Source organism: Vibrio sp. SCSIO 43009 (assembly GCF_023716525.1).
Classification (GTDB): domain Bacteria; phylum Pseudomonadota; class Gammaproteobacteria; order Enterobacterales; family Vibrionaceae; genus Vibrio; species Vibrio alginolyticus.
In genome coordinates, this window is record NZ_CP071842.1 from 1498626 (window position 1) to 1613968 (window position 115343).

The window sequence follows — 115343 nt, forward strand, 5'->3', positions numbered from 1 at the left end:
GACAAGTTTTATGCCTCTGTTTTATACAGTGATGGTGAAAACTGGGCTAAAGATGGTTCTGAAAGTAATATTGATTACACCGGTATTGAAGCAGTTGCCACTTATGAAGTAACAGATAAGCTTTGGGCACTAGTTGGCTATAACAATCTAGAGCGTGATGATGAAGATGTCGTCGATTACTACTCACTAGGTGCAGAGTACGATTTGACTTCTAATTTTAAAGCACTAGCAGAATACAGAATTACAGATGTAGACAATGAAGACGATATTCTTGCAATAGCTGCGAGATATTCATTCTAAAAAATTAATAAAGCTAAAAAGCCTGAAACTATTTTCAGGCTTTTTTATTTATCGGTGTAAGTTCATAAGTGCTGACTTTCGTCCATATATAATGGATTATATTGATCGTTACTTGTTTAAGTGTTTTGAATATAATTGTTTTGTTAGCTAGTCCACTGCTAGTTTTCATTTTCATATTTTTTGAATGATGATTTTTTCTTTGGCAACAAGAAGTATCTTGTTGCCTTTTTTTACGTCTTATGGTTAATTAAAACAAAAAGAGTTTTTTTATATATTGCTATAAACGAGAAAAATATAACGAAAATTGTCAATCTTAGGTTGAGTTAATCGTCATAAAAAAGTGAACTCAATTTCAAGGGTCTTTTTCATTTAAGTGATGTGGAATCCATATGGCGAACCAAGTGAATGATAAAGCGCCAAACGACGAAATGTATCTCAATGAAGATTGGAAAAATTATTTTTATGTAAACGATAGAGGTAGGGATTGATACTGTTTATGTAAGGAGAGAGCGATTTATGAAAAGCAGTCGTTTCAATATTATTAGACACCTTTACTTTCTTAAAATAGGAAGGACTCTAAGAAAGTAAAGGTGCAGATGATTTTTTAGTTTTTACCGCCGTCACTTGTTCTGAAGTGATAATCGAAGTTTATGATTGCACGATATTTAACTTCATCACGGTTAAGTGCGTATTCTTCAACTCTCACCTTACTATCATCGATTGCAATATCACGAGGGAAACCGCTTCCAATGATGTTTAGACGATTTCTAAGTTCATGTTTTGATAGCGTTTGGTATTCATCGACAAGATCAAACGCAGAGCTATAAGCGGCATCTTTTGTCGTAAAGTCATTGAGAACAACTTTGTTTGTAGAGTGTTCGACATGAATACCAGCAGTAGCAGATAAACTGAATAATAATAGTGATGAGAGCGTCATTAGTTTTTTCATATAGTCACCTTTTTATTTGTATTACAAAGTCAAGATGTCCAACGAATCCTTGTTAATATCTCTCGACAAAGGTGATAGTGCCACTATAGAAATGTGCTGTACATCACATTTGTGACCATTGACTATGGAAGAATTGTCAACAATAAAACTCAAGCACTTTTGACATTACGGTCAATGTGGAAAAGCGAATATCTGTATGGTTTCGTTAATAATTAAACCACTCTCGGAAACGCTGACTATTCAGTCAAAGCGTATGTTTCTTGTCGTTATAGTGACCTGCCTACAGCTCAATCACTTAATGCATGCAATTCAATTGCAATGGCTTGGTATAGATTTTCATTCAGATCTTCCGTCTTAGTGACGATTCTACAAATTCTAGTGATTAAAAAGTCATTATTTGTGGTTTTTTATTCTATTGTCGTGTATAAAAAAACTTTACAACAAATGATAAAGGAATATCCATGAAAAAGTTATTGTGTTTTGCTGCACTGGGGTTAGCTGTTTCGACGACGGTTAATGCAGACCCAATTTTAGACGACATCAAAAGTACAGGGGAGCTAAAAGTCTGTTTTGATTCTGGGTATATGCCTTTTGAAATGACAGCAAAAAATGGGCAGTACATCGGGTTTGATATCGATTTGGGTAAGCAAATGGCGCGTGCCATGGATGTTAAGTTTGTGCCGGTAAACACTTCATGGGATGGCATTATCCCAACACTGTTGACTGGTAAGTGTCACATGATTATGGGCGGGATGACTATCACACCTATGCGAAATACTCAGGTGAATTTCGCTGATCCCTATGTGGTTATTGGTCAATCCATTCTCGTAGATCTCAAACATGAAGGTAAAGTGTCTAGTTACCGCGATCTCAATAGTCCAGAATATGTTGTTGCAACTAAGCTTGGGACAACGGGTGAGCAAGCGGTAAAACGATACCTTCCGAAAGCTAAGATAAATCTATACGAAACTCAGTCTGAAGCGGTACTTGAGGTTGCCAACGGAAAGGTAGATGCGTTTGTTTATGACTTTCCTTACAACTCTATTTATGTGGCGGAAAACAAAGGGCAGTTAATGCACTTGGCTAAACCGTTTACTTACGAGCCTTTGGGTTGGGCTGTGCCGCAAGGAAATCCAGATACGCTTAACTTCTTAAACAACTATTTACGTCAAATTAAGGGCGATGGAACTTACGATCGCATTTACGATAAGTGGTTTAACGACGATAAATGGTTAAAGCAAGTTAAGTAATCATTTTGTTATTGTAGAGGAGCGGCTAGCTTCTGGCTCGGCTCATCGCCAACCAAACGGTTCGCGCTGTGAAGCTAACGCTTTTCTTTATTCAAATACCCAACCAACTTTAATCAAAGTCATTCTCGGAATCACATGCAAAATAACTTTAAATCCCTATTGTGGAACGCTGTTTTTGTTCTTGTTTTGCTATCAATTTGCGGTCTTGTCTATCTGTCAGGTAAGCGAATCGATTACAGCTGGAATTGGGAGCGTGTCCTTCCTTATATTGCCACTAACGCTGCTTCATCCATTACCGCGCCTGTCGATGGGAACATCATTCTCGACGAGAATAACCAACTGGCTCTGGAGAGTATTCATGGTGATATTGTTCTTGAACTAAGCCAATATAAGTCTGTGGACGTCTATGAAGGTGATCTTATTTTTGAAGGAGATACCTTAGCAACTATAAAAGAGTGGCGCTCTGGCCCAATTTTAGATGGTGTTGTGACGACCATTAAAATCTCACTCTGGTCACTTATCATTGCTCTAGCGTTGGGCTTAGTTGTCGGACTAATGCGCATATCCAGCAATCCGGCATTAAAAAAGCTGGCGCTTGTGTATGTCGAGGTCATTCGTGGAACGCCTCTTTTAGTACAGATTTTTATCGTTTACTTCTTTATTGGTACTGTGCTTGACCTTGAGCGTTTTACTGCGGGAGTGATAGCGCTCTCCGTGTTTACCGCCGCTTACGTCGCAGAAATTGTGCGGTCAGGAATCCAGTCAATCCCAAGAGGACAAATGGAAGCGGCGCGTTCACTAGGAATGAATTATCCCAAAGCGATGATTTATGTCATTTTACCTCAAGCGTTTAAGCAGACATTACCTCCCTTAGCCGGGCAGTTTATCAACCTGATAAAAGATTCCTCACTTGTCTCCGTGATTTCGATTACTGATCTGACAAAAGCGGGCAGGGAAGTCGTAAGTGGTAGTTTTGCCCCATTTGAAGTTTGGTTTACCGTAGCGGCCCTTTATTTGCTTCTGACTAGTACCTTATCTTGGGCAATACAAACGTTAGAAAAGAAATTGGCAGCAAGTGATTAATGGTGGAGTCATTAATGGAATACATTATTTCAGCAAAAACAATTAATAAAATTTACCCTAATGGCTGCCATGCGCTCAAGGACGTATCGGTAAATGTAGAAAAAGGGGAAGTGATTGTCATCGTAGGACCGTCAGGTTCTGGTAAGTCAACATTCTTACGGACGATCAATCAATTAGAGACAATAAATAGTGGGTCTATTATCGTAGATGGTATCGATATGTACCACAAATCTACGGATATCAATAAACTACGCGCTGATGTGGGCATGGTATTTCAAGGCTTCAACCTTTTTCCACATAAAACGGCGATAGAGAACGTCATGTTAGCACCTTTAAAGGTTTCTAAACGTGCCCCTGAATCGGTGAAGAAAGAAGCAAAAGATTTGCTTTATAAAGTCGGTCTGTCGGAGAGAATGGATAATTATCCTAATCATTTATCAGGTGGACAGCAGCAGCGCGTCGCAATCGCTCGTGCGTTAGCAATGAAGCCCAACATTATGTTGTTTGATGAACCCACATCAGCACTAGACCCTGAAATGGTTGGAGAAGTTCTTGATGTGATGAAAGATTTGGCCAAGGACGGAATGACGATGGTAGTGGTTACTCATGAAATGGGTTTCGCAAAAGAGGTCGCTGATAGGGTGTTGTTTATGGAAGATGGTGAGCTTTTGGTTTCTGACTCTCCTGAGCGATTTTTTGATAACCCCACCAACCCTAGATTGCAGAAGTTTTTATCTAAAGTCTTATAATAAAAAGAAAATTTGATTGAGGGCGAGTCCCTCAATCACTTCATGCACTATTGTGGCTCGTAACGCTCGCCTCGCCGAGAGACATAGATAATGGGCTTTTACTCGAAGTTAATGGCGATAACATTAGCTTGGTCCGAATGAAAGGTCTGGTAAATACTAGAGTGTTTAATCAGCCATTAAGTCTTTGTTCACTTTAAACATAACAATTTCATTTTGAATTGATAAAAATTGTGTTTGAATAGAGCTTATGGATGTTTGGCGGTATGGATGTCTAAATGAAGAAAGTAACAATTTTAGATGGTGGCATGGGGCGAGAGTTGAAACGTATTGGCGCCCCTTTTTCTCAGCCGCTTTGGAGTGCACAAGCGCTAATTGAATCACCACAATATGTAAAAATGGCCCATGAGAATTTCATAGACGCTGGCGCTGAGATTATCACTGTCAACAGTTATGCATGTGTCCCATTTCACTTAGGCGAGGAACTCTATGCAAAACGGGGGACTGAGTTAGCAAAATCTGCAGCTAAAATTGCCAGAGATGTAGTCACCAGCTCTAACGGTAGAGTGCTCGTTGCGGGTTCTCTTCCTCCTGTAATGGGGTCTTACAGGCCTGAATTATTCGAGCCGAAAAGGGCACTGGAAGTGGCTTCTGAGTTATTTGAAGCTCAAGATCAATATGTTGATATTTGGTTAGCTGAGACCGTGTCTAGCCTCGCTGAAGTTGAAGTTCTATCAATAATTTTAGCCAAAACAGATAAGCCCAATTATATTGCTTTCACCTTAATGGACGAGCCTAACTCTTTGCCTCGTCTTCGCTCAGGGGAATCTCTTAAAGTCGCGGTTAATACGCTGTTGAAAACAAATGTTTCAGGTATCTTTTTCAATTGCTCTATTCCTGAAGTTGTCGAGCAAGCGATCATTGATACACAAGCAGTATTGTGTGAGTCAGGTAGAGAATTGACGATAGGTGTTTTCGCAAATAGCTTTGCTCCGATAAAGCAAGCGCACCAAGCCAACGAGACCATTCAGGAAGTTCGTCATTTCTCTCCGACTGAATATCTTGAGTATGCTAAAAAGTGGCATGCGCAGGGAGCAAGCATTATTGGTGGTTGCTGTGGGATTGAACCACGTCATATTAAATTGCTAGCGACTTGGAGAGACACTCTCGAAAACGCCTAATTTTGGTGAAGCGCAGGGAAGTACGGCAAGAGGTTTTGTTTTTCATTCATCGTTATAGACAAAATAAAGGTCTTTCATATCTGGCAAAGTAACAAGATGCTTTAACTTGCTCATTACTTTGCCAGTTTGCCTCGAGATCTTTATTAATTATTTTTGGTTCAGATTAACGACAATCTTTCCAACTGTTCTCTGATTTCGCATGTCCAAGAGTGCGTTACCTACATCCTCTAAGCCGATGATCTTCAGTTTCGGTACTTCCAATTCTCCATTTTCTAATAGCTCAGACACTTCCTTTCCGGCATTAACGATACTTGCAAACCCTCTCTCGCCAAAGACATGACCAGAGCCCAAACTTATTTGATGGAAGCCCAAGCCTTTTAAGAAGGCATCTGGATATTGAGAAGGGTCGACAGTCTTGACGAGCTCCACCATTTCGCCCTCAAAGGTTAACATCGAGGCTGCAATTCGGTCGTTATCACCGCCTACACAATCGAGTGCAACCTCAACGCCATGATTTCCGGTAATGTCCATTACTCGCTGAACTACATCTTCATGATGATAATCAATCATATGGGTTGCTCCTAACGAGGACAAATATGCGTGATTAGCTTCTGAACTAGTAGCAATGATCTGTTCAACACCAAATGTCTTTGCTAACTGAATAGCAAAGCTTCCAACGCCGCCAGCACCTCCGGCGATAAAAATGCTGCTTCGATTTGAAATATCGAGCTTGTCTACCAAAGCGCGATATGCTGTCCAGGCTGCGCAAGGTGTGGATGCTGCCACTTCAACTGAAACCTGAGGGTGCTTTATGAGCGTTCTTGAATCATGGATAGCAAATTCAGCGAATCCACCGTGATGGCGTCTCATGTTTCCGTGATACAACACTTTATCGCCAACCTTCCAATCAACGACCGCATCGCCTACAGAGACTATTTCTCCTGATACGTCTAACCCGCCAACAAAATTGTTATCCATGTTAGTGACCATGTCTGACCAATAATGAATTTTTGCATCGACAGGGTTCAAACCAACAGCGTTAACTTTAACCAATACATCAAATTGGGTTTCTAGTTTTGGTGTAGGTAATTCGGATAAAGAGAAAGTATCGTTATCTCGTTGGTAAGTTATCGCTCTCATAGGTTTTCCTTATTATTAAGAATGGTCGAAAGTCATACTAACTCAGAGGGTGCTGCTGCAATAATTATGGTTTTTTCTTATTTTGATAATTTTAGGTTATGTTTGATAAAAAGGATTTGAGATGCTCTGAAATTATCATCGACAACCAGTCTGCATAGCTAACGACATGTAACTTTATGATAAGTAATGACTAGTTTTATTATTCCATTTTTATGGAAATATTTTGTTGATCTTTTGTTTTGTGATTCTATAATTCCAGAAATATCGAAATAAAGGCTTATCTATCAGGTAAGCTTGTTAGCGAAAAATGACGAGGAGAGTAAATGTGAATACAGAAATTATAACTATGGCTAAAGAAGCGCTGGATATGTTTGCGTTTCTAGCAACCGAACTTATCATCTTATTTCTGGCAATTAGCTACATTGTCGGTGTGTTGCAAGATTTTCTAACGCCAGAAAAAATTCAATCTATTCTCAGCTCGAAAAAGGGTAAAGGTTACTTCATTGCTGCGTTGCTAGGTTCGATTACGCCTTTCTGTTCGTGTTCGACCATTCCTTTCTTAAAAGGCTTGTTGCGTGCAAGAGCAGGTTTTGGACCTATGATGGTGTTCCTATTTGCAAGCCCGTTGCTTAACCCAGTGATTATTGGCTTGTTTGTGGTGACTTTTGGTTGGAAAGTTGCGGTATTTTACTTTGCTATCGCGATGTCAGTATCAGTGGTAGCAGGCTATGTACTTGAAAAACTAGGGTTTGAACGTTACGTCAAACCAGAAGCATATCAAGCGGTAGGTTCTTCTTCGTGCGGTACTTCTTGTGGCGATTCAAGCAAGAAAAAAGAAGAAGCGAGACCAGCATCAAGCTGTGATACCAGCGCCTGCAATGAACCTACGCCAGTTGCGGCGAAAACATCTTGTTGTGGTGATGTACCAAAACCTGAACCTAAAGTGGAAGTATCTTGCTGTTCATCTGGCGGTAGTGCAACAGCGACAGTCGTGGAAGAGAAAGAGCCTAGCCGCTGGGTACGTATTTGGCAATCAACTTGGAAAGACTTTAAGCAAGTGTTCCCTTATCTCATGATGGGCATTGCGATTGGTTCATTTATCTATGGCTTCATCCCGACGGAGTTCATTGCGGAGTTCGCTGGTGAAGCGAAGTGGTACGCGATTCCGGTCGCAGCAATCATTGGTATTCCATTGTACATCCGTGCAGAGGCGGTCATTCCACTTAGCGCGGCACTAGTACAAAAAGGTATGGCTCTTGGATCTGTTATGGCGCTTATTATTGGTAGTGCTGGCGCAAGTCTTACAGAAGTGATTTTGTTGAAATCAATTTTTAAGAACCAAATGATCGCTGCCTTCCTAATCGTTATCTTAACGATGGCCATGGGAGCGGGTTACTTATATACGTGGGCTTTTTTATAAAAATAACCCTCGGGCGACTGCTCGAGGGCTCTGTTTTTGTCGCCATATAGGGAAAGGGAAGTTTCCTATACCGCGCAGGCTATAAAAAGATAAAGAGGTTACTCGTAAATACTATAGGAGAAATACTTGCTGGCGATGGTTTTATGCTTACCGCTTTGGATCAATTTTTGTATTCCGCTATTGAGTAATGCTTTTAATTCTTTGTCTTGTTTTCTCACTGCTACGCCAATGCCACGGCCGAACCACTTTTCCTCTGTAAACGCTGGTCCAGTAAAGTGATAGCCTTCACCTTGTGCAGTTTCAAGAAAACCAGCACTTAAACCGATTGAGCCGCCAAATACAGCATCTAACCGTCCATTGAGTAGATCGGTAAATGCCTCATCGAACGTACCATAACGACGAATATCAATATCTGGATACAAGGCAGAAAGGTACTTATCACCAATTGTGGCTCTTTGAACTCCAATAGATAAACGATTTAGGCTGCCGTCATCCATGTTGATTTCTCTATCATTTTTCATTACAAAACGAGTCGGTACTTTTGCATAAGGGACGGTGAAATCGACTTTCTTTTCTCGTTCTTCTGTGATTGTCATTGCAGCAATAATCGCATCGTTCTTGCGACTAAGGAGAGAAGGGATGATGCCATCCCAATCCATTTTTGAGATAACGCACTTTACTTCTAACTCTTTGCATAACGCGTTAGCGAGGTCGACTTCAAACCCTTCTAGCTTTCCCTCTTTTGTCGTCCAGCTAAATGGGGGGTAAGCCCCTTCAACAGTGAAGCGAATTTGTTTCCACTCTTTCGCATGGCTGAAAACTGAAAATAAGCTAATAAACAATAAGACTATCCATTTCATAAACGTTTCCTTGTAACTGTTTGGAAACCAATGTTTAACACAAAGTAAGCAAATATCAATGAAAGTGCATATATGTGTGACCTTTCGCTCGCATTGTGTGAGCGAAAGGTTTTACGTGTATTACAGCTTATCTTCAATAGTTACGAGGGGAACTCTCGTTGAGACAGCGTGAAGTGCAATGTTGTGAATCATTTCATCGACCGTGGTACAGCTATCCATTAAGATCGAAACATCATACTTGTCCGCAGATTTTGAGATAGCAGTATGTGTCACGCAGTTTTGTGTCATCATTCCGCATACAAGTAACTCCGTTACATTTTTGCTTGCCAATACTTCTTCTAAACGTGTTCCTTCAAAGCTATCTGCGAAGTGCTTTACCACGATTTCGGAATTCGGCGCTAAAGCAAGAACTTCTGGGTGAATATTGGCACCGTCGCTGCCTTCATTGAAGAATGGGGCAATACCCATGGCAGGGTCGGCAATATGCTGAATATGAATCACAGGAATGTTTTGCTCATTGGCTTTAGTTATTGCTCTCTTAACATTGTCTAAAGTCGATTCTGTATTCCATAAAGGGAACTTTCCTTCTGGGAAATAGTCGTTTTGCAAATCAATTACAAGTAGGGCTTTTTGAGTCATTTTCTTTTCCTTTTATTGAGGATCATTGCGGTACGAATAATATAAAGACTTTTAGCTACCTTCTTTAGAGTCTAAAATGACACAAAAGAGTCAAAAAGCGACACTTGAAGATAATTGAAAATGAAAATAGCACTCGTTAATTACCCAGATAGCTCGCAAGCCTCCGTATATGGTTTAAGCGAACTCTTCGAGATGGCAAACCGTGCGGCGGCTAAATTGGGCGTTGATGTGCACTTTGAAGTAGAGATATTGGATCACTGGCCAAACACGCACTTCGATGTGAAAACAGCGGTAATGATTCCGCCTAGCGGCACTGGTCAATATTACTTAGAACCAGAGCCAGAGCTACTCGACTGGTTAAATGTCCAATATAGTAAAGGTGCGATTTTAGCCTCCGCCTGCGCTGGTACTTTTATTCTTGCTCAAACCCAGTTGTTGACCAATAAGTCTTGTACAACACACTGGGGCTTAGCTCCTTCATTAGCGAGTCAGTTTCCCGATATCCACGTAAGACAAGAAGCCATCCTTATTAACGAAGGAACGATCATTACGGCTGGGGGTATGATGTCATGGGTGGATTTAGGTTTGGAGCTGGTTTCCTTATTTGCGTCACCGGCAGTAATGCGCCTGTTAGGCAAAATGTTGGTTATTGATACTGGTCCGAGAGAGCAACGCTTTTATCAACAGTTTACCCCAAACTTCCAACATGGTGATGAGGTAATTGTTCAACTACAGCACTATATAAACGATCATTATCAAGGAAAACTGAGCAATAAAGAGCTTGCAGAGTTGAGTTGTTTAACAGAAAGGACATTGCAGCGACGCTTTAAAAAGGCGACAGGTTTCAATGTTAACCAATACATACAAAGCTTAAGAGTACAAAAAGCTTGTGATTTACTTGAGTCGACAACCCTAACATTTGACGCAATATCATTTAGAGTGGGTTACCAAGATGTGAGCGCGTTCAGGAAAATATTTAATAGGATCGTAGGTTTAACACCGAAGTCGTTCAGATCTCGGTTCTGTTCATGAACGCCAGAAGTAAGATAATGTTGGTATTAAACATTTATAACTCAGAAGCAAACACACATATTTTTACAAGCTGGCTTAGCGTGATGAAAAGGGATAACAAGCTAAGCCAACCGTAGCGATCTTCTAAGTATTGAGAACTTTTTAGGATGCTTAAAGTGTTCTCAAATTACAACGACTTGTATAGGCCGCTGTTAATCGAAAAGCTATGTGATTTCCAAAACCAGTTTCCCAATATGTTGCTTGCGTGAAAATACTTCTTGCGCTTGACCTATCTGGTTCAAGGGAAATGACTCCGCGACTAAGGGACGAATTGCGTTCTGTTCGATATAGCGAACCAAGTTACCGAATACTTCTGATGCCAAAACGGTACAACCAAATAACGCTAGGTCTTTAAGGTAAAGAGTTCTTACATCCAGCTCGACAATTGGGCCGCCTATGGCGCCGGAAACAGCGTATCTTGATCCTGGCTTTAGTACCTGAAGAAATTGTGGCCACTGCTCTCCTGCGACCAAATCAATCACTACGTCAACGCTGTTTTCTCCGAGAGTCGCTGTTAAATTTGCATCGCGAGGGATAACTTGGTTTGCTCCTAATGCCGTGATCTGTTCTTTCTTTTCTGGGCTGGCGATAGCAATGACGTATGCTCCACGCGCCTTCGCCAGTTGGATTGCGGCAGAGCCAACACCACCGGATGCCCCTGAAATCAGTACGGTATCGCTCGCTGTGACATTAGAGCGGACAAGCATGTTCTCGGCAGTTGAATAAGAACAAGGGAAGGAGGCCAAATCGATATCCGATAAACTACTATTCACAGCAAATGCATGTTTACTGTCAACAACAGTGAACTGAGCAAAGCCACCATCACATTCTGAACCGAAGTACCAAGGCGAGCTAAGTGCTTGACTGTTGAAGCGCGTAATACATGGTTCGATGAGCACACGCTGACCGATTCGTGATGGGCAGATATTCTCACCAACAGCGACGATGGTACCGCATACATCGGCACCTTGGATTCGAGGGAGAGATAGCGCGTCTCCTGACCAACTTGCATCCATGCTATTGGCGTCGTTTTTAGAATACCATGCTGTTCGGGTATTGATGTCGGTGTTATTGACTCCGGCGGCGGCAACTTGGATCAATACATCATCAGGCGAGGGGACTGGCACAGGTATATCATCGCGGTAACGAAGCATATCTGGCCCACCATGACCGATAAGTTGGACGCCTTTCATGACTTTCGGGATTGTGGTCATTGATTGTTCTCCTTCATTAGTTCTAGCAGAGTGTGTTCAGCGGATGCAAAGGCAGCGTGACCGAGAACCGGCCATGCGTTGGATAGACCTTCATGTAACAAGAAGAGTGTGGTTGCGAGGTCTTCTCGCTGACTTAGTTGGACCATAAGCTGACGAACCGCCAATTTGTGTTGTTTTACTGCTTGATTAATAGATAGATTTTCTGGATAGGCTGCTAATGCATTGATGGACATGCAGCCATTCGGTGCAAACTCCTTCATCCAATCCTCGAGGCGAGTGAATAGGTGTAATACAGCCGGTGTTCCATTGGCAGGGGCGTCTTCGAGTAAAAAACTCAAATACCTTTGATGGCGATGCTCGAGAGCTGCAACAATCATCGCTTCCTTGGAGGGGTAGTATTTGTACAGGGTTCTCAGGCTGACTTCGCAGGCGTTTTTGAGTTGGGGTACGCTAGGCTCGGCGAAGCCATACTGACTGAATGCTTTTTCTAGGCTTGCTGCGATTTTTTCTTTCACTATTTGATACACCAGGTAGAACGTTTGTTTTACCTAAGGGTAGAATAAACTTTCTACCTCAGTCAATGGTGTATTTAAACTCTGTATTGAAAGCCCGACGTAATGCCGGGCTAACTTAAGTGATTTTTATCGATTTGGAACGTGAATCAGTGTGCCGTTGCGGGCTGCTCTCCACGCTTGTCTAGCATTCCGCTGAAACGGGTTAGTAGTAGAGCACCTAATACTACGATCGCGCCAATCCAAGGTGTGTGCATCAGCCCAGCATTGGCCACGATAAGGCCACCGCCCCAAGAACCCAGTGCAATACCTACGTTAAATGCAGCAATGTTGAGACCAGAAGCGACGTCGACTGCATCAGGTGAATATTTCTCTGCTAGTTTGACAACATAAACTTGAAGTCCTGGAACGTTACCAAAGGCAAAGGCACCCCAGACAAGAATGGTCACTACTGCAGAAATTGGATTAAATGCTGTGACACTAAACACGAGCAATACCACAATTAGGCCCGAGAAAATCGCTGTCAGAGCTTTGATTGGCCCCATAGAGTCGGCCATCTTTCCGCCCCAGATGTTGCCGAATGCGACTGATACACCATAAACCAACATAATTAGGCTGATAGCGCTAGAGCCAAACCCCGAAACTTCTTCCAAAATAGGAGCCAAGTAAGTGAAGGCTGTGAACGTACCACCGTAACCGAGCGCGGTGATTGCGTACACCAAAAGTAGACGAGGTTGAGTCAAGACTTTTACTTGCGATGACAGCTTGGTTGCTGGTGGTTGTTTCAGATTACTCGGCACTAGCAGAGCGCTTCCTATCAGTGCGATGATTCCAAGGCTCGCGACGATTAGGAAGGTTGCCTGCCAACCAAATGTCTGGCCAATCCAGGTGCCAAGTGGCACGCCCGTCACTAGAGCTACGGTGAGACCGGTAAACATAATAGCAATTGCGCTAGCGGCTTTTTCTTTTGACACTAGGCCAGTGGCGATAGTCGAGCCGATCGAAAAGAACACACCGTGTGCAAGCCCGGTCAGTATCCTTGCTGTAACTAGTGTGTTGTATCCAGGTGCTTGCCAGGCTAACAGATTGCCAAGAACAAACAGTGCCATAACAGAAAGCAGAACGTACTTTCTTTTCCAGTTACCAGTCAGCGCTGTTAAAACGGGAGCACCAACCGCGACACCAAGTGCGTACAGGCTAACTAAAAGACCCGCTGAAGGTAATGATACGTTGAGGTCGGAGGCCATAGTCGGTATCAGACCGACAATTACAAACTCCGTGGTTCCAATAGCAAAGGCGCTCAGCGTCAATGCAAGTAAAGCTAAAGGCATAACAACTCTCTCTTATAATCATTGAATATGAATGGATAAACGAATAGCCCGTTTCCATGTCGTGTATTATTAAAGAGTTATTCGTTGCGAAAAATGGTATTTATTACAAAATACTTTTGCTATAAATGATGAAAATGCGCAGTTAAGAAAGGGGATGAAATGTTAACCCGATCAGATGAATTAGAGATTCTTATGGCAGTTGTGGATAGTGGTGGATTTTCTTCCGCTGCTGATGCACTAGGTATCCAAGTCGCTAGGGTATCTCGTGCGGTTAGTAAAGTTGAATCACAGTTGGGGGTAACCTTGCTGAATCGCACGACGCGCAGAGTGGAAGTTACTGAGGAAGGGCATCAGTTTGTTGAAGCGGTTCGCTTAGGTTTACTACAAATACAGCAAGCTGAAGAAGAGATCATCACACGAGGTGAATTACCCAAGGGGCGCTTAAGAGTTGATGCCGCTAGCCCATTTGTTTTACATCAACTCGTGCCGTTAATTCAGCCATTTAAAGAGGCTTATCCTGATATTCAACTCGATCTTACCTCTAATGAGGGTTTTGTGGATCTATTGGAAAAAAGAACCGATGTGGCAATACGTATTGGACGATTATCGGATTCAACACTGCATGCTAAACCTTTAGGAACAAGCCCACTATTTATCGTTGCCACGCCTGGTTATTTATCTAAACGAGGTTTCCCTGAAGCGGTGAGCGATTTGCGCAGTCATAACTTGATCGGTTTTTCTGGCGCTAAAGTGTTAAACCAGTGGCCATTACGAGGGTTTGAGATGATAGAGCCTGATATCCTATCCAGCAGTGGTGAAACGGTTAGACAGTTAGTGCTGGCAGGGAACGGCATTGCATGTTTATCTGGCTTTATGGTGAAAGATGATCTTGATTCTGGACGGTTAGTGGCATTGTTTGAATCGGAAAAAATCACAAATACTGGACGAGAACAGGTCAATGCTGTGTTCTACAAATCTTCTTCAGTCTCTAGGCGTATTTCCGCGTTCATCGACTTTATTCAACCAAGACTTACTTTAAAATAACACTATTATTGTTGTTTTAACAAAAGAGTTTTGTCGTTATTGCAGCCTTTGTTTTTCCAACTGCCAAGCCTAGCGTGCCACCCCTTAGTAAGGTGGCACATATTTTTATTTGATCTTAGTTAAAGCGTGGCAACACGTACTGAGCGATCCGTTCCATTGATTTCTCAATTGGTTGGCTATTACGACGGAAATGCAACCCGATGTGATTGACTCCTGCTTCTTGCATTTTTTCTAGCTCATCGATCAAGCCATTGACTCCGGCCCGGATACCAAAATGATGCCGAACGACTGGTGCATTTGGGTTATCGACTAAATCAAGATGAATAAAGCTGACGTAGGGTTTGTTTCCCGCTACGGAGCGCCAAAGTGCAACGCGGTGTTCATGATCATCAGGTGTGCCTGGGTAGGCGAGCCAGCCGTCTAGGTTTTCTCCTATCCATTGTGGACTTTGCTGCGCTAACCCTGCGACATAGATAGGAATATCAGCAAACTCGGGTAATAACTGTAGATCGTTACCCAGCTTATCATTTTGCGTATCTTTCAAAATCTCTACACTTTCTCGAAAAGCTGAGCCACGGCTGTCAAAGTTGGCATTAAAAACGGGATATTCACTAGGGCGGTCTCCACTAGCCACACCGAGTATCAGGCGGTCACCACTTAACTCGTTGATGGTCGCAGCGGCTTTTTTCACTAGCCAAGGTTGTCTTAACGGTAATACTATCGCTGCTGTCCCTAGTAGAATGTTGTCGGTGCACGCAGAGAGATAGCCAAGATAACTGAACGGTTCATAAATTTGTGCCGCGTCTCCAAAGTTAGGGTCGTACAACGGGACATCTCTCACCCACGCTACGTTAAAGCCTAACTTATCGGCTAACATAATACGCTGTTTATGTGCACTCATGTCTGGTACGCCGAACGGTTTTCGTTGGAGCAGGCGTTTTTTCTGGCCTTCTTGGGTCCAGTCATTATCTAGGGGGAGCTCAACCCCGATGGTGAATCTGTTACTTAAATCTTTATGCATTATGAAGCCTGACTATTACTTTGAGTACTAGGAGGCAAGGTGCCTCCCTGATATTCAGGACACTATGAGATTTTTGTTGTGAGAAAAAGCGGCAAAAAGACAAAAGTGTTTTGCCACAAACAGCGGTGGTCTTTAAAGGAACTGGTGGTTCTCTACCTTGATTTCTTGCTTGATGAAGTCAATAAAAGAGCTGATCCGGCGTGAGGTACTGGCATTTTTGTAATACACCGCATGAACTGGCTGTTCGACATTATGCGTGTGTTCACTAAGCACGCCCACTAAGCGACCAGCTTGTCGGTCAGAGTAGGTCATAAAGTCAGACAGGCAAGCTATCCCCGCACCATGTAAGGCTAAACATCTTAGCGTCTCGCCATTATCAGATCTTAGGCTACTCATAATACGCAGAAGTTTGTTCTTATCATCCATGATCGGCCATTCCTTAAGATACTCCGGCTTGTTGAATCCAAGTAGCTTGTGATTGAGTAACTGATCTATTGAGGTTGGAGTACCATGTTGTCTTAAATACTCTGGACTCGCGACGATTCGAATCCGACTTTTACCAAGAAATATCGCGCGCATGGTTGAGTTTTGTAGCTCACCGATACGAAAAGCAATATCGGTTTTTGTTCCCAAAAGGCTAATATTTTCCTCATTGGAATTGAGATCGATTTCGACTTCTGGATACAAGCTCTGATATTTAGCAATGTGCGGCGTTAGTACGTGCAGTAAGAAGGGGGTAGCTGCGTTTATTCGTAGGAGGCCAGAGGGCTTATATTTCTGGCTTTTCAGTTGTGCTTCGGCATTCTCTACTGCTTCTACAATATGTCTGACTTTATCGAGGTATATCGTTCCTTCATTAGTAACATCTAACTTACGGGTTGTGCGATTTAACAAAGTCGTTTCGAGTTTGGCTTCTAGCCGAGATACCGATCGACTCACCGCCGAGACGGTCATCGATAACAGTTCAGCCGCAGAGCTGATTGAACCCGTATCGACCACGGCCATAAAGGTGCGCATTTCATCTAGAGTAGCTTTCATTGTTGAATATATTTCAAATTAGATTTGAGTATTGTTAACTTTACGGAAAGTTTCTTGCGGCGTAAAGTTTTGCTTCGAATCAACTATAAAATCGATAATTCAGGAGATTTAGATGAAAGTACCATCATTTGGCGTCGGCACGTTTCGTTTAGAGGGTGAAGTAGTTAAGGATTCAGTCCGTAATGCGTTAGAAGTGGGTTACCGCGTAATTGATACTGCACAGATTTACGGTAATGAGGCAGAAATCGGTGAAGTATTGACACAGTCCGGTATTGCACGTGATGAGCTATTCATTACGACCAAGGTCTGGGTTGATAACATGAACACGGAACAACTCATTCCAAGTCTAAAAGAGAGCTTAGAAAAGCTAAATACAGATTATGTGGATTTGACCTTGATCCACTGGCCTGGCAATAACAATAACTTGAGCGAATACATGGCTTCATTACTTGAAGCTAAATCGCAAGGGTTAACCCGTAATATTGGCGTCTCCAACTTTAATATTGACTTGTTGCAACAAGCGATAGAAGTGGTCGGTAAAGAGAATATTGTTACCAACCAAATCGAGCTTAGCCCTTATTTGCAAAATCGTAAGTTGGTCAGCTTCATGCAGGAAAACGATATTCAGGTAACGTCTTACATGACCTTGGCATATGGGAAAGTACTTGGGGACCCAACTATTGCAGGTATTGCTGAGGACTATCAGGCCACGCCAGCTCAAGTCGCGCTTGCTTGGGCTTTGTCAAAAGGTTACGCGGTGATCCCGTCTTCAACTAAACGAGAGAATTTAGCAAGTAACCTGAAAGCACTTGAACTTAATCTGAGTGAAGAGGCGATTGCAAAGATAGATGCGTTGGAAAGAAATGGCCGCGAAGTAAACCCTGAAGGGCTAGCGCCTGAGTGGGATGATTGAGTGAGTTTCACGGGAAATCATTGCCTAAATGACACCTCTGCAATCGCTGACTTCCTCAGCGTTTGACGGTAGTACAACACCATAGACGATAACGGCTCGCTTGTCTGACGATAGTGCGAGCTTTTATCTTTTTGGCCTATTAGTTTACTGTATTCTCCCGGCCTTCAATTTGGCCGGGAGACGTCATTTAGAGAACAGTTACCATTCGATTGTAGAGCCATCAAATACGCGGAAGCTTCCGGATTGCTCAAGTGTTAGCTGTTCTGCGACCGAAACAATGCCTGCAACACTTTCCTCGGCAGAAAAGGTTGCGTTCTCACCGCCCATATCGGTTTTTACCCAGCCGGGATGAACTGCGACAGTTTTTACTCCTTGCGATTCGAGATTGCGTGCTGCTGATACTAGAACCTGATTAAGCGCTGCTTTAGATGCTCGATAACTGTACATGTTACCTGAACTGTTATCGCTTAAACTCGCAACTCGGGTTGAGATTCCCACGATGGTTTTGTGCTGACTTTTCGCAACGTTGTCTTGTAGGGCTTGAATTAGCAGGGCAGGTGCGACGGTATTTATGTTTAGTACTTCTAGCCATTTTTTCTGGGTCATTTCGCCAAGAGTTGCACACTCTTCGCCTAATACACCTGCATTCAGAATTAAATGATCGAGCGGACGCTCCGCTAATTGAGTGGCTAACTGATCGATATCTTGTTGGTTAGTGACGTCTAGAGCCATCAGTTGAAGTTGATTAGATTGGGTTACTAGTTCATTGAGCTGCTTAGCATTTTCTGGTGAACGACAAGTTGCGATAACTTGCCAACCTTTTCCAAGGTAGTGGCGGACAAATTGCAAGCCTAAGCCACGGTTAGCGCCAGTGATTAATACAGTAGACATCGCTTCTCCTACGTTGTTGAGTTGAACAACGACCATATTAGAGGCGACGTATAAGCATGTAATCAAAACAGTATAAAAATGGCCTAGAATTCGACATTGTCAAATCTTAAAGTTTGAGAAAGATGCTGGCAAAGTGTTTTAGCCTAGTGACCGTCAGTTCGGAGGCAGCACCGCTGACACCTGCAACAGCAACGACCTTACCATCCAAGTAAAGGGGGATCGCTAAGCAATTGAGGTTTGGCTCTGCCTCTTCTAAATCGAGTGCGTAACCTGATAATACAACCTGATTAAGTTCAGTTTCTAACGTGGGGGATATTTGGCTTTCAAGGCGCAATGTTCGGCGAAGCTCATCATCAAAACTAAGAAAAACCTTGCCGATCGCAGATGTTGTGAGTCCTTCTCGTTTCCCTCTCGGGCTACGGATAGTAAGAGGGTTATCCTGCTCTATAGCATCGATATACAAGTACTCTTTAGCGCCACTTTGTACAGCGAGGTAAGCAGTGTTGTTAGTCATTTGGGCCATTTTTTTCAGCAATGGAACAAAGTGTTGTCGGATAGCTTCGTTTTTTTGTTCAATCGGCTTAGACAGTTCATAGCATCTAAACCCTAGGCTGTAGCTATGGTTGTGTTTGGATACATATCCAAGAGAGTGTAGAGTCGCAAGTAACCCGTGAACAGTCGTCTTATTTAACTGGATCGCATTACTGATCGTCTGTAATGATAGGGGAGACTCACTCATCGAGAGCAACTCGAGGATTAGAAAACCTCGCTCTAGAGACTGAATGTTTTTTCTTGCCTTGGGCACAAAGACTCCTTGATGATGGTGTTGCATCTGAATGGCTTACTGATGCTTCCACCTATAACAAACCACTACGCTGGTGGTTTGGTTTTATTAGAGAATATACTCAGCACTTAAACTGATCGGCTCGTTGTATGCGTCCACAAGGGAGTTTTTTCCTTGCTTCTTAGCATTGTATAACGCTTGGTCTAATATCGAATAGAGCTCATCAAAGTTGGTGAGTGGCATTGAGGTTGATAGATAGGCCAGACTCGCAGATATATTCAATTGATGGTTATTAAGCGAATGTACACTCTTTTCTGAAATTGTTTTATGCAGACTTTGTATTCTAAAGGGAACGTCAATCTCATCGACGTTTTTCAATAGCAAGATAAACTCTTCTCCACCTAAACGACCCAAGTAATCTCCCTTATTAAGTTTAGCTTTAAGCGCTTTGCATACCTGTTGTAGTACTAAGTCGCCAGTCGGATGACCATACTGATCATTAATCGCCTTAAAGTCATCTAGATCGATTAATGCTAGAACGTAGCGGAAGTCTCCTTCCGCTTTGGAGGTTTGGCTTTTAATCGTCTCTATAATTGCCGCTCTGTTTAATGCACACGTTAAGCTGTCTATTTTGGCTTTTAAGCGTGTTTGTCGCTGAACCATCAATGCCAGAGCGAGGAGAATCAATAAACAGAAAACAACAAAATTATAAGTGCGTTGTTGGTCTGTGAGTTTTTCAAACTGGTACTGACTTAGAAGAGTTTCGTTGTTCAACTGCGCGACTTGTAGATCATATTCATACTCTTTTTTAGTGAGATCTAGTGCCTCTAACGCCTTGATATTACTCGCGTCTCGGTTCGTTAGTTCAATCGTCGAGTAGGCCTTGTGATGCTCCAGTGCCTTTTTGTAATCATTTTGAGCTTGGTATGCTTTTGAGAGGAGTAATTGGGCTTGCGCTTGCAATAAGGGCCTAGCGTTTTTTACCGCTAATCTTAACGCTATTGTACTGTGTTCAATCGATTTTTCGGGTGTATGGTTCTTTAAATATGCCAATCCAGCAGCCAAATGACCCTCTGTTTCAAGGTGCGTATTCTCATAAGTTTGGGCAATGTTTAATGCTCTTCCAATGTAATCTACCGCGGTATCCAATTGCCCAGAATCGGCCAAAGCAGCAGATAACCCTAAATAGGTCAACCCTTGCCCGTATGGATAATGAAGTTGTTCGAGAATCGTCAATGCATTTTTGTAGTGGCTGATGGACTTATCGAGTTCTTTGGATTTTCTGTACATCGCTCCTAGACTATGTTCGACTTGTGCAACTTCAAGAGGTGTCCCTTCATCTTGGCGAACCAGTAGGGCTTGAATGAGATATTGCTCTGATTGTTCAAATTGCCCCAGCTCTGCAAGTAAATTGCCGACGTCATTGTAAATCCCTGAAGGATCGCTTTGCGTCGACATGTTGGCCATCAACTGTCGATACAAACTTAAGGCTTTTTCATAGTCACCGCGGTAATTGTAGTTATTTGCTATTACGCGCAAAGCAAGATCAACAGGGAAGTTTTCTTGATGCTTATGATTTAAGTGGCTCTCTAAGGATGAGCAATAAAAGTTTGCTTTGTGATAACGACCTTGTTGATTCAGCGTATAACAAAGTTGATAGTTCATCAGAGCCTTGCCTTCGGAATCGGATATTTTCTTCATTGTCTGTCGCAAAGAAGAAAAGCTATCTACTGAGGCCTCGTAACTACCATGCTTACGTTCCTTTAAGGCAAGAATATATTCTGATTCTAATTGAGAAAAACGGTTGTCTAAGACTTGACTGCTGCCGTAGTAAGGCTGATTTATGTTTGACATATATTCATAAATCAATCCACTTACGTAGAGCTTTTCGCTGTCCGATTTCGCTGTATGGTAGCGATCTTGAAGCATGCTCAATGCCGACTCAGGGTTGCTTCGTAGTGTGGTTTGGTAGACAGAGTGCCACTGTGTGATATTTTGGTTTGGTTCAATATCTTGAGTGTCGCTTGCATATACTGGAGTGAGCAAAAGTGACGCAAGCAAGGGATAGAGCACGCGCATGTTTAAACGAGCCTTTAATTTAAGGTGCCTTTAAAGTTGAGTTATCATAGCGCTTTTAACGCATCAGCGTTGTGATTAAGTTGGGTGTACTAAGAAAAAGAGTAGTGAAACTATGCACTTGGTCGAGATATTGAAAGAAGAGGCATAAAAAGAAAGACCTCAACATAAAGTTGAGGTCAGAAATCTTTAATCAATGTAAAGCTTTGCTAGATCTTGAGGCTCCATTTCTTTGCCTTCTAACTGATCGTTCCAGTTAGTTCCAACAAGAACACCATCTTCAGCAAGAGTCAAAAGCCAATCTTCAACAAAGATATCTAATGGGATTTCTAGTACAGTAAAATCTGCCCATTCTTCAACATTATGTGCTTCTGCATCTTCTTTAGAAGACCAGAAAGGCATGACTTCGCTGTTTTCGAATTCAGTTGAATCGCAAGATAGCCAACCTTCTTCATTGCGTAAACCCCAAACCAATTGGTTTTCTTTCGTTTCTGCAACAAAAAGGTCAAGGTTCGCTTGGATATCTGATGTAAGTTTGCTCATTTCAAAACTCTCGTTGTTATGACGTGGCTAGAGTAACACTAAAGTGCCGATTCCTAAAGCATAATACGGTTGTCGAAATGAGTAAAAATAAAGGAGCCGAAGCTCCTTTTCTGAGGTTAAGTATTCACTCGTTTTTGTTTGCTTTATGCTCACAGAGCAAACAAAAACAGGTACTTTACCTTTCTGGAAGAGTTGTGAATATTGTCCACTCTCTTTTTATCTCGCCTTTGTAACCAACGACTGATGCGGTTACTCGACGATTTAAAGCATGGCTGACTTCATCGGTCCCTTGTTGTGCTAAGTGAGTGTCACCAAAACCAACAATGCGGACTCTACTCGGTTCGATGTCGTAGCTTAGTAGGGCTTCACGGACATTGCGTGCTCGTCTTTCAGAAAGATCTTGGTTATGCTTTGAACCACCAACTTTACTAGCATAGCCGTGCAGCTCTATCGAAGTAGTAGGGTACTCTTTTAAAAAGTCGGAAAGCTCTCGGACTTGTCTTCTGAAGACTGGATTGATCTCATCAGAGTCGTTAGCAAAAAGTATCCGCACTTGCATGTTATCTGATGCTTTAATGTATTCTCCACAGCCGTCGTTGTCGACCTCTGAGCCTTCAGGTGTACCTGGGCACATATCTCGAGCATTGATGACACCATCGTTATCGTCATCTTGCAAATCTGCTATTTGTTCTGCATTTGGTACAGGGCGATACTCATATTCGTCTTCAGCAACAACGTGTTGAGTGATGGCGAGCATACCCAATGCAAATAGAATCTTCACTGGTTTCATGATCAGTACTCCACCTTTTCATTCCATTCTGTAGGTACATCGACACGCAAGGCATTTAACAATTGGCCAGTCGCGTTCATAACGCGGTACTTGGCGTACTGCTCTGAGTATCGAGCATCCAAGTAGTTCTTTCTCGCTTCGAAAAGTTCGTTTTCAGTATTTAACAAGTCCAGCAGAGTGCGTTTTCCAATGCGATACTGCTTTTCGTAGGCGATGACAGTTTCAGAGGCCGAATCTACGTGATCCGCTAGGAACTCTTTTTGTTGAAGTGTTAAATCTAACGCACTCCAAGATAGACGAAGACCTTCTTCTACTTGGCGGTATGCACGTTCTCTTAGGTCTTTTGCTTTATTTAGTTGGTAGGCAAAACTTTCAGCGTTGGCTACGTCACTACCACCGTTAAAGAGGTTGTAACGCATACGTAACATTGCTGTTGTCTCTTCGCTGCTTCCTTCGATACCGCTTGCATCATCACGCCATGTTTGAGCAGCTTCTACCGATATCGTTGGGTAGTAAGTTCCCTTAGATTGCTTGTATTGGAACTTTGCAGAGTCCACATCAGCTACCGAAATTTTGATTACTGGATGTGACTCGAATGCCAAGTCAATCGCTTCATCGATGGTGTAGGGAATAAAGTTTTGGTCCGCTCTTGGGAAAATCAATCCTTGTGGTGACTGTCCGACAAGGCGTGTAAAGGTGGTGTGGCTGTCATATAAGTTGTTCTGAGCTGCCACCAAGTTACCGTGAGCCTTTGCTAAACGAGCCTCTACCTGGGTTAGGTCTGCTGTAGAACCGATACCTGAGTTAACTCGCTTTTTAATGTCTTCATAGATCTTCTTATGCACTTTCAAGTTATTCTCGGAAAGTGTAAGAATTTCATAAGCTTTTACTGAGTCTAAATAAACTTTCGCGACCTCTAGAGCGGTGTCTTGGGCATCAGCTAGAAGTTGATAACGGACCGATTCAGCATCAGCTGCTGTTCGATCCATATCATTAAGTGTCGCTGAACCATCCCATATTAGCTGGGTTAGTGTCACGGTGGCTTCTTTTCTTGTCAGATCGGTTGAATCTCGCCCTGACTCTGCAGGTTTGATTCCTTCGTAACCGATACCGGCATCTAAGTCTACGGATGGGAGGTAAGCACCACCAGATGCTTCATTCACATACTGCTTGCTAACGAATTCATTGAACGCACTTTTGATGTCAGGATTGGTTTTTAATGTGTTTTCAACCGCTTGCTCTAGCGTTTGCCCAAAAGCATGACTAGCGGTGAACATACCAATACAAAAGGCGTTGGCACGAGTCCACTTCACTGTGATTCTCCTAGATAATGGTAAAAATTCTCGAGGTGATAGGGCTTATAAGTGGAATACTTATAAGGGCGTCAATAATTTAGCGCACAATAACATTAATATGCGATGAAGTAACCTGTTGATTCGCTGTTCATTTGTTTCAATTTTGATAAATCAACCTACTAAATCTGCCTAAAACTTGAATTAAGATCTCAAATTAAAGATGGAGGTAATGGCTAGAAACGAGTGTCCAGATTTTAATAAAATAAAACACTTATGCATCTGGATTCTTATTGATGTATGACACATAATTACTTTATTGAGCATCAAATTGCTGTTATTGCACTATATATTCGGGCAATATATAGCAAATTAGTATTGTTAGTCAAAAACTTGACAGTTATTTAGGGTTAAGGTTTATATGGATCGTACAGCATTAGTGCCACTCGGTAATCAAGTCGTCGTAATAGGTTTGGATGGGCAGCTGAGAGTCCTTGCAGAAGGACAGCAGCCTCTACCAGGTGAAGTGATAGTGGCAATGACAGATGCTGCGCCTCAAGACCTGAAAATTCAGCTTGCTCAAGAGCAAGGTTTAAAAGATATTTCAGACGATGTAGCACAGATTATTAGTGCTATTGAGCAAGGTCAAGACCCTTCTGCTATTGATGAAGAACTCGCACCTGCAGCGGGTGAAAATAGTGGCTCCAGTTTGCAAAATAGTGCCACGATTGTACGAGATGGTACTGAAGTGCTAGCCTCAACAAACTTTGAAACTATTGGCCTAGAATCCCTCGGCTTATCTGAAACACAAGCGTTGACCTTAAATGACTTCTTCACAACAGGTATCGAGACAAGTGGGGATGGCTCAAGTAAGCCACTTACTAATTCTCCAGTGACATTAAGCGCTGTTGAGGAAGATAGCGATCCAATCACGATAACTACTGAAGAATTACTATCTAATGTCAATATTGATGATGCCGATACTCTTGTCATTACAAACGTCACTATTGAGAGTGGGAATGGCACCTTAATTGATAACAGCGATGGATCTTGGACTTACATTCCAGAGGCTGACGATGACACTGAAGTGTCATTCTCCTATGACATTATTGATAACGATGGCGGTGTTATTAATGGCACTGCTAACTTAGATATTACGCCTGTTAATGACGCGCCAATAGCAACTAATGATGCGATTCAAACTGACGAGGATTCCCAGGTTGTAATTGATGTGCTCGCTAACGACAGTGATATTGAAGGTGATGATTTAATCATTACCTCTGCTTCTGTACCAGAAGAGCAAGGTATCGTTGAGATTATCGATGGTAAGCTTGTTTTCACTCCGGCTGAAAATTTCAACGGTAATGCAACGATTAGCTACACCATCTCAGATGGTGAGTTAGAGGATGAAGCTCAAGTTTCGGTAACAGTAAACTCAGTTAACGATGCGCCTATTGCCTCTAATGATACAACAATTACAGAGGAAGATAGCTCAGTAACGATTGATGTCCTGCCAAACGACACCGATATTGATGGCGATACGCTGTCGATTGAATCGGCGTCCGTACCTGAAGCGCAAGGCACAGTCGAGATTGTTGATGGCAAACTGGTCTTCACACCGGCTGAGAACTTCCATGGCGATGCTGAAATTACTTACACCGTGACCGATGGTGCACTGACCGACCAAGCGACGGTTAACGTCACGGTGAATGCGGTGAACGACGCGCCTGTGGTTGAAAGCAGCATTGCAGACCAAACCTTGGCGGAAGACTTTACGCCATACACCATCAATCTAAATACGGCCTTCAGTGATGTGGATAACGTGGATGGCGAGTTAACGTTTAGCGTCTCTGGCAACAGCAACATTCAAGTGGCGATCGTCAACGGTATTGCTACGTTCACTCCAACCGCAGACTGGAACGGCTCAGAAATCCTAACGTTTACGGCGACCGATCCAAGCGGCGAGAGCGTTAGCCAAACGGTGAACTTCACAGTAGTCCCTGTGGCGGACATCGTGGCAGACAACGCGACGGTCGTGGAAGACACGCCAACCATCATCAAGGTCTTAGATAACGACACGTTCGAAGGCGACGACAAAGTGGTGTCGCTGGATACCAATAACGGTCCAGCCAACGGCACGGTCTCGGTCAACCCGGACGGCAGCGTCACTTATACACCAAACGACAACTTCCACGGGACAGACAGCTTCACGTACATCGTTACGTCGGGTGGGGTCAGTGAGTCCACCACGGTGAACGTCGATGTGACGCCAGTGAATGACGCGCCAGTGGCAAAAGATGATACCGCTGTCACTGACGAAGACACGCCAGTGACGATTGATGTCCTACCAAACGATACTGACATCGATGGTGATACGTTAAGCATTGATTCGGCGTCTGTGCCGAGTGACCAAGGTACAGTTGAAATTGTTGACGGCAAGTTGGTGTTCACACCGGCCGAGAACTTCCATGGTGACGCTGAAATTACTTACACCGTCACCGATGGTGCACTGACTGACCAAGCGACGGTCAACGTCACCGTGAATGCGGTGAACGACACGCCTGTGGTTGAAAGTAGCATTGCAGACCAAACCTTGGCGGAAGATTTTACGCCATACAGCATCGATCTAAATACCGCTTTCAGTGATGTGGATAATATGGATGGCGAGCTGAGCTTCAGTGTCTCTGGCAACAGCAACATTCAAGTGGCAATCGTCAATGGGATTGCTACGTTCACTCCAACCGCAGACTGGAATGGCTCAGAAACCCTAACCTTTACCGCCACCGATCCAAGCGGTGAAAGCGTTAGCCAAACGGTGAACTTCACAGTGGCGCCTGTGGCAGATATTGAATCTGACCGCGCGACGGTTGTGGAAGACACGCCGACCATCATTAAGGTCTTAGGTAACGACACGTTCGAAGGCAACGACAAAGTGGTGTCGCTGGATACCAATAACGGTCCAGCAAACGGCACGGTCTCGGTCAACCCGGATGGCAGCGTCACTTACACGCCAAACGACAACTTCCACGGGGCAGACAGCTTCACCTACATCGTCACCTCCGGTGGGGTATCGGAGTTCACCACGGTGAACGTCGATGTCACATCAGTCAACGATGCACCAGTGGCGACCAATGACAATGCCGTTACTGACGAAGACACGCCAGTGACGATTGATGTCCTGCCAAACGACACCGACATCGACGGCGATAAGTTGTCTATCCAATCAGCGTCCGTGCCGAGTGACCAAGGTACAGTTGAAATTATTGATGGAAAACTGGTCTTCACACCGGCCGAGAACTTCCATGGTGACGCTGAAATCACTTACACCGTTAGCGATGGTGCACTGACTGACCAAGCAACGGTCAACGTCACCGTGAATGCGGTGAACGACACGCCTGTGGTTGAAAGCAACATTGCAGACCAAACCTTGGCGGAAGATTTTACGCCATACAGCATCGATCTAAATACCGCTTTCAGCGATGTAGATAACGTGGATGGCGATCTGACCTTCAGCGTCTCCGGCAACAGCAACATTCAAGTGGCGATCGTCAACGGTATTGCTACGTTCACTCCAACCGCGGACTGGAACGGCTCAGAAGCGTTGACGTTTACCGCCACCGATCCAGGCGGTGAAAGCGTTAGCCAAACGGTGAACTTCGCGGTAGCCCCTGTGGCGGACATCGTGGCAGACAAAGCGACGGTTGTGGAAGACACGCCGACCATCATTAAGGTCTTAGGTAACGACACGTTCGAAGGCGACGATAAAGTGGTGTCGCTGGATACCAATAACGGTCCAGCAAACGGCACGGTCTCGGTCAACCCGGATGGCAGCGTCACTTACACGCCAAACGACAACTTCCACGGGGCAGACAGCTTCACCTACATCGTCACCTCCGGTGGGGTATCGGAATTCACCACGGTGAACGTCGATGTCACACCAGTCAACGATGCACCAGTGGCGACCAATGACAATGCCGTTACTGACGAAGACACGCCAGTGACGATTGATGTCCTGCCAAACGACACCGACATCGACGGCGATAAGTTGTCTATCCAATCAGCGTCCGTGCCGAGTGACCAAGGGACAGTTGAGATTGTTGATGGTAAATTGGTCTTCACTCCAGCTGAGAACTTCAATGGCGACGCTGCAATCACTTACACCATCACCGATGGTTCGCTGACTGACCAAGCGACGGTCAACGTCACCGTGAATGCGGTGAACGACGCGCCTGTGGTTGAAAGCAGCATTGCAGACCAAGCCTTGGCGGAAGACTTTACGCCATACAGCATCGATCTAAATACCGCTTTCAGCGATGTGGATAACGTGGATGGCGATCTGAGCTTCAGCGTTTCTGGTAATAGCAACATTCAAGTGGCGATCGTCAATGGGATTGCTACGTTCACTCCAACGGCAGACTGGAACGGCTCAGAAGCGCTGACGTTTACGGCTACCGATCCAAGCGGTGAAAGCGTCAGCCAAACGGTGAACTTCACAGTTGCGCCTGTGGCGGACATCGTGGCAGACAACGCGACGGTTGTGGAAGACACGCCAACCATCATTAAGGTCTTAGATAACGATACGTTCGAAGGCGACGACAAAGTGGTGTCGCTGGATACCAATAACGGACCAGCTAACGGCACGGTCTCGGTCAACCCGGATGGCAGCGTAACCTACACGCCAAACGACAACTTCCACGGCACAGACAGCTTCACCTACATCGTCACCTCAGGTGGGGTATCGGAGTCCACCACGGTGAACGTCGATGTGACGCCAGTGAACGATGCGCCAGTGGCGACCAATGACAATGCCGTTACTGACGAAGACACGCCAGTGACGATTGATGTCCTACCAAACGACACCGATATTGATGGCGATAAGTTGTCTATCCAATCGGCGTCTGTACCTGAAGCGCAAGGCACAGTTGAGATTGTTGATGGAAAATTGGTCTTTACACCGGCCGAGAACTTCCATGGTGACGCCGAAATCACTTACACCGTGACCGATGGTGCACTGACCGACCAAGCGACGGTCAACGTCACCGTGAATGCGGTGAACGACACGCCTGTGGTTGAAAGTAGCATTGCAGACCAAACCTTGGCGGAAGACTTTACGCCATACACCATCAATCTAAATACGGCCTTCAGTGATGTGGATAACGTGGATGGTGAGTTAACGTTTAGCGTCTCTGGCAACAGCAACATTCAAGTGGCGATCGTCAATGGGATTGCTACGTTCACTCCAACGGCAGACTGGAACGGCTCAGAAGCGCTGACGTTTACGGCTACCGATCCAAGCGGCGAGAGCGTTAGCCAAACGGTGAACTTCACAGTAGCGCCAGTGGCAGATATTGAATCTGACCGCGCGACGGTTGTGGAAGACACACCAACCATCATCAAGGTTTTAGGTAACGACACGTTCGAAGGCGACGACAAAGTGGTGTCGCTCGATAGCAATAACGGTCCAGCCAACGGCACGGTCTCGGTCAACCCGGACGGCAGCGTCACTTACACGCCAAACGACAACTTCCACGGCACAGACAGCTTCACTTACATCGTTACGTCAGGTGGGGTGTCAGAGTCCACCACGGTGAACGTCGATGTGACGCCAGTGAACGATGCGCCAGTGGCGACCAATGACAATGCCGTTACTGACGAAGACACGCCAGTGACGATTGATGTCCTGCCAAACGACACCGATATTGATGGTGATACGCTGTCTATCCAATCGGCGTCTGTACCTGAAGCACAAGGTAAAGTCGAAATTGTTGATGGCAAATTGGTGTTCACACCAGCTGAGAACTTCCATGGCGATGCTGAAATCACTTACACCGTTACCGATGGTTCACTGACTGACCAAGCGACGGTCAACGTCACCGTGAATGCGGTGAACGACACGCCTGTGGTTGAAAGTAGCATTGCAGACCAAACCTTGGCGGAAGATTTCACCCCATACAGCATCGATCTGAATACCGCTTTCAGCGATGTAGATAACGTCGATGGCGATCTGACCTTCAGCGTCTCTGGTAACAGCAACATTCAAGTGGCGATCGTCAATGGCATTGCTACGTTCACTCCAACCGCAGACTGGAATGGCTCAGAAACCCTAACCTTTACCGCCACCGATCCAAGCGGTGAAAGCGTTAGCCAAACGGTGAACTTCACAGTAGCGCCTGTGGCAGATATTGAATCTGACCGCGCGACGGTTGTGGAAGACACACCAACCATCATCAAGGTTTTAGGTAACGACACGTTCGAAGGCGACGACAAAGTGGTGTCGCTCGATAGCAATAACGGTCCAGCCAACGGCACGGTCTCGGTCAACCCGGACGGCAGCGTCACTTACACGCCAAACGACAACTTCCACGGTACAGACAGCTTCACGTACATCGTTACCTCCGGTGGGGTATCGGAATTCACCACGGTGAACGTCGATGTGACGCCAGTGAATGACGCGCCAGTGGCGACCAATGACAATGCCGTTACTGACGAAGACACGCCAGTGACGATTGATGTTCTGCCAAACGATACTGATATTGATGGTGATACGCTGTCGATTGAATCGGCGTCTGTACCTGAAGCACAAGGTAAAGTCGAAATTGTTGATGGCAAATTGGTGTTCACACCAGCTGAGAACTTCCATGGCGATGCTGAAATCACTTACACCGTTACCGATGGTTCACTGACTGACCAAGCGACGGTCAACGTCACCGTGAATGCGGTGAACGACACGCCTGTGGTTGAAAGTAGCATTGCAGACCAAACCTTGGCGGAAGACTTTACGCCATACAGCATCGATCTGAATACGGCCTTCAGTGATGTGGATAACGTGGATGGCGAGTTAACGTTTAGCGTCTCTGGTAATAGCAACATTCAAGTGGCGATCGTCAATGGTATTGCTACGTTCACTCCAACGGCAGACTGGAACGGCTCAGAAGCATTGACGTTTACGGCGACCGATCCAAGCGGCGAAAGCGTTAGCCAAACGGTGAACTTCACGGTTGCGCCTGTGGCGGACATCGTGGCAGACAACGCGACGGTTGTGGAAGACACGCCAACCATCATCAAGGTCTTAGATAACGACACGTTCGAAGGCGACGATAAAGTGGTGTCGCTGGATACCAATAACGGTCCAGCCAACGGCACGGTCTCGGTCAACCCGGACGGCAGCGTCACTTATACACCAAACGACAACTTCCACGGGACAGACAGCTTCACGTACATCGTTACGTCGGGTGGGGTCAGTGAGTCCACCACGGTGAACGTCGATGTGACGCCAGTGAATGACGCGCCAGTGGCAAAAGATGATACCGCTGTCACTGACGAAGACACGCCAGTGACGATTGATGTCCTGCCAAACGACACCGATATTGATGGTGATACGCTGTCTATCCAATCGGCGTCTGTACCTGAAGCACAAGGTAAAGTCGAAATTGTTGATGGCAAATTGGTGTTCACACCAGCTGAGAACTTCCATGGCGATGCTGAAATCACTTACACCGTTACCGATGGTGCACTGACTGACCAAGCGACGGTCAACGTCACCGTGAATGCGGTGAACGACACGCCCGTGGTTGAAAGCAGCATTGCAGACCAAACCTTGGCAGAAGACTTTACGCCATACAGCATCGATCTGAATACGGCCTTCAGCGATGTGGATAACGTGGATGGCGAGCTGAGCTTCAGCGTTTCTGGCAACAACAACGTGTTGGTGTCGATTGAAAATGGCATTGCGACCATTAGCCCAACTGCGGACTGGAACGGCTCTGAAGCGTTGACGTTTACGGCCACCGATCCAAGCGGCGAAAGCGTCAGCCAAACGGTGAACTTCACGGTAGCGCCTGTGGCGGACATCGTGGCAGACAACGCGACGGTTGTGGAAGATACGCCAACCATCATTAAGGTCTTAGGTAACGATACGTTTGAAGGCGACGACAAAGTGGTGTCGCTGGATACCAATAACGGCCCAGCCAACGGCACGGTCTCAGTCAACCCGGATGGCAGCGTGACCTACACGCCGAACGATAACTACCACGGGACAGACAGCTTCACGTACATCGTCACGTCGGGTGGGGTCAGTGAGTCCACCACGGTGAACGTCGATGTCACACCAGTGAATGATGCGCCAGTGGCGACCAATGACACGGCGATTACTGATGAAGATACGCCAGTGACGATTGATGTCCTGCCAAACGATACTGACATCGATGGCGATACGCTGTCTATCCAATCGGCGTCTGTGCCGAGTGACCAAGGCACAGTTGAGATTGTTGATGGTAAATTGGTCTTCACGCCAGCCGAGAACTTCCATGGCGACGCCGAAATCACTTACACGGTTACTGATGGTTCACTGACTGACCAAGCGACGGTCAACGTCACCGTGAATGCGGTGAACGACGCGCCTGTGGTTGAAAGCAGCATTGCAGACCAAGCCTTGGCGGAAGACTTTACGCCATACAGCATCGATCTAAATACCGCTTTCAGCGATGTGGATAACGCCGATGGTGAGTTAACGTTTAGCGTCTCTGGTAATAGCAACATTCAAGTGGCGGTCGTCAACGGTATTGCTACGTTCACTCCAACCGCGGACTGGAACGGCTCAGAAGCGCTGACGTTTACGGCCACCGATCCAAGCGGTGAAAGCGTTAGCCAAACGGTGAACTTCACGGTTACCCCTGTGGCGGACATCGTGGCAGATAAAGCGACGGTTGTGGAAGATACGCCAACCATCATTAAGGTCTTAGCTAACGACACGTTTGAAGGCGACGACAAAGTGGTGTCGCTGGATACCAATAACGGTCCAGCGAACGGCACGGTCTCGGTCAACCCAGATGGCAGCGTAACCTACACGCCAAACGACAACTTCCACGGTACAGATAGCTTCACCTACATCGTCACGTCCGGTGGGGTATCAGAGTCCACCACGGTGAACGTCGATGTGACGCCAGTCAACGATGCGCCAGTGGCAAACGATGATACCGCTGTCACTGACGAAGACACGCCAGTGACGATTGATGTCCTACCAAACGACACCGATATTGATGGCGATACGCTGTCTATCCAATCGGCTTCCGTACCTGAAACACAAGGTACAGTTGAGATCGTTGATGGCAAACTGGTCTTCACACCGGCCGAGAACTTCCATGGCGACGCTGAAATCACTTACACCATCACCGATGGTGCACTGACTGACCAAGCGACGGTCAACGTCACCGTGAATGCGGTGAACGACACGCCTGTGGTTGAAAGCAACATTGCAGACCAAACCTTGGCGGAAGATTTTACGCCATACAGCATCGATCTAAATACTGCTTTCAGCGATGTGGATAACGTGGATGGCGAGTTAACGTTTAGCGTCTCTGGCAACAGCAACGTGTTGGTGTCGATTGAAAATGGCATCGCGACCATTAGCCCAACGGCAGACTGGAACGGCTCTGAAGCGTTGACCTTTACTGCCACCGATCCAAGCGGCGAAAGCGTTAGCCAAACGGTGAACTTCACAGTGGCGCCAGTGGCGGATATCGTGGCAGATAAAGCGACGGTTGTGGAAGATACGCCAACCATCATTAAGGTCTTAGGTAACGACACGTTCGAAGGCAACGACAAAGTGGTGTCGCTGGATAGCAATAACGGCCCAGCGAACGGCACGGTCTCGGTCAACCCGGACGGCAGCGTGACTTACACGCCAAACGACAACTTCCACGGTACAGATAGCTTCACCTACATCGTCACCTCCGGTGGGGTATCGGAGTCCACCACGGTGAACGTCGATGTGACGCCAGTCAATGACGCGCCAGTGGCAAACGATGACGCGGCCACAACACAAGAAGATACCGCTGTCACGATTGATGTCCTGCCAAACGACACCGATATTGATGGTGATACGCTGTCTATCCAATCAGCGTCCGTACCTGAAACACAAGGTACAGTCGAAATTATTGATGGAAAACTGGTGTTCACACCGGCTGAGAACTTCCATGGTGACGCCGAAATTACTTACACCGTCACCGATGGTGCACTGACTGACCAAGCAACGGTCAACGTCACCGTGAATGCGGTGAACGACACGCCTGTGGTTGAAAGCAGCATTGCAGACCAAGCCTTGGCGGAAGACTTTACGCCATACAGCATCGATCTAAATACCGCTTTCAGCGATGTGGATAACGTGGATGGCGAGTTAACGTTTAGCGTCTCTGGCAACAGCAACGTGTTGGTGTCGATTGAAAATGGCATCGCGACCATTAGCCCAACGGCAGACTGGAACGGCTCTGAAGCGTTGACCTTTACGGCGACCGATCCAAGCGGCGAAAGCGTTAGCCAAACGGTGAACTTCACAGTGGCGCCAGTGGCGGACATCGTGGCAGACAACGCGACGGTTGTGGAAGACACGCCGACCATCATCAAGGTCTTAGGTAACGACACGTTTGAAGGCGACGATAAAGTGGTGTCGCTGGATAGCAATAACGGTCCAGCTAACGGCACGGTCTCGGTCAACCCGGACGGCAGCGTGACTTACACGCCAAACGACAACTTCCACGGTACAGATAGCTTCACCTACATCGTCACCTCCGGTGGGGTATCGGAGTCCACCACGGTGAACGTCGATGTGACGCCAGTCAATGACGCGCCAGTGGCAAACGATGACGCGGCCACAACACAAGAAGATACCGCTGTCACGATTGATGTCCTGCCAAACGACACCGATATTGATGGTGATACGCTGTCTATCCAATCAGCGTCCGTACCTGAAACACAAGGTACAGTCGAAATTATTGATGGAAAACTGGTGTTCACACCGGCTGAGAACTTCCATGGTGACGCCGAAATTACTTACACCGTCACCGATGGTGCACTGACTGACCAAGCAACGGTCAACGTCACCGTGAATGCGGTGAACGACACGCCTGTGGTTGAAAGCAGCATTGCAGACCAAGCCTTGGCGGAAGACTTTACGCCATACAGCATCGATCTAAATACCGCTTTCAGCGATGTGGATAACGTGGATGGCGAGTTAACGTTTAGCGTCTCTGGCAACAGCAACGTGTTGGTGTCGATTGAAAATGGCATCGCGACCATTAGCCCAACGGCAGACTGGAACGGCTCTGAAGCGTTGACCTTTACGGCGACCGATCCAAGCGGCGAAAGCGTTAGCCAAACGGTGAACTTCACAGTGGCGCCAGTGGCGGACATCGTGGCAGACAACGCGACGGTTGTGGAAGACACGCCGACCATCATCAAGGTCTTAGGTAACGACACGTTTGAAGGCGACGATAAAGTGGTGTCGCTGGATAGCAATAACGGTCCAGCTAACGGCACGGTCTCGGTCAACCCAGATGGCAGCGTCACTTACACGCCAAACGACAACTACCACGGTACAGACAGCTTTACCTACATCGTTACGTCTGGGGGCGTCAGTGAATCCACCACGGTGAACGTCGATGTCACACCAGTGAACGACGCGCCAGTGGCGACCAATGACAATGCCGTTACTGACGAAGACACGCCAGTGACGATTGATGTTCTGCCAAACGATACTGATATTGATGGTGATACGCTGTCTATCCAATCGGCGTCTGTACCTGAAGCACAAGGTAAAGTCGAAATTATTGATGGAAAACTGGTGTTCACACCGGCTGAGAACTTCCATGGTGACGCCGAAATTACTTACACCGTCACCGATGGTGCACTGACTGACCAAGCAACGGTCAACGTCACCGTGAATGCGGTGAACGACACGCCTGTGGTTGAAAGCAGCATTGCAGACCAAGCCTTGGCGGAAGACTTTACGCCATACAGCATCGATCTAAATACCGCTTTCAGCGATGTGGATAACGTGGATGGCGAGTTAACGTTTAGCGTTTCTGGTAATAGCAACATTCAAGTGGCGATCGTCAATGGCATTGCTACGTTCACTCCAACCGCAGACTGGAATGGCTCAGAAACCCTAACCTTTACCGCCACCGATCCAAGCGGTGAAAGCGTCAGCCAAACGGTGAACTTCATAGTATCGCCAGTGGCGGACATTGTGGCAGACAACGCGACGGTTGTGGAAGACACACCAACCATCATCAAGGTTTTAGGTAACGACACGTTCGAAGGCGACGATAAAGTGGTGTCGCTGGATACCAATAACGGTCCAGCCAACGGTACGGTCTCGGTCAACCCGGATGGCAGCGTCACTTACACGCCAAACGACAACTACCACGGTACAGACAGCTTTACCTACATCGTTACGTCCGGTGGGGTATCGGAGTCCACCACGGTGAACGTCGATGTCACACCAGTGAATGATGCGCCAGTGGCAAACGATGACGCGGCAACAACACAAGAAGATACCGCTGTTACGATTGATGTCTTGCCAAACGATACTGACATCGATGGTGATACGTTAAGCATTGATTCGGCATCTGTGCCGAGTGACCAAGGGACAGTCGAGATTGTTGACGGCAAACTGGTGTTCACACCGGCCGAGAACTTCCATGGTGACGCCCAAATCACTTACACCGTTAGCGATGGTTCACTGACTGACCAAGCGACGGTCAACGTCACCGTGAATGCGGTGAACGACACGCCTGTGGTTGAAAGCAACATTGCAGACCAAACCTTGGCGGAAGACTTTACGCCATACAGCATCGATCTAAATACTGCGTTCAGCGACGTGGATAACGTGGATGGCGAGCTGAGCTTCAGCGTTTCTGGTAATAGCAACATTCAAGTGGCGATCGTCAATGGCATTGCTACGTTCACTCCAACCGCGGACTGGAACGGCTCAGAAGCATTGACCTTTACGGCTACCGATCCAAGCGGAGAGAGCGTTAGCCAAACGGTGAACTTCACGGTAGCGCCTGTGGCGGACATCGTGGCAGACAACGCGACGGTTGTGGAAGATACGCCAACCATCATCAAGGTCTTAGGTAACGACACGTTCGAAGGCGACGACAAAGTGGTGTCGCTGGATACCAATAACGGTCCAGCCAACGGCACGGTCTCGGTCAACCCGGACGGCAGCGTCACTTATACACCAAACGACAACTTCCACGGGACAGACAGCTTCACGTACATCGTCACGTCGGGTGGGGTCAGTGAGTCCACCACGGTGAACGTCGATGTGACGCCAGTGAATGACGCGCCAGTGGCAAAAGATGATACCGCTGTCACTGACGAAGACACGCCAGTGACGATTGATGTCCTACCAAACGATACTGACATCGATGGTGATACGTTAAGCATTGATTCGGCGTCTGTGCCGAGTGACCAAGGGACAGTTGAAATTGTTGACGGCAAGTTGGTGTTCACACCGGCCGAGAACTTCCATGGTGACGCTGAAATTACTTACACCGTCACCGATGGTGCACTGACCGACCAAGCGACGGTTAACGTCACGGTGAATGCGGTGAACGACGCGCCTGTGGTTGAAAGCAGCATTGCAGACCAAACCTTGGCGGAAGACTTTACGCCATACACCATCAATCTAAATACGGCCTTCAGCGATGTGGATAACGCCGATGGTGAGTTAACGTTTAGTGTCTCTGGCAACAGCAACATTCAAGTGGCGATCGTCAATGGCATTGCTACGTTCACTCCAACCGCAGACTGGAACGGCTCAGAGAGCCTAACCTTTACGGCTACCGATCCAAGCGGCGAGAGCGTTAGCCAAACGGTGAACTTCACAGTAGCGCCTGTGGCGGACATCGTGGCAGACAAAGCGACGGTCGTGGAAGACACGCCGACCATCATCAAGGTCTTAGATAACGACACGTTCGAAGGCGACGACAAAGTGGTGTCGCTGGATACCAACAACGGTCCAGCCAACGGTACGGTCTCGGTCAACCCGGACGGCAGTGTGACCTACACGCCAAACGACAACTACCACGGTACAGACAGCTTCACCTACATCGTCACGTCGGGTGGGGTCAGTGAGTCCACCGCGGTGAACGTCGATGTCACGCCAGTCAATGACGCGCCAGTGGCGACCAATGACAATGCCGTTACTGACGAAGACACGCCAGTGACGATTGATGTCCTGCCAAACGATACTGACATCGATGGTGATACGTTAAGCATTGATTCGGCGTCTGTGCCGAGTGAGCAAGGGACAGTTGAGATCGTTGATGGCAAACTGGTCTTCACACCGGCCGAGAACTTCCATGGTGACGCTGAAATTACTTACACCGTCACCGATGGTGCACTGACTGACCAAGCGACGGTTAACGTCACTGTGAATGCGGTGAACGACGCGCCTGTGGTTGAAAGCAACATTGCAGACCAAACCTTGGCGGAAGATTTTACGCCATACAGCATCGATCTGAATACCGCTTTCAGCGATGTGGATAACGCCGATGGTGAGTTAACGTTTAGTGTCTCTGGCAACAGCAACATTCAAGTGGCGATCGTCAATGGCATTGCTACGTTCACTCCAACCGCAGACTGGAATGGCTCAGAAAACCTAACGTTTACCGCTACCGATCAAAGCGGAGAAAGCGTCAGCCAAACGGTGAACTTCACGGTAGCGCCTGTGGCTGACATTGTGGCAGACAACGCGACGGTTGTGGAAGACACGCCGACCATCATCAAGGTCTTAGATAACGACACGTTCGAAGGCAACGACAAAGTGGTGTCGCTGGATACCAACAATGGACCAGCCAACGGCACGGTCTCGGTCAACCCGGACGGCAGCGTCACTTACACGCCGAACGACAACTACCACGGTACAGACAGCTTCACCTACATCGTTACGTCAGGAGGGGTATCAGAGTCCACCACGGTGAACGTCGATGTCACGCCAATGAACGATGCGCCAGTGGCAAACGATGACACCGCTATCACTGACGAAGACACGCCAGTGACGATTGATGTCCTGCCAAACGACACTGATATTGATGGTGATACGCTGTCTATCCAATCGGCGTCCGTGCCGAGTGACCAAGGGACAGTCGAGATTGTTGACGGCAAACTGGTCTTCACACCGGCAGAGAACTTCCATGGCGACGCCGAAATCACTTACACGGTTACTGATGGTGCACTGACTGACCAAGCGACGGTCAACGTCACCGTGAATGCGGTGAACGACGCGCCTGTGGTTGAAAGCAGCATTGCAGACCAAGCCTTGGCGGAAGACTTTACGCCATACAGCATCGATCTAAATACCGCTTTCAGCGATGTGGATAACGTGGATGGCGATCTGACCTTCAGTGTCTCCGGCAACAGCAACATTCAAGTGGCGATCGTCAATGGCATTGCTACGTTCACTCCAACCGCAGACTGGAACGGCTCTGAAGCGTTGACCTTTACCGCCACCGATCCAAGCAGCGAAAGCGTTAGCCAAACTGTGAACTTCACAGTTGCGCCTGTGGCAGATATTGAATCTGACCGCGCGACGGTTGTGGAAGACACACCAACCATCATTAAGGTTTTAGGTAACGACACGTTCGAAGGCGACGACAAAGTGGTGTCGCTGGATACCAATAACGGTCCAGCGAACGGCACGGTCTCGGTCAACCCGGATGGCAGCGTCACTTACACGCCGAATGACAACTACCATGGGGCTGACAGCTTCACCTACATCGTTACGTCGGGTGGGGTATCAGAGTCCACCACGGTGAACGTCGATGTCACACCAGTCAACGATGCGCCAGTGGCAAACGATGATACCGCTGTTACTGACGAAGACACGCCAGTGACGATTGATGTCCTACCAAACGACACCGACATTGATGGCGATACGTTAAGCATTGATTCGGCGTCTGTGCCGAGTGACCAAGGTAAAGTCGAAATTATTGATGGAAAACTGGTCTTCACACCGGCTGAGAACTTCCATGGTGACGCTGAAATCACTTACACGATTACTGATGGTGCACTGACTGACCAAGCGACGGTCAACGTCACCGTGAATGCGGTGAACGACACGCCTGTGGTTGAAAGCAACCTCGCAGACCAAGCCTTGGCAGAAGACTTTACGCCATACAGCATCGATCTAAATACCGCGTTCAGCGACGTGGATAACGTGGATGGCGAGTTAACGTTTAGCGTCTCTGGCAACAGCAACGTGTTGGTGTCGATTGAAAATGGCATCGCGACCATTAGCCCAACGGCAGACTGGAACGGCTCTGAAGCGTTGACGTTTACGGCCACCGATCCAAGCGGCGAAAGCGTTAGCCAAACGGTGAACTTTACGGTTGCGCCTGTGGCGGACATCGTGGCAGACAAAGCGACGGTTGTGGAAGACACGCCGACCATCATTAAGGTTTTAGGTAACGACACGTTCGAAGGCAACGACAAAGTGGTGTCGCTGGATACCAACAATGGTCCAGCTAACGGCACGGTCTCGGTCAACCCGGACGGCAGCGTGACCTACACGCCAAACGACAACTACCACGGTACAGACAGCTTCACCTACATCGTCACGTCGGGTGGGGTCAGTGAGTCCACCACGGTGAACGTCGATGTGACGCCAGTCAACGATGCGCCAGTGGCGACCAATGACAATGCCGTTACTGACGAAGATACACCAGTGACGATTGATGTTCTGCCAAACGATACTGACATCGATGGTGATACATTACGTATTGACTCGGCATCTGTGCCGAGTGACCAAGGGACAGTCGAGATCGTTGACGGCAAACTGGTGTTCACACCGGCTGAGAACTTCCATGGTGACGCTGAAATCACTTACACCGTTACCGATGGCTCGCTGACTGACCAAGCGACGGTCAACGTCACCGTGAATGCGGTGAACGACACGCCTGTGGTTGAAAGCAACCTCGCAGACCAAACCTTGGCGGAAGACTTTACGCCATACAGCATCGATCTAAATACCGCTTTCAGTGATGTGGATAACGTAGATGGCGAGCTGAGCTTCAGTGTCTCTGGCAACAGCAACATTCAAGTGGCGATCGTCAATGGGATTGCTACGTTCACTCCAACCGCAGACTGGAACGGCTCAGAAACCCTAACCTTTACCGCCACCGATCCAAGCGGTGAAAGCGTTAGTCAAACGGTGAACTTCACAGTAGCGCCTGTGGCAGACATCGTGGCAGACAACGCGACGGTTGTGGAAGATACGCCAACCATCATTAAGGTCTTAGATAACGACACGTTCGAAGGCGACGACAAAGTGGTGTCGCTGGATACCAATAACGGACCAGCTAACGGCACGGTCTCGGTCAACCCGGATGGCAGTGTAACCTACACGCCAAACGACAACTACCACGGGACAGACAGCTTTATCTACATCGTTACGTCCGGTGGCGTCAGTGAGTCCACCACGGTGAACGTCGATGTGACGCCAGTCAATGACAAGCCTGACAGTGAGGACTTTACGCATGTGGCCGATGATCAGCTTACGCACGTTGTGTTTGATACCGATACGAAGCCTCTGGGTCGCGGTGACTCTCAAGATCATATCGCGGATGTTGAAGACGACTTAAAAGGCAACGATCTACATGTCCGAATTACTGAACTGCCAACCTCAGGTACGTTGTTCTTTAAAGATAGTGATGGTGAGTTGCACGAAATTAAAGAAGTAAGCGATACGCTTTATGACAAAGACAGCCTTTACTATGAAGCTGATAATGTTGGCTTCTTATTAGGTATCAAAGATCGTCCAAATACGCCTAATGGCTCGGAATCTACAACAGATTTCAATAACTGGGGATTAAGTGAGGATGGTGGTTCATCACATTCCCGTACTGAGCATTTAGCAAATGGAGCTTCTATCACCATTTCTTCTGATAGCGGTGAGCTTGCGCAGTACAACCGCCAGGTGTCACACATCGGCAATGGTATCGCTGACAATGATGGGCAGGGTATTGAGAAAGGTGAAACGATTACGATCGATTTGTCTAATAATCCTGTGGGCAGCGTAAACCTTGGCTTAGATGGATTAGGTGGATTGTTTGATTACGGTGATGACAACGCAGCACTTATTACGGTTACATACTTAGATTCAAATAATGTCCAACAGACTCAAACGTTCGAGTTTTTGAAGCCTGAAGGCAACTTCATGCTATTCCAAGAAACAAGCGTTGGTTATGGGAAAGATCTAGCTCTTCCTGAAGGTTCGGTCATTACTCAGTTAGATTTTTCTACGAAAAATGAAGGGAACTGGGAGTTACGTTATGTAGAAGGTGTACCTGCCGAAGACAGCTTTGGATATGTGGCAGTCGACTCTGAAAATGGCGTTAGCGATCCATCTACAGTCAATATCGTTAATGAAATGCTAGATGGTAATATTGCTGAAAATGGGCCAAGCCTGTCTGTGGTCGGTGATAGCGTGACTGAGGGTGACAATGTCACGTTCTCGGTTGTTCTAAATGAAACCACCAGCACTGCCGTTAAGTACCAAGTTGATATGCTTGCTCAAGGTTCTTCAGTTGATAAGAATGACGTAAATCTATCAAATGCAACCTATACAAATGGTGTTGTTTTCTTAGGTGGTTACTTGATTGTTCCTGCAGGTATAAGTAGCTTCGAAATATCGATTCCGACTATTGATGACTTGGTTGTGGAAAGCAGCGAAACGATCGTTCTTGAGATCGGCGGTGAAACGGGGACGGCAACAGTTCTTGATAATGACAGTACAAAACTTAGCGTAGTAGATGCCGGCGATGTCATTGAAGGAACTGACGCAATATTTACCGTTTTACTCTCTAACCCTGTTCAAGAGGCCGTTGTCGTCAATCTGAAGTCAACAACAAATGATAGCTATACTGCGGAAGATGTTGATTTAGGCACTATGGTAGTGACCTATGTGGATACTCATGGTCAAACTCAAACATTAGATATGGCGCCTAATGGAGACGTTACCATACCTCCAGGTGTCGCTGAAATTAAAGTCGCAGTCCCGACCAAACTAGATAATGTCCATGAAGGTGATGAGAGCTTTGGTCTGACGGTTACGGAAATCGGTAGTGTCACCAGTAATGATATTGCAACTGGTAACGCAAATATTGTGGATTCTGATCCTGCACCTTTAGTTAGTATTAGTGCCGATCAAAACAGCGTAAATGAAGGTGAAACGGCAGGCTTTACGCTGACACTTGATAAAGTTGCAGATGAGAGTGTTACGGTTCATGTCGAATATAGTGGCGTGGCCCAAGATGGAAAAGATTTTGTTGGCGTTCTGAGTGTTGAAGTTCCTGCGGGTCAATCTTCAGCTGCTCTTGACTTACTGACGGTCACCGATGGTATTTATGAGGGCGCAGAATCTTTCACAGTAACCATTAAAGAGGTTGATGGCGCTGATGCGAGCATTGCTTCAAATAACAGCGCAAGTGTTGTGATCGTTGATGCCCAAAGTGCACCGAAAGTGACTATTAGCTCAGATCAATCCTCAGTTGATGAAGGTAGTGATGCAAAATTTATCGTCAACATTGACCAAAAAGCAGATGAAGATGTACTGGTAACATTCACAATCGGAGGGAATGTTGATGACAAAGATTATATTGCTCCAAGTACGTACACAGTCACGATTCCAGCGGGTAAAACGTCGGCGCCGATTGATATAAAAACTCTCGATGATGGTATTTACGAAGATCTTGAAAACCTAACCGTGACTCTAATTGATACGGTTGGTGCAGATTCGACGCTTGCAAGTGACTCGAATGAAGCAACAGTCTCTATTATAGATGCTCAGCACGCTCCAGAGTTTATTTCTGGCGGCGATAGTGCTGGTGACAAACCAAATGATGATGTTTACGACTTCGGGTCAGTTAACGAAAACACGGTGAGTGGGGCCGTTATCGGCACGGTCGTTGCTGAAGATCACGATAATGACGTGCTTGTATACCGCTTTGCAGATGGCTCGAGCACTAATGGTATTTTTGATATCGACCCGACAAGTGGAGAGATTTCATTGAACAAGACAATCGATGATGTTGACTTGGGCGATTATACGCTTCAGGTTGAGGTTATCGATGGAACTGGCGGGATTGATACTGCCGAGGTAAATGTTTCTCTGGTAAATGTGAATGATGCTCCTGAATCTTCGCCTTCAGTGGTTGAGATGAATGAAGATACTCAAGTGATGCTTGATTGGTCATCATTCGGTATTAGCGATGTGGACTCTGATGTATCAGATCTATCCGTCCAAATTACAACGCTTCCTAGCGATGGCTCATTAGAGTACAGAGATTCGCAAGGCGATTGGCAGTCTGTACAAATCGATCAAGTCCTCGATAAATCGCTTTTTGAGGAAAACGGTGTTCGTTTTGTACCTGAATTAAATGAATCAGGCAGTGACAGCTTCGGCGGAAATCAAGTCGGAGATCAGGAATCTAGTTACGCTCAAATTGGTTTTAAACCGACAGATGGGCAGAGCTCTGGTCAAGAGTCGACACTGACAATAGACGTGAACCCTGTAGCTGACAAACCGAACTTAATTGCAGTGACGCCATTAAACTCATTGCCTCAACAAGAGTTTAACGTTACGACATGGAGTAATGTTCAAGTTGGTTCTAGTGATGGTATGGGGGTCAATGGAGAGACTCTAATCTCAGCGATCAACGCTCTTAATGAAGCCGATGGTACTCGATTGAGTTGGGCAAATGTGGAAGATTTAGGGACTCATGCAACCTTGGCAAATGAGGCCGTTCTAGTCACATCTCTTGTTTATCTCGAAGCTGGCTCGAGTTACGACTTTGTCGGTCAAGCCGATGATAGCCTTGCAATTAAGTTGGGTGGTACGTTACTTGATCAAGCTCGTTGGGGGAGCGACAGTGGTGATATTAAGGGAGCTAGCTTTACCCCTTCGGTATCTGGCTTTTATCCAATTGAAATTTATCACCATAACCAAAGTGGTCCGGGTAACTTTAATGTGGATGTATCCATTAATGGACAAGCGCCTGTCAACCTGAGCAATAGTAGTCTTTACGTAGTTAGTGATGAAAGTGCACTAGAAGCAACTGATATCAGAACGTCTGAACTACAAGAAGTTAATGGTGTTGCGTTTTACGAAACATACCAGCTGAACGAAGGGTTACAAGATACAGCGATACCGCTCTCTGAAATTAAAGCAAGCTTAAATGATACAGATGGCTCTGAATCACTTAAAGTCACGCTAACTGGCTTACCTGTAGGTGCGATCCTTTCAGATGGAAATAGTTCTATTACTGTCGCAACTATTGATGAAGAACTGGACGTGACAAGTTGGGCATTAGATGCACTTACTGTGACTCCACCTGCGGGCTCCCATGATGACTTCACTATCAATTTGACTGCAACGAGTACAGAAAGCTCGAATGGTGATTCAGCAGAATCTAACTTGGCGATCAATGTTGTAGTACATGAGAACTTACCGACGGAAACGGAAAGTGATTTGGGCGAAACCATAGAAGACAATACTCTACAAGGGAATGTATTGCTTAATGACTCTGACGGCGACAATATTCTGATGGTAGATCATCTTACTATCGATGGTGCTGATTACGAGGTAGGCGAAAGTGTTTCTTTGACTAGTGGTACGTTACTAGTAAACCGAGATGGTAGTTACATATTTGAACCTGCTGAGCATTGGTCAGGTGACGTTCCATTAATTAGCTATACCACAAATACTGGCGTAACAAATACACTTGATATCAATGTTGTTGCTATCGCAGATGCACCTACGATCACGATCAATGTTGGCGACTTAGTTAAACGAGATGCTATTGATCCAAACCATCACTTAGCTACATCGGCAATAAATAATACCAATACCGAAAATGAGGCTGTCGCAGCCAACCTTGGGTTGGATAATGCAGTACCTAAAATTAATACACACGCTGGTGTTGTGTTGGGAGTCAATACTGACTTAAGTGACACCGACAGCTTGTTTGTTGGGACAGATTTCAACGATGTATTCTATGGTGGCGGTGGCGATGACGTATTTGTTGGCGGTGGTAACAATGATACGTTTTATGGTGATGACGCGACCAGTCTTACTCTGCATGATGGTAAAGATACAGTTTACTTAACAGGGAACTTTGATGACTACAAAATGACCTTCAAAGACGATCATGGCGGTAAAGTTCCATATTGGATTTTATTAGATAGTCGTTCTATCGATTCGGTAAACGATCATACAGGTAGTGATGACCGAGGTGATCATTTATATGAAATTGAACGCGTTGTTTTTGCAGACAAAATTGTTGATTTGAAACCTGATGGCACTTATGAAGTGCTTCAAGATCGCTGGATTTCGGTCGATGTGGATGTTGATCTAGTTGATGTCGATGGAAGTGAGGATTTAGCGCAGACTGCTCTTGTACAAGATCTACCAGACGGTGTTGACGTGTATGTTGATGGGCTCGCAATTAAGCAAGATTCAAATGGAGATTACCCTGTCACTCTTGGTACAGATGGTAAGCTTTCCCTGGATATCAGAGTGCCATTCGATTATGAAGGCAGCTTAGAGTTCCCGCTAAGCGTTACTGCTACGTCTGTTGAAGGATCAAATAATGACGCAGCTTCAACAACTGAATCCGTTGAGCTTACAGCTCGTGACTATGTGTTGGAGTCGGGATCACATGGGAATGATCAGATAACGGGTAGTGACGATCACGATATTATTGTTGGTGATGTTCAAGGATTGGAGATCATTGCAGGTCAGGACTACAACATCGCATTTGTTCTGGATACTTCAGGGAGCATGGGTAACTGGGTAGGAACTGCGAAGCAAGAAGTGCTAGACGTGTTTGATGAGCTGTTAAGTGCGGTAAATCAAGGAGAGAAGCCAGGGACAGTGAATATTCACCTTAGTGAATTTGCTTCAAGTGCATCAGCGGTGATTTCTGTTGACTTGAGTTCTCTTACAGCAAGAAAAGAGTTTGTAGAAGAGTTGAATCGTGTAATTGATGATGAGGGTTCTGGCGGCACAAACTATGAGGCGGGCTTACAGTCGGCCGTTGAATGGTTCAGCAGTCAACCTAACCCTAATGGCCAAAATATCACGTACTTTGTTACGGATGGTCAACCAAATAGAGCAACATACCTCTATGGTGTAGCACCGAGTGAATTCTCGAAAGTGATTTTGGACGTCGATAATTCTGGCAAGCTTGTTACCCTGCAAGATATTGCGAGTAAAAACAATTACTCATACGGACAAACAGTTACCTACAAAGGTGATGTCGTTATAGATAGTTACGGTAAGGTTTATTCACCGCTAACAGGAAGAATCCTTGGCGATATCGACAGATATTATGGCTCTATCCGTTATTACGATGAAGGGAATAGCTCGACACAAGCTCAACACATGTATCAAGTACTAGCGGCATTGTCCTCTATAGAAGCGATAGGTCTTGGGAGTGGCGTTGATGAACATACACTCAAGCAGTATGACACTGATGGTGTGGTAGAGTCAGATATTGATGTTACTAAGCTTGCTGAAACGATATTGGGTCAAGATGTACCTCTCAAACAAGGTTCAGACACTATTCAAGGAGGTGAAGGTAACGATATCTTGTTAGGTGACTTAATTGAGTTTGGTGGTAATGAACAAGGCTTAAGTGCGATTCAATCACATGTGGCGCAGCAAACGGGTCAGGATGTGTCTACCGTTGACGGCGAAGATATACATGAGTACGTTAGAAATAACTTGGAAGAATTCAACCAAACTCACCAAGGAGATAAATCGGATAATTTATATGGCGGCGCTGGTGATGACTTACTATTTGGTCATGGTGGCAACGACATACTCGTTGGCGGTGAAGGGGATGATATTCTGATTGGTGGTTTAGGTAGTGATACTTTAACAGGGTCAGAAGGGGCCGACATCTTTAAGTGGAGTGAAGTCACTAACGATGTTGATACTGTCACTGACTTCAATAAAAATGAAGACGCTGTAGACTTCTCAGATCTGTTTGACGACTTATCTAAAGATGAAATTGGAGAGCTTCTTAATGATCTTCAATCAGGTGATCATACTGGTGATGTCGGAGAGTATCATGTAGAAGTGGCACCAGACGGGGGATCTGAGGCAAACCTGAGTATTACAAAAGGGAGCTCGACATTGGACATCCATTTTGATGGTGCAAGTGTTGATGATGTGACTCAAAGCTTAATTGCGAGTTTAGAAGCTCAGTACAAAGACATGTAGTAGCGCTAAACTGTAGTCAAATTTAAAATCAAAAAAGGTCTAGCAATTTGCTAGACCTTTTATTTTTACGGTCTGTTTATTGTTGTGCTAGCTTTTTGGAAGTGTTGTGAAAACGGTCCATTCTTTCTTCACTTCACCCTTGTGGCCAATCACTGTTGCGGTTACTCGACGGTTCAATGCGTGACTAACTTGGTCTGTACCTTGTGTCGCAAGTACTGTGTCTCCATAGCCGACAATGGTAACTCTATCTCCACTAATGCCGTTCTTCATGAGCTCTTTTCTAACGTTTTCAGCGCGGCGCTTAGATAAGTCAAGATTATGTTCTGCAGTACCAGTGCGACTAGCATAACCTTGAATCTCTATAGACGTGTTCGGGTACTCTTTCAAAAAGTCGGATAGTTCAAGAATTTGTTGCGTAAAGATAGGGTTGATCACATCGGAATCGTTCGCAAATAGTACTCGAATTTGCATTTCTTGTGAGGAGTCAACGTACGAACCGCAACCGTCGTTGTCTATTTCGGCACCCAAAGGTGTACCCGGGCACAAATCTCGCTCGTTAATGACTCCGTCAGAGTCATCATCTATATGGTCAGCCCACTGATCGGCAATTGGGGTATCTATGTAATCATATTCATCACCACGATCTGATGAACTGCATGCTGAGAGCATTAATGAGAGTGTAATAAAAGCTATGTGTTTCATAATTAATACTCCACTTCTTCTAGCCATTCTTTAGGCATTTCAACCCTTAATGCACTCAACAGTTGCCCAGTTGCGTTCATCACTCGATATTTGGCGTACTGCTCTGCGTATTTAGAATCTAAGTAGTCTTTACGCGCCTCAAAGAGCTCGTTTTCAGTGTTCAATAGATCAAGCAGTGTTCGTTTACCGATGCGATATTGCTTCTCGTAAGCAATTACGGTTTCAGACGCAGAGTCTACATGATCTGATAGAAACTCTTTTTGTTGTAATGTTAAATCAAGCGCACTCCAAGAAAGCCTTAACCCTTCTTCAACATTGCGATAGGCACCTTCACGCAAGTCTTTTGCTTTATTTAGCTGGTAGGCAAAGTTTTCTGAGTTCGCTGCATCACTGCCACCATTGAATAGGTTGTAGCGTAGACGCAGCATGGCAAGTGTCTCATCACTTCGACCTTTTAAACCATCAGCGTCGTCACGCCATGTTTGCGAAGCTTCAATTGAAATGGTTGGGTAATTAACACCTTTAGACTGTTTGTATTGAAACTTAGCCGAGTCTACGTCTGCGAGCGCCACTTGAATAACGGGATGAAGTGCAAATGCCAAGCCTACCGCTTCATCAACCGTGTACGGGATAAAGTTTTGGTCCGCTCTCGGAAAGATTAACCCTTGTGGTGTTTGACCGACTAAACGAGTGAACATCGTGTGAGAGTCATACAGGTTATTTTGAGCAGCAGCTAAGTTTCCGTGTGCTTTTGCCAAACGTGCTTCTACCTGCGTCAAGTCAGCAGTAGAGCCGATACCCGAGTTGACTCGTTTTTTAATATCATCGTAAATATCTTTATGAACAGCAAGGTTGTTTTCTGAAAGCTTTAGGACTTCATACGCTTTAACAGCGTCCAAGTACACTTTAGTCACTTCAAGTGCCTTATCTGAAGCATCTGCTAAGAGTTGAAATCTAACAGATTCAGCATCAGCTGCGGTTCGATCAATATCATTTAACGTAGCGCTACCATCCCATATTAGTTGGGTCAGTGTCACTGAAGCTTCCTTTCGAGTGTAATCCGTGTCGCCTCGACCAACTTCATCTGACGGGTCTAATCCTTCATATCCAATTCCAGCATCTAGATCAACAGAGGGGAGGTAAGCACCTGATGAAGCTTCATTTATGTACTTCTGGCTCATAAACTCGTTAAATGCACTTTTAATATCGGGGTTATTTTGTAGCGTCTGTGCAACCGCTTGCTCTAGAGTTTGACCGAAAACTGGTGAAGACACTATTAAGCAACAGCAGGCTATATGTACTCGATTCCATCTCACGTTAGTTCTCCTAAAATCATGTCGCTCTTATTCTGTTTCATATTTGAGACGAGAAGTTACAAACAATGAATTTTCTTAGTGCGTATTATCAACTTGTTGATGTTTAAATGTTTAATTCAATAAAAAACAACAATCTTACTCTCTAAACTCTAGCATACGAGGCAAAGCTTGCTTGGTAAGTGGTCGATTTTTTCGTAGAAAACCTTTTTATCTTAAGAGCATAGCGGAAACTGGTTTAAATGAAGGCAAATTCTTCGGTTATTTTCCTTATTACTCTCAAAAAACTAAATCCTCTTGGAATAAAACGAAAAATTCATATTTTGTCTAAACTATAGACGTGTTTAGTGCAGTAACAAGCCTTTAATTAAACTAATACAAGGATGAAGAGCATGGATCGAGTAGCGTTAAGTTCATTGATGAGCAATGTCGTGGTTATAGGGCTTGATGGGAACCTGAGAAGTCTTGAAAGTGGTCAGCTACCTCAGCCTGGTGAATTAATTATTGAGGAAGTTTCTGATACATCAGAATTAATTGTACAACAGGTAACACCGCAAGGTAGTTCAATTAACGTTACTGATGATGTCACTGCGCTAATCGAGGCTATCGCTAGTGGAGAAGACCCGGCTGCTCTTGGTGAGGATTTTGAGCCAGCTGCTGGTGAGGAAAGTGGTTCTAGCCCCCAAAATACTGGTGCAATAGATCGTACTGGCGCTGAATTGTTGGCTAGTACGAATTTTGAGACCGTCGGTATTGATGGAATCGGACTATCTACAACTCAAGCACTATCTTTGTTGGATCTTTTCAGAGTAATTAATGGCCCTGTACCACCGACTATCTTAGTTCAAGAAATATCTAGTCCGACTATCAACGAAGGTGACCAAGTTGTATTCGATATTACTCTAAGTCAAACAACTGAAGACAATACTGATGTCATTCTTTCTCTCCTTGATGGAACCGCAACAGGCGGCTCAGCTGACGAGAACGGGAGTGACTACGTCAATGAGCGTGTCCTCATAACATTTTCTGATGGTACAACAGAAGAAGTTTCAGTCGGTGAAAGCGGAACCTTTACCATTTCGATCCCACCGGGTGAAAGTGACTTTACGGTCTCTATAGACTCTATTGACGACTCTGTATTTGAAGGCCCAGAAACGTTTACGCTCTCTGGCACGACAGAAGAACAAAGCACACCTGTTACTGGGACTGCCACTATTTTAGATGATGGTAGTGGACCTGGCTCAAATCCTGATGATGATCGCCCAGCGGTAACGATGAGTGATGCAGGTACGGTTAATGAGGGTGAGACAGCGAACTTCAAAGTGACGCTGTCGAATGCCTCCGAGTCCACTGTTCAAGTCGAGCTAGGCCTGAACTTAGGTGATACCGAAGTTGGAGACTTAGGCACCTTAGAATACAACACAGGCTCCGGTTGGGTTGCAGTGCCAAACGATGGCGTAGTAACGGTGCCAGCGGGGCAAACCGAGTTTGATGTGCGTATCGCTTCCATTGATGACGCCGTTTATGAAGGCCCTGAAGATTTCAGCGTGACAGTAACCGGCATTGGCGCAGTGCAAGGCAGCGATACCGGTACGGCAACGATAGTGGATGACGGCAGTGGTCCGGGCCCTGATCCGGATGATGACCGTCCAAGCGTGACTATTTCAGACGCTGGCACCATCAATGAGGGGGATACGGCGAACTTCAAAGTCACCTTATCGAACGCCTCTGAAGCGGAAACGCAAGTGGAGTTGGGTCTTAATCTCGGCGATACCGAAGCCGGTGACTTAGGTACCTTAGAATACAACACAGGCTCCGGTTGGGTTGCAGTGCCAAACGATGGCGTAGTAACGGTGCCAGCGGGGCAAACCGAGTTTGATGTGCGTATCGCTTCCATTGATGACGCCGTTTATGAAGGCCCTGAAGATTTCAGCGTGACAGTAACCGGCATTGGCGCAGTGCAAGGCAGCGATACCGGTACGGCAACGATAGTGGATGACGGCAGTGGTCCGGGCCCTGATCCGGATGATGACCGTCCAAGCGTGACTATTTCAGACGCTGGCACCATCAATGAGGGGGATACGGCGAACTTCAAAGTAACGCTATCGAACGCGTCTGAAGCGGAAACGCAAGTAGAGTTGGGTCTTAATCTCGGCGATACCGAAGTCGGTGACTTAGGCACCTTAGAATACAACACAGGCTCCGGTTGGGTTGCAGTGCCAAACGATGGCGTGGTAACGGTGCCAGCTGGGCAAACCGAATTTGATGTGCGTATTGCTTCCATTGATGACGCGGTGTACGAAGGCCCAGAAGATTTCAGCGTGACGGTGACTGGCATTGGGGCGGTGCAAGGTAGCGATACCGGTACGGCAACGATAGTGGATGACGGCACGGGTCCAGGACCTGATCCGGATGATGACCGTCCAAGCGTGACTATTACCGATGCTGGCACCATTAATGAGGGAGATACGGCGAACTTCAAAGTCACTTTATCGAACGCGTCTGAAGCGGAAACGCAAGTGGAGCTGGGTCTTAATCTCGGCGATACCGAAGTCGGTGACTTAGGCACCTTAGAATACAACACAGGCTCCGGTTGGGTTGCAGTGCCAAACGATGGCGTAGTAACGGTGCCAGCGGGGCAAACTGAGTTTGATGTGCGTATTGCTTCCATTGATGACGCGGTGTACGAAGGCCCAGAAGATTTCAGCGTGACGGTGACTGGCATTGGGGCGGTGCAAGGTAGCGATACCGGTACGGCAACGATAGTGGATGACGGCACGGGTCCAGGACCTGATCCGGATGATGACCGTCCAAGCGTGACTATTACCGATGCTGGCACCATTAATGAGGGTGAGACAGCCAACTTCAAAGTGACGCTATCGAATGCCTCCGAGTCTACAGTTCAAATCGAGCTAGGCCTCAACTTGGGTGACACCGAAGTTGGAGATTTGGGCACCTTAGAATACAACACAGGCTCCGGTTGGGTTGCAGTGCCAAACGATGGCATTGTGACCGTTTCTGCTGGGCAAACTGAGTTTGATGTGCGTATCGCTTCCATTGATGACGCCGTTTATGAAGGCCCTGAAGATTTCAGCGTGACGGTGACTGGCATTGGGGCGGTGCAAGGCAGCGATACGGGTACGGCAACGATAGTGGATGATGGTACGGGTCCGGGCCCCGATCCGGATGATGACCGTCCAAGCGTGACTATTTCAGATGCTGGCACCATTAATGAGGGGGATACGGCGAACTTCAAAGTCACTTTATCGAACGCCTCTGAAGCGGAAACGCAAGTAGAGTTGGGTCTTAATCTCGGCGATACCGAAGTCGGTGACTTAGGCACCTTAGAATACAACACCGGAAGCGGTTGGGTGACCGTACCAAACGATGGCGTAGTAACGGTGCCAGCGGGGCAAACTGAGTTTGATGTGCGTATTGCTTCCATTGATGACGCGGTGTACGAAGGCCCAGAAGATTTCAGTGTGACGGTGACTGGCATTGGGGCGGTGCAAGGCAGCGTTACGGGGACAGCAACGATAGTGGATGACGGTACGGGTCCAGGCCCCGATCCGGATGATGACCGTCCAAGCGTGACTATTTCAGATGCTGGCACCATCAATGAGGGGGATACGGCGAACTTCAAAGTGACGCTGTCGAATGCCTCCGAGTCCACTGTTCAAGTCGAGCTAGGCCTGAACTTAGGTGACACCGAAGTTGGAGACTTAGGCACCTTAGAATACAACACAGGCTCCGGTTGGGTGACAGTGCCAAACGATGGCGTAGTAACCGTGCCAGCAGGGCAAACCGAATTTGATGTGCGTATTGCTTCCATTGATGACGCGGTGTACGAAGGCCCAGAAGATTTCAGCGTGACGGTAACCGGCATTGGCGCAGTACAAGGCAGCGATACCGGTACGGCAACGATTGTGGATGACGGCACGGGTCCGGGCCCTGATCCGGATGATGACCGTCCAAGCGTGACTATTTCAGACGCTGGCACCATCAATGAGGGTGAGACAGCGAACTTCAAAGTGACGCTGTCGAATGCCTCCGAGTCCACTGTTCAAGTCGAGCTAGGCCTGAACTTAGGTGACACCGAAGTTGGAGACTTAGGCACCTTAGAATACAACACAGGCTCCGGTTGGGTTGCAGTGCCAAACGATGGCGTAGTAACCGTGCCAGCAGGGCAAACTGAGTTTGATGTGCGTATTGCTTCCATTGATGATGCTGTTTATGAAGGTCCAGAAGATTTCAGTGTGACGGTAACCGGCATTGGCGCAGTACAAGGCAGCGATACCGGTACGGCAACGATTGTGGATGACGGCAGTGGCCCGGGTCCCGATCCGGATGATGATCGTCCAAGCGTGACTATTACGGATGCTGGCACCATCAATGAGGGGGATACGGCGAACTTCAAAGTCACTTTATCGAACGCGTCTGAAGCGGAAACGCAAGTGGAGCTGGGTCTTAATCTCGGCGATACCGAAGCCGGTGACTTAGGTACCTTGGAATACAACACCGGAAGCGGTTGGGTTGCAGTACCAAACGATGGTGTGGTGACCGTGCCAGCAGGGCAAACTGAGTTTGATGTGCGTATTGCTTCCATTGATGACGCCGTTTATGAAGGTCCAGAAGATTTCAGTGTCACGGTGACTGGCATTGGCGCAGTGCAAGGCAGCGATACCGGTACGGCGACGATTGTGGATGACGGCAGTGGCCCGGGTCCCGATCCGGATGATGATCGTCCAAGCGTGACTATTACGGATGCTGGCACCATCAATGAGGGGGATACGGCGAACTTCAAAGTCACTTTATCGAACGCGTCTGAAGCGGAAACGCAAGTGGAGCTGGGTCTTAATCTCGGCGATACCGAAGCCGGTGACTTAGGTACCTTGGAATACAACACCGGAAGCGGTTGGGTTGCAGTACCAAACGATGGCGTAGTAACGGTGCCAGCAGGGCAAACTGAGTTTGATGTGCGTATCGCTTCCATTGATGATGCGGTGTACGAAGGCCCTGAAGATTTCAGTGTGACGGTGACTGGCATTGGCGCAGTGCAAGGCAGCGATACGGGAACGGCAACGATAGTGGACGACGGCACGGGTCCAGGCTCTGATCCGGATGATGACCGTCCAAGCGTGACAATTTCAGATGCTGGCACCATTAATGAGGGTGACACAGCGAACTTCAAAGTCACTTTATCGAACGCGTCTGAAGCGGAAACGCAAGTGGAATTGGGTCTTAATCTTGGCGATACCGAAGTTGGAGATTTGGGCACCCTAGAATACAACACGGGAAGCGGTTGGGTTGCAGTGCCAAACGATGGCGTAGTAACGGTGCCAGCGGGGCAAACTGAGTTTGATGTGCGCATTGCTTCTATTGATGACGCCGTTTATGAAGGCCCTGAAGATTTCAGTGTCACGGTGACTGGCATTGGCGCAGTGCAAGGCAGCGATACAGGTACGGCGACGATTGTGGATGACGGCAGTGGCCCGGGTCCCGATCCGGATGATGATCGTCCAAGCGTGACTATTACGGATGCTGGCACCATCAATGAGGGGGATACGGCGAACTTCAAAGTCACCTTATCGAACGCGTCTGAAGCGGAAACGAAGGTGGAACTGGGTCTTAATCTTGGCGATACCGAAGTTGGAGATTTGGGCACCTTAGAATACAACACAGGCTCCGGTTGGGTTGCAGTGCCAAACGATGGCGTGGTAACGGTGCCAGCTGGGCAAACCGAATTTGATGTGCGCATTGCTTCCATTGATGACGCCGTTTATGAAGGCCCTGAAGATTTCAGTGTGACAGTAACCGGCATTGGCGCAGTACAAGGCAGCGATACGGGGACGGCGACGATCGTGGACGATGGCACTGGGCCAGGCCCCGATCCGGATGATGACCGCCCGAATGTGACTATTTCAGATGCTGGCACCATCAATGAGGGTGAGACAGCTAACTTCAAAGTGACGTTGTCGAATGCCTCCGAGTCCACTGTTCAAGTCGAGCTAGGCCTGAACTTGGGCGATACCGAAGCCGGTGACTTAGGTACCTTGGAATACAACACAGGCTCCGGTTGGGTTGCAGTGCCAAACGATGGCGTAGTTACGGTGCCAGCGGGGCAAACCGAGTTTGATGTGCGTATCGCTTCCATTGATGACGCCGTTTATGAAGGTCCTGAAGATTTCAGTGTGACAGTGACTGGCATTGGTGCAGTGCAAGGCAGCGATACGGGGACGGCGACGATCGTGGACGACGGCAGTGGTCCGGGACCTGATCCGGATGATGACCGTCCAAGCGTGACTATTACCGATGCTGGCACCATCAATGAGGGGGATACAGCCAATTTCAAAGTGACGCTGTCGAACGCCTCCGAGTCCAATGTTCAGGTCGAGCTAGGCCTGAACTTAGGTGACACCGAAGTTGGAGACTTAGGTACCTTAGAATACAACACAGGCTCCGGTTGGGTTGCAGTGCCAAACGATGGCGTAGTAACGGTGCCAGCTGGGCAAACTGAGTTTGATGTGCGCATCGCTTCTATTGATGATGCTGTTTATGAAGGTCCAGAAGATTTCAGTGTCACGGTGACTGGCATTGGCGCAGTGCAAGGCAGCGATACAGGTACGGCGACGATTGTGGATGACGGCAGTGGTCCAGGTCCTGATCCGGATGATGACCGCCCGAATGTGACTATTTCAGACGCTGGCACCATCAATGAGGGTGACACAGCGAACTTCAAAGTGACGCTATCGAACGCGTCTGAAGCGGAAACGCAAGTAGAGTTGGGTCTTAATCTCGGCGATACCGAAGTCGGTGACTTAGGTACCTTAGAATACAACACAGGCTCCGGTTGGGTTGCAGTGCCAAACGATGGCGTGGTGACGGTGCCAGCAGGGCAAACTGAGTTTGATGTGCGCATCGCTTCTATTGATGACGCGGTGTACGAAGGCCCTGAAGATTTCAGTGTGACGGTGACTGGCATTGGCGCAGTGCAAGGCAGCGATACGGGGACGGCAACGATAGTGGATGACGGTACGGGTCCAGGTCCTGATCCGGATGATGACCGTCCAAGCGTGACTATTACCGATGCTGGCACCATCAATGAGGGTGAGACAGCCAATTTCAAAGTGACGCTGTCGAACGCCTCCGAGTCCACTGTTCAAGTCGAGCTAGGCCTGAACTTAGGTGACACCGAAGTTGGAGACTTAGGCACCTTAGAATACAACACAGGCTCCGGTTGGGTTGCAGTGCCAAACGATGGCGTAGTAACGGTGCCAGCTGGGCAAACTGAGTTTGATGTGCGCATCGCTTCTATTGATGATGCTGTTTATGAAGGTCCAGAAGATTTCAGTGTCACGGTGACTGGCATTGGCGCAGTGCAAGGCAGCGATACAGGTACGGCGACGATTGTGGATGACGGTACGGGTCCAGGTCCTGATCCGGATGATGACCGTCCAAGCGTGACTATTACCGATGCTGGCACCATCAATGAGGGTGAGACAGCCAATTTCAAAGTGACGCTGTCGAACGCCTCCGAGTCCACTGTTCAAGTCGAGCTAGGCCTGAACTTAGGTGACACCGAAGTTGGAGACTTAGGCACCTTAGAATACAACACAGGCTCCGGTTGGGTTGCAGTGCCAAACGATGGCGTAGTAACGGTGCCAGCTGGGCAAACTGAGTTTGATGTGCGCATCGCTTCTATTGATGATGCTGTTTATGAAGGTCCAGAAGATTTCAGTGTCACGGTGACTGGCATTGGCGCAGTGCAAGGCAGCGATACAGGTACGGCGACGATTGTGGATGACGGCAGTGGTCCAGCTCCTGATCCGGATGATGACCGCCCGAATGTGACTATTTCAGATGCTGGCACCATTAATGAGGGTGAGACTGCGAACTTCAAAGTGACGCTATCGAATGCCTCCGAGTCTACAGTACAAGTCGAGCTAGGCCTCAACTTGGGTGACACCGAAGTTGGAGACTTAGGTACCTTAGAATACAACACCGGAAGTGGTTGGGTGACAGTGACAAACGATGGCATTGTGACCGTTCCTGCTGGGCAAACTGAGTTTGATGTGCGTATCGCTTCCATTGATGACGCCGTTTATGAAGGCCCTGAAGATTTCAGTGTGACGGTGACCGGCATTGGGGCGGTGCAAGGCAGCGATACCGGTACGGCAACGATTATTGATAATGATGCTCCTCCTTCTATTTCAAATGTTGTGAATGCAGTTGTTTCGGAAGAAGGTTTAGCTAATGGTATCCCTGATAATACAGGATCACCTTCAGACACTACTAACTCCGCAAGTTTCTCAGGAACATTCACAGTTGCCGATCCAGACACGGCGAATGTTTCAGTGGTATTGGCAGGCCCTAACAACCTAACATCAGGAGGGGAGCCTATATCGTGGACGTGGGACAACAGTACTCAAACGCTGACTGCGAAAACTGCTCACCTGAGCGTTGTTGCTACTGTTGTGCTGAGCGAGCCTTCAGCTTCAGGTCAAGGCTCTTGGGACTATACTATTACTCTGTTTGAGCCACTTGATCATCCTGTTAATGATGTGGAAGACATCATCAACTTTGATTTACAGATTTCTGTAAGTGATGGACAAACAACAACATCTCAAAGCTTAAATGTGGCCGTTGAAGATGATTGCCCATACGTGCCTGTGGTTGTTCAACCCGTCGACGTGTCGCTTACTGGTGCACCTAACGTTCTGACAGGGCGCATAGATTTTGCAGGAAGTGAGGCAGATGCAACCAGTCGAACATTTGGGGACGTTGTTGTGACTGCAAACGGTTTTGTGTCTGACGAATCTGTGATGCTGGGAACAGCTGAAATCAATCAATCATCAGAAGGGATTGGCGTTAAAAGTTCTGGTAACAACGGCTTCCAATTAGAAAACGAAGTCGATTATCGATTCGCGGGTAATGAGGGTGTATCAGAGCAGTTAATCATAGACTTAGGCAATAAAGTTGCTTACGGAGCAGAAATAGAATTTGAGAAAATGTTTGGTGGTGAACTTGAGAAAGGAATCGCATCTTTTTATAGAGATGGTGTATTAATTGCTCAGCAATCGTTCAGCTCTGACGCAAGCAGTGGTGATTACGCGTCAAATTTCAATGTTCAACAGGGAGGCTTTGATAAAATCATCCTCGAGGCGACCAGTAATGGCAATGGCCCGGATACTGAAGACAACAGTGACTTTACCGTTAAGTCAATAACCTTTACAGGTGCGTACTCTGGCGTGCCAATTGCTAGTGCGGATGGGAACCTCGGTGCTGTATATGGAGCTGATGGCCCTGGTTCTATAGTCTTAAATGGAGGTGAGGCTGATTTAGAGACTCTAGATGGTAAAGACGTGTTGATATACGTCGATCCACAAAACTCTAATAGACTGATTGCAGAGGCTGATGGAGAGCTTGCATTCGAAGTTCAACTTACACCTAGCACTGGAAAATGGGAGTTCTTCCAATACTTGCCTTTGACCTCACCTTATGGCGATGGGGATATCGATTTTAACTACACTATTACTGATAATGATGGCGACAGTAAAACGGGGTACTTTTCTGTCAACCCTTACGCCCCACCAATTGTAGAAGGTGTAACACTAAACGTTTCTGAGGAAGGCTTAAGCAACGCCATTGCTGATGACTCTGCTCTAAACGGCTTTGATGACACAACTGACTCGAGTACTGATGTAGAACAATTGACGCTGGGTCAAACCGTTGATTCTGTTACGCTCAGTGAACCATCTACAGCTCTTACTAGTAACGGTATCTCTGTAACGTGGACGTTATCAAATAACGACCAAATGCTTATCGGTTCCGCGAACGGTGAAGAGGTTATCAAAATATCAGTCAATGATACTGGAGTGGTATCTACGGAGCTTCTTGGTCCGATTGATCACTCCAACCCATCTGGAGAAGACACCTTAAATATTGAGGTGCCTGTGCTTGTCTCGAATGCTCGTGGTCTTACTAACTCCACAACGGTCAACGTTATTGTGGAAGATGACTCACCAGATTCTGCATCTATTATTCACGATGTAGTTGCAGAAACTAAAGAAAGTGCCAACGTTCAGCTCATAATGGATGTCTCGGGTTCTATGCGAACGGATAATCGCTTGCAGATAATGAAAGATTCGGCAACTCAGTTATTGAATCAATATGAGTCTATCGGTCAAACGCGAGTTCAAATTATTACTTATAGCAGTACAGCATCCACTTACGCTATAGGTGCTGCGACGTGGCTGACGGTCGAGGAGGCCAAAGCGTATATTGAGACGCTAACTGCGGGTGGCGCGACTAACTATAACAACGCGCTAAATGAAGCAAAACAGTCATGGGGTGATGTAGGTAAGTTAACCAGTGCGTCGAATGTTAGTTACTTCTTGTCAGATGGTCAGCCAAACCCTGCGTCATCATTTATAAACGACGCTCGCGAGCAGAGTTGGATTGATCACCTAACCGATCCTGATAATCAGATAACAGCCCTAGCGTATGGTATGGGCGTTAATCTTATGCCGGAGCAATTAGATCGCGTAGCATATGATGGCTTTTTGAATCAAGACCTTGATGGTGTTGTGGTTCCTGACGTAACTCAATTACCTCCGGTTATGTTGCAGTCAGTGATTCAACCTGTTGGGGGGAACTTGATGTATACCACTTCTCCAGATACAGGTATTGGTGCAGATGGTGGTTATATTAGCGAAATAGAACATGACGGTGTCACTTATTCGTTTGATGGTACAGACCTAATAGTAACTGACACTAACGATGGTATTTCGCATGCATTTGACGACACAACGATGCTGCTTACTATCTATATCGACAGCAAACATACTCTGGAAATCGACCTAAACGATGGTGCGTATGCATTTTATGGTGCGGTGGGTGATACAGTTGAAACGTTAGACTTCGATTATGTATTGACGGATAACGATGGCGATCAAAGTGAGAATACCCTGCAATTCGTTATTGATGAAAACGGAGGAGTAAATGCTTCAAGTAATGGCTCTGCAAATATTATTGAAGCTGAAGTAGACGTAAGTCATGACATCTTGATCGGTAATGATAACGAGGCAGATGTCTTTAAATGGGTCAACGACTCCTTGGATACAGGAACAGATCTAATTAGAGGTTTTGAGAGAGATTTGGACACCTTAGATCTGAGTGAAGTCGTTGAAGATGCAGGGCACAATACGATAGAAGAACTTCTTAATAGTATTGACTTGAACATTGATGGCGATGACTTATCTCTAGAAATAACCCATAACGATGGAAACTCAATTCAAACTATCGTAATAGAAAACGGGGCGACAGAGTTTAGTGATTTAATCGTGGGAAATGCGGACTTTGAGAGAGATGTGTTATCCGCACTAACTAAGGTTAACTTAGAGCCATAATGAAAAGGGCCAGTAGGCCCTTTTCTTCTGCTTTGTCTTACTTATTCGTAGCCTAAAGCACTTTACATGCAAAACCTTTTAAGTAGAAGCCTTCTGGATATGCTGTATCGGTTGGGTGGTCAGCGGCTTGCTCAAAACGCTCCACAAACTTTACTTGGCGGTTAGCGTCTACGGCTGCATCAGCGATGATTTTCTGGAACAGAACTTGATCCATCAAGCCAGAGCACGAGTAGGTCAGTAGAGTGCCGCCCGGTTTTAGAATTTGCATTGCTAGCATGTTGATGTCTTTGTAACCACGACATGCGCCGTTTAGTTGTGCTTTGCTCTCTGCGAACTTCGGTGGGTCCATAATAACCACATCGAACTGAGTTCCTTGATCACGATACTCACGAAGCAGCTTAAACACGTCTGCATTTAGGAACACGGCACGCTTCTTCGAAATATCAAAATCGTTTAGCTCTGCGTTGAATTTTGCGGTATCTAAAGCAGGTTGCGACACGTCAGCGTTAATCACACGCTTTGCATCACCTTTTAGAGCGTAAAGTCCGAAGCCACCTGTGTAAGAGAAGCAGTTAAGAACTTCTTTGCCTTTCATATATTTCATCGCTTGCTGGCGACTATCACGTTGATCTAGGTAGAAACCTGTTTTGTGTCCGCCAACGATATCTACACTAATCTTTACGCCATTTTCTTCGATGACGACCGATTTAGGTGGCTCTTCGCCGTGCAAGACGCCCGTGATCTCTTTTAAACCTTCTTTTTTACGAACGGCCACGTCAGAGCGCTCGTACACATTACAATCAGGGAAGCACTCAACCAGAGCGTCAACAATAGCCTGCTTATTGTGTTCTGCGCCAGCACTGAGAAGTTGGCACACAAAGAAATTTTGGTAACGGTCGATCGTAACGCCTGGTAAGCCGTCAGACTCTGCTGCGATAAGGCGATAACCCGTAAGGCCATCACGTTCGATAATGTCTTCACGAAGAAGTTGTGCGTCTTTAAGTCGTTTAACGAAAAACGCGGTGTCGATTTCTTCTTTATCAAAACTCCAAATACGAGCACGAATTTGCGAAGCTGGCGAATATGCCGCCTTAGCTAGCCATTTACCGTCGTGAGTGAATACATCAACCGTTTCGCCAAGAGCAGGTTCGCCCTCAACTTTGTTGATGCCTCGAGAGAAGATCCAAGGGTGCTTGCGCTTGACCGATTTCTCACGACCTTTAACCAAATAGATAGCAGCTGTCATTTCATTAGCTCTTGTTGAATTTTGAAAGGGGCGTATTGTCCGGGATGTGAATGGTAAAAGCAATATCCCTCGGCAATCCAGTACATTGTAGTGACTTTTAAATACAAAAAAGGTCACTAAAGTGACCCTTTTATTTGAATTTGCTGTAACAGATTCCGTTGCTATGCTTTAAGTCCAGTAAGTAGAGCTTCCATTGTGTCGCTTTGCTTACGCAGTTGAGCAACGTTTTGTGAAGTCTTGCTTATCATATTGCACACGTTATCTGCTTGAACTCGAATTTCTTCAACGCTTGAGGCGATATTGTCCGCGACTACACCTTGCTCTTCAGCTGCTGTTGCAATTTGAATGCTACTGTCGGAGATAGTTTGATTTTTATCTGCCAAAGAGCCGATTTCGTGATTCACTTCCGTCATGAGGTTTTGTCCCTCATTTGCGTTATTAACTGTCACTTCCATCAGCTTAGTAAGCGACTGACTGTTACGCTGTAACGATTCGATCATCGTTTGGATTTCAACTGTCGCTTGCTGAGTGCGTCCCGCAAGAGCGCGAACTTCATCCGCAACGACCGCAAATCCACGACCTTGTTCTCCAGCACGTGCAGCTTCAATAGCCGCGTTCAGAGCAAGTAGGTTGGTTTGCTCGGAGATCCCATTGATGGTTGTCACGACTTCATCAATTTGTGCTGCATTGGCATCTAACTCGGCAACGGCTTGAGACGCAGATTGAATCTCATTAGAAAGGTTCGAAATCGAGTGAAGCGTATTCTCAACTTTCACTTGTCCAGACTGAGCCACGTTACGTGCATCATCGGTTTGCGTGCTTGAATCGTGAGCTAGTGTCGCGACTTCTCGAATCGTTGATGCCATTTGTTCCGTTGCACTCGCAAGAGAGTTGAGGTGTTCCTGCTGAGTCGCTGAAATATCTGAACTGTGATGAATCGATTGATTCAGGTCTGAGCTAATTTGTTGCATTAACGCCACAGACTCTTGAATCGACAGCACCATTTGTTGCTCTCGTTCTGCAACTTTGTCTATCGTAATAGCAATTTCACTAAACTCGTCGCGAACAGGGAAGAAGTTCATTCTCGCAGTTAAGTCGCCACCCGCAAGGGTGTTTAATGCTTTGTTCATCGTGAACATCGCGCCGCCAATAAACGTCATGATGTAGTAAACGCCAAGAGCGAGAATAAACAAGCTCACACAGATAATGCTTACTTGAGTCGTTGATAGGGCAGCCCATAAAGAAAGTTCATGGTTCGCAACCAAACTGTACGCACCATTTAAAACAGACACGGATTGCGGACCAGAGCCAATAGAAACGGTTTCTGAACCCGCTATGAGGCTTGCTACTTGAGATTGAGAAAGGTTGCCTGCCTCTATCAGACCTTTCATAAGCATGAGCTCTTCTTGGTACATACTTGAGATCAGTGTATTAGCCGCGCTATTAAGGACGAGTGTGAGAATGACTAAAGCAAGAAGAGGGAGAACGAAGAGCAAATAGAACTTTTCTTGAATCTTTAAGTGAATGAGATACTTATCAATCCAGCGGAATGGAATTTCTTTCATAATTATAATAACCGTACAAAAACCCACTATCCTTAGTGGGGTGAATAGACGAAAAGAATATATCACTCAGTAAAAAGAAGCGGTACAAAGATGAACGTAAAGTGTGAGAGATTTATAGTAAAAGGTCATGTTCAAGGCGTGGGCTTTCGTTACCATACTTCCCATCAAGGATTGAAGCTAGGGTTAACAGGTTATGCGAAGAACCTAAACAATGGTGATGTTGAAGTGATGGCGTGTGGAACAGACGCGCAAATAGTTGCGTTTTCGGAATGGTTACAAGAAGGACCGCGAACGGCAACAGTAGAGCATGTGATGCAGGAGCCTGCGTCGTATAAGCCGTTACGCGGTTTTAAAATTTTATGAATCTACAAGCATTTAGCTGGCTTTGGTAGGCCGGCTAATTTGGTTGCTTGTTTGGCTGGTCCCTTTTTAAACAGCTTGAATAGATACTTACTGTTACCTTTTTCTGGGCCGTGCGCTTTTTCCATCGCTTTCACAAGCATACGCACTGCAGGGGAGGTATTAAACTCTTCATAAAAGTCTCGCACAAAATGCACAACTTCCAAATGAGCATCCGTAAGCTCGATGTCTTCTTCTTTTGCTAAAAGCTCAATCATACCTTCTTCCCATTGAGTATGATCCAATAAGTAGCCTTGAGCATCCGTTTCAATTTCTTTGCCGTTGTAAACGAACATAACGTTTTATCCGTTAAGTAAACATGGATGTTTATAGATTAGCGACAGCCGAGAATGTTCTCAACAAAAGAATCTCGAAGTCGTATCGAGCGAATTAAAAGCGTACAAAATGGTGAGTGTTTTTGACTGAGCTAGGCACTTTGATATAAATGATCTTTTATTCAAATAAATAGGAAACTATTCAGTTTGTTAAAAATTTTACGGGGTGAATACCAACGAAATTGCATGGATACCCAGGCTTATTCATTTTTGTTTTGGTTTTTTCTTGGCTACTTGTCTGATTATGGGATTTTATGGGTGAATGAATAGCTGACAACGTTGTGTTTGTTTTCATAGACCGATATTCTCTTTGATTGATGAAAAGCCTGTATTCAGGTTAGAAACAACAATGATGACAAGGAGTTAGTCATGTCGAAACAACGTTACATTGAGATTAATGACAATGTAAAATCCACTTGGTCCATCGAGCGAATTTGGCAACTTGCAGAATCCTTACCTGTAGAAGAAATTGCGATTGATGATATAAAAGGCCCAAATGAAGTGACTTGGTTTAGTCATGAAGGGCCACGGCCAACCTGCCGTGAAATTGCAAAACATTGCCAACGAATCAACAATGCTGATTTGTCGTATCCGGTAATCTTAACCAGTGACTATCGTGTTTTTGACGGTATGCACCGAATCGCCAAGCAAATCATGTTAGGAGAGGAAACGATCAAAGTGAGACGCTTTAGAGAAAATCCAGAAGCTGACGAAGTTATCGAGTTGTCTGTAGAGCAGGCGTAATACACTGAATTGCACACAAAGAAAAAGCCCGAAGGAATTACCTTCGGGCTTTTTTATTCTACTTAACGAGAAACGATTAATCGTCGTTCATAATACCTAGAATGCTTAGTAGACTAGTGAACAAGTTAAGGATGTTTAGGTACATCGAAATTGTTGCACTGATGTAGTTTGTCTCTTCGCCACGAACGATACGACTTGTATCGAATAGGATGAAACCAGAGAACACGAGTGCAGAAACACTGCTGATTACTAGGTGAGCCATTGTTGAACCAACGAAGATGTTAATCAGCGCTGCAACGATCACAATGATCAAACCTGCCATCAGGAAGTTGCGCATGAAAGAGAAATCTTTCTTGCTTGAAATGGTGTAAGCCGATAGGCCAAGGAACACCATACCAGTCAAACCTAGAGCTTGAGCAATGATAGTAGGACCGTTTGGAATTGATGCGTAGTAGTTAAGCATTGGACCTAAAGCACCACCCATTAGAGTCGTGAAAACGAATGTCCAAACGATACCAGATGATGAGTTGATTGCCTTTGGCATAACAAAGAACAAAATACCAATCGCTGCAAGCTGCATCACAATTGCCATGATTGGTGAAATTTGCATTGCCATAGTCGCGACTGCTGCGATAGCACTGGTCATCAGTGTCATCGACAGTAGGAAGTAAGTGTTTTTCAGTACTTTGTTAGTTTCTAGTGTATTAGGAACACTTGTTGAACGAGTAAACATTGGACTGTTCATAATTATCCTCAATAAGGGAGTTTACTATTGGTACATTTATGGGGCTGAAAGTTCAAAAAATCAAGCCCTTTTCATGCATATCCTAGATAAAATGATAATGGAAATAAGATGTTATGTATTTGGCAACTTGTAACACAATATTACTGCCTAGCATAGCTATGTTGATTCTCACACAGATTTTTGAATTTAGTAACAAAAGCACTGGCTTCATAGAAACCAGTGCTTTTTTATGTCGATTCGGCTAAATCTTAGTGGTGTAAGATTTGCGCTAGGAAGTTTTGGGTCCTATCCGATTGAGGATTCTCAAAGAAGTCGACCGGGTTGTTTTCTTCGATGATCTCTCCTGCGTCCATGAATATCACGCGATCGGCAACTTCTTTAGCAAAGCCCATTTCATGTGTCACACATAGCATAGTCATGCCTTCCTCGGCGAGTTCGACCATTACATCCAGTACTTCGCGAACCATTTCCGGGTCGAGTGCAGATGTTGGCTCATCAAAAAGCATGACTTTAGGGTTCATACACAAAGAGCGAGCAATCGCTACGCGTTGTTGCTGACCACCAGACAACTGACCGGGATACTTCTCCGCTTGGTCTGGAATTTTAACACGTTCCAGATATTTCATCGCAACTGCTTCTGCCTCATCTTTTGGCATCTTCTTCACCCAGATAGGCGCGAGCGTACAGTTTTCCAGTACGGTTAAATGAGGGAAGAGATTAAAGTGTTGAAAGCACATGCCCACTTCTCGGCGTACTGCTTCAATGTTCTTTAAGTCTTCAGTTAATTCCGTACCAGAGACGTAAATGCTGCCTGCTTGGTGCTCTTCAAGGCGGTTAATACAGCGAATCATCGTTGATTTTCCCGACCCAGATGGGCCACAGATAACGATTTTCTCGCCGCGCTTAACGTCGAGGTTAATATTTTTTAGTACGTGAAACTCACCATACCATTTATTCATGTCCTTCAATTGGATCATGTAGTCTTGTTGTTGCGTCATAATACGTCCTTGATCTTGATGAGTTATCGTTTGTGACCGGTATGAAGTTTGTTTTCAAGCCATATCGAATAGCGCGACATGCCAAAACAAAATACCCAAAACACTAACGCGACAAATACATAACTTTCTGTAGCAAAACCTAACCATTCAGGGTCGGTGTTTGCTGCTTGCCCTATACCGAGTACGTCAAACATGCCAATGATGAGTACTAAACTGGTGTCTTTAAACAAACCGATGAAGGTGTTCACGATAGAAGGAATAGTAATCTTTAGCGCCTGTGGCAAGATAATCAGCCCAGTCTTTTTCCAGTAACTTAACCCAAGCGCATCAGCGGCTTCATATTGACCTTTCGGAATGGCTTGTAGACCACCGCGTACCACTTCTGCCATGTAAGCGGAGGCAAACATAACCACACCGATAAGGGCGCGAATCAGTTTATCTGTCTCTGAACCTTCAGACATAAACAATGGAAGCATAACCGAAGCCATGAACAAAACCGTAATAAGCGGAACGCCACGCCAAACTTCAATGTAGACGGTACAAATGCTGCGAATGATCGGCATCTCTGAACGTCTACCAAGCGCAAGCACCACACCAATTGGCAGTGAAACTACGATACCAACTAACGCAATAATGAGCGTAACGAGTAATCCACCCCATTTGTGTGTATCGACCACTTCTAGTCCAAAGACACCCCCGTATAACAGCCCAGCGATGATGAATGGGTAGATGTTTACGAAGAAAAGCCAAATCCACATCCGTTTCGGTGTCTTCTCATACGCGAGTAAAACGGTAAATATGGCTAATGTGATATAGAAAAGGCGAGGGCGCCATAGTTCGGACTCTGGATAAAAACCATACATGAACTGCTCCCAGCGCACGCTGATAAATACCCAGCAAGCACCATCTCGGCTACAGTCGTCACGCGTTGAGCCAATCCAGTCTGCGTTAATAAACGCCCAATCCACGATATACCATATTGCAGTTACGACAATATACGCAAGAATGACAGTAACAATGGAATTGATAGGGCCATTAAATAGATTTTTCCGCATCCAACCAACGAAGCCTACAGTATTGGCGGGTGGTGGGAGATCCGGTTGAAATTGATGAGTACTCATATTATCTCTCCACCAGCGCGACTTTACGGTTATACAAGTTCATTAATGCAGACGTAATCAGACTTAATGTCAAGTACACGCCCATCGTCATCGCAATGATCTCAATCGCTTGTCCCGTTTGGTTCAGGGTAGTACCAGCAAACACAGAGACAAGATCTGGGTAACCAATCGCCATCGCTAACGATGAGTTTTTGGTGAGGTTGAGATATTGACTGGTTAAAGGTGGAATAATAATTCGTAACGCTTGAGGAATGACAACAAGCTTTAAAGTTTTCGAGCGTGGTAAGCCTAGCGACATCGCTGCTTCGGTTTGACCATGGCTAACCGCATTAATACCAGAGCGCACAATCTCAGCAATGAAAGAAGCTGTATAAACACTCAATGCCAAAAGTAGCGCAGCCAATTCAGGAATAATGCTAATACCACCTCGAAAGTTAAACCCTTTTAGTTCAGGATAATTCAGTGAAATTGGCATACCAACAAGGAAGTACACAACCAATGGAAGGCCAACAACTAAACCCAAAACTATTCTTCCCATTGGGGTTTGTTGCCCAGTGAGACGTTGCTTATTATTCGCCCATACATTAATTAATAAGCTTGCGATTACCCCGAAGATTAACGCGGCAATAACGTAGCTACTGCCAGGTTCCATAGTCGGTGCAGGGAAATATAAGCCACGAACGTTCAGGAAAATAGCTTCACCAAGACTTAAGCTTTGGCGTGGTGAGGGTAATGCTTGAAGAACAGCGAAATACCAGAAGAATATTTGCAGAAGAAGGGGGATATTTCGGAAAGTTTCGATATAAACTGCCGCTAAACGACTAACTAACCAGTTAGAAGAAAGGCGGGCAACCCCCATGGTAAAGCCAATCACAGTAGCCAGAATAATACCTAATACAGAGACTAACGCCGTATTAAGAAGGCCGATGATAAATGTTCTACCGTAAGAGTACGTTTCATCGTATTCAATTAATGTTAACCCAATACCAAACCCGGCTTCTTGATTCAGAAAACCGAAGCCCGTTGCAATACCACGAGCATCTAAGTTATTGAGAGCGTTGTTTACAATCGTGTAAAAGAAAAATACCAGTGCAGCAATGGCAATGATCTGGAAAATAGCAGAACGAAAGGCAGGATTATAAATCAGGCTCTTGCTTCCGCTTGGTTTGGACATCGTACTTGGCGATGCATCTTGTGTCGGTTTCATACAGCGATAACCTCAAACCTTAGTTATAGATATCGACCTGTATAACGAAGTGTCGTCCTTGCTGGCTAAAGAATAACGCTCTCATGTCTGGTGACATACGAACCTTTAAAGCCGTTCCACCAAGCGAGCGCTTTTCGCCATCCAATGAGCGATCCTTACTCATACAGTGAGATATAATCAAGAAAAAGGGCGGCATGAACCGCCCTGATTAACTCTTTCTATCGGATTGGTGGCGCGTACATAAAGCCGCCTGCATTCCATAGCGCATTAACACCACGAGAGATTTCTAACGGCGAACCAGTACCGACTGTACGTTCGAAGCTTTCACCATAGTTACCAACTTGTTTGATAACCTGGTAGCCCCAATCGTCGCGGATACCCAACCCTTTGCCTTTAGGGCCATCAACACCGAGGATACGCTTGATGTTTGGATCTGTTGATTTCAGCATTTCATCCGCATTCTTCGAACTAATACCGTATTCTTCAGCGTTAATCATCGCAGACAATGTCCACTTAGCGATGTTAAACCATTGATCATCGCCTTGACGAACGACTGGACCTAGTGGCTCTTTAGAGATGATTTCTGGAAGAACGGCCGCAGAGGACGGATCTTTCAAATTCAAACGTAGTGCATAAAGGCCAGATTGGTCAGTTGTTAGTACGTCACAGCGTCCCGCATCAAAACCTTTCGAAGTTTGCGCCGCTGTGTCGAATACCACTGGTTTGTACGCCATGCCTTGGTTGCGGAAATAATCTGCAAGGTTTAGCTCGGTTGTTGTACCTGATTGAACACATACCGACGCACCATCAAGCTCTTTAGCACTTGATATACCAAGTTCCTTCTTCACCATAAAGCCTTGACCGTCGTAGTAGTTCACACCTACGAAGTTTAGGCCCAGTGCAGTGTCACGGTGGAGAGTCCAGGTCGTGTTACGGGAAAGCACATCAATCTCACCAGATTGAAGCGCAGTGAAACGTTCTTTTGCGGTTAGGGGTACATATTTAACTTTCGTTTTATCCCCAAGAACGGCTGCAGCCAGTGCTTGGCAATATTCTACGTCGATACCTTCCCATTCGCCTTTTGAGTTAGGGTTAGAGAAACCAGGTAGACCGGTACTTACGCCACAAGTAAGAAAGCCTTGTTTTGTGACTTTGTCCAGAGTAGTGTCTGCTGCTTGAGCTGATGTTGCCATCATCGCAGTAGAAGCCGCTACGACGGAAGCAAGAACTGTGAGTTTATTTGCCATTTGTATCCTTCCTGTATGATCCATGTTTAATCAGGAGTGACCTGAAATAACGTGTCCAATTCGTTAGAGTTATCGTCCTACGTGATTGATTTTCGAAGAAACGGCATTCGATAGATCAACCAGTTATAAGCGTAGGAAAGGATCTGTTAATTCTCAAATATATAATTTAAATGAAGTTTTGAGAGAACTTACAAAATGCCTTGAGATTTAGAATGACGAAATGTTAATTGTTTGTAAATAGTGCAATTCATGGACAATTTGGTGCATCAGAACAATCAATAGAAGAGTGAACAATACAAAAGAATAAAAAGTTGTTATTAAAACTGTCATTAGCTGAGCAAGGTGAAGTTCAGTAAAAATTCAAACAAAAATTATTTGTGATACCGAAACAGGGTGATGAGCTTGCCCCATTTTTGGTAGCATGGTCTACAACAGCTAATTAGAGTAATCATGGATTGAAATGCGATATTTTCCTCTGTTCTTAGATTTAATTAATAAACCCGTTCTCGTCGTGGGTGGCGGTGAGGTGGCAAGCCGAAAGGTGGAAGCGTTGCTAAAGGCTGGGGCGGATGTGACTATCGTTTCTCCGACGTTGGTTGATTTTCTGTCTAAGCTTGCTTCTGAGCATCAACTGCGCTGGGTACAACGTTTCTATTCGAGTGACATTGTCACTAAAAACTTTGTTCAAGTGTGGGCGACGACAGACAATCCTGAGCTAAATCACCAAGTGTACAAAGATGCCAAAGAGCTAGGCATCTTGGTTAACGTTGTGGATGATAAGCCTTATTGTGATTTCATCACGCCGTCTATGATTAATCGTGGCCGCATCCAAATCGCAATCTCTAGTGGTGGAGCTTCGCCAGTTTTAATTCGAAACATCCGTGAAAAACTTGAATCGATACTGCCACAAAACATGGGGTTGATGGCGGACTTTGCTAACTCAAAGCGAAACTCAATTAAAGAGGCGCTGCCTAGTGTCGATTTACGCCGCAAGTTTTGGGAGCAATTCTTCTCGAACCCCGAGGTGGAAAACGCGCGAGATAATCGTGAGTTAGAAGCAATTTACCAAGCGACCATGGCAACACCTTTAGATGAAAAGGGAAGTTGTACTTGGGTTCATGTTGGGAAAGATGTTGAGATGTTGCCAATAAAAGCCGTACGCTATATGCAACAAGCGGAGCTGGCTCTGTACTCAACTCGATGTGAAGCGAATGTGTTAGAACTAATACGAAGAGATGCAGAAAGAGAAGCTTTCTCGAGCGCTGCTGAGCTTTCGGATATGCTGGCCAAGGCTAAAGCTGAAAAGCTTCGAATTTGCGTGTTCATACCACAAGGAACGAGCGAATTCGTATTGCTGCAAGGACAGGACTTAGTTATCTAGCAATGCCAAATGCTAAAGTGGATACGTAGTTCGTTACACTAAAGCCAATAAAAAACGCCAGCGGATTATGCGCTGGCGTTTTTATTTACTTCTCAGATTGATTAATCACGGAAGTTGTTAAACTGGAATGGGATACCCATCTCTGCTTCACGAATCGCTGCCATTGTCGCTTGCAGGTCGTCGCGTTTCTTACCGGTAACACGTACTTTGTCGCCTTGAATAGAAGCTTGTACTTTTAACTTTGCGTCTTTGATAAGTTTCACTACTTTTTTCGCCGTTGGAGTATCAATACCTTGGCGGAAAAGCAGAGTTTGGTGCCAGTTTTTACCAGTAACGTCTGGGTCTTGTGCATCCATTGCGTTCGCGTCAATGTTACGCTTCGCTAAGTGGCCGCGTAAAATGTCGCGCATTTGCTTAAGTTGGAAGTCACCTTCCGCAGACATTTTTACGTTTTCTTCTACTAGCTCAAAGCTCGCATTTACGTTGCGGAAATCGAAACGAGTAGACAATTCACGGTTAGCATTATCAACGGCGTTACGTAGTTCAACCGTATCGATTTCAGAAACAATATCAAACGATGGCATGAAGATTCCTTGATTATTTTGTTATAGGGACTTTCGGGACTTAACAGCGCTTGCCAGCATATCTAGCATTGTAGCAGTGTCTTCCCAACCTAGGCATGGATCTGTAATAGACTGACCATACGTTAGGTTATTGATGTCAGTCATTGGCTGATTGCCTTCAAGAATAAAGCTTTCTGCCATGATACCCGCAATACGAGTGCTGCCTGACTTAATTTGGTTACAAATGTCTTGAGCTACGTCGATTTGTTTTCTGTGTTGCTTCTGACAGTTTGCATGGCTGAAATCCACAACCAAACGTTGTGGCAATCCAAACTCAGCTAAAGCATCACATGCTTGTTTGACTGATGCTTCATCAAAGTTAGGGCCTTTTTCTCCACCGCGCAGAATAATATGACCGTAAGGGTTGCCACTTGTGCGGTAAACCGTCATTCGACCGTTCTTATCTGGCGAGTAGAAGTAATGCGATGCTTTCGATGCGCGAATTGCATCAATTGCAATTTTTACGTTGCCATTTGTGCCATTTTTGAAACCAACTGGGCAAGATAGTGCCGACGCCATTTCACGGTGAATTTGTGATTCCGTTGTGCGAGCACCAATCGCGCCCCAAGTGATCAAATCCGCGATGTATTGGCCAGTGATCATATCAAGAAACTCAGTAGCAGTCGCAAGACCAAGCTTGTTGATATCCAGTAGTAGTTTACGAGCTTTATGAAGACCAGCTTCAAGTGCGTAAGAACCATCTAGGTTAGGGTCCGTAATCAAACCTTTCCAACCAACTACTGTACGAGGCTTTTCAAAGTAAGTACGCATCACGATAAATAGCTCGTCTTTGTACTTGTCTTGGATTTCACTCAGACGAGTGGCGTAATCAATGGCAGCTTCAGTGTCGTGAACAGAACACGGACCTACAATCGCAAGAAGGCGATTGTCTTCACCCGATAAAATGTTTTCAATCTGACGACGAGATTGAGCGATACGGTCTGCAACGTCATCCGTAATAGGATGTACACTACCTAGCTCTGCTGGGGTAGGCATTGGACCCAAAGGTTGGGTTCTCAATTCATCTGTTTTTATAGGCATGTTATAGCTTTATTCTCTATTGCGAAGGGGTAAAGATAACGGAATTACAGGCAGGAATAAACCGTTTCACGGGAATCTTCGCCAGGAAATACCGAATTGTATACAAAGGTGTAGGTATTCATTTAAATGACTTATGTATAAATGACAAAACTTGATCATTAAATCAATATATATACATTTGAATTTATAACCATTTTCTCTATCTCGCTGTAAGGTAATCTAAGTAACTGCGATAAACTTCATACCTTACGGGTGACGCCGTCACTTCCTGAAGGTTAAATAACTCGTGAGATCGAGCTTTTGTTAACATTTCTTTGACATCTATTTCTTTCGTTGATTAACTGGTCTGACTAGATTGGTAAGGAGACCAAAATGTTATCAGCTCTACGTCGTGCGAATTTGTATCTAAATCTGTTTGGCTTTTCAAAAGTGCCGCTGATTTGGCTTTGCCACCCTAAAATCATTGCGATAGATAGCAAGCATGTTGAGGTTCGTATCCCATTGCGCAGAAGGACGAAGAACCACCTGAATAGCATGTATTTCGGCGCTTTAGCCGTTGGCGCTGATGTTGCTGGTGGTTTTCTTGCTATGAGTAAAGCGCAAGAAAAGGGAGAAGCGATCTCGCTGGCATTTAAAGGGGTGAAAGCCGAGTTTTTAAAGCGCCCGGAAGCCGATGTGCACTTTGTTTGTAACGATGGTCATGTCATTGATGAGATGCTCGAGCACACCTTGGCAACGGGTGAACGAGTAAATCGTGACGTAAAAATTGTCGCGCTGTGTCCTAACTTACATGGTGACGAGCCAATGGCTGAATTCTCGCTTACTCTTTCGATAAAAAAAGCAGCCCAACAAAGAAAAGAGGCTGCCTAGTGGTTTGTGGCTCGTTTGTTTAAAGGCGTTGGCTTAATTGAGTTCAATCTTCTCGATAGAGACGATTTTGGAGCGATTTAAGACCACTTTCCAGCGGTAATAAACAGGCTCATCGGTGTGGTTGTCCTCTTTGACAATCACATTGAGCAAATGACGTTTCTCTACTGACTCTTTGGTTACTTGACCTTCATTTAAACGGTAAACTCGGTTTGAGCTTTTATCCATCAAGCGGATGATAGGGCGTAAACTGATGTTCAATGTTTCTCTCGTTTGTTCGTAACCACTCAAGAAAAGAGAGGTCGCCATTTCGGTTTTCTCGTGATAATGAAGAATCTGCTCTTCACGTTGAACGACGCGTTTTTTACGTATTCTTTGAATCTTATCCGGCAAGCTACTTAAGGTACGATAATCGAGCCACTCCAATTTTTTGCCAACCACTTTTTTCGTCGTTGGATCAACATACTTCTTACGCCATTTTGGCTTGCCTTTACGGATCCATCGCCACATAGCATCGCGTAAATCATCTTTAAAGATTTCTCGTAAAGCGTAAATAAAAGACATCGCGATAATGAATGAGGCAGAAATTTCCCCCAGATAATCGCGAGCGAGAATCACGGTAGAGGTCACGACAACCATAACTAAACCGGTTGCAATGCCTTTGATTGCACGCTTGATGTTGTTACCCATCGATATGGTTTCTTCACGAAGCACGATAGGGTGTTCAATCAATCGCCTTAGCAAGCGCATTTTGTTAGATAAGCGAGTAACGTCTTCAACGACTCTTGATGAGTTGTATTTGTTGAGTTTACGATGGGCTTGCTCTTTCTCACATAGCGTGATCAGGCGCTTCTTGATCGTGCCATAGTCGCCTTCACGTGGTAGGTGGGCCACCAGTGACAGGAACTTTTGCTCGGTATACCAAGACAGATAGTTATCGATGTTAACGTAGTAGCGTTTTAAGTTCTCTTCGTAAGGAATAGAACGCCGCAAGCGCTTTAAGATCTCAAGCGTGAGCTCGATAACTTCGTCCACTTCATCTTCCGTTACGGAGTTGTTCTCATGTTTGTTTAAACTTGCTACAGCTTTGTCTAGCGCGATAACGTATTGGTAAGCGAACAAACTCAAACTTACTCGGTATTGCTGATTCGACAGGCGTCCACGTTTGGCAAGTCGACTGTGTACTAGCGGAAGAAGGATTTCAGTACTGTAATAAGATCGTTGCTGTGTTATTGAGGTGTAATAAAATTCGGATTCACTGATGATATCGGCGTTTAAACCAAGCTCACCAGGTATAAAAAAGTAAATATCTAGGTCGACACTTTTGCTCTTTGCGAGTGCATGACTGATTTTTAATGTTATTGAGTCTTGTTTATCGACGGTGACCAAAGAAAGCTCCTGACTTTGCTAAAGCATTCTTAACTTATGCGTTCCGTTGAGCAGATAAGTATAAGAGTGCTAAAAGAGTGACTGGGGCATATAGCTGAACGACAACAGCATAACAGAGCACTATGCTTTTCTCTCTGATTTTCTTGTTAGTTTAGGTATAATTCCACGTAAATTTAAAAAGAGACAAAATCAATGATTAAAATTGGTCAAATTAACAGCTTAGAAGTCATTAAAAAGGCTGATTTTGGCGTATTTCTGGATGGCGATGATTACGGTTCTGTTCTACTACCTAGTAAGTATGTACCAGAGGGTACTGAAATTGGTGAGCATGTAGACGTATTTCTGTACTTCGATTCAGAAAGCCAACTTGCTGCGACCATTGAAAGACCAATTGCCCAAGTGGGTGAATGGGGTTTAATGAAGATTGAGGGTGTGAATGCGACAGGTGCTTTTGTAAATTGGGGCATCAAAGAAAAGGACTTACTGATTCCTTTTAGTGAGCAACGCACTCGCTTCTCTGCCGGACAAACCATTTTAGTGTATGTTTATACCGACAAAGCGTCAGGTCGCATTGTTGGTACGACTAAGTTCAATAAATGGTTAGATAAAACTCCAGCGAATTATGAAGTTAACGAGCAAGTTGATTTGATCATCGCAGAGCGTAGTCAACTTGGTTATAAAGCTATCGTTAACGGTAAGCATTGGGGCATGATTTTCCCATCGGATGTTTTTGGTAAGCTTTACATCGGTAAAAAGCTGAAAGGCTTTATTAAGCACATTCGTGAAGATGGCAAAATCGACCTTGCTCTACAAAAAGTTGGTGTGGCGAAAATGGACGATCTTTCTAGTAAGATCCTTGACCTGCTAGAGAAGAAAGGCGGATTTTTGCCTTTGAATGACAAGTCGTCTCCTGAAGCGATTTTTGATGCTTTCCGCACAAGTAAAGGGACTTATAAAAAGACCATCGGTGGCTTATACAAGCAGGGTAAAATTGTCATTGAGAAAGACGGTATTCGTCTAGCGTAGTCCTAACTCACGTATAGCGGATCTGCAGCCAAAAAAACGGCCCAAACTTTTCCTTTTTTTGGGCCTAGGGGAAACGGCTCCGCAGAGCCTGCGCTAAACTTGTCCAACAATAATTTTGTTGGTGAACATAGAGAGAAATGCCACATCAAAGCATTACTTTGATACAACTAGTTTAGTACAGCGTATCCGGATCGCTAGCGAGCCCAGTTGCTTTCATACTTACGAATTAAAAAGCCATCGCAAATACGATGGCTTTTCATTTATTTATGATTCGCTACTTCTTTAAAATAAGTTCTTATCTCGTACTAATTCGCGAGGAAGACCATTCTTTATTCGGTTGCTTACCCACTTGCCAAGGCCAATAACTGCGCCTTGATAGGTGACAGGTACTTCGCCTTTACCTGTTTTCATTCCCTCAGGAATGGTTTGTGGGCGAACATCACGCCCCATGTACCATTCGCGCGCTTCTTCAATACTGAGTTCAATGGCGTTGCTTTCAGAACCTGTCGCCAGGGCAGTCGCGACTTGGTGTTGCCAACGGTAGCCATTTTTATGGGCTTCCGCGATCTTTATACCCATACGGGAGAAGCGTAATTCGCCGATCATCGGTTCTAAAGCATTAGGGAATAACCAGACATCTTTATCGCGAAGCCATACAGAACTGTCATTTGGAAGTTTAATACCTAACGCGCTTTGGAGTTGTTGAGCAATTTCTGTCGATTCTTTTTTTGAAGTTTTAGCAAAGGGGAATTTCCCCATGCGCTTTTTGACTTCTGGCGCCTCAACAGCAGCCAGTTTGCGAATTCTTGCAACAAAGAACCCTTCACAGTCGTAGACCTGCGGGAAAATATGCAAAAAGCCTTCTTCAGTTAGAGTTGCCTCTGCGTTCTCAAACAAGTTCTCAAGGCTTTCAAACTCTACAGCATCCCCAAAGGTTTCTTTCAAGTGATGACAAACTTGTTGGTTTTCTTCTGTACTGAGCGTACATGTTGAGTAAACCATCACACCACCGGGCTTTAATGCATGGAAGGCGCTTTCAATAAGATCTTTCTGCGTGTCAGCGATGTCGAGTACGGAAGCTTGCGTCCAGTTTTTCATCGCATCTTCGTCTTTGCGAACGGTGCCTTCTCCAGAGCAAGGCGCGTCGAGCAAAACCGCATCAAATTGTTCTGGTAGCCAACCGCCAAAAACGCGTCCATCGAAGTTACTTAGTGCGGCGTTACGTACCCCACAACGTTCCACATTAGCGTGCAGTACTTTTACACGACTTGCGGCGTATTCATTGGCCACAAGTACACCTTCGTTGTTCATTAAAGCTGCAATTTGAGTGGTTTTTGAGCCTGGAGCGGCTGCGGTATCTAACACGGCATCGTAAGATTCATCATTCATAAACAGAGCAGATACCGGCATCATCGAACTGGCTTCTTGAATGTAGAATAAGCCAGACATGTGTTCTGCTGTGTTGCCTAATGGTACAACTGACTCATCCGCTTCAATCCAAAAACCTGTGTCACACCAAGGCACAGGAGAAAGCTTCCAGCCTTTTGTTTCTGCTCGTTCTAGAAACGCTTCAACACTGATCTTCAACGTATTAACTCGAATACTTTTGCGCAGTGGCTTTTGGCACGAAGCGATAAAGTCTTCCATGTTGAGGTGAGCAGGAAGGATGGTTTGGATTTTTTCCAGAAACGCGTCTGGGATGTAAACATTAGGATGCAATGTGGGATCTCGTTTGCAGAATTTGTGGCAAATAATATACGAAAGCGAAGCAGAAACGAATAGTGACAAGGGCCGAGCATTAAAAAAGAGCAGCGATTGCTGCTCTTTTAAAGTGATCAAACTTCAATTGTACGTGAATTGAGCTTTATTCTACGGCTTAGGAATCGCTGTACGCCATTGAGTCCAACCTTCTTCAGCTTGTGGATACAAAAAGAAAGATTGCCCACTCTTTGCCGCTGGTGGAATAGTCGATTGCTCTGGCGTTGAAAACGCAATTCCTCCGCGAACTAAACTATCAAAGGTTCCCGCTTTGATGTTAGCGCCGGTAAGCCCGATGGAAACATCTACTCCTGAAACATTCCAGAACACACTGTTTTGACGAACGAGGTAAGCGTATTCAGGCTGTATTTTGATAGTCGTGACGATGCGATCAGCAAATTCTCCTAGGCTTACGTCGGTCACTTGGCCAACTTCCATCTGGCGGTAAAGAATAGGGGTACCGACTTGTACTGAGCCTCTTTGTTCACTTTGTAACGTAAACATGATTCCATGCACACGTTCTGAACTATTTTCTAATTGAAAATCAAATTTAGCTTTACCTTTACCTGGTTCAACACTGATGGATTTCGACACCAACGCCCCGAGGTTTTTAACGCCACCTAAACCAATTTCTGGTTCAGTTAGCCAAAAATGTGAGCCTTCAACCGCAATGTTTTCTACGTATTCAGGTAGGATCCTTGCAGTGACTTCAACCATGTTACGACGAAAATTCGGTACAACCAGAGTGATTTCACCAACTTTAACACCTTGATATTCAATCGGCATTCCTTTAGCAATCTCTTGCGAACCGTCGGTTTCTAAAGCAATGACGCGCCCAAACTTGCGAGCGGTTTTTTGATCAGAATACAGCTTCCAGTTTTCTCCGATTTTGTTTTCAACGCCTGGCACGGAGTCAAAAGCGATGCCACCTTCTATTAACGATTTCAAAGGGTGTGCTTTCACACTGACGCCAGCTAATGATGCATCTATCTCAATCCCTGAACGATTCCAAAAAACGGTTTGTGGCGTTACAAGATAAGCGAAGCGGTTTTCGATAGTAGCCTTAATTAGTACTCCGCCATCAACTAGTTGGAAATCGGAGACGTTACCAACTGGAAGATTACGATAGAGTAGAGGGCTGCCTTTGGAAATCGGCGGCAATTCAGAAGCAAATAGTGTTAGAGCCCTAGAGCCACTTTGATTGTACTGCGCCAATTCAGCCAATGATTCATTTTGGAACAGTTGATACTCTTTTGGAATATCCTGCTTGCCTTCGCTCACAAAACTAATTGACCCGGTTAACAACTGCTTTGCTGGAGGAACGGTAACGCTGAGCCCCGATTCAGTTAACTCTGCTGACGCACTGCCGGTTACATAAAAACGATTGTTTGATTTGATCAGATGTTTGTATTCATGGTCAATCAATACATCCATAAATACTTCGTGTTGTGATTTTTTATCTTCCTTGACTAGGCCCACTTTGATGATTGAACCAACAACGATGCCTTTATAAAGTACATTGGCACCGCTATCTAGGCCAAACGAATTGTCGGATACCAAACGAATCGCGATGGACTTTTCTTGCTGTTGGTTAAACACGTTTTTACGAATGGCAGTAAAGCGGCGAGAGCGTTCACCCGCGCCCGGCACGATCGTTAAGAAGTTTCCTCGCACTAAATTAGCAATGTTTTCAACACCTGAAAGGGACACTTTTGCTTCTTCTAAGACAAATCGAGTACCTGTCGTCAGCATGTCACTAAAAGCGGGTTGAATTGCCGCTGACGCCAATATCACTTCTCGGCCTTCGGAAAGGCTCAAGTCCGTAACTTGGCCAATTTCGATTCCGCGATACATAATTGGAGCGCCTTCTCCGCTGATCTTGCTGTCATCAGGTAGGACGATTTTAACCGCGATGCCTCGACCAGCAGTTTTCAAATCTTTATACAAACGGAACTCGGTGTTCTCTTCTACAGGCTCACCATCATCCGGAGAGTCGACGGCGATGGCGCCACCTAGTAAGGCACTCATGCTTTCTAGTCTTACATCGACACCTTCAAAACCGATGCTGGCACCAATTCCACTGACGTTCCAGAATCGACTGCGGTTGTTAATGATATGTCGGTATTGATCCTGAATGTTGGCTTGAATAGTGATAGATTTTGCATCTTCATCTAGCTGGTAACTGTACACTTCACCGATTGGGATTTTCTTATAAACAATTTGAGAGCCAACCGATACACCACCTAAATCACGGCTTTTGAGCTTAATATTCAAACCTTGAGAAACGCGTAAATCTGTTGGGGCAGAGTCTAACGCATGGAATGTTGTCTCAAACTCTTGACCATCTCCGGGTTGAATCGAGATGTAGTTACCTGAGACGAGCGCATCCAGTCCGGAAACTCCCGTTAGGCTAGCTGTTGGTTTTACTAACCAAAAGCGTGTTTTATCGTTCAGTAACTTTGCAGCTTCAGGATAGATATCAGCATCGACATAAATACTGCCGAGATCTTCGGTGAGGTTAATGTCTCTTACCATGCCGACTTCTAATCCTTGGTAACGGATAGTGGTTCGGCCGGCGACCAGACCAGCGGCATCAGAAAAATAGATTTGCACTCGTTGTCCTGCATCGTGTATCGACTTCACAACAAGCCAGCCAGCTAAGACCATGGTCAAAATTGGCAACAGCCAAAGAGGAGATATGCCTTTACTCCGCTTTACATCTGGTACGTATGACGTTTGAGAACTGTTCTGATCACTCATTCATTGACTCTTTTTCTGATTGTTTTGGGCTTGTTTGGTCCCAGATTAGCCTTGGATCAATACTTTCTGCTGCAAGCATGGTCAATACAACGACAACACCAAATGCTACCGCGCCATATCCTGGTGTGAAATCCAGTATCTGACCACGATCGACTAACGTCATCATGATAGAAATAACAAACAAATCCATCACAGACCATTTACCGATCCATTTAACAACAAAGTAAACCATCATTCGTTGTCTCTTAAACACCGAACGTTTGAATTGGATGCAAAGCATGATGTAGGCGAGCCCAAGTATTTTAATCACCGGGACAACGATACTGGCAACAAAAATGATCGCAGCGATTCCATACATGCCGCTTTTTACCAAACCAGCCACGCCTGAAAAAATAGTGTCCTCCAAACGCTTACCATTGGTAAGCAAGATGGAAATAGGGATCAGGTTAGCGGGGAAGATGGCGACCGTTGCTGCGATGAGGTAAGCCCATGTTTTCTGAATGGAGTTTGGCTTGCGATGATATAACTCGTGATGACAACGCTGGCAATGGTCACCTTCAGGCTGGGACAAGTGGCATTCATGGCAATGCACATCTTTATGCTCAAAAGCATATAAACTTTCTGGCTTCCAAGCTTCCCAATAACGACGCACGCTGATTCTTGAAACTAACAAAACGGTAAATATCTGCAAAAGAACCAGACCAATTAACCCTGGGCCGACGAAAATGTCGGAATAATCTTGGAGTTTAAAACAGGAAATGGCGATGCTAACTAAGAACACATCCAACATAACCCAATGCTTCAAATGTTGAATTAGCCACAGTGAGATACGAAGCCCACGGAACCATCGTTGATGTAAAGAAATATGCGCCGTTACCACTGAAACACAAACCGTCAGTGGCGCTAGAGAGCTACAAAATAGAATGAGCAATGAAAGAAGAACAAATCCTTCTTCCATCAATGTGATCATCCCTGAAGGCAGGGTTGCCGGAATCATCACACCAAAGAGTCGGATGCTAATAAAGTTAAAAAAGTGCGATGGAATAAATAGTAGGATACAGGTTATCGCGACGGCTAGATTACCAGAGAGGCTAGGGCTACCTCCGCGATATAATTGTGTACCACAACGAGGGCAGTGTGCATTTTTGCCATGGGGTAAGTCGACGATGTCGACAGGCAATTCACAACCTTGGCACAAACGTACGTTATTGGGTTGCATGGCGTGCTTAGACAGAGAGGTCATAACGACCTCTCTAGCTTGAACGATTTAAGCGTGGGACTGTATGCCCCCATATAAGGTTTGATATAAGCCTTCTTGCTCAACTAACTCACCATGAGTACCTGTTTGCGTCACTTTCCCATCTTCAAGCACGTAGATCAAATCGGCTTGTTTCACAGCGGATAGTCGGTGCGCAACGATTAATGTTGTTCTACCACGTAAGAACTCGGTCAGTGCTTTGTGTAAAGCCGCTTCAGTAGCGGTATCTAGCGCAGACGTGGCTTCGTCTAAAATAACAAATTGAGGATTACTCAGCACCATTCTAGCAATGGCAAGCCGTTGTCGTTGACCTCCTGACAAACGAATGCCATTACGACCAACTTGAGTATCCAAGCCGTGGTTAAGTTGAGAAATTACATCATGCAGCTGAGCCACTTCAAGCGCACGCCAAAGTGACATTTCGTCAAAATTCCCACCAAGCGTTAGATTATGCCTCAAGGTATCGTTAAATAGTATAGGTTGCTGTAATACCACGGCAATTTTGTCGCGAATTACTTCAAAACCAATATCTTCTGTTAATTCATCATTAAAGCGAATGCTACCGGAGTTTTGACGGTAAACCCCAATAAGTAATTGTATCAAGGTTGACTTACCACCACCGCTTGCACCAACCAACGCCACTTTCTTTCCTGCCGGCATATGTAAAGAAAGATTATCTAGGACTTTGTTTTCATTATTGTAAGAGAAATTAATGTTTTCTACTTTAACATCAACTTCTCTACCTTCTTTGAAAGGATTTACCTTAGGAACCGGTCTCTGCTCTTCTTCTAACTCTAATAAGTCGTTGATGCGTTTTAATGCGGCTTTAGCGCTGTACCAAGAAAACTGAATCCCAAGCAACTCTTGAACAGGAGAAAGCATGAACCATAGGTAACCAAAAACGGCAAATATTTGGCCAATAGTAAGGTCACTGAACATGACCATTAACATTGCGACAGCTCTGAATAATTCAAAGCCGATCAAAAAGAGAAGAAAAGAAACGCGACCAGCCGCTTCAGATTGCCAAGCATACTTGTCTGCATCAACGCGAACTTGGTTCGCACTGTCTTTGAGTTGCTGGAGAAATTCTCGCTCTTTATTGGCCGCGCGTAGTTGGTAGATTCCATCTAATGTTTCAACTAAACGGTTTTGGAAAATTTCAAAAGAATGATTTTCCTTCCGTTTCAGATGTTTAACCATACTGCCTAGTTTACGTGAGAAGTAAATGACAATAGGGTTAACTAACAGGATAAACAGACCAAGTCGCCAATCGAGCCAAAGTAGAACGATAGCAGTACCAATAACAGTCAGAAAACTGATAACGAATTTTGCTAACGTAGAACCAATAAATTTATCAATGGTCTCAATGTCAGTGATAAGGTGTGCGTTGATTCCTCCGCTACCTTTGGTTTCGTATTGTCGGATGCTGATACGGCCGAGTTTGTCGATCATTTTACTGCGCATCTCAAACGTGATGGTTTTTGAAACAAGCGTAAATTGTCGGCTTTGAAGGATATTTAATCCTTGGCTCGCAGCTCGCATAAGAACAACCAAGAACAGGGTGAAGAAAATATAGCCTGTCGGAGTGTGCCACGCTTCAGGGAGAATGGCATTCATGGCATCTAAACCTTTTGCAGGTTGGTCCAATAAGACCTCATCAACCATCAAAGGCATGAGGAGGGGAATTGGAACACTAATCAAGGTTGCAAGCACCGCTATCAAGTTCGCTATGATCAGCTTGGACTTGTGCTTTTTTACTTGTGTTATCAACCAAGAACGGCTAATAGTGTCATTTTTCAGAAGCATTGTAATTGAGAATAAGTCCTATTATAAAGTAGGGCTGCATTTTAGCGCCATACATTGAGAATGGAAGCTTTTATAGTAAGTAGGAAGTTAATATGAACTTAGAACAATACCAAAGACTAACCAAACAAGCTGTTGCTCTAATTGAGTCTGAACCAGACTTTATTGCGAACCTAGCAAACTTGAGCTCATTGCTTTTCATGGAACTTGACGATCTTAACTGGGCAGGCTTTTACCTAACAAAAGGTGAAGAGCTTATTCTTGGTCCGTTCCAAGGAAAACCAGCTTGTGTTCGTATCCCAATGGGTCGAGGCGTCTGCGGTACTGCTGCACAAACTAATACTATACAAAGAGTATACGACGTTCACGAATTTGAGGGGCATATTGCGTGCGATGCAGCGAGCAATTCAGAAATTGTGATTCCATTTTCTATTAATGGAAAGGTGGTTGGTGTACTTGATATTGATAGTCCAAGTATTGGCCGATTTAATGAAACAGACGAAGAAGGTCTCACTCATTTCATGGTTGAAGTAGAAAAGCTGCTTAATTCACACGCGAACGACGCATAAATTAGCCTTCGAGTGTGGTTTTTCCTTGGCATGTCACTATAATACGAGAATATTTTTTCTTAATGCTCGCGGAAATCCGCTCAAATCAGGACCCCTCATGACTGAAAAGTTAAAAAACAGCAAAGAAGTTATTGCATATATTGCTGAATGTTTCCCTAAGTGCTTTACTTTAGAAGGTGAAGCAAAACCTCTGAAAATTGGTATTTTTCAAGATCTTGCGGAACGTCTAAATGAAGACGAAAAAGTAAGCAAAACACAGCTTCGTGCAGCGTTAAGACAGTACACTTCATCATGGCGTTACCTACACGGTGTAAAACCAGGTGCAGTACGTGTAGACCTAGATGGCAACCCTTGTGGTGAGCTAGAAGAAGAGCACGTTGAACACGCGAAAGCGACACTTGCAGAAAGCAAGGCGAAAGTTCAGGCTCGTCGTAAAGAACAAGCACAAAAAGCTCGTGAAGAGGGTAAGGCGAAAGCGAAACCTGCGGCTAAAAAGCCTCAACAGCCTCGTCGTACTAATAAACCAAAAGTACAAAAACCAACTAAGCCTGTAGAAACGCGCGCTCTAAATGCTGATGAAATCACAGTAGGTAACGCAGTTAACGTGAACATGGGCAAAGGAAACATGGCAGCGACCATTGTTGAAATCAATAAGGATGATGTACGTGTTCAACTTGCTAACGGCCTACAAATGGTTGTGAAAGCGGAGCACTTGCGCGCATAAAGGAGATACTCCTACGCATGAATTGCCGTTCAAAAGTGACCCTGATTGCTGCTAGCTTATGGCTAGCAGCATCAGCTCAGGCTCTTGAAGCCAAACTACATAAAGATGACCTGCCGGTTCTTTCTCCTGAAGTTCAGCATGAAACAGCTAGCAAGCGAGTCACCTCGCGATTTACCCGCTCTCATTATAAGCACTTCAGCCTCAATGATGATTTCTCTAAAGCGATCTTTGAACGCTATGTAGAGTTGCTTGATTACAATAGAAATATTTTCACTCAAGCAGACATCGATTCATTTAAAAATTGGTCAGTCGAGCTTGATGATCAGCTTAAATCGGGCAACAACCAAATTGCTTTTGATGTTTACAACCTCTCAATGCAGAAGCGTTTCGATCGTTTTGCTTATGCGTTAACTCTACTCGATGAAGAGATCAAGTTTGATACCGATGACGAGATAGAGTTAGACCGCTCTGAAGCCGCATGGCCAAAAGACGAAGCAGAGCTCAACGAGTTGTGGCGCAAGCGTGTGAAATATGACGCGTTAAATCTGAAACTGACTGGCAAAGAGTGGCCAGAGATTAAAGAAGTTTTAGAGAAGCGTTATAACAACGCGATGAAGCGCATCACACAGACCAACAATGAAGACGCATTTCAGTTGTATATGAACGCCTTCGCGCGACAGGTTGACCCTCATACAAGCTACCTTTCTCCACGTAATGCCGAGCAATTCCAATCGGAAATGAACCTTTCTCTAGAAGGCATCGGTGCCGTTTTGCAAATGACAGACGATTACACAGTAATTCGTTCACTTGTTGTTGGCGGTCCGGCATCAAAGAGTAAGCAACTTGGTGAAGGGGACCGAATCACTGGTGTTGGACAAGACGGTGAAGAAATTGTCGACGTGATCGGTTGGCGTCTGGATGATGTTGTTCAGTTAATCAAAGGCCCTAAAGGCACAAAGGTTAATCTACAGATCTTGCCAGAAGGTAACGATGCGAAGAGTTACATTGTCACAATTGTTCGTGACAAAGTTCGCTTAGAAGATCGTGCGGTTAAGTCAGAAATCATCGAAAAAGACGGTAAGAAGATTGGTATTTTAGAAGTACCAAGTTTCTACGTCGGCTTATCGAAAGACACCGATAAATTACTAGCTGAGTTGAAAACCAAAAACGTTGACGGCGTAATCGTTGATCTACGTAACAATGGTGGTGGTGCGCTAACAGAAGCGACGGCATTGACAGGTTTATTCATTAAAGAAGGTCCTGTAGTTCAAGTTCGTGACAGCTATGGCCGCATCAAGGTGAATGCCGATACCGATGGAAAAGTGAGTTATGATGGCCCATTGACGGTATTGATTAACCGCTACAGTGCTTCAGCATCTGAAATTTTTGCAGCGGCAATGCAAGATTATAATCGTGCAATCATCTTAGGTGAAAACTCTTTCGGTAAAGGTACAGTTCAGCAACATCGTTCACTGAATCATATTTACGATCTTTTCGATAAAGAGCTAGGTTATGTTCAGTACACGATTCAGAAGTTTTATCGTATTGACGGTGGAAGTACGCAAAATCGTGGTGTTGCACCAGATATTTCGTACCCAACGCCAATTGAGGCTTCTGAAACAGGTGAAAGTGTTGAAGACAATGCTTTACCTTGGGATCAGATTGATAAAGCACAATATCAAACGTTTCCAAGTAACGACGCCTTAGTTGAAAAACTTACTGCTCTTCATAACAAGCGTATTTCTGATGAAATGGAGTTCCGCTTTATCAATGAAGACATCGAGAAATATCGTAAAGAAAAAGACGATAATACTTTGTCTTTGAACGAAAAAGTTCGTAAAGCTGAATCGGATAAAGCGGAAGCACTTCGTTTACAACGCATCAATGAGCGTCAAGCTGCTTTAGGTAAGGAAGCATTCAAAACATTGGATGATATACCTAAAGATTATGAAGCGCCTGATGTTTATTTAGATGAGTCTGTCGCGATTATGGTTGATCTACTCAAGCAGAAAAATCAGTCATAATAACTGGCAATTCAAAGTAAAAAGAGTGAGTCTTTCAGGCTCACTCTTTTTTTATGTCTTTTCATCTTTGTTTGTATTGAGTATCAAGTAAGATATTCGCTTATTTTTTCCCAATAATTTACGTGATCTACATCTAAAATTTCGCGAAAGTGAAGACTACTGGCTAAGCTAAAAGAAAACGATAAGGATGCCGATATGAAGTGGTTCTTTATTTTACTTAGCTTTTGCTGCTTTAGTGTGGTTGGTGGAGAAAACACCAGAGAAGATGAATTAAGTCACTTTGACACGCCGTTTCTCATCGGAGACTGGTATTTAATGAACCCAAACCCCGAAGAGTCGGCTGAAAACTTTCGCGCGATCAAACTCTCATTAGGTTCGGACTACAGCTTTTCTATTGATATTCAAAAGAAAGACTATTCCGTTGACCATTGGGAAGGGCTGTATAACGCAAATGAAGACACCATCGTTCTTGGTTTAAACACCGACGAGCCTCAAATTTATGCCTATCGCAACAACCATAATACGCTTGATCTTAATGGTGTAACATTCACTAAGGGATTATCCAATTCACTTGCAGGTATTTGGTCTAGCTCTCACGTATCTGGCGACGGTCTTGTGGCAAACAACATTAATCAGATGGATTTGATACTTCAACCTGATTTCGTGTTCATGTTTAGGGTTTCGAACGAAGAAGGGGATGAGTCCATCAAACAAGGTGTGTTTTACACAGAAGATGAGTTTCTGGTTCTGTTGTATGAAAATGGCGAGCATGGAACCACGTATAAGCTCAACAAGAATGAGCTAACGATCGAAGATTCCAATGGTGATATGTACGCCGTACTCAATAGAGTTACGCCATGATGCCTTTAACATGCGCCAAATTACGCGTGCGTACGGTAAGTCATTAATGTTGTTTAAATGTTAATCAAAAAACGGAGCTAGAGCACTAAAAGCTCCGTTTTTTGATGGAAAGACTTGTATTCTGATACCACAACCCCTACAAATAGCTTATATAGTGATACCAGAACTGCATTTTTGATCATGCAGTCTGGTATTTTTGTTGTTCGACATACAAGGATTTATGCTCATGTCTCAAGCTCCCCTGGCCAAATATCGTAAAGATTATAAAGAGCCATCTCATGCGATTACTGATATCGATCTTACTTTTGATCTATATGACAATGACACAATCGTTACGGCGGTATCAAAAGTTGCTCAAAAAGGCGATACAACAACGCTAGAACTCGATGGCGAAGGGCTTGAGCTACGCGCTGTAAAAGTAAATGGTGAGGATTGGGCTCATCACAAGGTGAAGGAGTCATCGCTGGTACTGACCGATCTTCCATCCGAGTTTGAACTTGAAATCGTCACCAAAATTGATCCTGAAGCGAATACAGCACTCGAAGGTTTGTACAAATCAGGCGGCGCATTTTGTACTCAGTGTGAGGCTGAGGGCTTCCGCCGTATCACGTACTATCTAGACCGTCCGGATGTTCTAGCAAAATACACAACAAAAGTGATCGCAGATAAAGCGGCTTACCCATATTTGCTGAGCAATGGTAACCGAATTGCAGAAGGTGATGCAGAGAACGGTCGTCATTGGGTTCAATGGCAGGATCCGCATCCAAAACCAGCTTACTTGTTCGCCCTTGTTGCAGGCGACTTTGATGTATTGCGTGACAAATATACAACGATGTCAGGTCGCAGTGTTGATTTAGAAATCTTTGTTGATAAAGGTAACTTAGATCGTGCAGGTCATGCGATGACATCTTTGATCAACTCGATGAAGTGGGATGAGGAACGCTTTGGCCTGGAATACGATCTGGATATTTATATGATCGTTGCTGTTGATTTCTTCAACATGGGTGCAATGGAAAACAAAGGCTTGAACATTTTTAACTCAAAATATGTTCTGGCGAACGATCAAACTGCGACAGATCGTGACTATTTAGGTATCGAAGCTGTGATCGGTCATGAGTACTTCCACAACTGGACTGGCAACCGTGTCACTTGTCGTGACTGGTTCCAACTAAGTCTAAAAGAAGGCTTAACCGTATTCCGTGACCAAGAATTCTCTTCTGACTTAGGTTCTCGTGCTGATAACCGTATTGATAACGTACGTATTATTCGTGGTCCTCAATTTGCGGAAGATGCAAGCCCAATGTCTCACCCGATTCGTCCTGACAAAGTCATTGAGATGAATAACTTCTACACGCTAACGGTGTATGAAAAGGGCAGCGAAGTTATTCGCATGTACCATACACTCCTTGGCGAAGAGGGCTTCCAAAAAGGAATGAAACTTTATTTTGAACGTCACGATGGTACCGCCGCGACGTGTGAAGACTTTGTTTCTGCAATGGAAGATGCCACCGGTGTTGATTTAAAACAGTTCCGTTTGTGGTACAGCCAATCGGGTACACCAACGCTACGCGTAAATAGCGAATACAACGCTGATGCAAAAACTTACGCACTAACGGTAGAGCAATTTACGGAGCCGACGCAAGACCAAGCAGAAAAACAAGCGCTGCATATTCCGTTCGATATCGAGTTGTATGATTCGAAAGGTCGAGTTATCCCACTGGTGATTAACGGTGAATCTGTTCATAACGTGCTGGATATTAAACAAGATAAGCAAACGTTCGTATTTGAAAATGTCGAAGAACAGCCAGTGCCATCTTTGTTGCGTGAATTCTCGGCACCAGTCAAATTAGAATACGATTACAGCGATGACGAGTTAGTCTTCTTGATGAAGCACGCAACGAACGATTTTGCTCGATGGGACGCTAGCCAAATGCTATTGGCTAAATACATTCGTCAGAATGTGAAAAACGTTCAAGCGGGACAAGAAGTATCGCTTTCTGAAGGTGTGATAGATGCTTTCCGCGGTGTGCTGTTGGATGAAACGCTTGAGCCAGCTTTCATTGCTCAAGTTTTCTCTATGCCTTCAATCAATGAGATTACTGGTTGGTACCAGCAAATTGATATCGATGCCGTAGACAAAGTGCTAAACAGCATTACAGTGTCACTTTCTAAAGAGTTAGAAGATGAGCTAAGTGCAACTTATCACACGCTTAAGCAAACAGAGTATACGATCGACCATGCTGCTATTGGTAAGCGTGCTTTACGTAACCGTTGCCTTCAGTACCTAGCACATACGGAAAAAGGTAATGATTTAGTCAACGCGCAGTACGCATCTGCAAATAACATGACAGATACGATTGCTGCGATGAGTGCTGCAAATAACGCTCAGCTCGAGTGTCGTGAAGCACTTATGGCTGATTATAGCGATAAATGGAAGCACGATGGTTTGGTTATGGATAAGTGGTTTGCACTTCAAGGTAGCAATCCTGCAGAGGATGCTCTTGAAAAAGTAAAAGCAACCATGAACCACGAAGCATTTAGTTTGAAAAATCCGAACCGTACGCGCAGCTTAATTGGCTCGTTCTTAAGTGCGAACCCTGTACGTTTCCATGATAAATCCGGTGTAGGTTACCAGTTTGCCGGTGAAATTCTTCGCCAACTAAATGATTCGAACCCACAAGTAGCTTCTCGAATGATTGATCCTTTGCTTAAGTTCCGTAAATACGATGAAGCTCGCCAAGCAATGATTCGTGCAGAACTTGAAAAGCTCAAAGCAATGGATAATCTTGCTAAAGATCTATTCGAAAAAGTGACTAAAGCACTAGACGAATAGTAAACAACACAATAGGGTGGTCATTTAGACCACCTTATTTGTTTATGTCACTTAGTTTTCACTTCATGAACTATTACTACTTCAATCTCAACATTTCATATCAAACGTTTTTATCTCATTATTCTGGTGCGGCAAGTGTTGTTCAAGTTGTCACACACAACGGTTTGCGTTTGCAGTTACCCGCCGCGAGATTTAGACCATTTCTTAGTCAATTGGGCGTTAGAGGCCAGTTTAGACTAACAACTGACCAAAATAATAAGTTTCTTAAGTTAGAAACTCTGTGATGTATTGTATTTGCAGAGAGTTAAATAGGAATCTTAGTCACAGAATCGGACATTTCACCTCTTACCACTACGATTAGTTGTTAAACATTTGTAATTATGCTTTTACAATGGGCACATGCATTACCTATGCTTAGTTTCTAAGGTAACAACCTAGCTACTAAGTCCCCCTACAAAACAACAATTCTAATGTGGAGTGTGAATATGACCGCGCGTGAAAATGTAGTGCCGGTTCTGCTTGAAAAGGTTTACCAACTGATTCAAGACAAACTCGAGCTTTCTCACCAAACGCTTGTAACTAAACTTGCTCAACACTTATTCAGTAACATTGCTGATGATGATCTAATTCAGCGAAACGAATCCGACCTTTATGGTGCTGTCGTTAGCCTTTGGCACCATATCAATGAAAAAAAACCAGAAGAGATTTCGGTTCGAGTATTTAACCCGACCGTAAGTCGTCAAGGCTGGCAATCCACACACACAATCGTAGAAATTGTTGTTCCAGATAGTCCATTCTTAGTGGACTCAGTCAAAATGGCTTTAGCACGTTTGGATCTTGTTTGTCACCTAATGTTGAATAACCCAACACAGATTCAGCGTGATAAAAAAGGCCAAGTTACAGACGTAAACGGTGAGGGTGGTGTTCTTCAATCACTTTTCCACATAGAGGTAGACCGCCTTACTAGTAAAGACGAGATGCAAGCGCTTAAAGAAGAGCTGTTAAGAATTCTATCTGATACTCGCTTAGTCGTTGATGACTGGAAGCAGATGGTTGATAAGCTTAAGTTTGTTACTGATGAACTTGAGAAAAATAAAGATCGTGTTTCTATCCAAACTGATCGTATGGATGAAACGATCGCATTTCTTCGTTGGCTAGAAGATCATAACTTTACCTTTATGGGTTATAAAGATTATGACTTAAAAGAGGTCAATGGTGATACCGAACTTGTTCCTGCTAAAGAAAAAGGACTAGGTCTGTTTGCTGATGACAAGCGCGTGCGTAGCGTCAAGCTCTCTGAATTATCAGATTCAGCGCGATTAGAAGCGAAAAAACCATACGCTCTGATCATCACCAAAGGTAACAAAGCATCTCGTATCCACCGTCCAGCTTATACTGATTACATCGGTATTAAGAAGTTTGATGAAAACGGTAAAGTAATAGGTGAGCATCGCTTTACTGGTTTATATACCTCCGCCGTTTACAACCAAGCGGTACAAAGTATTCCTTTGATCCGTGAAAAAGTTGACCGTATCCTTGAAGCAAGTGGATACCGTCACGGATCATACTCATACAAAGCATTGCACAATATCTTAGAAAACTACCCACGCGACGAGTTGCTTCAAGCTAATGAAGAAGAGCTGCTTGAGGTGGGAATGGGTGTTGTACAAATGCAAGATCGTGACTTGCTGCGTTTGTTTGTTCGTAAAGACCCATTTGGTCGTTTCTTCAGTTGCATGGTTTATGTCACTAAAGATCGTTACAACACAGAATTGCGTCGTCAAACTCAACGCATTCTTAAGCAGTACTTTGGTTGCGAGCAAGAGGTTGAATTTACAACGTACTTCTCAGAAAGCCCACTAGCGAGAACACATTACATTGTTCGTGTAGACAATAACAACATTGACGTAGACGTGAAAAAGATCGAGCAAAATCTAATGGAAGTTTCTACCTCTTGGGATGACAGACTAAAAGAATCCATCATTGCTAACTTTGGTGAAAGTAAAGGCCTTCCTCTTTCAAAAGAATATATGAGTGCGTTCCCTCGCTCATACAAAGAGGACATGATGCCAGGTTCTGCGGTTGCAGATATCGAGCGCTTAGAAGCATTAAGTGATGATAATAAACTTGGCATGTTGTTCTACCGACCTCAAGAAGAGGGTGCAGATTCCAAAGCTGTCCGCTTAAAGTTATACCATCGCGATGAACCAATTCACCTTTCTGACGTAATGCCGATGTTGGAAAACCTTGGTTTGCGTGTGATTGGCGAATCGCCATATGAGATCGAGAAAAACAACGGGCAGACTTTCTGGATCCTTGACTTCTCTATGCTGCATAAGAGCGAGAAAACCGTTGACCTTCGTGAAGCTCGTGATCGTTTCCAACAAGCATTTGCTGCCATTTGGGCGGGTAATCTTGAAAGTGATGGTTTCAACCGATTGTTATTAGGTGCGTCGTTATCTGGCCGTGAGATTTCCATTCTTCGTGCTTACGCACGATACATGCGCCAAGTAGGCTTCCCATTCAGTCAGCAGTACATCGAAGACACGCTAAGCCACTACCCAGACTTAGCGACAGGTCTAGTCAAGCTGTTCACCAAGCGATTTGATCCGAAACACAAAGGCAGCGAGAAAGGCCAAAACGATCTAATTAAAAAGCTAACAGAGCAGTTGGATCGTGTAGAGAGCTTGGATGATGATCGTATTATTCGTCGTTATATTGAAATGATCATGGCGACGCTTCGTACCAACTACTACCAAGTAGACGAGAATAAGCAGCCTAAGCCTTGGTTATCTTTGAAAATGAAGCCAAGCGATATTCCTGAGATTCCGCAGCCTGTACCTGCATTCGAGATCTTTGTTTACGCACCAGATATTGAAGGTGTTCACCTTCGTGGTGGAAAAGTGGCTCGTGGTGGTTTGCGTTGGTCAGATCGTCAAGAAGACTTCCGTACGGAGATTCTTGGCTTAGTAAAAGCGCAACAGGTTAAGAACACTGTAATTGTACCAGTGGGTGCAAAAGGCGGCTTCGTTTGTAAACGCCAGCCATCTCTCACCACTCGTGATGAAATTTTTGCGGAAGGTCAGCGTTGTTACAAACGCTTTATCCGTGCACTGCTAGATGTGTCAGATAACATCATTGAAGGAGAGGTGGTACCACCACAAAACGTTGTTCGTCACGATGAAGATGACCCATATCTAGTAGTGGCTGCCGATAAAGGCACAGCAACCTTCTCAGATTTGGCAAACTCTGTTTCTGCAGAATACAACTTCTGGCTAGGTGACGCATTCGCTTCAGGTGGTTCAAACGGTTACGATCACAAAGCAATGGGAATCACCGCAAAAGGTGGTTGGGAATCTGTTAAACGTCACTTCCGTGAAATGGGCATCAACTGTCAGACCACTGATTTTACTGCAATCGGTGTAGGTGATATGGCAGGTGACGTGTTCGGTAACGGTATGCTGTTATCGAAGCATATTCGATTGCAAGCTGCGTTTAACCACATGCACATCTTTATTGATCCAAATCCAGATTCAGCCAGCAGCTGGGAAGAGCGTAACCGCTTGTTTAATTTGCCAAGATCAAGCTGGGAAGATTACAACAAAGACTTGATCTCTCAAGGTGGTGGCATCTTCTCTCGTCGATCAAAATCGATCCAGTTGACGCCAGAAATTCAGAAAATGTTAGGTACTAAGAAAGCATCTTTAGCGCCTAACGATCTGATAAAGATGATCTTGAAAATGAAAGTCGACCTGCTTTGGAATGGTGGTATCGGCACTTACGTTAAATCATCGACAGAAACTCATACAGATGTTGGCGACCGTGCTAACGACATGCTGCGCATTGACGGCCGTGACTTAAGAGCCAAAGTGGTTGGCGAAGGTGGTAACTTGGGTATGACTCAGCTTGGTCGTATCGAATACGCACTAACTGGCGGTCGAGTGAACACGGACTTCGTTGATAACGTAGGTGGCGTTGACTGTTCGGATAATGAAGTCAACATCAAGATCTTCCTCAATGGGCTGGTTTCAAATGGCGATCTTACGGTTAAGCAACGTAACCAAATTCTAGAGTCTATGGAAGACGAAGTAGGTGAAATTGTCTTGGATGATGCTTACCGTCAGTCGGAGTCGATCTCTGTTACTGAACAGCAAGGTGTTGGCATTGTTAAGGAGCAAATTCGATTCATCCACACTATGGAGAAAGCAGGGTACTTGGATCGTGCTCTCGAATACATTCCTGATGATGAAACGCTAATCGAGCGTGAAAAACAGGGACTAGGTCTGACTCGCCCTGAGCTATCAGTGTTAGTTGCCTACGGTAAAATGGTACTTAAACAGCAACTTGTTACGGATGAAATCGCAAATGATGAATTCCATGCAAAACAACTTGTTGAATATTTCCCAAGTGCGTTACGACGTAACTATAAAGATCAAATGGTTAATCACCCACTGCGAGCTGAAATTATAGCTACAGCATTGGCTAACCAGATGGTTAATGAAATGGGCTGTAACTTCGTTACTCGTTTGCAAGAAGAAACTGGTGCAAGTGTTGTCGATATTGCCAATGCTTACAGTGCGGCTAGAGAAATCTTTGATTTAGAAGCAATCCTCAAGCAAACTCGCAAACTTGATAACGTTGCGACAGCGCAAGCTCAATACGAAATTATGTTTTACGTGCGCCGAGCACTGCGTCGAATTGCACGCTGGTTGCTTCGTAACCGTAGCGGCAAATGCACGGTCGGTGAGTTGATTGCTATCTACAAGCAAGATGTCAATGTTATCACTGAAACCCTAGACACTATGTTAGTTGAGTCTGAAGTTGAAGAACACAATGACTTGGCTCAAGGTTGGATAGAGAAAGGGGTTGAAGAGAAACTCGCTCACCAAGTTGCCCGCTTATCAAGCTTACAATCTGCACTGGATATTTCATCAGTGGCAAGTGAAACAGGTAAAACGGTTGAGCAAGCATCGAAACTCTACTTTAACTTGGGTGACCGTTTATCGTTGCATTGGTTCTTGAAGCAAATTAATAGCCAAGCCGTTGATAACAACTGGCAAGCACTTGCAAGAGCGGCATTCCGTGAAGATCTGGACTGGCAACAACGTCAACTTACCGCTCAGGTACTGACTTGTGGCTGCTCAACCGAAGAGCTTGATGTGATGGCTGCGTTAGAAGATTGGATTGAAACTAACGAGCAATCGTTGCACCGCTGGGAGAGTATCTTAAACGAGTTCAAAGTTGGCTCAGTACACGAATTTGCTAAGTTCTCTGTAGCACTTCGAGAGCTAGTACTTTTAAACCTCAACTGCTCATCGAAAGAGTAGTGGAATAATCAAGTCATAAGTAAAAGCCTCGTTATTTAACGGGGCTTTTTATTATCTATTATTCACATTTGGAACGAAAATGGTTACATTGTCACATTGAGTTGAAATTAAAACAGAGTGAAATCGATTGCTTTTAAGCGGTTAGTTACGATTTTTATCGCAGAAACTTGATTGTAATTGTTTGTTTTATATTTGAAAATCTTATAAAGATATAGGTTTTTACTTATTACGTTCATTTTCATTGAATTACGATGAAAAACGGTAAATAATATTGTCCCGTTTATACGGGGCTTTTTTCTTTCGGAGGCACAATGCTTTACCGTCTAGCCAGAACTGGCTTTTTCCAACTCGATGCCGAGAAGGCACATGATCTTGCAATCAAGAACTTCCAACGCTTTAACGGCACACCACTTGATCTCTTTTACCGCCAACAGTTACCAACTCGTCCAGTTGAGTGTATGGGTCTAACATTCCGTAACCCTGTTGGTCTTGCGGCTGGTTTAGATAAAAACGGCGAATGTATTGAAGCATTTGATGCCATGGGCTTTGGCTTTGTCGAAGTCGGCACTGTAACGCCACGACCACAACCAGGTAATGATAAACCACGCCTATTCCGTTTAGTGGAAGCAGAAGGGATCATCAACCGCATGGGCTTTAATAACCTAGGCGTTGATAATTTGATCGAGAATGTTAAACGAGCAAAATTCAATTGTGTTCTCGGAATTAATATCGGTAAAAATAAAGATACGCCAATTGAGAAAGGGGCAGAGGACTACCTGATTTGTATGGAAAAAGTGTATGAGTATGCTGGCTATATTGCAGTAAACATCTCATCGCCAAACACTCCAGGCCTTCGTTCACTTCAATATGGTGAAGCCCTTGATGAACTGCTTTCCGAATTAAAGGCGAAACAAGCGGAGTTATCAGAGAAGTACAACAAGTACGTCCCGTTAGCATTAAAGATTGCGCCAGATTTAAGTGACGATGAAATCTGCCAAATCTGCGATTCTTTATTGAAAAACAATATAGATGGTGTGATCGCGACTAACACAACTTTGGATCGCACGATCGTAGAAGGGATGAAACACGCCAATGAGGCAGGTGGCTTGAGTGGTCGCCCTGTGCAATCACGCTCTACGGAGGTCGTACGTAAGCTTCATGAAGAGCTTGGAGACAAACTTCCAATTATCGGTGTTGGTGGTGTAGATTCCTATGTTGCAGCCAAAGAAAAGATCATGGCAGGCGCTAAACTTGTTCAAGTCTACACTGGTTTTATTTACCACGGCCCAGGTCTCGTACGTGATATTGTTAAGAATCTTTAACACATACATCAAAAACTACTGAAAAATCAGTACCTGTTACATAAAAAAGAGGACTTTGTTTCCTCTTTTTTTTTATCCGTTCGTTTGTAGAATTTAAAAATCACGAGTAGGTAATTAAGCGTCTTACCTCTTTACCACTGATTTAACTAGTCAAGAGAGAACGGAATAATGCTTAAACCCAGCGACAAATGGAATTGGTATTTTGACGAGCAAAAAGCTTGCTTAATGCTGGATCTGGGGGAGGAAATGATTTTCCAAACCAATCTATCCCGAAAATTGTTGGTTAACTGTGCCTTCTCAAACAGTGAATTTACCGTTGATGACGCCAGCGCATTTCAAACGTTTAATGAGCGCATTCGCTGTCTCGATATCAGTGAATATCGCCAAGCTGAATTAACACTGTATTGTGTTGCTGCAAAGCGTTTTCATAAACCTGTACAGCCTAAGAGCTGGTTCTTCGATGCACAGTCCTCTGATTATGAACCTCAAGAAGGGGACATGGTCTTTCTCACAAATCAATATTCTGATGGTATGTTCATCGTTCTAGAACCAGGCGAAACATCGAGCTTATGTGCTTATGTTAACCAAGAAGCCTTTGTTCTTGATGGCAATAAGGCGCTTCAATTTGGGCAGCCGATTAAAGTAATGCATGATCGCATGGCTTGTGCAAACCACCTCTTTGCAATGACCCCTATGGCAATGGTGGGTTAAAGCTGTTTAATTTTTCTTTATTTCGTTCCTTTGTTTGCCTTAATCGACCTTATTGGGTCGATTTTTTTTGTCCTTTCCTCTGACACTCCAATCCGAAAGACCATGAAACTGTTTGTTTTCTATGCATGCAAACATGAAGCTGGTCACTTTTATTTTACTTATTTCAATTTGATTACTCCTTTAATTAGGCAACCTAGCGCCTAAAAAAACCTATTTATTCCCCTATAAAGGGTGTTTGTAAGTAATTTACATCAATCAATTCCGACTGGTATATACCAAAATGCATGTAAATAAGTATTCACTTCTTCTAAAGGAAACAAAATACGTTCATGAATGAAAAACATTCAAACTAAAGATGTTGAAAGTTTTAGATCATTTGAGTGGTGATGATTTGAACTAACGGGTGGGAAAATACCTTTAAAAACGAGGCATTGATCGTAAAGTCAGGTATAATTGAAGCCATTTTTTATCAGCGAAAGAACACTATGAATCAATATCTCGCGGTAACTTCAAATGGCATGGAAAATTTGCTTGTTGAAGAACTGACTAAACTAGGCATTGAAAATGCGAAACCAGTACAGGCAGGCGTAAAATTTAAAGCGACAAACGAACAGGTTTATCGCTGTTGTTTGTGGAGCCGTTTAGCGTCTCGATTTGTACGTGTTTTATCTGAGTTCACGTGTAACAACGACATGGACTTGTATCTATCCACTTCCACTATTAACTGGGTTAACCAATTTCATAGCTCTAAACGCTTTGTTGTGGACTTTAACGGCACAAACCGTGAGATTAGAAATAGCCAATACGGAGCTATGAAGGTCAAAGATGGCATCGTAGATTGCTTTGAGAATAAAGGCTTGCCACGTCCTAATATCAGCAAAGAACGCCCAGATATTCGTATTCACGTTCGTTTGCATAAAGATAAAGCGTTGCTTGGGGTAGACATGGTAGGTAGTGGTCTTCATCAGCGTGGTTATCGACCAGAATCGGGTCGTGCGCCATTACGTGAAACGCTTGCTTCTGCGATTATCATGCGTTGTGGCTGGGATGGGCATCAACCATTACTCGATCCAATGTGTGGTTCTGGTACTTTGCTTATTGAAGCGGCAATGATGGCTGCCAACATGGCACCTGGCGTTAAGCGCAAACAATGGGGCTTCGAAGTTTTGGAAGACTTTGAACCGGAGACCTGGGCTGAGATTAAATCAGAGGCTAATGTTCAAGCTAGACGAGGTGTCAAGAAAGTTGACGCTAAGTTTTTTGGATTCGATAACGACCCCAAAGTATTAAAAGTCGCTCAAGAAAACGCCCGCAGAGCAGGTGTTGAAGAGTTGATTGAGTTTGCGCAAGGTGATGCTGCAACTATTACTCGTCCCGCAGGATTTGAACACGGTGTTATCGTTTCAAACCCACCTTACGGTGAGCGTCTAGGAACTGAGCCGGGGCTGATTGCGCTCTATACCGCATTCGGTGGACAGCTAAAATCTGAGTTTGGCGGATGTAAAGCATCTATCTTCTCTAGCTCAGACGAGCTCTTGAGTTGCCTTCGTATGCGCGCTGATAAACAGTTTAAATTGAACAATGGTGCGTTACCGTGTCACCAAAAGAACTACAGCATTGCCGAGCGCAGCGCTGATGAAGTGAAAGGTGCAGATACTAACGTTCAAATCGCACCAGACTTCTCAAACCGTTTGAAGAAAAACATTGGCAAGATTGGCAAGTGGGCGCGTAAAGAGAAACTAGACTGCTATCGTATCTACGATGCAGACCTTCCAGAATATAACGTAGCGATCGACGTGTACGGCGATCAAATTGTGATTCAAGAGTACGCAGCACCTAAGAACATCCCTGAAGAAAAAGCCAAGCGTCGTCTAACGGACATTATCCGTGCGACGATTCAGGTGACAGGTGTCGAAGCGAACAAAGTTGTACTGAAAGTTCGTGAGAAGCAGAAAGGTCGAAGCCAGTACCAAAAATTAGGTCAGGTATCAGAGACGCTCGAAGTAAACGAGTACGGTGTGAAGCTGATCGTGAACCTTCATGACTACCTAGACACAGGCCTGTTCTTGGATCATAAGATCACTCGTCGTCGTCTTGGCGAAATGGCACAGGGTAAAGATTTCCTTAACTTGTTTGCTTACACTGGTAGTGCAACAGTGCACGCTGCAGTTGGTGGTGCGCGTTCCACTACAACTGTCGATATGTCAAACACCTACTTGAACTGGGCGAAAGACAATATGCAGCTTAATGGCTGTGTAGGGCGCCAACATAAATATGAACAAGCGGACTGTTTGCAATGGCTAGAAAACGCAAAAAGTGAGTACGACTTGATCTTTATTGACCCACCTACGTTCTCTAACTCTAAGCGTATGGAAACATCATTCGATGTACAACGTGACCACATTAAGCTAATGAAGAACCTCAAACGTTTACTGAGAAGTGAAGGCACAATCGTATTTTCAAATAACAAACGTCACTTCAAGATGGATGAAGAATCACTCGCTGAATTGGGTTTGAAGGCTCAGAATATTTCTTCTCAAACGTTACCATTAGATTTTGCGCGTAATAAACAGATTCATAACTGTTGGCTAGTAACGCACGCGTAGTATAAACAAAAGGATTAATACGTGCTGATATTGTATAGCACGGAGGGATGCCATCTTTGTGAGATGGCATTTGCTCTAGTAGACCAAGTCGGTTTGGCCGAGCAAACAGATATCATTGATATTGCGTTCGATGATGTACTATTTTCTCGTTACGGCGTCACAATACCCGTATTAAAATATCAAGATTCTGAGTTGAACTGGCCGTTTGACTTAGAACAACTCACACATTGGTTGGATAATAATGGCATTACTTACCATTCATAACGCACAACTTGCATTTGGTGACCACCCATTGCTAGACAAAGCGGAGTTCGCTCTTCAAGAAAACGAACGCGTTTGTTTAGTTGGTCGTAACGGAGCAGGTAAGTCCACGTTAATGAAAGTGCTTGCCGGCGACATTTTGTTGGATGATGGCAAGATTCAAATAACTCAAGACGTAGTAGTTTCTCGGCTTGAACAAGATCCACCGCGCAATCAAGAGGGTACGGTTTACGAATACGTATCTGGCGGTTTGGCTGAAATCGGCGAACAATTGAAGATCTATCACGATCTTCTCGATCTTGTTGCTCAAGACCCAAGTGAGAAGAACATTAACCGTTTGGCGAAAGTTCAAGAGCAACTTGATCATTCTAATGCTTGGCGCTTTGATGACCGTGTTAAGAACGTACTTGGCGCTTTAAAACTAAGCCCAGAAACCAAACTGACCGATCTATCCGGTGGCTGGCAACGTAAAGCTGCTTTAGCTCGTGCGCTGGTTTGTGATCCTGATGTATTGCTTCTTGATGAACCAACAAACCATCTCGATGTGACAACGATCGAATGGTTAGAGAACTTCTTAAAAGACTTCAAAGGCTCGATCATCTTTATTTCTCACGACCGTGCATTCATCAAGTCGATGGCGACACGCATCGTCGACTTAGATCGCGGTCAATTAGCTTCTTTCCCTGGTAATTACGAACAGTATTTGAATGACAAAGAAGAAATGCTTCGCGTCGAAGAAATGCAAAATGCTGAGTTCGATAAGAAACTAGCTCAGGAAGAAGTGTGGATTCGTCAAGGCATTAAAGCACGTCGTACTCGTAATGAAGGCCGTGTTCGAGCCCTTAAAAAACTTCGTGAAGAGCGTCGTGACCGTCGTGAAGTTCAAGGTAAAGTTAACCTAAACATCGATGATGCTTCTCGTTCAGGTAAGATTGTATTTGAAGCAGAAAATGTATCTTTTGCTTACGAAGGCAAGACAATTGTCGACGACTTTAGCTTTAACATCATGCGTGGTGACCGTATTGCACTTATCGGACCAAATGGCTGCGGTAAGAGTACGGTACTTAAATTGCTACTAGGGCAATTGGAAGCGCAGTCTGGTCGTTTACACTGCGGAACAAAATTAGAAGTCGCGTACTTTGATCAGTACCGAGAGATTTTGGATCCAGAAAAGACAGTGATCGATAACTTAGCGGATGGGAAACAAGAAGTAATGGTTGGGGGACGTCAGCGTCATGCGCTGAGTTATCTCCAAGACTTCTTATTTGCACCTAAGCGCGCCAGAACCCCGGTTAAGGCACTTTCCGGTGGTGAGAAAAACCGATTATTGCTAGCCCGTATCTTGTTGAAACCAAACAACTTACTTATTCTTGATGAACCAACTAACGATTTGGATATCGAAACGTTGGAACTTTTAGAAGAAATGCTTGCCAATTATCAGGGTACATTATTGTTAGTGAGTCACGACCGTGAGTTCGTAGACAACACAGTAACAACCAGCTGGATTTTTGAGGGTAACGGTATAATCGAAGAGTTCGTTGGTGGTTATCATGATGCTAAACAGCAGCGTGACCAAGTTCTTGCTTCGCGCAGTCAGGTTGAAAAACCAACGAAGAAAGAGAAAGTGGTTGAGGAAACTCCCAAAACTACGCAACCTAAGAACAATTCGAAGAAGTTATCGTATAAGCTGCAAAGAGAATTAGAGGCTCTACCAGCTAAACTTGAACAATTAGAGTCGGATATCGAGAGCCTTCAGGAGCAAGTGAACGATACAGAGTTCTTTGCTAAACCTGTAGAGCAAACTCAGCCGGTATTGGAACAGCTTGCTGCACTAGAGCAGGAGTTGGAAATCGCATTCGAGAGATGGGAAGAACTCGAAGCAATGCAACAGGATAGTTAAGAATTCAATGAATTGTAGTAATAAATTCAAATTGACCGCCATTGCAATGATGGTTGGTACCACAATGAACGCACAGGCGGCATTGTATCAAGTTGTTGAGGTTTCACCTCAGGATCATGGTTCAAACGGTGACTACCAAACGGCTTACGGGGTTGCAATTCAACAGGGCGATGCAGGTACAGATCCTTCAACAGGTTCACCTTTCGCTTTAGGCTGCTTTGATGCAGCAGCAAACTGCACGCCAGAGCAGTTTAAACTTGCAATGGAAACTCGCACTACACCGATTTCAGCGACACAAGCCGTGGATGGGAACAGCTATCGTGAAGAAATCCCATTCGGATTAGACGCCGGCTTTTATTACATCCAAGAACTCAAAGACTTTGAGCGTTACTGTTACAACCAGCTTCGCTATTCCACCTGTGACTCTTGGGCTTCAGTAAACTGGACGCCGTGGAATAAAGAACGTAGTAAAGACTTTACTTCTAATGCGTTAGCGTTCATAGAAGAAGATTCTGCTGCTTATAAAAATGAATATAACAATGTTATCAACCAGCTTACCGAGGGTGGTGCAGCTGTCGGTAATCAGAGTAAAGTTAGCACAGAAAATACTTCTACATTAGAAACACGAAATACCGTAGTTGCACCAGTAGAACCAAATATTCTTACTGGCGATAGTGACGCAAGTGTTGTGCAAAGCCATGCTTGGAGCACAGACGGCATTTTTACTGTTGGCAGTATTTCTCGAACAGCAAGCAATACCAATGGATCTCACCACACATCAAAAGCAGCGATTTGGGATCAAAGCGGAACCGTCAGTGAATTGGCTTGGCCTAGTGGCACATCTAAAGATGGAGAAAGGTTAGCTCAAGGGAGCATGCGTGACCTTGTCACTGATGGAACAACGGTCTATGGCGTAGGTTACAACACTTACAGTGATGATAACTACCTGAATGCGACTGTTTTTGTTGGAACTCTAGAAGCCGAAGGTAGCGTTGAAAACGCAACTTGGAAAAATAAAGTTGTTGTAGGAGCTAGACAGCGCGAAGGTGATGATACGGTTCATACAAACTCACGATTAACCGACGTTAACTCTAATTTTGTTGCTATTGGTGAAGCGAAACGTTCGGGCGGATACTTAATGCCAACGGGCTCTGCTCCGAATCGTCTCTTTATCGTAGATGATGTTCGTAAGGATTCTATTAGCGCTTTTTACCCAACTACTGGCATTTTCTTTAGCGGTGCGGGCGGTAAGATGGGCGGTATCAACTCTTACAATGAAATCGTCGGGCAACTTGATGCAGAAACGACTCGTGAAGACGATGGCAAGCCACGTCGTAAGCGCGGTTTTATCTATCCATATAGCGTAGGTGGCGAGACTAGTGAACGTGCTGCAACATTATTTAATGGAAAAGCTTGGTTCCTAGACAGTTTGACTAATGGCGGTGATTACTCTGAACAAAACAATCAGTTCCGTATTATCGACGCAACTGATATCAATGATGCAGGTGTGATCTCTGGTACTGCTATGAAATGTGCAGGTGGTTATAGCACAACAGCAAACAATGCGACATGTAGCTCTGAAGAGCAAATTGTAGCAGTCAAACTAGTACCTATTGCTGACGCAGCTAAGGACGACATCGTATCTCGAAGCATTGACTCAACGACGACAGAGCGTCAAGGTGCAGGCCTTGGTTGGTTAGCTTTGACCATGCTTGGATTGTTTGGGTTCCGTAGAAAATAGTTAAAAATCGTCAGTAATTTTTAAATCAAGCAGAGGCTCACACATTTGAGTCTCTGCTTTTTTTATGCCTTGAGAAATTGCCTACTTTGATCGATTCTTATAAGTGGAGTCATAAAAACTCCATCAAAGTTTCACAATAACAGCTGTACGTTAGTAAATGGACCTGTATGAGGAATTAACTATGAAGAGACAAAAGCGTGATCGCCTAGAACGAGCTCAATCTCAAGGCTACAAAGCTGGGTTGAATGGAAGGTCTCAAGAGGCTTGCCCATATCAACAAGTTGATGCTCGGTCGTATTGGTTAGGTGGTTGGCGTGATGCCAGAGATGAAAGACAATCTGGTCTCTACAAATAAACTCTCCACATACAAAAAGAAGGATTCGAAAGGGCTCTACGGAGCCTTTTCTACATTATAGGGACATAGGGAAGTAGGTTAACACTCGATAACAAAAAGGCTCCTAAATAGGAGCCTTAATAAATCGATTAAAATCGTGATTAGAAGCGCGAAGTATCTTGGAACAAGCCAACTTTCAAATCTTTTGCTACGTAGATTTCTTTGCCGTCCACACATACACGACCGTCAGCCAAACCCATCACAAGCTTACGGTTTACAACGCGTTTCATGTGGATTTCGTACGTCACTTTTTTCGCTGTTGGTAGGATCTGACCTGTAAACTTCACTTCGCCAACACCCAGAGCACGACCTTTTCCTTTGCCACCAACCCAGCCAAGGAAGAAACCAACAAGTTGCCACATCGCATCAAGGCCAAGACAACCCGGCATTACAGGGTCGCCAGGGAAGTGGCAGTCAAAGAACCACAAATCTGGAGTAATATCCAATTCCGCCAAGATCAAACCTTTACCAAAATCGCCTTCAGTCTCAGACATTTTAGTAACACGATCCATCATTAGCATGTTTGGCGCAGGAAGCTGAGGGTAACCAGGCCCAAACAGTTCGCCTTGGCTAGAAGCAAGTAGATCGTCACGGTTATAAGAATCACGTTTGTTTTGCATTATCAATTACTCCAATTTTTGATAGCTGCATCTTAGTGAACACGTGTACGCTAAACAACTCCGATCAGTACTAGACAAACCAGTTTTTGATGCGCTGCACAATTCCTTCTGGATGCTCATGTCTTTCAAAGTTTTCAATACGTTCCGCTATTTTGCCAATAATGCTATCGTCTTCACCTCTAAAAGGTTTATTCATTACAATCGGAATAGCTTCATCTACGGTAGAAACGGACCAAATATGGAACTCACCATTTTTAATGCTTTCTATTACATCTTTATGTAATGCAAGGTGTTTAAGGTTTGATTTTGGCATCACAACACCTTGATTTCCTGTAAAACCTTGATGTTTACAAACCTGATAAAAGCCTTCAATTTTTTCGTTCAAGCCACCGACGGCTTGCACTCGACCAAACTGATCAACAGCTCCTGTAACAGCAACTTGTTGATTAATTGGAGATTCAGATAAAGCACTCACCAAGCAACAAAGTTCTGCAAGAGATGCGCTGTCACCATCAACTTCACTATAAGACTGTTCAAATACGATGGAGGCAGAGTAAGGCAGTGGTTCATCCAGTTTCAGAGCAGAGCTCAAGAAAGCTTGCATAATCATCATGCCTTTTGCATGTAGATTGCCTCCAAGCTCAGCTTTGCGCTCAACATCGGAAACATCGCCATCACCAAAATGAATTACACAAGATATTCGTGCAGGCTCACCATAGCTGACAGGGTGCCCAGCCATCTCAATAACGGTTAGGCCATTGATTTGACCAACTTGTTCCCCAGTTGTCTCAATGATGACTTGTCCATCTAAAATATCGTACACGGCACGCTGAGGAAGGTAAGATTCTCGGTAATACTTGTCGTCAATCGCTTTATCTAACGACTTGTAATCTAATGCGTGACCATCACTGAACTGGCTGGCAAGCGTTAGAAGTTGAGAGTGCCACATTACTCCTAAAGGCAGATAATGTTGATCTTCAGTAAATCTCATACCGGCTAGCAACAATCTTCTAAAACCACATTCACTTAAGTGAGGCAGCTGATATTGAGAACATATCCAGTTCACTAAACCAAAGTAATCTGTCAAATTCTGCTCTGACAGATGAATATCTTCTTCAACTTCCGTATACATGGCAAAGCCAGAACAGAAGTCTTCATCGATGTATTCTAGCTCTGCTAACTGACTTCTTTCTCCTGTTACAATCAGTTTTACATCATAAGCTTTAGCTTGCGGTACTGAAGTAGGTAAACGAGTAGGGCTTAGGTTCAGTGGCTCGATAAGGTTTTGTTGAATTGCAGACTTTATATTTGGCCAAAGTCCTGGGTTAGCCAAAATTAGATTAGCCGGTACAATTAAGTAACCGTTATCTGCCTGTGAAATTAAACCAGGTTGGAAGGCAATATCACCACTTACATCAACACTGTAACGGTCAAATAAACGTTTGGCATCAAGTGATTCCGAAAAAACTATCGCAGCGTTAGACTGGCTCTGAAGAGCTTTACTGATGAACTCTCTATATACAGAATTATCTACGCAGTTAATGAGTAGTACTCGCGTCAATCCGGAAATTTTTGAAAAACGAGATATCGTTGCCGACATTCTCGGTTGGAGATCAGTAAAAGACTTCTTTGGTAACGAAGGTGCAGACTTTAAAAGTGCTTCGTACTGCTCAAGTGAAGGTGTTACGTCTTGCCAATTAAGTTGGTTCATTAAAATTCATCGTAATTCAATCTTGCCGACATTATAACGAAACGGACTATAACACCCTAGCACCAATTTGGTTTGCTCTCGGCATTCAACTCTCAATGAACAATACTTAGACAAATGAGTGATCAACATCGATACTTCTAAGAGTTTTATTTGCCCAAGTAAACCATCTGGGTTACGCTGTCACTAGGTTATGTTTATGGGTCGGAACAAATGAAATATCAACAGCTTGAGAATCTAGAATGTGGGTGGAAATGGAAGTATCTCATCAAAAAATGGAAAGATGGTGAAGCGATTACCCGACATATTGATACAAGCGAAGCAGATGCAGCGGTCGCAGAACTAAAACGCCTTGAACACGAGCCTACACTTGTCTTGACTTGGATAGAAAACCACATGTCAGAAGAGTTAGATAATAAACTCAAGCAGGCTATCCGAGCGAAACGGAAACGTCACTTCAATGCAGAGCAAGTCCATACAAAGAAGAAATCCATTGATTTAGATTACCGAGTTTGGGAAAAGCTTTCTAGTAGAGCGAATGAACTTGGTTGTACGTTATCTGACGCAATTGAATATTTGCTTTCCGAAGCGTCGAGAAGTGAAAAAGCGAGTCAAAAAGTTACCTCAATTAAAGAGGATTTGAGTAAATTGCTATCTAGCTAGGATAGGGAGTGCCAAATGTTATATGTAATCTTAATTGCAGCCATCGTGATCTTTTGGTTGATCGCAGTCGATAGGCCGGTGTTAAAAGTAAAGTTCGATAATGGCCATATTATTAACGTAAAAGGGCATCTACCTCCTTCTTTCAAACACAACTTACAGGATATTAGTGAGCATAACCCGTTTACTGGTGAAATGAAGGTGTATAGCCAACGAACAGGAATGCGCTTAAGCTTTTCCAAAGGCATTCCCAAAAAAGTTCAACAGAGGATTCGTAACGTTTTTCCGCACCAGGGCTTCAAAGCAAACAAAGGCAAGAAGCGCGCTTAATTACATATCAGTTACTTCATCATGTTAAATGGGACGCAATGTGACGTCCCATTTTCGTATCTACAGAAAAATTACTTATCATTGAACAATCAACAACATAAACGGACCAAAACGATGAGATACGTTGTAACTTTAATGATATTGATCTTTGCAAGTAATTCAGTTTTTGCTGACGATTCAGAAACGAACCTGTTGGCTAAAAAGATTAAGACTAAGCTTCAAAAGAAAGTAGACAATAAGTTTGATGGCTATCAAGGTTATTGTGACGTCATGATAGAAATGGAGCACAAAAGTAAAAACGCAGTAATAAAAAGAGTAACCAGTAGTGGTGACCAAAAAGTGTGTAGGTACGTTAAGTCCAACTTGAAGAAAGGAAAACGCTATCGTTACAAATACCCCGAAAAGTACATTCGCCTCCATATAACCACAGGCTTATAAATGTTTCAGAACGCAACTGAGCTCGTGATTTTTGGCAGATTTCGTTGCGGAGCGATTAGAGCGTTTAGCTGATTTTTGCTGTTGTACGAGGCGAGTATGAAAGGCTTTTTTGTTTGGTAGCGCTTAAGTTAGTAATCGTGATGCCATTGAATGGCAAATTCAGTGAGTTGGCCATCATCACCATACATAGATTGATTCAGGTACTTACGGAAGAACACGCCAGTAAGTCGAGGACTACGCGCGCATCAATTTTCAATAAGAGATTTGATTTGCTTCGTAAGCATAACCACAAACCAAACTAGCGATTGCAAGCCCACAGAAACCTCGGTTAAAGCTTCAAAAGAAAACAATGTTGTTAATCTTAGGATGACATTCTGGCCAATTGGTGACAGCTCAACAAATTTTGACAGGAATTGCTTTGTTAGAGATTGGAGCATTAACAGACTTAGAAGCCGCGGGGCAAGTATTAAAATATGCTAGAGCACTAAAGAAAATGATGTAAAAAGGCTCCGCAAGGAGCCTGATAATCTTAAAGTGTACTAATTGAGACCTGATCTGACACTTACCCACTTTTCGACTCGGTGCCTGTCAGATTATATCTGGGCTAGATTCTTTTCAGCCCAGATTGATTTCCCATCCTCTAATGTCTCTATTGGCGTTCTGCCACAGCATATTTTTCCTTGATGAGTACGATGATGTTGTAGTAGTCCATCCATTCGTCCAGATCTTTCTGTAATTCTTCCATTGAGCCATACAGTTTCTTTCTGAACGTCACTTGGTAGAACTCATTCAATATGGTCTTGTGGAAGCGTTCGAAGATACCATTTGTCTGTGGTGACATCGCTTTAGTTTTAGTGTGGTCGATATCATTAATGGCCAGATAGAGCTGGTAATCACGTTGTTCAACACGACCACAGTATTCAGTGCCTCGGCCAGTCAATATTCGCAGCATTGGTAGCTCATGCGCCTCGAAGAACGGTAAAACCTTATCATTCAACATATCTGCAGCGGTGATTGGTGTTTTTGTCTCGTAGAGTTTAGCGAAGGTGATTTTGCTGTAGGTATCAACGAACGTCTGCTGGTAGATGCGTCCAACACCTTTAAGGTTGCCAACATAAAACGTGTCTTGAGAGCCGAGGTAGCCTGGATGCGCTGTTTCTATCTCACCGCAAGCCTCGTCATCATGCTTCTTGCGTTCAAGGGCTGCAACTTGCTCTTCCGTTAGAATGATACCGTTCTCAGCGACCTGTGTTTCTAACGCAATAAGGCGCTTTTTGAAGCTTTCTAGGTCCATTACGAAGCCAGATTGAGAAGGCCAGCTTTGTGTTTGATGATTGGATTGTTAGTATGAAGCATGAGAGTTACCTCTTATTGTCCTTGATTAGTGATTAAGCACCTTTAATCAAAGTGGGTAACTCTCTTCTTTTCAAATTGGAGTCTCAGATCTAGTCTGAACTAATACAAAAATTCTGATGAATCAATCTTCAAATACATCGAGTAGATTTGTATCGAACGAAAGCCCCTTTAAATTGTGCTCTTCACATAACGATATGAGTTTGTCATCACAATAAATTGACGTACAACCTTCATCTTTTGATTTAAAGACATATTTATTTGAAAGATCGCTTTCTATAAATGCCAGTTTCTCTAATAATCCTTGTTCTCCGTCAATGTCTTCAAATTTGATTTTCTGCTTGTCTTCTTCTCCAAAGGACATCACGTTGAACACGGTAAAACTTTCATCATCGATTGTAATCGGTAAGAACTCACCGTCAGAATCAATTACATCTCGTACTACCTGATATGCATTTTCTCTCAAGACAAGAAATGTTCTCCATTTAGATATGTCTGGGATTGCTTCAGCAAATTTAAAGTGTTGAGTAAATGTTGCATATTCATTTACCCAAACATCTCTCAAGCTGGTTGAATCAACAGGGGCTCTTCGAAGTCGTCTTAACAACTTAAAGTCATCTGAATCGAGAGCTCGCTTATAAGGGTCATGCTCTAAGACCTTAAATTCTCGAGGTTTACTTTTTAATTTGTATACAGTCATACAGTAGGTTTCCAGTTAGCATCTTTCTTCTCAAGAATTTTCTCAGGATGAGAACTATCTTGTATTTGCTTTCTTGTATTTGCTTTTTCAGCAGTTAAGCAGTGTGGACTTAAATACATTTTCACTATGCCTAATTCTTCCAAGCGTGCCAATCCAGTTCTGATAATTTGTACCATGTATTAGTGAATGAGGTGGAGCTTTTGGAGTAGTGTAGTGATCTTTATAAGCACTGGATCTAGGTAACCAAACACCATTAATTGCATCATTAATACCTATACCAAATTCGAACATTTGTAATTTTGCATCAATCATCGCAGTTACCCATCACAATCTGATGTGCTGCGTGATTTGGGCTAGGTTGAGGTTCTGCTACGGCATAAAGTATGCGAGACAAGTGCCGGTAGCTTATTCCAAGAATGGATGTGGCTTCTCGGCACTTTAACTTATTGTTTAACACATCTTGGATAATGGAGAAACGGTGCAATTCATGGTAGTTCATCGTAACTAACTTCCTAAATACCTCCAAGCAAACATAGGACAGATTCACTTGGAAATACTAGGACATTATCGCTTTGGGCTTACACTATTAATGCGTATTATGTATATTATGTTAAATTAAATATCGCCGTACGCTAAATGTTGTCTGAGTATGCTCCTATTCCCCTGCAGATTTTAAATTTAAGGGCCTTACTGCAAGTATTAAACATAATGGTTATTTACCATAAAATACTTAATATAGATCTTAATAATCTATCGATTGTTAAGATCTATATTAACGCCTTTTTAGTTATTGAAATGACTGTATAGCTTCAAAGATATCTTGTCTTCTAACTGGCTTGGAAATGAATCCGTCCATCCCGGCATCCAAGCATTTATCTCTATCGCTTTCTAGCGCATGTGCAGTTAACGCTATAATTGGAGTCTTGAGGCCTTTATCTCGAATAAGTCTTGTTGCGGTAATTCCATCCATCACTGGCATCGAGACATCCATGAGAATCAAATCGATTAAATCCTCATTCTCCTCTAAAAATGTTAATGCCTCTGCTCCATGGCTTGCGATATGAACATTATGGCCAAGCTTATTTAAGATAAGCTTTATTACGAACTGATTCGACTCGGTATCTTCTACGACGAGAAGTTCCATTGCTTTTGTCGGTTGATTGGTTTCGATTCTAACTGGACGATTTTGATTGCAACGAGTCAAAACTGGAATCGAAATCGTAAAGGTTGAACCAACATGCTCATCACTTTTAACGGCAATCTTGCCACGCATCATTTCAACTAAATGCTTGGTTATTGCGAGCCCCAGTCCTGTACCACCGAAGCGTCTCGTGATGGAACGGTCTCCTTGATGAAATGCCGTAAACAAATGCTCTTGCTTTGCTTTAGATATACCAATTCCAGTGTCAGATATTGAGATCACAAGTTCAGCATCTTGCTCAGATACAGAAACTTTTACTTCACCTTCGTCTGTAAACTTTATTGCATTCCCTATTAGATTAAACAGAATTTGAGATAACCGCGTGGAGTCAATCCAAAATTGTTTGTCATTAGTGACAGTACAGTTGAGCTTGAATTTAAGATTCTTCTTCTTAGCTATTTGTTTTTGCTGAGAAATAACAAAAGTGACAGTGTCTCTTAAGTTAATCCATTGTTCATTGAGCTGAAAGCGACCTGACTCGATTTTAGAAAGATCAAGAATGTCACTGATTATCGCGAGAAGTAACTCTGCAGAGCACTCCATTTGGCTCAAAGCATCAATTTGTTCTTCTGACAAGGTTGATTGCTTCAGTATATCTAGCATTCCAAGAACGGAATTTAAAGGGGTTCTTATTTCATGGCTCATCATCGCTAAGAACTCCGACTTAGACCGGTTCGCAAGCTCTGCTTCTTCTCTTGCTTTAGCGAGCTGAGTTGTTCTTACCTCAACGATACGTTGTAACTTCTCTTTGGTCTCGATATCAATGACCGCCCTTTCAATTAAGGGACGAAACCGCCTCAAGGTTTCCTTATTCTCTATGCTAAAGTGCCCTTTCTGAGCTCCAATAAGTAGGATTACGGTTTGCGTTACTTCTGAACGTATACCAGTTAAAACGACCGAGTTTACATGGCTTTTTATAAAGCTGCTTAAGTTAACAAACTCAGCGAGTTTATCTGGCTCGAACAGTAGAATGCATTCACCATTGAGAGCTCTTTGATAGGTGTTACCGTGTAACCAGGATACATTATCAAATACGCTATTAGTTGATATCAATGTCTTGAAGGGATATCGTTCACCATCACGAGTCAGTACAATAAAGTCATCGAAGTTGATGTACTTTTTGAGGACATTGTTTAATCCCGTAAATATCTCATGCCGATTCTTTGCCTCACTCATCGCAGATATCGCGGAAAGAATGGCCTTGTTTTCATCGGCGAGTAGTCGTTCTCTTTGTCTAGCCTGCTTTAGCTCAACTAACGCTTCTTGAAGCGCTTCCTGTTGATATATGTCTAAGTATTTATCTTTCATAAGGTTTATGGAATATAGCCGATGAAATCATCAGGTTTCCATGTCCATTCTCACCACCAATAAATCTACCTTGCTCGCCGAAAGTAAAAGGGCAAATAAAAGGCAAATGTTCTAGTTCTTGGTTAATTTGTTCACAAACGCTATTCATGTCTTGCATTAAGTGCAACATGGGACCTGCGCAAAAGATATTTATCACTCCAATTTTTCGAGACTCTTCTAATTTTTGGTTAAAAGCGGCATTGACGACTTTTGCAGCGCGCGCAACGAGATGCTCACGACTTCCTTTCATTAATGTGAGCTCGTCACCCTCTTCTATTCGTGTAAACAACTCGATTCCACCATCTTGCGTCTCACGGATCGGATGGGATAACTTGTAATATGGGCGATCATAGAGGTGACCTGCGATCCGCCCTAATGGATAAGCACTCGAGTTTGTAAACAGCATATTATCTTTACCTACTTGGTTATCCTGGTGATTTGTCCACCTTCTATAAACATTGAGCGCAGGTTCGTTATCAATTTCAAGTAAGCATCTATTGTTGGTCTTGGTTGCAACACCTTTGATATTAGTTGGTGTATGTCCAGCGCTAAAAGCGATATCAACAGGTTGAGAGGAGTAAAAGAGAGTTAAGCTTAAACCTGAAGTTTGAGAGCCTTGGGC

At 44.7% G+C, this 115343-nt stretch carries 70 protein-coding genes and 2 pseudogenes (2 of these 72 cut by a window edge); 34 read left to right on the top strand and 38 right to left on the bottom strand.

Features of this window, described 5'->3' with window-relative positions; translation table 11 throughout:
- Window positions 1-300, top strand: partial view of a porin gene (locus tag J4N43_RS07300; protein ID WP_005377322.1) — the 3' end only. Its footprint begins 675 nt before the window's first position; the window shows 300 of its 975 coding nt (coding positions 676-975); its start codon lies beyond the left edge, outside the window; the stop codon is at window positions 298-300.
- Window positions 301-904: 604 nt separating this feature from the next.
- Here J4N43_RS07300 and J4N43_RS07305 read toward each other — a convergent pair.
- The gene (locus J4N43_RS07305; RefSeq protein ID WP_005377323.1) at window positions 905-1249 is read right to left on the bottom strand and encodes a DUF3316 domain-containing protein; all 345 of its coding nucleotides are present in this window, start codon (window positions 1247-1249) and stop codon (window positions 905-907) included.
- Window positions 1250-1710: 461 nt separating this feature from the next.
- Here J4N43_RS07305 and J4N43_RS07310 point away from each other — a divergent pair, with 461 nt between their 5' ends.
- The 4 genes from J4N43_RS07310 to J4N43_RS07325 all read left to right on the top strand — a co-directional run bounded on the left by J4N43_RS07310 (window position 1711) and on the right by J4N43_RS07325 (window position 5509).
- On the top strand, window positions 1711-2499 hold the full coding sequence (locus J4N43_RS07310) for a transporter substrate-binding domain-containing protein (RefSeq protein WP_005377324.1): 789 nt from the start codon (window positions 1711-1713) through the stop codon (window positions 2497-2499).
- A gap of 135 nt (window positions 2500-2634) precedes the next feature.
- Entirely contained in the window at window positions 2635-3582 is a 948-nt protein-coding gene (locus tag J4N43_RS07315; protein ID WP_005377325.1) for an amino acid ABC transporter permease, read from the top strand.
- A gap of 14 nt (window positions 3583-3596) precedes the next feature.
- A complete protein-coding gene (locus tag J4N43_RS07320) occupies window positions 3597-4331 on the top strand; it encodes an amino acid ABC transporter ATP-binding protein (protein ID WP_086047138.1) in 735 nt (244 codons plus the stop codon).
- 275 nt (window positions 4332-4606) lie between these two features.
- Window positions 4607-5509, top strand: a complete 903-nt coding sequence (locus J4N43_RS07325; RefSeq protein WP_062730575.1) for a homocysteine S-methyltransferase family protein — start codon at window positions 4607-4609, stop codon at window positions 5507-5509.
- Between the two features lie 147 nt (window positions 5510-5656).
- On the opposite strand, the gene J4N43_RS07330 is transcribed toward J4N43_RS07325, so the two are convergent.
- Window positions 5657-6649 (bottom strand): zinc-binding dehydrogenase, encoded by a 993-nt coding sequence (locus J4N43_RS07330; RefSeq protein WP_158159667.1) that lies wholly within the window; start codon window positions 6647-6649, stop codon window positions 5657-5659.
- A gap of 346 nt (window positions 6650-6995) precedes the next feature.
- Here J4N43_RS07330 and J4N43_RS07335 point away from each other — a divergent pair, with 346 nt between their 5' ends.
- Complete coding sequence (locus tag J4N43_RS07335) at window positions 6996-8069, top strand: permease (protein WP_422398840.1); 1074 nt, start codon at window positions 6996-6998, stop codon at window positions 8067-8069.
- A 98-nt stretch (window positions 8070-8167) separates the two neighbouring features.
- On the opposite strand, the gene J4N43_RS07340 is transcribed toward J4N43_RS07335, so the two are convergent.
- Both J4N43_RS07340 and J4N43_RS07345 read right to left on the bottom strand, forming a co-directional pair.
- Complete coding sequence (locus tag J4N43_RS07340) at window positions 8168-8929, bottom strand: transporter substrate-binding domain-containing protein (protein ID WP_158159665.1); 762 nt, start codon at window positions 8927-8929, stop codon at window positions 8168-8170.
- 120 nt (window positions 8930-9049) lie between these two features.
- Window positions 9050-9568, bottom strand: a complete 519-nt coding sequence (locus tag J4N43_RS07345) for a cysteine hydrolase family protein (protein WP_005377333.1) — start codon at window positions 9566-9568, stop codon at window positions 9050-9052.
- Between the two features lie 120 nt (window positions 9569-9688).
- Here J4N43_RS07345 and J4N43_RS07350 point away from each other — a divergent pair, with 120 nt between their 5' ends.
- On the top strand, window positions 9689-10600 hold the full coding sequence (locus J4N43_RS07350; protein WP_062730577.1) for a GlxA family transcriptional regulator: 912 nt from the start codon (window positions 9689-9691) through the stop codon (window positions 10598-10600).
- 203 nt (window positions 10601-10803) lie between these two features.
- On the opposite strand, the gene J4N43_RS07355 is transcribed toward J4N43_RS07350, so the two are convergent.
- The 3 genes from J4N43_RS07355 to J4N43_RS07365 form a co-directional block, all read right to left on the bottom strand.
- Complete coding sequence (locus J4N43_RS07355; RefSeq protein ID WP_053350364.1) at window positions 10804-11853, bottom strand: alcohol dehydrogenase family protein; 1050 nt, start codon at window positions 11851-11853, stop codon at window positions 10804-10806.
- Window positions 11850-12371 carry a TetR/AcrR family transcriptional regulator gene (locus J4N43_RS07360; RefSeq protein ID WP_031777252.1) on the bottom strand — a complete coding sequence of 174 codons (522 nt, stop codon included), beginning with the start codon at window positions 12369-12371 and terminating at the stop codon, window positions 11850-11852. Before J4N43_RS07360 ends, J4N43_RS07355 begins: the two co-directional genes overlap by 4 nt.
- Window positions 12372-12514: 143 nt before the next feature.
- On the bottom strand, window positions 12515-13696 hold the full coding sequence (locus J4N43_RS07365) for an MFS transporter (protein WP_062730578.1): 1182 nt from the start codon (window positions 13694-13696) through the stop codon (window positions 12515-12517).
- A 159-nt stretch (window positions 13697-13855) separates the two neighbouring features.
- Here J4N43_RS07365 and J4N43_RS07370 point away from each other — a divergent pair, with 159 nt between their 5' ends.
- Complete coding sequence (locus tag J4N43_RS07370) at window positions 13856-14740, top strand: LysR family transcriptional regulator (RefSeq protein ID WP_053350366.1); 885 nt, start codon at window positions 13856-13858, stop codon at window positions 14738-14740.
- 115 nt (window positions 14741-14855) lie between these two features.
- On the opposite strand, the gene J4N43_RS07375 is transcribed toward J4N43_RS07370, so the two are convergent.
- Both J4N43_RS07375 and J4N43_RS07380 read right to left on the bottom strand, forming a co-directional pair.
- Entirely contained in the window at window positions 14856-15761 is a 906-nt protein-coding gene (locus tag J4N43_RS07375; protein WP_053350367.1) for a TIGR03571 family LLM class oxidoreductase, read from the bottom strand.
- A 132-nt stretch (window positions 15762-15893) separates the two neighbouring features.
- Window positions 15894-16799 (bottom strand): LysR family transcriptional regulator, encoded by a 906-nt coding sequence (locus J4N43_RS07380; RefSeq protein WP_005377343.1) that lies wholly within the window; start codon window positions 16797-16799, stop codon window positions 15894-15896.
- Window positions 16800-16911: 112 nt separating this feature from the next.
- Between J4N43_RS07380 and dkgB the strand changes: the two genes are divergently transcribed.
- Window positions 16912-17712 carry a 2,5-didehydrogluconate reductase DkgB gene (gene dkgB, locus J4N43_RS07385; RefSeq protein WP_053350368.1) on the top strand — a complete coding sequence of 267 codons (801 nt, stop codon included), beginning with the start codon at window positions 16912-16914 and terminating at the stop codon, window positions 17710-17712.
- 198 nt (window positions 17713-17910) lie between these two features.
- On the opposite strand, the gene J4N43_RS07390 is transcribed toward dkgB, so the two are convergent.
- The 6 genes from J4N43_RS07390 to J4N43_RS07415 all read right to left on the bottom strand — a co-directional run bounded on the left by J4N43_RS07390 (window position 17911) and on the right by J4N43_RS07415 (window position 24109).
- The gene (locus J4N43_RS07390; RefSeq protein ID WP_053350369.1) at window positions 17911-18603 is read right to left on the bottom strand and encodes an SDR family oxidoreductase; all 693 of its coding nucleotides are present in this window, start codon (window positions 18601-18603) and stop codon (window positions 17911-17913) included.
- Between the two features lie 106 nt (window positions 18604-18709).
- On the bottom strand, window positions 18710-19408 hold the full coding sequence (locus J4N43_RS07395; RefSeq protein ID WP_017635969.1) for an IclR family transcriptional regulator: 699 nt from the start codon (window positions 19406-19408) through the stop codon (window positions 18710-18712).
- Between the two features lie 87 nt (window positions 19409-19495).
- Complete coding sequence (locus tag J4N43_RS07400) at window positions 19496-21466, bottom strand: tetratricopeptide repeat-containing diguanylate cyclase (RefSeq protein ID WP_053350370.1); 1971 nt, start codon at window positions 21464-21466, stop codon at window positions 19496-19498.
- Window positions 21467-21652: 186 nt separating this feature from the next.
- Window positions 21653-22006 (bottom strand): DUF2750 domain-containing protein, encoded by a 354-nt coding sequence (locus tag J4N43_RS07405; protein WP_005377352.1) that lies wholly within the window; start codon window positions 22004-22006, stop codon window positions 21653-21655.
- A 175-nt stretch (window positions 22007-22181) separates the two neighbouring features.
- Entirely contained in the window at window positions 22182-22796 is a 615-nt protein-coding gene (locus J4N43_RS07410) for an OmpA family protein (RefSeq protein ID WP_005377354.1), read from the bottom strand.
- A gap of 2 nt (window positions 22797-22798) precedes the next feature.
- Window positions 22799-24109 (bottom strand): TolC family outer membrane protein, encoded by a 1311-nt coding sequence (locus tag J4N43_RS07415; RefSeq protein WP_017635971.1) that lies wholly within the window; start codon window positions 24107-24109, stop codon window positions 22799-22801.
- Between the two features lie 400 nt (window positions 24110-24509).
- On the opposite strand from J4N43_RS07415, the gene J4N43_RS07420 reads away from it, so the two are divergent.
- On the top strand, window positions 24510-48155 hold the full coding sequence (locus tag J4N43_RS07420) for a tandem-95 repeat protein (protein WP_286037161.1): 23646 nt from the start codon (window positions 24510-24512) through the stop codon (window positions 48153-48155).
- A gap of 87 nt (window positions 48156-48242) precedes the next feature.
- Here the strand turns inward: J4N43_RS07420 and J4N43_RS07430 are convergent, their stop codons facing one another.
- Both J4N43_RS07430 and J4N43_RS07435 read right to left on the bottom strand, forming a co-directional pair.
- A complete protein-coding gene (locus J4N43_RS07430; protein ID WP_005377363.1) occupies window positions 48243-48857 on the bottom strand; it encodes an OmpA family protein in 615 nt (204 codons plus the stop codon).
- Between the two features lie 2 nt (window positions 48858-48859).
- Window positions 48860-50173 (bottom strand): TolC family outer membrane protein, encoded by a 1314-nt coding sequence (locus J4N43_RS07435; protein WP_062730580.1) that lies wholly within the window; start codon window positions 50171-50173, stop codon window positions 48860-48862.
- 389 nt (window positions 50174-50562) lie between these two features.
- Here J4N43_RS07435 and J4N43_RS07440 point away from each other — a divergent pair, with 389 nt between their 5' ends.
- A complete protein-coding gene (locus tag J4N43_RS07440; protein ID WP_242013645.1) occupies window positions 50563-61578 on the top strand; it encodes a Calx-beta domain-containing protein in 11016 nt (3671 codons plus the stop codon).
- Window positions 61579-61630: 52 nt separating this feature from the next.
- Here J4N43_RS07440 and J4N43_RS07445 read toward each other — a convergent pair whose 3' ends face one another.
- Both J4N43_RS07445 and J4N43_RS07450 read right to left on the bottom strand, forming a co-directional pair.
- Complete coding sequence (locus tag J4N43_RS07445) at window positions 61631-62824, bottom strand: class I SAM-dependent methyltransferase (RefSeq protein WP_047102342.1); 1194 nt, start codon at window positions 62822-62824, stop codon at window positions 61631-61633.
- A gap of 161 nt (window positions 62825-62985) precedes the next feature.
- On the bottom strand, window positions 62986-64389 hold the full coding sequence (locus tag J4N43_RS07450; RefSeq protein ID WP_053350773.1) for a methyl-accepting chemotaxis protein: 1404 nt from the start codon (window positions 64387-64389) through the stop codon (window positions 62986-62988).
- Between the two features lie 90 nt (window positions 64390-64479).
- Here J4N43_RS07450 and yccX point away from each other — a divergent pair, with 90 nt between their 5' ends.
- Window positions 64480-64752: an acylphosphatase gene (gene yccX, locus J4N43_RS07455; protein WP_017634611.1), complete on the top strand. Its 273-nt coding sequence runs from the start codon at window positions 64480-64482 to the stop codon at window positions 64750-64752.
- A 2-nt stretch (window positions 64753-64754) separates the two neighbouring features.
- Here yccX and J4N43_RS07460 read toward each other — a convergent pair whose 3' ends face one another.
- Window positions 64755-65084 (bottom strand): TusE/DsrC/DsvC family sulfur relay protein, encoded by a 330-nt coding sequence (locus J4N43_RS07460; RefSeq protein ID WP_005377396.1) that lies wholly within the window; start codon window positions 65082-65084, stop codon window positions 64755-64757.
- A gap of 408 nt (window positions 65085-65492) precedes the next feature.
- Here J4N43_RS07460 and J4N43_RS07465 point away from each other — a divergent pair, with 408 nt between their 5' ends.
- The gene (locus tag J4N43_RS07465) at window positions 65493-65867 is read left to right on the top strand and encodes a chromosome partitioning protein ParB (RefSeq protein WP_047102337.1); all 375 of its coding nucleotides are present in this window, start codon (window positions 65493-65495) and stop codon (window positions 65865-65867) included.
- 76 nt (window positions 65868-65943) lie between these two features.
- On the opposite strand, the gene J4N43_RS07470 is transcribed toward J4N43_RS07465, so the two are convergent.
- From J4N43_RS07470 to J4N43_RS07490, 5 genes are all read right to left on the bottom strand, one after another.
- Window positions 65944-66612, bottom strand: coding sequence for a Bax inhibitor-1/YccA family protein (locus tag J4N43_RS07470; protein WP_005494926.1), 669 nt, complete (start codon window positions 66610-66612; stop codon window positions 65944-65946).
- Between the two features lie 248 nt (window positions 66613-66860).
- Window positions 66861-67610 carry an amino acid ABC transporter ATP-binding protein gene (locus tag J4N43_RS07475; RefSeq protein ID WP_005377400.1) on the bottom strand — a complete coding sequence of 250 codons (750 nt, stop codon included), beginning with the start codon at window positions 67608-67610 and terminating at the stop codon, window positions 66861-66863.
- A gap of 23 nt (window positions 67611-67633) precedes the next feature.
- The gene (locus J4N43_RS07480) at window positions 67634-68731 is read right to left on the bottom strand and encodes an amino acid ABC transporter permease (protein ID WP_005389988.1); all 1098 of its coding nucleotides are present in this window, start codon (window positions 68729-68731) and stop codon (window positions 67634-67636) included.
- Window position 68732: 1 nt separating this feature from the next.
- Complete coding sequence (locus J4N43_RS07485; RefSeq protein WP_053350774.1) at window positions 68733-69938, bottom strand: amino acid ABC transporter permease; 1206 nt, start codon at window positions 69936-69938, stop codon at window positions 68733-68735.
- Between the two features lie 218 nt (window positions 69939-70156).
- Entirely contained in the window at window positions 70157-71185 is a 1029-nt protein-coding gene (locus tag J4N43_RS07490) for an amino acid ABC transporter substrate-binding protein (protein ID WP_005377403.1), read from the bottom strand.
- 460 nt (window positions 71186-71645) lie between these two features.
- Between J4N43_RS07490 and J4N43_RS07495 the strand changes: the two genes are divergently transcribed.
- Window positions 71646-72566 carry a precorrin-2 dehydrogenase/sirohydrochlorin ferrochelatase family protein gene (locus J4N43_RS07495; RefSeq protein ID WP_005377406.1) on the top strand — a complete coding sequence of 307 codons (921 nt, stop codon included), beginning with the start codon at window positions 71646-71648 and terminating at the stop codon, window positions 72564-72566.
- A 101-nt stretch (window positions 72567-72667) separates the two neighbouring features.
- On the opposite strand, the gene J4N43_RS07500 is transcribed toward J4N43_RS07495, so the two are convergent.
- Both J4N43_RS07500 and J4N43_RS07505 read right to left on the bottom strand, forming a co-directional pair.
- Window positions 72668-73150, bottom strand: a complete 483-nt coding sequence (locus J4N43_RS07500) for a YajQ family cyclic di-GMP-binding protein (protein ID WP_005377415.1) — start codon at window positions 73148-73150, stop codon at window positions 72668-72670.
- A 21-nt stretch (window positions 73151-73171) separates the two neighbouring features.
- The gene (locus J4N43_RS07505; RefSeq protein WP_005377417.1) at window positions 73172-74230 is read right to left on the bottom strand and encodes a 3-deoxy-7-phosphoheptulonate synthase; all 1059 of its coding nucleotides are present in this window, start codon (window positions 74228-74230) and stop codon (window positions 73172-73174) included.
- A gap of 372 nt (window positions 74231-74602) precedes the next feature.
- On the opposite strand from J4N43_RS07505, the gene J4N43_RS07510 reads away from it, so the two are divergent.
- A complete protein-coding gene (locus J4N43_RS07510) occupies window positions 74603-75100 on the top strand; it encodes a DUF4442 domain-containing protein (RefSeq protein ID WP_005377418.1) in 498 nt (165 codons plus the stop codon).
- Between the two features lie 33 nt (window positions 75101-75133).
- Here the strand turns inward: J4N43_RS07510 and J4N43_RS07515 are convergent, their stop codons facing one another.
- Entirely contained in the window at window positions 75134-76486 is a 1353-nt protein-coding gene (locus J4N43_RS07515) for a hypothetical protein (RefSeq protein WP_005377421.1), read from the bottom strand.
- Between the two features lie 192 nt (window positions 76487-76678).
- Here J4N43_RS07515 and J4N43_RS07520 point away from each other — a divergent pair, with 192 nt between their 5' ends.
- Window positions 76679-77512: a CvfB family protein gene (locus tag J4N43_RS07520; protein ID WP_017633794.1), complete on the top strand. Its 834-nt coding sequence runs from the start codon at window positions 76679-76681 to the stop codon at window positions 77510-77512.
- A 282-nt stretch (window positions 77513-77794) separates the two neighbouring features.
- Here J4N43_RS07520 and rsmF read toward each other — a convergent pair whose 3' ends face one another.
- The 4 genes from rsmF to J4N43_RS07540 all read right to left on the bottom strand — a co-directional run bounded on the left by rsmF (window position 77795) and on the right by J4N43_RS07540 (window position 85094).
- Window positions 77795-79231 carry a 16S rRNA (cytosine(1407)-C(5))-methyltransferase RsmF gene (rsmF, locus tag J4N43_RS07525; RefSeq protein ID WP_053350775.1) on the bottom strand — a complete coding sequence of 479 codons (1437 nt, stop codon included), beginning with the start codon at window positions 79229-79231 and terminating at the stop codon, window positions 77795-77797.
- Window positions 79232-79381: 150 nt separating this feature from the next.
- Window positions 79382-82030, bottom strand: a complete 2649-nt coding sequence (locus J4N43_RS07530) for an MlaD family protein (protein WP_053350776.1) — start codon at window positions 82028-82030, stop codon at window positions 79382-79384.
- Window positions 82023-83273, bottom strand: a complete 1251-nt coding sequence (locus J4N43_RS07535) for a paraquat-inducible protein A (protein WP_005377429.1) — start codon at window positions 83271-83273, stop codon at window positions 82023-82025. Before J4N43_RS07535 ends, J4N43_RS07530 begins: the two co-directional genes overlap by 8 nt.
- Window positions 83274-83297: 24 nt before the next feature.
- Window positions 83298-85094, bottom strand: coding sequence for an ABC transporter ATP-binding protein (locus tag J4N43_RS07540; protein ID WP_005377431.1), 1797 nt, complete (start codon window positions 85092-85094; stop codon window positions 83298-83300).
- A gap of 92 nt (window positions 85095-85186) precedes the next feature.
- Between J4N43_RS07540 and msrC the strand changes: the two genes are divergently transcribed.
- The 14 genes from msrC to rmf all read left to right on the top strand — a co-directional run bounded on the left by msrC (window position 85187) and on the right by rmf (window position 106325).
- On the top strand, window positions 85187-85660 hold the full coding sequence (msrC, locus tag J4N43_RS07545; RefSeq protein WP_017634278.1) for a free L-methionine (R)-S-oxide reductase MsrC: 474 nt from the start codon (window positions 85187-85189) through the stop codon (window positions 85658-85660).
- Between the two features lie 97 nt (window positions 85661-85757).
- Complete coding sequence (gene proQ / locus J4N43_RS07550; RefSeq protein ID WP_005377435.1) at window positions 85758-86384, top strand: RNA chaperone ProQ; 627 nt, start codon at window positions 85758-85760, stop codon at window positions 86382-86384.
- A gap of 17 nt (window positions 86385-86401) precedes the next feature.
- Window positions 86402-88408, top strand: coding sequence for a carboxy terminal-processing peptidase (gene prc, locus J4N43_RS07555; RefSeq protein ID WP_062730581.1), 2007 nt, complete (start codon window positions 86402-86404; stop codon window positions 88406-88408).
- Window positions 88409-88603: 195 nt separating this feature from the next.
- A complete protein-coding gene (locus tag J4N43_RS07560; protein WP_062730582.1) occupies window positions 88604-89269 on the top strand; it encodes a hypothetical protein in 666 nt (221 codons plus the stop codon).
- 226 nt (window positions 89270-89495) lie between these two features.
- Window positions 89496-92102 carry an aminopeptidase N gene (gene pepN / locus J4N43_RS07565; RefSeq protein ID WP_062730583.1) on the top strand — a complete coding sequence of 869 codons (2607 nt, stop codon included), beginning with the start codon at window positions 89496-89498 and terminating at the stop codon, window positions 92100-92102.
- A gap of 65 nt (window positions 92103-92167) precedes the next feature.
- On the top strand, window positions 92168-92386 hold the full coding sequence (locus J4N43_RS07570; RefSeq protein ID WP_005377440.1) for a DUF2835 domain-containing protein: 219 nt from the start codon (window positions 92168-92170) through the stop codon (window positions 92384-92386).
- A 201-nt stretch (window positions 92387-92587) separates the two neighbouring features.
- Window positions 92588-97429 (top strand): NAD-glutamate dehydrogenase, encoded by a 4842-nt coding sequence (locus J4N43_RS07575; RefSeq protein ID WP_062730584.1) that lies wholly within the window; start codon window positions 92588-92590, stop codon window positions 97427-97429.
- A 311-nt stretch (window positions 97430-97740) separates the two neighbouring features.
- Entirely contained in the window at window positions 97741-98751 is a 1011-nt protein-coding gene (gene pyrD / locus J4N43_RS07580; protein ID WP_017634281.1) for a quinone-dependent dihydroorotate dehydrogenase, read from the top strand.
- Between the two features lie 168 nt (window positions 98752-98919).
- A complete protein-coding gene (locus J4N43_RS07585; protein ID WP_005377444.1) occupies window positions 98920-99462 on the top strand; it encodes a cell division protein ZapC in 543 nt (180 codons plus the stop codon).
- Between the two features lie 485 nt (window positions 99463-99947).
- Entirely contained in the window at window positions 99948-102068 is a 2121-nt protein-coding gene (rlmKL, locus tag J4N43_RS07590; protein ID WP_062730585.1) for a bifunctional 23S rRNA (guanine(2069)-N(7))-methyltransferase RlmK/23S rRNA (guanine(2445)-N(2))-methyltransferase RlmL, read from the top strand.
- A 21-nt stretch (window positions 102069-102089) separates the two neighbouring features.
- A complete protein-coding gene (locus J4N43_RS07595) occupies window positions 102090-102332 on the top strand; it encodes a glutaredoxin family protein (protein ID WP_017821808.1) in 243 nt (80 codons plus the stop codon).
- Window positions 102310-104229 carry an ABC transporter ATP-binding protein gene (locus J4N43_RS07600; RefSeq protein ID WP_062730586.1) on the top strand — a complete coding sequence of 640 codons (1920 nt, stop codon included), beginning with the start codon at window positions 102310-102312 and terminating at the stop codon, window positions 104227-104229. Before J4N43_RS07595 ends, J4N43_RS07600 begins: the two co-directional genes overlap by 23 nt.
- 7 nt (window positions 104230-104236) lie before the next feature.
- Window positions 104237-105970, top strand: coding sequence for a DUF3466 family protein (locus tag J4N43_RS07605; RefSeq protein ID WP_062730587.1), 1734 nt, complete (start codon window positions 104237-104239; stop codon window positions 105968-105970).
- A gap of 181 nt (window positions 105971-106151) precedes the next feature.
- Entirely contained in the window at window positions 106152-106325 is a 174-nt protein-coding gene (gene rmf / locus J4N43_RS07610; RefSeq protein ID WP_005377453.1) for a ribosome modulation factor, read from the top strand.
- Between the two features lie 140 nt (window positions 106326-106465).
- Here the strand turns inward: rmf and fabA are convergent, their stop codons facing one another.
- On the bottom strand, window positions 106466-106984 hold the full coding sequence (gene fabA / locus J4N43_RS07615; RefSeq protein WP_062730588.1) for a bifunctional 3-hydroxydecanoyl-ACP dehydratase/trans-2-decenoyl-ACP isomerase: 519 nt from the start codon (window positions 106982-106984) through the stop codon (window positions 106466-106468).
- A gap of 70 nt (window positions 106985-107054) precedes the next feature.
- Window positions 107055-108695 (bottom strand): AAA family ATPase, encoded by a 1641-nt coding sequence (locus tag J4N43_RS07620; protein ID WP_062730589.1) that lies wholly within the window; start codon window positions 108693-108695, stop codon window positions 107055-107057.
- Window positions 108696-108905: 210 nt separating this feature from the next.
- Between J4N43_RS07620 and matP the strand changes: the two genes are divergently transcribed.
- The 4 genes and pseudogenes from matP to J4N43_RS07640 form a co-directional block, all read left to right on the top strand.
- Window positions 108906-109355, top strand: coding sequence for a macrodomain Ter protein MatP (gene matP / locus J4N43_RS07625; protein ID WP_062730590.1), 450 nt, complete (start codon window positions 108906-108908; stop codon window positions 109353-109355).
- Window positions 109356-109370: 15 nt separating this feature from the next.
- Window positions 109371-109682: a DUF3634 family protein gene (locus tag J4N43_RS07630; protein WP_062730591.1), complete on the top strand. Its 312-nt coding sequence runs from the start codon at window positions 109371-109373 to the stop codon at window positions 109680-109682.
- A 114-nt stretch (window positions 109683-109796) separates the two neighbouring features.
- Window positions 109797-110120, top strand: coding sequence for a hypothetical protein (locus tag J4N43_RS07635; RefSeq protein WP_054574161.1), 324 nt, complete (start codon window positions 109797-109799; stop codon window positions 110118-110120).
- 373 nt (window positions 110121-110493) lie between these two features.
- Window positions 110494-110622, top strand: a pseudogene (locus J4N43_RS07640) (regulator); the annotation flags it as partial.
- 91 nt (window positions 110623-110713) lie between these two features.
- Here the strand turns inward: J4N43_RS07640 and J4N43_RS07645 are convergent.
- The 4 genes and pseudogenes from J4N43_RS07645 to J4N43_RS07660 all read right to left on the bottom strand — a co-directional run.
- A pseudogene (locus J4N43_RS07645) lies at window positions 110714-111430 on the bottom strand (integrase core domain-containing protein); the annotation flags it as partial.
- A gap of 167 nt (window positions 111431-111597) precedes the next feature.
- Window positions 111598-112173, bottom strand: coding sequence for a hypothetical protein (locus tag J4N43_RS07650; protein ID WP_050550050.1), 576 nt, complete (start codon window positions 112171-112173; stop codon window positions 111598-111600).
- Between the two features lie 787 nt (window positions 112174-112960).
- A complete protein-coding gene (locus tag J4N43_RS07655; RefSeq protein WP_062730606.1) occupies window positions 112961-114682 on the bottom strand; it encodes an ATP-binding protein in 1722 nt (573 codons plus the stop codon).
- Window positions 114672-115343, bottom strand: the 3' portion of a protein-coding gene (locus J4N43_RS07660; protein WP_062730607.1) for an FIST signal transduction protein. 510 nt of this gene lie beyond the right edge of the window; only the last 672 of its 1182 coding nucleotides appear in the window; the start codon falls outside the window, past its right edge; it ends in the stop codon at window positions 114672-114674. The genes J4N43_RS07655 and J4N43_RS07660 overlap by 11 nt, the downstream gene beginning before the upstream one ends.

Bases quoted from the DNA above. Each gene is read 5' to 3' on its own strand.
- J4N43_RS07350 (WP_062730577.1), top strand. From the start codon at position 9,689: ATGAAAATAGCACTCGTTAATTACCCAGATAGCTCGCAAGCCTCCGTA.
- J4N43_RS07345 (WP_005377333.1), bottom strand. From the start codon at position 9,568: ATGACTCAAAAAGCCCTACTTGTAATTGATTTGCAAAACGACTATTTC.
- J4N43_RS07445 (WP_047102342.1), bottom strand. From the start codon at position 62,824: ATGACAGCTGCTATCTATTTGGTTAAAGGTCGTGAGAAATCGGTCAAG.
- J4N43_RS07495 (WP_005377406.1), top strand. From the start codon at position 71,646: ATGCGATATTTTCCTCTGTTCTTAGATTTAATTAATAAACCCGTTCTC.
- J4N43_RS07635 (WP_054574161.1), top strand. From the start codon at position 109,797: ATGAGATACGTTGTAACTTTAATGATATTGATCTTTGCAAGTAATTCA.
- J4N43_RS07320 (WP_086047138.1), top strand. From the start codon at position 3,597: ATGGAATACATTATTTCAGCAAAAACAATTAATAAAATTTACCCTAAT.
- J4N43_RS07400 (WP_053350370.1), bottom strand. From the start codon at position 21,466: ATGCGCGTGCTCTATCCCTTGCTTGCGTCACTTTTGCTCACTCCAGTA.
- J4N43_RS07620 (WP_062730589.1), bottom strand. From the start codon at position 108,695: ATGAACCAACTTAATTGGCAAGACGTAACACCTTCACTTGAGCAGTAC.
- J4N43_RS07315 (WP_005377325.1), top strand. From the start codon at position 2,635: ATGCAAAATAACTTTAAATCCCTATTGTGGAACGCTGTTTTTGTTCTT.
- J4N43_RS07375 (WP_053350367.1), bottom strand. From the start codon at position 15,761: ATGCATAAAGATTTAAGTAACAGATTCACCATCGGGGTTGAGCTCCCC.
- J4N43_RS07340 (WP_158159665.1), bottom strand. From the start codon at position 8,929: ATGAAATGGATAGTCTTATTGTTTATTAGCTTATTTTCAGTTTTCAGC.
- J4N43_RS07460 (WP_005377396.1), bottom strand. From the start codon at position 65,084: ATGTTCGTTTACAACGGCAAAGAAATTGAAACGGATGCTCAAGGCTAC.
- J4N43_RS07485 (WP_053350774.1), bottom strand. From the start codon at position 69,938: ATGAAACCGACACAAGATGCATCGCCAAGTACGATGTCCAAACCAAGC.
- J4N43_RS07470 (WP_005494926.1), bottom strand. From the start codon at position 66,612: ATGAACAGTCCAATGTTTACTCGTTCAACAAGTGTTCCTAATACACTA.
- proQ (WP_005377435.1), top strand. From the start codon at position 85,758: ATGACTGAAAAGTTAAAAAACAGCAAAGAAGTTATTGCATATATTGCT.
- J4N43_RS07480 (WP_005389988.1), bottom strand. From the start codon at position 68,731: ATGAGTACTCATCAATTTCAACCGGATCTCCCACCACCCGCCAATACT.
- J4N43_RS07390 (WP_053350369.1), bottom strand. From the start codon at position 18,603: ATGTCTACTGTATTAATCACTGGCGCTAACCGTGGCTTAGGCTTGCAA.
- J4N43_RS07355 (WP_053350364.1), bottom strand. From the start codon at position 11,853: ATGACCACAATCCCGAAAGTCATGAAAGGCGTCCAACTTATCGGTCAT.
- matP (WP_062730590.1), top strand. From the start codon at position 108,906: ATGAAATATCAACAGCTTGAGAATCTAGAATGTGGGTGGAAATGGAAG.
- J4N43_RS07450 (WP_053350773.1), bottom strand. From the start codon at position 64,389: ATGAAAGAAATTCCATTCCGCTGGATTGATAAGTATCTCATTCACTTA.
- J4N43_RS07535 (WP_005377429.1), bottom strand. From the start codon at position 83,273: ATGACCTCTCTGTCTAAGCACGCCATGCAACCCAATAACGTACGTTTG.
- J4N43_RS07325 (WP_062730575.1), top strand. From the start codon at position 4,607: ATGAAGAAAGTAACAATTTTAGATGGTGGCATGGGGCGAGAGTTGAAA.
- J4N43_RS07505 (WP_005377417.1), bottom strand. From the start codon at position 74,230: ATGCCTATAAAAACAGATGAATTGAGAACCCAACCTTTGGGTCCAATG.
- J4N43_RS07560 (WP_062730582.1), top strand. From the start codon at position 88,604: ATGAAGTGGTTCTTTATTTTACTTAGCTTTTGCTGCTTTAGTGTGGTT.
- J4N43_RS07430 (WP_005377363.1), bottom strand. From the start codon at position 48,857: ATGAAACACATAGCTTTTATTACACTCTCATTAATGCTCTCAGCATGC.
- J4N43_RS07380 (WP_005377343.1), bottom strand. From the start codon at position 16,799: ATGAAAGCTACTCTAGATGAAATGCGCACCTTTATGGCCGTGGTCGAT.
- J4N43_RS07585 (WP_005377444.1), top strand. From the start codon at position 98,920: ATGCTTAAACCCAGCGACAAATGGAATTGGTATTTTGACGAGCAAAAA.
- J4N43_RS07490 (WP_005377403.1), bottom strand. From the start codon at position 71,185: ATGGCAAATAAACTCACAGTTCTTGCTTCCGTCGTAGCGGCTTCTACT.
- J4N43_RS07335 (WP_422398840.1), top strand. From the start codon at position 6,996: ATGGCTAAAGAAGCGCTGGATATGTTTGCGTTTCTAGCAACCGAACTT.
- J4N43_RS07575 (WP_062730584.1), top strand. From the start codon at position 92,588: ATGACCGCGCGTGAAAATGTAGTGCCGGTTCTGCTTGAAAAGGTTTAC.
- J4N43_RS07655 (WP_062730606.1), bottom strand. From the start codon at position 114,682: ATGAAAGATAAATACTTAGACATATATCAACAGGAAGCGCTTCAAGAA.
- J4N43_RS07475 (WP_005377400.1), bottom strand. From the start codon at position 67,610: ATGACGCAACAACAAGACTACATGATCCAATTGAAGGACATGAATAAA.
- dkgB (WP_053350368.1), top strand. From the start codon at position 16,912: ATGAAAGTACCATCATTTGGCGTCGGCACGTTTCGTTTAGAGGGTGAA.
- J4N43_RS07520 (WP_017633794.1), top strand. From the start codon at position 76,679: ATGATTAAAATTGGTCAAATTAACAGCTTAGAAGTCATTAAAAAGGCT.
- J4N43_RS07405 (WP_005377352.1), bottom strand. From the start codon at position 22,006: ATGAGCAAACTTACATCAGATATCCAAGCGAACCTTGACCTTTTTGTT.
- J4N43_RS07305 (WP_005377323.1), bottom strand. From the start codon at position 1,249: ATGAAAAAACTAATGACGCTCTCATCACTATTATTATTCAGTTTATCT.
- yccX (WP_017634611.1), top strand. From the start codon at position 64,480: ATGAACGTAAAGTGTGAGAGATTTATAGTAAAAGGTCATGTTCAAGGC.
- rlmKL (WP_062730585.1), top strand. From the start codon at position 99,948: ATGAATCAATATCTCGCGGTAACTTCAAATGGCATGGAAAATTTGCTT.
- J4N43_RS07330 (WP_158159667.1), bottom strand. From the start codon at position 6,649: ATGAGAGCGATAACTTACCAACGAGATAACGATACTTTCTCTTTATCC.
- pepN (WP_062730583.1), top strand. From the start codon at position 89,496: ATGTCTCAAGCTCCCCTGGCCAAATATCGTAAAGATTATAAAGAGCCA.
- J4N43_RS07310 (WP_005377324.1), top strand. From the start codon at position 1,711: ATGAAAAAGTTATTGTGTTTTGCTGCACTGGGGTTAGCTGTTTCGACG.
- J4N43_RS07420 (WP_286037161.1), top strand. From the start codon at position 24,510: ATGGATCGTACAGCATTAGTGCCACTCGGTAATCAAGTCGTCGTAATA.
- prc (WP_062730581.1), top strand. From the start codon at position 86,402: ATGAATTGCCGTTCAAAAGTGACCCTGATTGCTGCTAGCTTATGGCTA.
- J4N43_RS07570 (WP_005377440.1), top strand. From the start codon at position 92,168: ATGAACTATTACTACTTCAATCTCAACATTTCATATCAAACGTTTTTA.
- pyrD (WP_017634281.1), top strand. From the start codon at position 97,741: ATGCTTTACCGTCTAGCCAGAACTGGCTTTTTCCAACTCGATGCCGAG.
- msrC (WP_017634278.1), top strand. From the start codon at position 85,187: ATGAACTTAGAACAATACCAAAGACTAACCAAACAAGCTGTTGCTCTA.
- J4N43_RS07510 (WP_005377418.1), top strand. From the start codon at position 74,603: ATGTTATCAGCTCTACGTCGTGCGAATTTGTATCTAAATCTGTTTGGC.
- J4N43_RS07370 (WP_053350366.1), top strand. From the start codon at position 13,856: ATGTTAACCCGATCAGATGAATTAGAGATTCTTATGGCAGTTGTGGAT.
- rmf (WP_005377453.1), top strand. From the start codon at position 106,152: ATGAAGAGACAAAAGCGTGATCGCCTAGAACGAGCTCAATCTCAAGGC.
- J4N43_RS07605 (WP_062730587.1), top strand. From the start codon at position 104,237: ATGAATTGTAGTAATAAATTCAAATTGACCGCCATTGCAATGATGGTT.
- J4N43_RS07410 (WP_005377354.1), bottom strand. From the start codon at position 22,796: ATGAAACCAGTGAAGATTCTATTTGCATTGGGTATGCTCGCCATCACT.
- J4N43_RS07630 (WP_062730591.1), top strand. From the start codon at position 109,371: ATGTTATATGTAATCTTAATTGCAGCCATCGTGATCTTTTGGTTGATC.
- J4N43_RS07365 (WP_062730578.1), bottom strand. From the start codon at position 13,696: ATGCCTTTAGCTTTACTTGCATTGACGCTGAGCGCCTTTGCTATTGGA.
- J4N43_RS07465 (WP_047102337.1), top strand. From the start codon at position 65,493: ATGTCGAAACAACGTTACATTGAGATTAATGACAATGTAAAATCCACT.
- fabA (WP_062730588.1), bottom strand. From the start codon at position 106,984: ATGCAAAACAAACGTGATTCTTATAACCGTGACGATCTACTTGCTTCT.
- J4N43_RS07650 (WP_050550050.1), bottom strand. From the start codon at position 112,173: ATGACTGTATACAAATTAAAAAGTAAACCTCGAGAATTTAAGGTCTTA.
- J4N43_RS07500 (WP_005377415.1), bottom strand. From the start codon at position 73,150: ATGCCATCGTTTGATATTGTTTCTGAAATCGATACGGTTGAACTACGT.
- J4N43_RS07440 (WP_242013645.1), top strand. From the start codon at position 50,563: ATGGATCGAGTAGCGTTAAGTTCATTGATGAGCAATGTCGTGGTTATA.
- J4N43_RS07540 (WP_005377431.1), bottom strand. From the start codon at position 85,094: ATGCTTCTGAAAAATGACACTATTAGCCGTTCTTGGTTGATAACACAA.
- J4N43_RS07600 (WP_062730586.1), top strand. From the start codon at position 102,310: ATGGCATTACTTACCATTCATAACGCACAACTTGCATTTGGTGACCAC.
- J4N43_RS07530 (WP_053350776.1), bottom strand. From the start codon at position 82,030: ATGAGTGATCAGAACAGTTCTCAAACGTCATACGTACCAGATGTAAAG.